Genomic DNA, 88592 nt, shown 5'->3' on the forward strand with positions numbered 1-88592 from the left:
CGAGCAACGGGCTGTGGAAGAGGTAGACCGAGTACGACACCAGGCCCGCGAGCACGAAAGGCTTCCACGCGAAGAACCGCGCGAGCCAGGTGTGCTGCCCGGTGACGGCCCGGCGTCCCATCCAGGTGAGCAGGATGCCGGCGAAGAGGCCGAGCACGACCTCGGACGGCCAGGTCTGGTGCTGCCAGTAGTCGCGGTTGCGGAAGAACACCAGGAGCGTGCCGACGAACATCGCCGCGACGAACACGCCGCCCTGCCAGCGGGGACCGCCGAGCTTCGAGGACTCGAGCTTGCCGGTGAGGTGCTCGTCGCGGGCCTTCACCGTCAGCTCGGCCGCGAGCATGCCCACCGCGAAGAGGCCGACGAACCACGGGTGCATCCAGGAGTAGCGGCTCTCGGCACCCATCCACATGCCGATGAGGACCAGCGACGAGGCGGTCGCCCACCCGCCGAAGACCTTCCAGAGCGGCAGGATCAGCAGCGGCATGAGGAAGTAGATCTGCCACTCGACGGCGACGGTCCACATCGGCCCGTTGATCTTGCCGATGTACTGCGGGAAGAAGTCGTGCACGAGGAACAGGTGGGTGAGGAACGTGCCCCAGCCCATCGGCAGCTTGGTGTCCCACTGGGTGCCGCCCGGCTGCCCCATCACCGGGACGAACAGGATGATGAGCGCGAAGACGACGAGCGACGCCCAGTACGGCGGGATGATGCGTCGGGCGCGGCGCCAGATGAACTTCCAGAACCCGCCGGGCAGCCGGTAGCGGTCGAACCGGGTCACGACGGGCAGCATCAGGACGTACCCGGACAGCACGATGAAGAGCGGGACCCCGAGGTAGCCCCACCCGATGATCGGACGGAGCCACGGCAGCTCGGTCGGCCCGGTGCCCTTCATCCCCGTGAAGAGGTACGCGTGGTAGAACACCACGGCCAGGGCCGCGAGACCGCGGAGGCCGTCGAGGTACGGGAACTCGAGCCGACCGCCCGATCGGGGAGCGGCGACCGGCGTCTCGGCTGCGGGATCGGTTGCGCGGGTTTCGGTGGCCAACGAACGTCCTCGTGGTGGTCGGAGCGGGGTCGCAGGCAGTCTCCCACACGCCGACCACGGCACGCGATCCGCCACGGTGCGGTCGGTCGAGCGAACGGATGTCATGATGAAGCACGTGACCGTGACGACGCCCGCAGCACCGCAGATCACCTCCGAGCCCGTCCGACGGCGTCCGGAGGCGGGCACACGGCGGTACCGACACGTCGTGGCGCCCCTCGTGCTGGCCGTCCTCGTGGTCGTCGGGGTCGGTCTCAGCGCCGCCGTGGCGTACCACAACCGCCTCGGGGTGACGAACGTCGACGGCATCTCGTACATGGGCATCGCGCGCGAGTACGCGAACGGTTGGCTGCCGGACGCGATCAACGCCTACTGGTCGCCGCTGGTCTCGTGGATGATGGCGCCGTTCGTCGCGGCGGGCCTCGGCCTGCAGACGGCCTTCGCGGTCGTGAACTGCTTCGCCGTGGCCGTCGTGCTCGGCATCGGCGGGTGGCTCGTCTGGTCGCAGAACCACCGCATCGTCCCGGCGGTGCTGTTCATGGTCACGTCGATCCCCGCCCTGATGAGCGCGGTGTCGGTGCAGACGCCGGACCTGCTCGTCGTCGCGTGGATCGTCGGGTTCCTGTGGGCCCTGCGCTGGGCGGACCAGGCGCTGCACGGCACGCGGCGCGCACGGCTCGTCTCCGGTGCGGTGCTCGGCGCCGTGGCCGCCCTCGGGTACTTCACCAAGCTCTTCCTGCTGCCGGTCGCCATCGGCGCCGTCGTCCTCTGGCTGCTCCTGCGCGTGTGGTCCGCCCGCCGTCGGCGTGAGCCGGTCCGGCACTGGTGGACCGCGCCGGTCGCCACGATCGTCGTGTTCGCGGTCGTCATCGCCCCCTGGGTCGGCGCCCTGACCGTGAAGTACGGCACGGTGACCCTCGGGTCGTCGCTGTCCGTGAACATCGGCTCGAAGTTCGACGACGGCGGGCGGGCGACCGACTGGCCGTTCCTGCCCGTCCCGCCGAACCCGCACGCCTTCTCGCCGAACGAGGACTTCACCCCGTCGGTCTACAAGCAGGGTCCGATGGACAACCCGGACCCCGACGCCGTGCCGCCGACCACGACGACCACCACCGAGGACACCGGGCCGCGGGTGACGAAGGAGTCGGGCATCCCCGCCCGCGCCGCCTACTACCTGCACGAGCGCATGCTCGCCCTGCCCTACTACCTGCAGAAGATCAGCACCTTCGCGCCGTTCGCCGCGCCGATCGCCCTGCTCTTCGCCGCCGCGCTCGTCATCGGCGTCGTGCGCTTCCGCCGCTACGCGTTCACCTGCATCGTCGCCGCGACCACCCTGGTCTACTTCGTCGGCTACGGCATGATCACGTCGTCGTCGAGCGGCGGCGGCAACGCCCGGTACTACTGGCCGCTCTTGTACCTCACAGCGATGATCGGCGCACTCATGCTGCCGGCGGTCTGGCGCCTGGTGCGCCGACGCGGGGTCGTCCGCGCCGTCGTCGCGTGCCTCGCGATCGCCGTCGTCCCCGTCGCGTCCTTCACGCAGAACTGGGCCGGCTCGCCGGCGCCGTTCTACCCGTCGGTGAACCGGACCGAGCCGCTGCGCGTGCTCGGGCCGACCGAGGTCCCCGAGCTCGTCCGGCTCGCCGACCAGATCCGCGCGAGCGGCGCCCTGCCCGAAGGGGCCAACGTCATCGGCTCGAACTACCGCTCGCTCTCGTCGCTCGCCTTCCTGACCGACACGCACGTGTACGGTCGCTCAGGTCAGGGCTACACGTACCACTCCGACGCGATGCGCAACCTGTTCATCGACGAGGGCGTGCAGTACTTCGTGCAGTTCGACCCGGCGACCGCCCCGGCCCGCGACTACTCGGTGGCGGGGAAGCTCGTCGGCACCTACGACGCGACGATCTCGTGCAGCGCCGACCGCTCCACGGACCCGGAGATCCCGTGCCGCATCCAGATCGTGCAGCTCGCCCGGTAGCGGTCCGTCCGAGCGGCGACGCAGGGAGCCGGGCGCCGCTGCGTCTACGATGACCTGTGCCCGAGACCCGGCAGGAGAGTCGTTTGTCAGGAACCACCAGCGAGACCCCCGCGACCGAGGGGAAGCGTCCGTCCACCGCGCGACGGATCCTCGGGCGGGCGATCCCGATCGTCTTCTACGTCCTGCTCGCGGTGTTCCTCGTGCTCTACGTCCGGCACGTCGACTGGGCGCAGCTCGCCGGACTCGACTGGCAGTGGTCGTGGGTCGTCGTCGCGACGCTCATCAGCCTGGGCTTCCGCTACTGGGGCGTCGGCATCTGGTTCTACCTGCTCCGCCGACTCGGGGCGACCGGCCTCAAGGGCAGCGGCGTCACCCTGACCTACGTCTACGCGAAGTCGTGGATGGGGCGGTACATCCCCGGCGCCGCGACCTGGATCATCGGCAAGGTCTACTTCGCGTCGAAGCACGGCGTCTCGAAGGCGCGGCTCGGCGTGAGCGGCCTGCTCGAGGGCGCCCTGCAGATCGCCGCGACCCTCGCCCTGGCCCTCGTGCTGCTGCTCATCGACCCGCGCACCCACCAGCTCGACGTCTGGCTCATCGTCCTGATGATCGCGGCCTTCGTCGGCTGCGTCGTCTGCCTCATCCCGCAGGTGTTCGTGTTCCTCATCGGCATCGCGCTGAAGATCCTGCGGCGCAAGCCCCTCGAAGCCGACGTCCGCCCGAACCTCGGCACCGTCCTCGGCGGCGCCGGCCTGTACGTCGCCGGTGCGGTGCTCTCCGGCACGGCCTACTACTTCATCACCCTGGCGGTGTACCCGTCGCTGAAGCTCACCGACGCGGCGTTCGTCATCGGCGCCGCGAGCATGGCGTCGGCGATCAGCATGCTCGCCGTGTTCGCCCCCGGAGGCCTCGGCGTCCGCGAGGGCGTCCAGGCCCTGCTGCTCGCGCTCGTGATGCCGCCGTCCGTCGCCCTCGTCGTGGTGGTCGTCACCCGCGTCTGGAGCCTGGCCGTCGACGGCCTGTTCCTGCTCTGCGCCGCAGCCCCCACGTGGTTCCGCCGCGGCCGTCCGACCGACGACCCCTCGGCGGTCGAGAGCGGCGTGCCGGCGGCCTGAGGCTCCGCGCTCGGCGCTCCGCGCTCCCGTCCAGTGAGCAGAAGACGTCGGGTCTGGATGGCAGACCCGACATCTTCTGCTCACTGGATGTCGATACGACGACGCAGCGGGCAACGCACCGGCGGCCCGACGCCCGGCGCTCCCGGCCAGTGTGCAGAAGACGTCGGGTCGGGACGGACGACCCGACATCTTCTGCTCACTGGATGTCGTCAGGTCGACGCGGTGGGCAACGCACCGGCGGCATGGCGCCCCGTGCGCGGGCGCCGTCACCACGCCGCGGCGGGCAGCGCACCGGCGGCCTGACGCCCCGCGCTCCCGTTCAGTGAGCAGAAGATGTCGGGTCGGAGTGGGGGACTCGACCTCTTCTGCTCACCGAGTGCCGCCGCGACGACGCAGCGGGCAACGCAGCGGCGGTCTGACGCCCGGCGATCCCTTCAGTGAGCAGAAGACGTCGGGTCGGGGCGGCGGACTCGACGTCTCCTGCTCACCATGTGCTGCCACGGCGACGCAGCGTGGTCCTCACACCACGGTGACGGGGGCGTCGACCGCACCACGACGACCCGCGCGGGCGACCTGCACGACCGACGCCACCAGGCCGGCCGCGACGAGGACCACCACGACGGCGAGCACGGCGGGCGGCACCGGGCCGAGCTCGGAGTACCGCAGGAGCCCGCGGCCCGTGACCGGGAACAGCGCGGCGTTCCAGAACCACGCGGACGCCACCGCGAAGCCGTAGACGCCGACCGCGGGGAGCAGCACCGCCAGGGCGACGGCGGCCCACGATCGTGCACGACCCGCCGGCACGAGTCGTCGCCAAGCGAGCGCGCTCAGCACGACGAGGCAGACGATCGCGGGGAAGTAGTAGCGACCCTGCGTGGCGGCGACCTCGGTCGTGGTCAGGTACGAGTGGGCGCTCGTGCGGTTCTGGATGCCGATGAGCAGCGCCGGGAACACCGCCAGGCAGAGCGCGACGCGGAGCTGCGGGCCGCGGCGGAACGCCCAGCCGACCAGGACGACGAGCGCGACGAGCGTGAGGACGGCCGTCAGCAGGTCGCCCATGCTCACCTGCGCCCGACCGCCGAAGCTGCCCCAGAACGTGCGGGCGAGGGTGCCCCACGACACGTCGAGGAAGTGCCCGAGGGTCGGGTGCTCACCCGGCGGGAAGTCCTTCGGGGGCCGCATCGCGGTGTAGCCGTTCGGCTGCACGCGGCCGTAGGCGAACCAGTTGTGGACCCACCACCACGCGCCGATCCCGCCGGAGACCGCCATCGCGACCACGGTGCGGACCACCCGTCGCCGCAGGGACAGCACCCCGGCGCCGGCGAACAGCACGACCACGGCGACGAAGGGGACCGCGGGCAGACCGGTGCCCTTGATCCAGACGAGCGCACCGAGGGCCACGGCCAACGCGATCGTCGTCCGCCAGCGGGTGTCGCCGGTGAGCAGTCGCGTCGCCAGCCAGGCGACGACACCCGCGACGAGCAGCACAGGGGCGTCGTTCGACACCGACGAGCCGATGGACGCGAGCTCCGGCGTCGCGAAGAGTGCGAGCGCACCGACCAGCGCGGCCCGCGGCGACCGGGTCACCCGGCGGACGGACGCCCACACCAGCAGCGGCAGGGCCGTCACGGCGAGGGCGTCGGCGAGACGGAGCGCCAGGAACGCGTGGTCCCAGCGCAGGTCGCCGTAGTCGACGGCCCTCAGGACCAGTCCGCCGGCGAGGTACGCGGTCGGCGGGTGCTGGGTCATCTGGTTGACCGTCGCCGACGGCCCCGGTGCGCCCTGCAGCAGGCCGCTCACGGTGGACCACTGGTCGGCCGGCTTCGTCGCCTGCTCGGCCTTGGCGGCCTGCACGGCGTTCGAGACCTGCAGCGCGCCCGGGTCGACCCACTCGCCGCCGAGGGCCACGTGCACCGCGGCGTCGATGTGCGCGGTCTCGTCCGGTGCCTCGAACACCGGGACGACGAGTGCCCACGCGACGAGCCAGAGGCCGAACGTCGCGGTGACGACGGCGATGGCGATGCGCTCCCACCGGGCGGCGCGGGGCGGCGCTGCGGGGGAGTCGGTGGTGGAGGAGCCGGTGGTGGTCGTGGGGGCCGTCACCCGACCGATCCTACGGTCGCGCGTCGCCGCTCACCTGCGGCCCGGGCACGGCCGTGGCGTCCGTCGCACCGTCGACGACGTCGGACGGGGCCGCGGCGTGCACGGGCGTCGCGGTGTCCGCGGCGGCGGCCTCGCCCGTGCGCTCCGGGTGGTAGACCCACACCTTGTACAGCCAGAACCGGAAGACCGCGCCGAGCACGAGCCCGACGATGTTCGCGACGTTGTCGGCCAGCACCGACGTCAGCCCCATCGCGTAGTGCGACACCGCCAGGCAGGCGAGCGCGATGACCATGCCGCCGAGCGACACGACGACGAACTCGATGCCCTCGCGGGTGGCGACGGCGCGGCGCTGCTCGCGGAAGGTCCAGTAGCGGTTGCCCATCCAGTTCACGAAGATGGCGACCGCGGTCGAGACCACCTTCGCCCAGAACGGACCCGAGTGGACGTCCGCCGGGTCGAGCACCGTGCTGCGGAGGACGTTGAACACCGTCGTGTCCACGACGAAGCCGACCGCTCCGACGAGGCCGAAGCGTGCGAACTGGGCGATGAGGCGCCGCACGAGCCCTCCAGGATCCGTAGAGTTGAGACGGGTCGCGCACCGCGGACCCGAAGAACGATTGTAGACAACGCGCTCTCGCCACCCGGTGTGAGTGCCGGAAGGATCACACAGCATGGCGTTGCGCGTCGGGGTCATCGGCGGAGGACAGCTCGCACGGATGATGGTGCCCGCCGCCATCGAACTCGGCATCGACATCCGGGTCCTCGCCGAGGGGCCGGACATGTCCGCCGCGATCGCCGCCACCGCCGAGGGTGACTACCACGACGTCGAGACCGTGCTCGCGTTCGCCCGCCAGGTCGACGTCGTCACCTTCGACCACGAGCACGTGCCGCAGGACGTCCTCCGCGCACTCGTCGACGCCGGCGTCGCCGTCCGCCCCGGCCCCGAGCCCCTCGCCGTCGCACAGGACAAGATCACGATGCGCACCCGCCTGACCGAGCTCGGGCTGCCGGTGCCGGACTGGGCGGCCGTGCACGACCAGGACGAGCTGCGCGCCTTCCTCGCCGACCACGGCGGTCGTGCGGTCGTGAAGACCCCGCGGGGCGGGTACGACGGCAAGGGCGTGCGGGTCGTCTCCGACGCCTCGGACGTCGACGACTGGTTCATCGCGACCGCCGAGGCCGGTGGCGACCAGGCCCTGCTCGTCGAGGAGCTCGTGCCCTTCACCCGCGAGCTCGCGCAGTCGGTGGCCCGGCGTCCCTCCGGTCAGGTCGTCGCCTGGCCGCTCGTCGAGACCGTGCAGCGCGACGGTGTCTGCGCCGAGGTCATCGCGCCGGCGCCGGACAGTGCCGGGCGCATCGCCGACCTGACCGAGTCGATCGCCGTCCGCATCGCCGAGGCGCTCGGCGTCACCGGGGTCCTGGCCGTCGAGCTGTTCCAGACCGACGACGAGCGCATCCTCATCAACGAGCTCGCGATGCGCCCGCACAACACCGGGCACTGGACCATCGACGGTGCCACCACGAGCCAGTTCGAGCAGCACCTGCGTGCCGTCCTCGACCTGCCGCTCGGGGCCACCGGCGCGTTCGCTCCCGCCTCGGTGATGATCAACGTCCTCGGCGGTCCGGCGGACGGCGACCTCGCCGCCCGCTACCCGGCAGCACTCGAGGCGTTCCCCGAGGCGAAGTACCACTTCTACGGCAAGGCCCCGCGCCCGGGTCGCAAGATCGGCCACGTCACCGTCATCGGCGACGACGTCGACGACGTCGTCTACCGCGCACGGGCGGCCGCAGCGCACTTCGACGACTGAGCGGCGGCCCGTCGACGCGACGGGGAGCGGACGGGAGGCCCGTGGCGGACGCCGCCACGGGCCTCCCGTCCGTCACCGGGTCGCGACACGGACGTCCGGGACGTCCCCAGGAGTGCCGACACCCCCTCGGGTGGCACCCGCTCTGGCGGGTGGTGACGCCGCCGACCGCGTGTTCCCATGGACGGGTCAGGGGTCGACCGTCCGAGGAGTGTGTCCATGCACCGCCGTCCGCGCCGTGCCGTCGTCTGCGCCGCCGTCGTGGCGCTCACCGCCGTCGTCGGGGCGCTGCTGCCGACGGCCACCGCGTCCGCCGCGACCTCCGCGACCGACATCCGTTCCGCGACCGCCGCGTCGCTGTACGGAGCCGGGCCGTACCGCTCCCCGACGAGCGAGGCCGCCAAGGCCGCGACGGCGCTCGCCGGGTCCGACGCGGCCGGTGCCTCCGCCGCGTCGACGATCGCCCGCTACCCGGTGGCGACGTGGCTCGGCGAGTGGGCGCAGGGCACGCAGCTCCGGAAGACGATCGACACCGCCGTCAGCGGGGCCGAGCAGTCCGGCACCACCGCCGTGTTCGTGCTCTACGCGATCCCGGACCGGGACTGCGGCGGGTACTCCGCCGGTGGCTTCGACGAGGCGTCCTACGACGCGTGGGTCGACCAGGTCACCGCCGCCGTCGCCGGGCACCGCGTCGCGGTCATCGTCGAACCGGACTCGCTCGCCATGCTCAGCAACGCCGCGTGCGACCAGGCCCTCGACCAGCAGCGCTACCGGATCCTCTCCCGCACGGTGGCCGGCCTGACCGCTGCCGGGGTGCCCGCCTACCTGGACGCCGGCAACTCGAACTGGGTCCAGCCGGCGACGATGGCCGCCCGCCTGGACAGCGCGGGCGTGCAGCAGGCACGCGGGTTCTTCACGAACGTCGCGAACTACTACCCGACCGCCCAGGAACAGGCCTACGCGCAGAAGGTCTCCGCGGCGACCGGGGGCTCGCACTACGTCATCGACACCTCGCGGAACGGGCAGGGCTGGCGCGGCACCTGGTGCAACGCGCCCGGCGCCGGCCTCGGCACCACGCCGCGGGTCGTCGCCGACGGCACCGCGCTCGACGCCCTGCTCTGGGTGAAGACCCCGGGCGCGAGCGACGGCACCTGCAACGGCGGACCGGCCGCGGGGAAGTGGTGGTCGACGTACGCGCAGTCCCTCGTCGCGAACGCCCGCCTCGGCGCGGCGACGCCGCAGCTGTCGCCGCGCGGCTCGCTCGAACTCGTGGCCGGTGCGGGCGGCGGCGTGCGTGTGCGCGGCTGGGCGTACGACGAGGACGACCCGACGCAGCCCGTCCGGGTCCGCGCGACCGTCGACGGCGCCGCGGCCGGCAGCATCGCCGCCGACGCCGACCGGTCCGACGTCGACGCGTCCGCAGGGGTCGGCCGGTCCCACGGGTTCGACGTCGTGGTGCCCGCGGCGGCCGGTCCGCGCCGCGTCTGCGTCACGGCGGTCTCGATCGGCGCCGGGGACGACACCGACCTCGGCTGCGCCACGGCGCGGGCCTACCGGCACGACCCCTACGGCGCGCTCGAGTCCGCGCGGGTGGCGGCGGCCGGCATCGCGGTGACCGGGTGGGCCTTCGACGGGGACGCCGTCGGGTCGGCGACGACCGTGGCGGTGACGGTCGACGGCAGGACGGTCCGGTCCCTGTCCGCCGGGGTCACCCGCGCCGACGTGCACCGGACGTGGGGATCCGGCACGGCCCACGGGTTCAGCGGCACGGTGCCGGTCGGCGCGGGGAAGCACCGCGTGTGCGCCGTCGCGCGGAACACCGGAGCGGGCGCCGACCGTCCCGTCGGTCCGTGCCGGACGGTGACGGTGCCCGTCGCCGCCCCGGTCGGCAAGCGCGAGTCCGTGACCGCCGACACCGCCGGTCGGGTCTCGGTCCGGGGCTGGGCCTTCGACCGCGACGCCCTCGGACGGTCCGTCTCCGTGCGGGTCACGGCCGGCGGTCGGTCCGTCGGCACCCTGGTTGCCGACCGCACGCGGAGCGACGTCGACCGCGTGCACACGAGCGGCACGCGGCACGGGTTCGCGGGGTCGGTCCGTGTGGCGGCCGGCAAGCGATCGGTGTGCCTGACCGCCGTCGGCATCGGACGCGGCGGGGACACCGCGCTCGGGTGCAGCACGGTGCGGGTGCGCTGACCCGCTGGACCGCACCGCGCCGCCGGGGCGGTGCGGGTTCCTGCTCGGTGTGCCGGTCGTGTGCGGCGGTGCGGGAGAATGGGCCGCATGCCGCGTGATCTCGCCCGCCGGGCCGTCCGACGACTCCGCCGTGCGGTGCTCGGGGCGCCACCGGCACCCGCCCCGCTCCCGGTGCTCGGGTACGTCGTGGCAGGTGCCGACGGGGCACACCCCGCGTCGGCGCACGTCCGGGTCGTCCGCCGCGTCGAGCACCTGGCGGCGGGCGGGACCGCAACGGTCCGCCAGGTCGACCCCGCCGCGTTCGTGGCCAGCACTGACACCACCGGGTACGCCGCCGTGCTCGTCCAGCGCGACGTCCTGCCGCTCGCCACCGTGCAGCCGTTCCTCGACGCGGCTGCGGCCCGTGGGGTCCGGGTGGTGGCCGAGGTCGACGACGACTTCTTCACCGCCTCGGGCCGACAGCGACTGGCCCGTGCCGAGTACGAACCCGACCGGCTCGCGTCGATCGACGCGATCGTCCGCGGCGCCGACACCGTCGTCGTGAGCACACCGGAACTCGCCGAGGTCGTCCGACCCGTCGCCCGGAGCGTCGCGGTCGTCCGGAACGCCCTCGACCCCGGGCTCTGGACCGCGGGGGAGCCCGCCACCGACGACGACCGGCCCCGCGACGAGCACCGGGTCCTGTACATGGGCACGCTCACGCACGCCGCCGACCTCGCACTGCTGCACGACGTCTTCACCGACCTCACGACGACGGACGGCACGCCGATCCGGCTCGAGGTCATCGGCGTCACCGACGAGGACGGTGCCGACTGGTACCGCCGGCTCGAGGTGCCCGACGGCCACTACCCGGCCTTCTCGCGCTGGCTCGTCGCGCACCGGCAGCGGTGGCGCGCCGGTGTCGCCCCCCTGCGCGACGAGGAGTTCAACCGCGCGAAGAGCGACCTGAAGTTCCTCGAGTACACCGCGCTCGGGATCCCCGCGGTCGTCTCGGACCGCCCCTCGTACGCCGCGGCCCGACAGCACGGCGCCGTCGCCGTCCCCGACGACCCCGCCGCGTGGCGGGAGGCCGTGCGCGCCGCGGTCGAGCACGGCAGGGCCGACGACGGCGCTGCCCGGTGGGTCGCGACGGAGCGGACGATCGGCCGCGACGGCGACTCCTGGCGGCGGGTGCTGCTCGGCTAGGCTCGTCGCGTGACCGACACCGACGCCCCCGTCCAGCCGCTCGTCTCGATCATCATGGGGTCGGACTCCGACTGGCCCACCATGCGCGCGGCGGCGGACATCCTCGCCGAGCTCGGCATCCCGTTCGAGGCCGACGTCGTCTCGGCCCACCGCACCCCCGACAAGATGACCCGGTTCGCCCGCGAGGCGGCCGGGCGCGGCATCCGCGTCGTCATCGCCGGGGCGGGCGGTGCGGCGCACCTGCCGGGCATGGTCGCCTCGATGACGACGCTCCCGGTGATCGGCGTGCCGGTGCAGCTCGCCCGTCTCGACGGTCTCGACTCGCTGCTCTCGATCGTGCAGATGCCCGCGGGCATCCCGGTCGCGACGATGGCGATCAACGGTGCGGCGAACGCCGGTCTGCTCGCCGCGCGGATCATCGGCTCGTCCGAACCCGCGGTCGCCGCACGCCTCGCCGAGTACGCGGACGGGCTCGAGCGGCTGGTCGAGGAGAAGGCCGCGCGCCTGCGCGACTCGATCTAGCGGGCGCTGCGGCGTCGGTCGCCGAGGTCGGGCGCGCCCGCCGCATCGTGTGGCGTTCCCCCGGTGAGGACGCCGTACGCGATCGCGTCGGTGCGGTCCGCACACGCGCGGTCGAGCGTCCGCGTCGCCGTCCGCACGGGCTCACCCGTGATCGGTCTGCCGCACTCCTCGCACCGTGTCATGCGCGCTACGGTAGAGGCATGTCGGCTCGTCTGCATCGTCTCGTGCCCGTCCTCGTGCTGGCGGCGGTCGTCGTCGTCGCGGCGGTCGTGTGCGTCGCCGAGCTCGCCGCCGCCGGCCCGCTCAACCCGGTGGCGTCGTGGACCGGAGCGACCGGGGACCACCTCGTCGCCACCGAGAGCCAGTTCGAGGGGTGGACCGCCGCGCGGACGGGCTCCGTCGTCGCTGCCGTCGTCGCGGTGGTCGCCGCCGTCGGCGCGGTCGTGGTCACCGTCGTGACCCGTCGCCGGGACCGGCCCTGAGCGACACCGGCACGGACCTGACACCGGCCCTGAGCCGGCACCGACTGCTCCGACGCCGGCCCTGAGCCGACACCGGCCCTGAGCTGGCACCGACACCAGCACCGGCACCGGCCCCCGAGCCAGCGCGGCTGCCCCTCGGCGCGAGCGAGGCCGAGCCGCCTGGTCTGCCGTCGACGGAGCGTACCCCCCCCGTCCGGGTCGCGCGTGGACTGGGGGCGGTGCCCGGCGTGCCGCCGAACTAGCGTGATCCGCGGGTGGCCGTCGACCGGGCCCCCGACGCCCGACGGACGGGCGTGGACCGTCACGTCAGGGAGTGACCAGCCCATGCAGGACCGTGCCTCGAGACGAGCGAGCCTCGCCGTCGTCCTCCTCGGTGCCGCGCTCGTCGCCGGCGGTCTCGTCCCGGTCGCGCCGGCCGCGGCCAGTTCCGCGCCCCGCGGCGACGTGGGGAACTTCCGACAGACGGTCCGCGAGCAGTTCAGCACGAAGGCGGCGGCGGGCGGCCAGTTCGCGTCGACCTACGCGAAGACCTGGCAGCCGTACCCGGACGGCACCGGCGGCATGTACTTCTCGGGGTCGCAGATCAGCGCGCACAACGGGTACATGGACGTCCGGCTCGACGGGAAGCGCGGCGCCGCGGGGACCTTCGGCACGCCGAAGGGGGCGTGGTCGCACAAGGGCGGCAAGTTCACCGTGCGGGCGAAGGCCACCGGCGGCGACGGCAACGGTGCGGCGTTCATGCTCTGGCCGTCGTCGGACGTCTGGTCGGACGGCGAGATCGACTACCCGGAGGGCAACTTCGACGCCCGGCCGATGGTGCACCACCACTCGATGCGCCCGGGTCGCGAGGCGACGGCGACGAGCACCGACACCGGCGTGGACTGGCGCCGTTGGCACACCTACTCGATCGAGTGGATCCCCGGGAAGTCGGTGCGCTACCGGCTCGACGGCAAGGTGATCAGCACGGTCACCCACGACGTGCCCCGGACGGAGCACCGGTACATGTTCCAGACCGGCGACTGGGGCGCGTCCGGGCACCTGTACATCGACTGGTACAGCACCTACACGTACGTGCGGCGCTGACCGACGTCAGAGGTCGGCGTGCAGCTGCCAGGTCTCGGCGGCGGCGTCGCTCCAGTCGTACATGCGTGCGCGGTCCGGCCCGGCGACGGCGAGGCGCTCGGCCAGGTGCGGGTCGTTGACGACCTGGTACACGGCCTGTGCGAGGCGCTCCGGGTAGGACTCCCGCGGCGACCGGGCGACGGTCACGCCGGCGTCGGACGCGACCTCGGCGACCGCCGGGTCGTCCGAGTGGATGACCGGGGTGCCGAAGGACATCGCCTCGACCACGGGCAGGCCGAATCCCTCGGCCAGGCTCGGGAACACGAAGACCGTCGCACGGTCGTAGACGACCGCCAGGTCGGCGTCGTCGATGCGGCCGAGGACCTTGAGCCGGTCGCGGGACAGCCCGGCGCGCTCGGCGGTGCCGTAGACGTCGACGTCGCCCCAGCCGTCCGGGCCGGACACCACGAGCGGGATGTCGGTCGGGGCGTCGGGGTGCACCATCGCCTCGATGAGGGACGACAGCGCCTTGCGGGGCTCGAGCGTGCCGACCGCGAGCACGTACCGGTCGGGCAGTCCGAGGCGCTCGGCACGCAGGTCGGCGTCGACCGGGAGACGGAGCCGTCCGCTCGGGGCGCCGCCGATGACGCGCAGGCGGTCGTCGAAGCGGTGGATCTCGTTGAGGGCCCCGGCCACCGCGTGGGTCGGGACGACGACCGCGTCGGCGTACTTCCAGGCCCGCTTCACCATCGCCTTGTGGAAGTGTACGCCGCGGGTGGTGAGGGTCTCCGGGTTGGTCCACGGCACCGTGTCGTGCACCGTGACGACGGTCTGCCGACCCGGGTCCTGGAAGCGGTCGTGCTTCACCAGGGGAGCGAGCACGCTCGGCGCGTGGACCATGCCCTTGGCGATGCCGCCGACGAACCCGCCCTGCCAGGCGAGCGAGAGCTCACGACGGGGCAGCGGCAGCCGGTCGAGCGCGGCGAGTCCCGGCAGCAGCGTGCGCAGGTGGGCCATGTCGTCGGAGCCGACGGCCGACACGACGCCGACGACGTCGCAGCCGCTCGGCGCCTGGTCGACCAGGTGTCGCGCCAGCTCTTCGGCGTACCGACCGATGCCGCCCGGTACGGGGGCGACGACCTGGTCGACGAGCACGTGGAGCGTGGTCATGGTGCGGGTCTCCTCGTCGTGGTCGGGCGGGACGTGGTCCCGGCATCCGGCTGCCCGACACTACCAGGGCGAGCGGGGCGCCCCCTGGGCGGGGCGGGAGGCCCGGATCACGTCCGACGACGTCGGTGACGGGATCCGGGCCTCCTGGCAGAGCGCCGCGGCTAGGCCGTCAGCGCACCTGCGGCGACCGCGGCGTGCAGCGCGTCGCGCCAGTCGCGCATGGGCGCGAGCCCGGCGCGCGACCAGCCGTCGTGACCGAGCACGCTGTAGGCCGGACGCGGAGCGGGCCGGACGAACGCGGTGCTGTCCGTGGGCAGGACGCGTTCCGGGTCGAGTCCGAGCTCGCGGTAGATCGCCTGCGTGAAGTCGAACCACGAGCCCTGGCCGGCGTTGGTGCCGTGGTAGGTCCCGGCGGGCGCGTCCGAGTCGACGAGCTCGACGATGCGGGCGGCGAGGTCGCCCGTCCACGTCGGCTGTCCGACCTGGTCGGTGACGACGCTGACGGTGTCGTGCGACCCGGCGAGCCGCAGCATGGTGGCGGCGAAGTTCGGGCCGTGCGCGCCGTAGATCCACGCGGTGCGGACGACGTACGAGCTGTCCGGGGCGGTCGCGCGGACGAGCGCCTCGCCGGCGGCCTTCGTGCGACCGTAGGCGTTGATCGGGTCGGTCGGGGCGTCCTCGGCGTACGGGGCGGACCCGTGGCCGTCGAACACGTAGTCCGTCGACACCGTGACGAGCTTCGCGCCGTGCCGGACCGCGGCCCGGGCGAGGAGCTCCGGTCCGGTCGCGTTGACGGCGTACGCGTCGTCCTCGTGCGTCTCGGCGTCGTCCACCTTCGTGTACGCGGCGGAGTTGATCACGACGTCGTGCCCGGCGACGGCGGCGTCCACCGCGGTCGGGTCGGTGATGTCGAGCTCCGCGCGGGACAGCGCGGTGACCTCACGGCCGGCGAGCGCGGCCTGCAGGTCGCGGCCGAGCATGCCGGCGGCGCCGGTGACGAGGTACCGGGTCACGCGATCGCCGCGCGTTCCTTGAGCGGCTCCCACCAGGCGCGGTTGTCGCGGTACCACTGCACCACGTCGGCCAGGCCCTGCTCGAACGGCACCTGCGGCTCGTAGCCGAGCTCGGCCTGGATCTTCGAGATGTCGACCGAGTAGCGCAGGTCGTGGCCGAGGCGGTCGGCGACGCGCTCGACGGACGACCAGTCCTTGCCGGTGGCGTCGAGCAGCAGCTGCGTGAGCTCCTTGTTGGTGAGCTCGGTGCCGCCGCCGATGTTGTAGACCTCGCCGGCGCGGCCGCGGGTCAGGACCATCGCGATGCCGCGGGTGTGGTCGTCGACGTGCAGCCAGTCGCGGATGTTGTTGCCCTCGCCGTAGAGCGGCACGTTCTTGTCGTCGATGAGGTTCGTGACGAAGAGCGGGATGACCTTCTCGGGGAAGTGGTACGGCCCGTAGTTGTTCGAGCAACGCGTGATCGAGAGGTTCAGGCCGTGCGTGCGGTGGTAGCTGCGCGCGAGCAGGTCGCTGCCGGCCTTCGACGCCGAGTACGGCGAGTTCGGCTCGAGCGGGCGCTCCTCGTCCCACGAGCCCTCGCTGATCGAGCCGTAGACCTCGTCGGTGGAGACGTGCACGAAGCGCTCGGTGCCGTGCCGGAGCGCGGCGTCGAGCAGGCGCTGGGTGCCGACGACGTTCGTCTCGACGAAGATGCCGGAGTCGCGGACCGAGCGGTCGACGTGGGACTCGGCGGCGAAGTGCACGATGGCGTCGACGCCGGGGACGACCTCGTCGAGCTTCGCGGCGTCGCGGATGTCACCGTGCACGAAGGTGTAGCGGGGGGAGTCGGCGACCGGCGCGAGGTTCGCCTCGTTGCCCGAGTAGGTCAGTGCGTCGTAGACGACGACCTCGGCGCCCTCGAGGCCGGGGTACGCGTCCTCCAGCGTGCGGCGGACGAAGTTCGAGCCGATGAAGCCGGCTCCTCCGGTGACGAGGATCTTCACGGGTGCTCATTCCTTGTGGTCGGTGCGACGGTCGGCCGCGATTCTAGCGGGGAGTCGGTCGTGGGCCGGGCGGGGGCCGCGGCGTCGGGGCGGGTGGGGGCCGCGACGTGGTCGGCACCGGTCCCGGCGCGGGGCGTGCCCGGCGTCGATGTCGGGCCGGTCGGATCGGTCGGGGTGCTCGTCGGTGCGGTCGTCGCGGCGCTCGCGCCGGCGCTCGTCGCGCGCCAGAGCAGGACGGTGCTGACCAGGGCGGCGGCCACGAACAGCGCACACGCCAGCGCCGCGGTGTACGGCCCGGCGACGGAGCCGCCTGCGAAGGCCGAGGCCCCGGCGCGGCTGATCCGGAACTGGCTGGCCTCCCACGCGCCGCGGTAGCAGACGCCGATGCCGTACAGGCCGATCGCGTAGGCCGCCACGGCACCGCCGCGAGCGAGCCGGCGGCGCAGCTCGGGGCGCACGACGAGGGCGTGCCAGGCGACGACCTGGCCGAGCACGAGCGCGACGATCGCGACGAACAGGAACCGGCCCTGCTGTCCGTTGCCCACGTGGGTGCTGAGGTAGTTCCGCCAGTTGTAGGCGAGCGTGGCGACGAGGACGAGCACGGGCCAGACGAGCAGGACGGCGGTGACGCGCCGGGTGGGGGTGCGGCGCGCCGTCGACCACGCGAGGACGGTGAGCGCACCGATCGCGAGCACGTCGAGCAGGGCGGCGGGCAGCGGCCACTGGTTCGCGCCGAACGACCCGAAGAACGTGGTGGTGAGCCCGTCCCACTGCCGGCCGGCGAACGCCCCGGGGTTCACACCGCCCGGGCCGTACGGCTGCACCGCGGTGACGCCGCGCAGGGCGTCCGGCACCGGGGTACCGCTCACGAGCACCGTGCGGACCCACCACCAGCCGGACACCGCCGCGGCGGCGGCGACCACGACGGCCGCGTGCAGGACACGTCGGACGGCGGGGCGACCGGGGGCCAGCAGGAGCACGGCCGCGGCGAACGGCACCGCGAGCAGGCCGAGCGCGTTGAGCGACGCGAGCCCGGTCACGGCGACGGCGAGCCCGGCGGTGGTCCACCAGGAGCGGTCGCCGGTGAGCACGCGGGTGACGAGCCAGACGAGCACGGCGCCGAACAGCACCATCGGCGCCCAGACCGTGACCCCCGACGTCACCTGGGCGAGCTGCGGCACGGCGAAGAGCAGCAGCGGTGCGACGAGCGCGGTCCGCGGTGAACGGGTCACCCGTCGGACGGTCGCCCAGACGAGCACCGGCAGCGCGGTCACCAGGACGACGTCGAACAGGCGCAGGACGAGCACCGCGTGGCCCCAGTCGAGCGCTCCGAAGCGCACGACCCGCAGGACGCCTGCGGCGACGAGCCAGTACGTCGGCGGGTTCTGGGACATCGGGTCGACCGAGGGGGAGTCGCCGGGTGTCGCGGCGAGCAGGGCGTCGACGGAGAGCCGGTCGACCGCGGCGACGGGCTGCTCGACGACCTGTCGGATCGCGGCGAGGTAGTGCATCTCGCCCGGGTGCGGCCACCCGAGCCCGAGTGCGAGCCGGAAGGCCGCGTCGACGTGCGCGGGCTCGTCCGGGGCGCCGAGCACGGGCGTGACGAGGGCGAAGGTCAGCAGGAACGCGAACCAGGCGAGCGTCACGGTGCCGAGGAGGAGCCAGGTGCTGCGGCGGGGGCTCATGCCTGCACCTCCGGTCGGCGCAGGAACCGCACGAGCAGCACGGCCGTCGCGACGAGGGCGAGGGCGGCGACCGTCGCGAGGGTGAAGGCGCCGCCGGCCGCGAGCGTCCCGGTGCGGTCGAAGGAGCGGACGACGGCGTCGTCGATCCAGAACGCGGCGTCCTGGCCGAAGGCCCGGAGCGCGTAGACCACGCCGTACAAGCCGAGGGCCATCGCGGCGACGGCGATCCCCACGGCCAGGCGGGTCCGGCCGGCTGCGGTGACGGTGACCCGCCGCCACGCCAGGGCGCTCAGCGCGACGAGGGCGAGTAGCGTCGGGAAGTAGTAGCGCCCCTGGGTCCCGGCGACGATGGTGTTCCGCAGGTAGCCGCCCCACCCGCTCTGCATGTGCAGGGCGATGAGGACCACCGGGTACGACGCCAACACGACGGCCGGACGCAGCAGCGGGCCGCGTCGGAACGCCCAGATCACGATGCCGGCAAGGCACACGACGGTCAGCCCGTCGATGACGAACTGCGCCAGCTGGAACTGCGTGAGGCCGCCGACGCTGCCCCAGAACGTCCGGCTCACCCCGTTCCAGTAGTCACGCAGGAAGATCTCCGGGCTCGCCCCGGTGCCCTCGGGGAACGGCTTCGGCGGCCGGGCGTACGGCGCCAGGCCGTCGGGTTGGACCTGGTGGAACACGAGCAGGTTGCGCAACCACCACCACGCGCCGACGACGGCGGCGAGGCCGAGCGTCCACAGGGTCCGGAGCGCGTTCCGCCACACGGTGGCGCGGGTGCAGCCGGCGGCCATCACGGCGATCGCCACGAACGGGATCGCGGGCAGCGCGGTGCCCTTCACCAGGAGCATCGCGCCGAGGAACAGCGCGATCCAGATCGTGGTGCGCACGCGCAGGTCGCCGGTCAGCAGCCGGACGACGAAGTACACCAGGGCACCGGCGAGCGGCAGCATGAGCGCGTCGTTCGTGACCGAGGCGCCGATGGCCGCGATCTCCGGCACGCCGACGATCACCGCACCGGCGACCAGGGCGGCGCGGGGCGACCGGGTCAGCCGTCGGACGGTCGCCCAGGCGAGGAACGGCAGCGGCAGGACGAGCAGGGCGTCGAAGAGGCGGAGCACCAGCACCGCCAGGTCCCAGCGGAGGTCCTCGAAGTGCACCAGGTGGAGGACGCCGGCGGCCAGTGCGTAGTAGGTCGGCGGGTGCTGCGACATCTGGTCGATGCTCGTCGGCGCGGTCCCCGGGTGCTCGCGGAGCAGCTCGCCCCAGGTCTGGTGCTGCGACGCCGGTTCGCGCAGGTTCGCGTCGAGCGAGGCGTTCGTGGCGGCGAGGTAGTGCAGCTCGCCGGGGTCGGCCCAGTTCGTGCCGATCGCCACGTGGAGCACCGCGTCCACGTGGGTCGGCTCGTCCGGCGCCTTGTACGTCGTGGTGACGACCGCCCAGACCGCGAGCACCGCGGCGAAGGCGATCGTCAGGGCGATGACGACGACACGCTCGGCGCGTCCGACGGAGGGGCGCCCCACACCCGTCCCGGACACGACCGGAGTCGTGTCAGTCGCCATACCGCTGCAGTTTCTGCAGGTCGAGCTGCTCCTCGGCCAGCGTGCGGTTCAGGCGCGTGAGGTCGGCCACGACGCCGATGACGATCGAGAGCAACGCCGTGATGAGCAGGACCACCCCGAGGATGATCGACTGCAGGTGGTTGCCGCCGGTGTTCATCGCGAGCAGCACGAGGTACCGGATGAGCGGCCAGAGCCCCAGGGCGCCGAGCACCACGCTCACCCAGGCGAAGAGCGCCATCGGCCGGTACATCAGGTAGACGCGGGCGATCGCCGACCCGGACTCGAACATGTGCTGGAAGATGTTGCTGAAGAGGCGGGACTCCCGCGTCTTCGGGTTCGTCGTGATCGGCACCGACGCGATCGCCAGGCGCTTGTAGCCGGCCTGCACGATGGTCTCCATGCAGTAGCTGAAGCGCGTCACGATGTTGAGGCGGATGAGCGAGTACTTCGAGTACGCACGGAACCCGCTCGCGGCGTCCGGCAGGTCGAGGCCGGCCGCGCGGCTCGCCACCCAGGACCCGAAGCGCTGCATGAGCTTCTTGAAGCCGGAGAAGTGCTCGATCGTGCGCGTCTGGCGGTCGCCGATGACGATCTCGGCCTCCTTGCGGAGGATCGGCTGCACGAGTTCGGCGATCTGCGCCTGCGGGTACTGGTTGTCACCGTCGGTGTTCACGACGATGTCCGCGCCGTGCAGCAGGGCGTAGTCGACCCCGTCGCGGAACGAGCGGGCGAGGCCCATGTTCGTGGTGTGGTGCACGAAGTGCTTGACGCCGTGCTCCTTCGCGACCTCGACGGTGCGGTCCGTGCTGCCGTCGTTGATCACCAGGATCTCGATCTCGTCGATGCCGTCGATCTCCGTCGGGATGGAGTCGATGACGCTGGCGAGGGTGTTCTCCTCGTTGAGGCAGGGGATCTGGACGAATAGCTTCACAGGCTCGCTCGGTCTCGTTTCGGGGCGTCGCATTGCGCAGGGCGCAGGGCACAGAACCAGGACAGCCTATGCGATCCGTGACCCTTGCTAGGCTTCCCCGGTGCAGATCCGCGAACTGAAGATCCCCGGCGCGTGGGAGTTCACGCCCGTCCAGCACGGCGACGCACGAGGAGCGTTCCTCGAGGCGTACCGGGCCGACGTCGTCGAAGACACGGTCGGCCACCCGCTGGACCTCCGCCAGGTGAACATGTCGATCTCGTCGGCCGGCGTCGCGCGGGGCATCCACTACGCCCTCGTCGCCCCGAGCCAGGCGAAGTACGTCACCGCGGTCCGCGGGGCGTTCATCGACTACATCGTCGACATCCGCGTCGGGTCGCCGACGTTCGGCCAGTGGGACTCGGTCCGGATCGACGACGTCGACCGCAAGGCCGTCTACCTGTCCGAGGGGCTCGGCCACGCGATCGTCGCGCTCGAGGACCGGTCGACCGTGAACTACCTGGTCAGCGCGCACTACGACCCGCAGCGCGAGAAGGGGATCACCATCCTCGACCCGACCGTCGGGCTGGAACTGCCGGACGGCATCGGCGAGCCGGTGCTCTCCGAGAAGGACACGACCGCGCCGACCCTCGAGGAGGCCGCGGCCCAGGGCCTGCTGCCGACCTACGAGGAGTGCATCGCGTACACCGAGTCGCTCCGGACGAAGAAGTAGGGAACGGGACACCGATGAAGGGCATCATGCTCGCCGAAGTAGCCGACCCGCGACCCATGGGAGCAGTCCGATCATGAAGGGCATCATCCTCGCCGGCGGTTCCGGCACGCGCCTCTGGCCGATCACCAAGGGCATCAGCAAGCAGCTCATGCCGATCTACGACAAGCCGATGGTCTACTACCCGCTGTCGACGCTCATGATGGCGGGCATCCGCGAGGTCCTCGTCATCACGACCCCGGAGTACAACGAGCAGTTCAAGGCGCTGCTCGGCGACGGCTCCGCGCTCGGCATGGAGATCCAGTACGCCGTGCAGCCCTCGCCGGACGGCCTGGCACAGGCCTTCGTCATCGGTGAGGACTTCATCGGCGACGACAGCGTCGCACTCGTCCTCGGCGACAACATCTTCCACGGCACCGGCCTCGGCACGAACCTGCGGAAGAACACCGACGTGCAGGGCGCGACGATCTTCGCGTACCACGTGGCCGACCCGAAGGCGTACGGCGTCGTCGAGTTCGACGACGACTTCACCGCGGTCTCCATCGAGGAGAAGCCGACCGAGCCGAAGTCGAACTACGCCGTCCCCGGCCTGTACTTCTACGACAACAAGGTCATCGAGATCGCGAAGACGATCGAGCCGAGCGCCCGTGGTGAGCTCGAGATCTCGACCGTCAACGAGCGCTACCTCGAGGCCGGCGAGCTCGGCGTCCAGGTCCTCGACCGCGGTACCGCCTGGCTCGACACCGGCACGTTCGAGTCGATGATGCAGGCCTCGGAGTACGTGAAGGTCATCGAGGACCGGCAGGGCTTCAAGATCGGCTGCATCGAGGAGATCGCCTGGCGCAACGGCTGGATCGACGACGCGCAGCTCGCCGAGCTCGCCGCGCCGCTCGTCAAGGGCGGCTACGGCGTCTACCTCCAGCGGCTCCTCGGCGCGTAGCCACCGTCGTGGCGTCGGGCACCGGGTGGTTCGGTCGCCGTCGCGACCCCTCCGGCCGGGAGGCCCGTCCCGCGTCGCCGACGTCGGCTGACGTCGACGGGACGGCCCGGTCGCAGGACGCTCCGCCGCGGTCGGCCGCCGAGGTCACGGTGCTCGTCACGACCCGCTCGGACCGGCACGCCGAGGTCGCTCCGCTCGTCGCCGTCGCGCGCCGGGCGTTCGGCCGCTCCGCCGACGTCCGCGCGGTGAGCTTCGTCGCCGACGCCTCGCCGGTCGCCCCGTTCGGCCGCGGCGTGCCCTGGGTGCGTCGCGCCCCGGTCGACGGCCTCGGCGCGGCGATCGACGCCGGGGTCGCCGGCGGGGTGGGTCGCACGCTCGTGCTCGTCGACTCCTCGGTGCAGGTGGACGTCCCCACGCTCCGCGCCCTCGCCGCCGCCGACACCGTCGCCCAGGCGCGCGTCCGGCTGCCGGACGGCACGGTGCGGTCGGGCGCCCGGCTCCTCCGCCCCGGGGCGCTGCCGTGGTCCGACGACCGCGCCGACGTCGACACCGTGTTCGCTGCGGACCAACCGGTGCTCTCGGTGCCGGGGGCGGCGCTGGTGCCGGCGCCGGGCCTCCCGGACGAACGCACCACCCTGGCGGCCTGGACCCGCGCGGTCGCCGACGTGCACGGCGGGCCGGTGCGCGTCGTCGGCGACGCGACCCGCTCCGTCGAACCCGGCCGCACGGTCGACGCCGCGACGGTCGACGCCGTCAGCGCGTGGCGCGACCGCGGGCCGGAGGGCGCAGACGTCGTCGCGGGCCCGCCGCTGCCGCCGTGGGGTGCCCGACCGGTGTCGCCCGCCGTGCGGACGACGGCCACGGGAGAGCGACTCACCTGGTCGTTGAAGATCGCCGCACCCGCCGGCCCCGAGGGCGACGGCTGGGGCGACGTGCACTTCGCGGCCGAGCTCGCCGGCGCACTCGAGCGGCTCGGGCAGCGGGTCCGGATCGACCGGCGCGACGCCCACGTGCGGGACGACGACGCGTCCGACGACGTCACCCTCGTCATCCGCGGGCTCGATCGGGTGCCGCCGAACCCGGCGTCGGTGAACCTGCTCTGGGTGATCAGCCACCCCGACGACGTCGCCGACACCGAGCTGCGGTCCTTCGACGCGGCGTTCGCGGCCGGACCGGCGTGGGCGGCGGCGGCCGCTGCCCGCGCGGGCGTGCCGGTGCGCACCCTGCTGCAGGCGACCGATCCCGCGGTGTTCCGTCCGGGGTCGCTCGACCCGGCGGGTCCGGATGCCGGGCACGTGGTGTTCGTCGGGTCGACGCGGGGCACCGCTCGGCCGGTGGTCTCCGACGCGGTGGCACTCGGGACGGACCTGCGGGTGCACGGTCCGGGGTGGGAGCCGCTCGTGCCGTCGACGATGCTCGGCGAGCCGTCGTTGTCGCGGGCCGAGGTCGCGCGGGCCTACGCCTCGGCCCGCCTCGTGCTGAACGACCACTGGCCCGACATGGCGTCGGGGGGCTTCCTGTCGAACCGCGTGTTCGACGTGCTGGCGTCCGGGGGAGTCGTCGTGACCGACCCGGTGGCCGGGCTGACCGAGGTGCTCGACGTACCGACCCTGGCGGTGGCACGCTCGCGCGACGAGCTCGCCGACCTGCTCGACCCGGCGCACGCCTGGCCGAGCACTGCCGAGCGGGCCGCGGTCGCCGAGCACGTCGCCGCCGAGCACTCCTTCGACGCCCGCGCCCGGGTGCTGCTCGAGGCCGCCCGCGCCGAGCGTGCCCGCCTGCGGCGGTAGGGCCGCGCGACGGCGGCGCGGCGCTGTCGCTGGTGCCTGCCGGCGACGCCGCCGTCTCGCGGCGGGTGCGCGCGCTGCGCACAACCAAAGAGCATCCGCGCCGCGCAACCGCGCGGTTCGGACGCACTTCGGTTGTGCGGCGCGCGTTCGCGTCCGCGGCGCGGCTCCGCGGCCCCGCGGCCCCGCGGCGCAGCGGCCCCGCGGCCCCGCGCTACTTCCGCGTGACCCAGCGGGCGCGGAGCGACAGGCCCGCGTGCAGGGCGACGCGCAGCGGCCAGAGCCACCACGCCCGGTACTTCCGCGACAGGAAGCGGTAGGCGCTCCGGTGGTGCTCGATCTCCATGCGGCGTCGGTTCGACGACGTCGAGTGTGCACCGGTGTGGGTGACAACGGCCGAGGGCACGTAGACGTTCGCCCGGCCGGACCGTCCGACGCGCTGCCCGAGGTCGACGTCCTCGAAGTACATGAAGTACGACTCGTCGAAGCCGTCGAGCTCGCGGAACAGCGACGTGCGGATGAGGAAGCACGCGCCGGAGAGCCAGCCGGCCTCGCGCTCGACGACCTTCGTGGTGGACCAGTAGCGCTGGCTCCAGGGGTTCGCGGGCCAGAAGCGCGAGAACGCCGCGTGGCCGAGGCCGGTCCGGAGCGAGGGGAGCTGCCGTGCGGACGGGTAGGTCTCGCCCTGCTCGTCGAGGATCCGGGGGCCGAACGACCCACCGGACGGCAGGCGGTCGGCGGCGGCGACGAGTTCGTCGATCGAACCGGGAGCGAGCACGACGTCGGGGTTCGTGACGAGCAGGAACTCGGGCTGCACGTCGGGCAGGACGTCGTCGAGGGCGCTCAGCGCCGCGTCGATGCCCCCGCCGTAGCCGCGGTTGCCGCCGGAGGACACCACGACGGCGCCGTAGGACTCACCGATCGCGCGCAGTGCGTCGACGTCGGCCGAGCCGTTGTCCGCGATGACCACCGCGACCGGGTCCTTCGAGGCACCGGCCACGCTCGCCAGGAACGGTCGGATGGTCTCGCCGGTGTTGTAGGTGACCGTCAGCACCGCGACCCGGATCACCGCGCGACCCCGTCCCCGGCGACGTCGGTGTAGGCGGCGACGTGCACGGCGGCGGTGGCCTGCCACGTGAACGAGGCGGCCCGGGCCAGCGCGGCCGCCCGGTGCGACGCGACGCGCGACGGGTCGTCGAGCAGCTCCGTCATCGCGGCGGCCAGCGCGGGGGCCGAGGGCTCGGAGTACACCGCCGCGTCGCCGCCGACCTCGGGCAGGGACAACCGGCGGGTGGTGAGGACGCACGCGCCGGAGGCCATCGCCTCGACCACGGGCAGGCCGAAGCCCTCGCCGAGGGACGGGTAGACGACGAACTCGGCGCCGCCGAGGTAGCCGGCGAGGTCCTCGAGGGGCAGGTAGCCGGCCTCGATGACGTGGTCGGCGTCCTGCAGGGCGTTGAGCCGCTCGACGGCTGCGGTGTCCCAGCCACGGGCGCCGGAGAGCACCAACCACGGGGTGTCGGGCCGCTCCCGCCGCACGGACGCATAGGCGTCGAGCAGTGCGGTGACGTTCTTCCGCGGTTCGATGGTGCCGAGGAACGCGATCCAGGCCGCCCCCTCGGGCAGGGTCGCGGCGATCCGCGCGTCCTCGACCTCGGCGGTGGACGGCTCGTGGAACACGGCGCGGTCGACCCCGAGCGGGGCGACCCGGACGTCGGCGCGGATGCCGGGGACGACCCGGGCGGCCTCGGTCGCGGTGGCGGCGCTCGGCACGACGACGACCGGGCGGGTGCGCAGGGACCGGCGGCTCCACCACGTGAAGAACGTGCGCTTCAGGCGGGAGTGCCACTCGGGGTTCGAGAAGAAGGTGGCGTCGTGCAGGGTGACGACGGAGCCGCCGCGCCAGCCGAACGGGAACGTGTAGTGCGGCGAGTGCAGCACCCGTGCCCCGAGCCGACGGCCGAGCGACGGCAGGCCGGTCTGCTCCCACAGGAACCGGAGCGGCACGGAGTCGGTCCACCGCGGGGCGGTGTGCACGGTGACGTCGGGGGCGATCGCCCGGAAGTGCGCGGCGTGCACCGGTCGGACGACCAGGTGGACGTCGAGCGCGGGATCGGTCAGGTGCGACACGACCCCCTCGACGTAGCGGCCGACGCCGCCGAGGTTCTCCGGTACCGCGGTCCCGTCGACGAGGACGGTGAGCTGCGGCACGCGGGGGTCCTTCCGTGCGGACTGGTCGCGGCCGGGGCCGTCGACGGGGGAGTGACCAGGATAGCCCGCCCCGCTCATGCGCCCGTGTCGATCCGGCGGCGCGGGACGGCGGCGCGACGCGTCTCGCGGAGCCGCCGCGCCAGGTGCGACGGGAGGGCCCCTGCGACGTCGACGAGCGCTGCCAGGACGAGCCGGGCCTCCTGTCCGGAACGACTGGAACCACCGGAACGACCGACCACCAGCCCGCGCACGCCGCGCACCAGGGTGCGGGCGGCCGCCCGCAGCACCGTCGGCCACGGCGCGTGCCAGAGCGCGACGATCAGCCGGTTGCGGGCGTTGCGGAACACGAACAGATCGCTCTGCACCCCGGAGGACGCCGAGTGGTCGTGCTCCACGACGGCGCCGGCCGCGTGCTCGACGCGCCAGCCGCGGCGGCGGAGCCGCCAGGCGAGCTCGGTGTCCTCGTAGTACATGAACAGGGACTCGTCGAGCAGACCGACGTCGTCGAGCGCGCTCCGTCGGAGCGCGGACGCGCCGCCGGAGAACCCGAAGACGTCGACGTCCGCGACGCGGTCGGCGGGCGCGAACCAGTCGCGGTCCATGCCGTTGCCGTCGCGGTCGACCAGGACGCCGGTCGAGTTGAGCCGCACGTCGCCGTCCGGCGACGGCGTCCACGCGCGGCCGGTGTGGTCGCGCAGCACCCGCTGGTCGGGTGCCGGCGTGGCTCCGGCCGGGAGGCCCGTCCAGCGTCCCGCGAGCACGATGCGGCCCGTCACCGCCCCGACCTCGGGCCCCGCCTGCGCCAGGTGGTCGCGGAGCGCCGCGACGAAGCCCGCTGCGGGGACCGCGTCGTTGTTGAGCAGGACGACGATCTCGGCGTCCGTGTGGCGGATGCCCGTGTTCGCACCGGCGGCGAACCCGCCGTTGTGCTGCCGGGCGACGACCGTGGCGTTCGGCAGCTCGCGGCGGAGCACCGCGAGGGAGTCGTCCGACGACCCGTTGTCGACGACGACGACCTCGTCGGCCGCGCCCTCGGCGAGCACGGCGCGGACGGCCGTCGTGGTCAGGTCGGCGCGCTCCCAGTTGACGACGACGACCGCGGTGCGGTCCGCGCCGTCGGTCGGGCTCAGTCGAGCTCCTCGATCGAGGGCCGCGCGTAGACGGTGCCGACGGCGTCGCCGAACGAGGGGACCTCGAACGAGTCGCACTCCGGCATGTCGTGCAGGTGGCGGCCGGCGGAGTCCATCATCGAGACGTTGACGAAGTACTTGCCGGTGCCGAAGGCGGTGTCGGCGATCCGCAGGCGGAGCTTCCGGCGACCGTGCAGCGGCTGGAGCGTCATGCCCATGATGCCCGTCGTCGTGCCGTAGACGACCTGGCCGCCGGCGTTGTTGATCTGCACCGCGGCCTCCCAGTCGTCGATGCCGTCCAGGTGCTCGAACTCCATGTCGACGACGAGGTCGTCGCCGGGCAGGACGTCGGCGCGGGGTTCCTTGCCCTCGACCTGCACGCCCGCGCCGAGGACCCGGCCGCGACCGACGGCGACGTCCGTGCTCAGCTCGCTCTGGCGGCGTTCCTCGAGGACCTCGCGGAACATGCTCACCGCGGTGACCGGGTCGCCGTCGTGCAGCACCTTGCCCTTGTTGAGCAGCACGACCCGGTCGCACATCTCCTGCACCTGGCTGAGCGAGTGCGTGACGATGATGATCGTCTTGCCGGCCTCCTGGAAGGTGCGGATGCGGTCGAGGCACTTGCGCTGGAAGGCCTCGTCACCGACGGCCAGGACCTCGTCGACGAGCAGCACGTCGGGGTCGGTGTGCACGGCGACCGCGAACGCGAGCCGCACGTACATGCCCGACGAGTAGAACTTCACCTGGGTGTCGATGAAGTCGCCGATGCCCGAGAACGCCAGGATGTCGTCGAACTTCTCGTCGGTCTGGCTGCGGCTGAGCCCGAGCAGGCTCGCGTTCAGGTAGACGTTCTCGCGGCCGGACAGGTCGGGGTGGAAGCCGGCGCCGAGCTCGAGGAGCGCAGCGAGGCGGCCACGGCGGGACACCGTGCCGGAGGTCGGCTGGATGATGCCGCCGATCGCCTTGAGCAGCGTCGACTTGCCGGAGCCGTTCTGGCCGATGAGCCCGACGGTCGAGCCGGCCTGGATCGAGACGGTGACGTCGTCGAGCGCCCAGAAGTCCTGGCGGTGCTTGCGGCCGGCGCGGCCGAGCGTGACGATGCGCTCGCGCAGGGTGTTGTCCTTGCGCACGGTGAAGCGCTTGCGCACGTGGTCGATGACGATGACGTCGGGACGGTCGGTGGTGTCACCGGTCCCGACCGGGGCGACGGGGGTGCTGATGGCCATGGTCTACAGCTCCTGCGCGAAGTTGCCCTGCAGGCGGGAGAAGATCCGCTGCGCGCCGAGGAGGCAGAGGACCCCGATGACGAACGCGACGCCGAGGCGCAGCATCAGGTGGTCCGGGTACGTCACGTCGGCGGGGTCGTGCAGCCAGATCGCGTTCTGCATCCCGAGCACCGACAGGGTCAACGGGTTGTTCGTGTAGACGGCGAGCAGCCAGTCGGTCTTCACCGTGGCGACGACCCGTGCGTACGAGTAGACGATCGGCGACGCCCAGAGCAGGACCATGAGGCCGACGTCGATGACGAACTGCACGTCGCGCAGGTACACGTTGAGCGCCGACAGCACCAGGCCGATGGCGGCGCCGTAGACCAGGATCACGGCGAGCGAGGGGATCAGGTAGATCAGACCCTCGTGCCAGGGGAACACCCCGATGAACACGGTCGCGGCCAGCAGGATCGCGAACTGGATCGTGAAGTTCACCAGGGCCGCGCCGACGCTCGCCAGCGGGAAGACCTCGCGCGGGACGTAGACCTTCTTGATGAGGCCGCTGTTGCCGACGATCGAGCCCGTGGACCCGGCGACGATCTCGCTGAAGAGCGTGTAGGCGGTCAGGCCCGTGAAGACGTAGATCGCGAAGTTGTCGATGCCGTTGGCGGCGCCGAGCACCTGCCCGATGACGAAGTAGTAGATGAGGAGCTGCGTCAGCGGGCGCACGAGCGTCCACACGAAGCCGAGGGCCGAGTCCTTGTACCGCGCCTTGAGGTCGCGGCGGATGAGCATGCCGAGCATCTCCCGCTGCCGGAAGACGTCGCGCAGTTCGCGCCAGGTTCCGCGGAAGGCGCTCGTCGGAGCGCCGATCACGACGAGCGGTTCCTCCGCGAGCGCGGTCATGCGTGCTTGGTCGACCATACGTCTCTTCGTTCGTGGGGGCAGGACCGGAACAGCATACTCACCGGGCCCGATGGCGGGACCGCCGCGTGCACGACAGTCGTCGGGTACCCCCGACCGGGGGTGATTCAGGACGAACCAACCCTCAACCTTGACTTTCGAGTTACCGTTGTCGCAACCCGGACCCTTGTCAACTCCCTCAGGACGGCCCGTCAGCATGCTCCACGCATCCAGGCCGATCGCTGCGTTCGCGGTGGTCGGTGCACTCAGTCTCCTCGTGGCCGGTTGTTCCGGCGGCGACGACGCCTCGCCGACCCCCTCGGCGTCGCGCTCCACCAGCGCCACGGCCACCCCGACCTCGACGGCGACGAGCGGGGGAGCGGTCGACCCCTCCGACGCCGCCTCGGCGCCGAGCGACGACGCCTCGGACGGCGGCGAGGCCTCGGACGACGACACCCCCGGGCCCTTCCCCGGCAGCGGGGCGACGAACGAGCCGGACACCGACCCGTCGGACTTCCCGGCCACGGCCGTCGTGACCTACGCCGGCTGGGACACCGGGACGAAGACGCTGCAGGCCGGCGGCCTCGTCTCCGGCACCACCGACACGTCCGGCACGTGCCGCTTCACCGCCACGAAGGGCGGTGTCACCCGCACCGCGACGAGCGCGGCGGAGGCGAGCGCGTCCTCGGTGAACTGCGCACAGGTCGCGTTCCCCGCGTCCCAGGTCGCCAGCGGCACCTGGTCCGTCACCCTGACCTACGCCGTCGGCTCCGCGTCGACGGCCTCCGACCCGATGACGGCGGAGGTGCCGTGATGCGTTCCACCCGTACTCCCCGCCGGGGACTCCGATCCGCCCTGGCCCTCGTCGCCGCGCTCGCCGTGGCCGCGACCGGCATGACGTTCGGCACCGTGCTGTCCGAGGCGACCACGACCGAGCCGGCCTCCGCCGCCGTCGCGTCGCAGTTCGACCCGGGCAACATCATCAGCGACGCCGCCTTCTACAACGGCTCGGCGATGAACGCCGCCGCCGTGCAGTCCTTCCTGAACAGCGTCGCGCCGAACTGCACGCAGCAGAGCGGTGGCCCGGTCTGCCTGAAGAACTTCTCGCAGAAGGTCAGCACCATCAACGCGGTCTCCGGCCGGTGCAGCGCGATCGCGGGCGGCACGAAGTCCGCCGCGACGATCATCGCCCAGGTCGGCGCCGCGTGCGGCATCAGCCAGAAGGCCCTCCTCGTGCTGCTCGAGAAGGAGCAGGGCATCGTCTCGACCTCGCGGCCGACGAACTGGATGTACCAGCACGCGACCGGGTTCGCCTGCCCGGACACCGCACCGTGCGACCCGGCGTACCGCGGTTTCGCGCAGCAGGTCTACGCCGCAGGGCTGCAGTTCAAGCGGTACCAGGCCACCCCGACCTCGTGGGCGTACCAGGCGGGCCGGAACAACTCGATCCTGCTCAACCCGAACGCCGCCTGCGGCCGGAAGACCGTCTACATCAAGAACCAGGCCACCGCCGGGCTCTACATCTACACGCCGTACACGCCGAACAGCGCCGCGATGTCGAACCTGTACGGGTCCGGTGACAGCTGCTCGGCGTACGGCAACCGCAACTTCTGGCGCATGTACACCGACTGGTTCGGGTCCTCGAACGGCGGGGGCAACCCCTACGGCAACGTCGACGCGGTCACCGCGAGCTCGACGTCCTCGATCACCGTGACCGGCTGGGCCGTCGACCCGGACACCACGAAGGCGCTGCGCGTCGCGTTCTACGTCGACGGCGCGGGCGCGAAGACGGTCACCGCCGACGTCAAGCGGTCCGACCTGGCGGACACCCTCGGCTCGGGCAACACCGCGCACGGCTTCTCGGCGGAGCTCACCGGACTGTCGGTCGGGGCGCACTCGGTCTGCACCTACGCGATCAACCAGGGCGCCGGGGCGAACACGCTGCTCGGCTGCTACACCCGCACGATCACGAGTGCGCCGCCGAAGGGCACGCTCGACTCCGCCACCGGCGGGCTCGGCACCATCTCGGTGAGCGGCTGGGTCCTCGACCCCGACTCGTCGAAGCCGGCACCGTGGAAGGTCCTGGTCGACGGCGTGAGCAAGGCGAGCGGCACCGCCGACCGCACCCGCACCGACGTCGCGAAGGTCTACAAGGGCGTCGGCAGCACGCTCGGCTTCGCGAAGACCATCGGCGGCATCACCCCGGGCAGCCGGGCCGTGACGCTGTACACGATGGACAAGCCCGGCACAGGCTACGTGAAGGTCGCGTCGAAGTCCGTCGTCGTGTCCGCGCCGTCCACCGGCCCGACCGGCAAGACCGGCAGCGTCCGCGGCTCGTACGAGTCCCTGACCGGCGGCGCCGGCACGGCCACCGTGCTCGGCTGGGCGATCGACCCGGACCGCTGGGACCCCGTCAAGTACAAGGTCCACGTCGACGGCAAGAGCACGGACAGCGGCACCGCGAACGCCACCCGCACCGACGTCGAGGCGAAGCACCCGACCTGGGGCTCCGACGTGGGACTGGCGCTCCGGCTCACCGGCCTGAGCGCCGGCACCCACACGGTGCGCGTCTACTTCCAGGACCTGCCGAGCGGCACGTACAAGAGCTTCGGCACGAAGACCGTCAAGGTGACGAGCGCGACGGCCGCCCCGCCGTCCTCCGGCACCACCGGCCCGACCGGCAAGAAGGGTTCCGTCACGGGTGCCTACGAGTCGGTGACCGGCGGTGTGTACAGCGCGACGGTCAAGGGGTGGGCCATCGACCCCGACGTCTGGGACCCGGTCAAGGTCAAGATGCACCTGGACGGGGTCGCGATCGACCCGGGCGTCGCCAACGCGAAGCGCACCGACGTCGAGGCGGTGCACCCCGGCTGGGGCAGCGACGTCGGGCTGTCCCGGACCCTCACGGGCCTGACCGCCGGCACGCACACCCTGCGCGTCTACTACCAGGACCTGCCGAGCGGCACCTACAAGAGCTTCGGGACCAAGACCTTCACGGTGATCGACCCGCCGTCGACCGGCAAGACCGGCGGCACCGGGCCGGTCACGGGCGCCTTCGAGTCGGTGACCGGCGGCACCGGCACGATCACGGTGCAGGGCTGGGCCGTCGACCCGGACGTCTGGGACCCGGTGAAGTACAAGATGCACCTGGACGGCGTCGCGGTCGCCCCCGGAACCGCGAACGCGACCCGGACGGACGTCGAGCGCAGCTACCCGAACTGGGGTTCGGACGTCGGGCTCTCCCGCAAGCTCACCGGCCTGGCGAAGGGCACGCACACCGTGCGCGTCTACTTCCAGGACCTGCCGAGCGGGACCTACAAGAGCTTCGGCACGAAGACCGTCACCGTGCGGTAGACGGTCACCGACGACGGACGGGAGGCACGGTGCCAGCTGGCACCGTGCCTCCCGTCCGTTGCGTGGGTGCGTCCACCGGACCCGCTCCCGTGCCCGCCCGGGGTGCACGGAGCGCCGGGTGTCAGCGGCGCGCGCGCCGCGCCATGAGACCGAGCCCGTGCAGGACGCGGTACTCCGGCGACCGGGTCAGGCCGTGGAACCGTGCCGCGATCTGGTCGCGCTCCGCCTCGGCGACCTGCCGTGCCGTGTCGTGGGCGCCGACCTTCTGCTCCGAGACGATGAGCCGCTCGTTGATGTCGTGCACGCCGGCCAGGTGGACGTCGCGGTCGTGCTCGGTCCGACGCAGGAGCTCGCGCTGCTCGGTCGCCCAGCGCAGGAAGGCGCTCCGCTCGCCGCTCCGGCCCGATGCGGCGGCGACGGCGGCGTCGAGCGACGGGCCGACCTGCTCGGCACGGCTGCGGAACGAGTGCCGCTCGACGACGACGGCCCGGAGCCGTTCCACCAGGGCGGTGCGCTCCTCGCGCGGCATCGCGAGTGCACGCTCGAGCGACGCGGCGTCGTCGAAGACCGGCACCTCGGCGAGTCCGAGCTCGTCGAGGCCCAGCGCGCAGTCGGTGACGGGCAGCGCGCCGCACGCCAGCGACTCGTACAGCCGCGAGTTGAGCGTGCCGTAGGCGGCGGCCGGGGCGATGACGTCGTCGACGACGAACCCGGCGGCGCGGTACACCTCGGGCAGCGAGAAGTACGAGACCATCGGGCGGAGCTCGACACCCGGCGAGGGCTCGACGTGGTCGACGTTGGCGGCGTACCAGATGATCGGCTCGGGCGGGGCGACCTCGGCGAGGACGTCCTGCACCCGGCGGCGGACGCCCCAGAAGTTCACCGTGGTGACCGCGCGGTCGGTCCGGGCGGCGTCGGCCGCGGCGACGGGGTCGACGTCGGCCGGCTCGGCGTGGGCGTGCGGCCGGTCGGTGGTGAACAGGTCGAGGTCGACGCCGATCGGCACGACCTCCACCGTCGTGGCGACGTGCGGGGCGATCGCGTCGCGGGCGATCGTGGACGACGTCCACACGGCGTCGAACTCGTCGAGGTAGGGCAGCGCCGCCCACTTCTCGGTCCAGTTGCGGACCCAGGCCACCAGGGCGGTGCCGGCCGGCACGTACCCGGGCACGAACGACTCGATCATCACGACGACGGCCGCGGTGTCGACGGGGACCTCGTCGCCCCAGCGCTCGAGCGGCCACATCGCGACGCCCCAGCCCTCGGCACGCAGGGCTCGGGCCAGGCCGAGTGCCACGAACAGGTCGCCCTTGCCCTCGGCGGGGTCGGCGGTCGACACGGCGAAGCGGACGGTGCCGCGGGGGCCCTCGGCGTGCGTGCCGGCCGCGATGGCGGCGTAGTCCTCGTGCAGGACGGAGGGCAGGGGGGTGCTCGGGATGGCGGCAGTCACGCCCGCCATTCTGCACGAACCGGCTGCGGCCACCGGGGAGCGGCCGGGCGCGCCTTGTAGGGTGTCATCGGCCGCGGCACCCCGCGACCGAGCCACCGATCCGCGCCCCCGCGCGGCAGCTGCTGGAGGAACCCGCGTGACAGAGCGCAAGCCGGGAGTCGTGTCCGTCGTCCTCGTGAACTACAAGGGCACCGACGACACCCTGACGAGCATCGCGGAACTCCGCAAGCAGGACTGGCCGCAGGACAAGCTCGAGGTCATCGTCGTCGAGAACGGCTCCGGGCCGGAGCACCTCGGGCGGCTGCAGGCCTCGACCCTCGACTTCACGCTGGTCGACGCCGGTGCCAACCTCGGCTTCACCGGCGGCTGCAACCTCGGCGTCGCGAAGTCCTCGGGTGAGATCGTCGCGTTCCTCAACAACGACGCCCGGCCCGACACCGGCTGGGTGCGCGAGGCGATGGCGACGTTCGCCTCCGGCGCCGACATCGGAGCCGTCGCGTCGAAGGTCCTCGACTGGGAGGGCGTCAACGTCGACTTCACCGAGGCCGCGATGACCTGGTACGGCATGGGCTACAAGCCCTTCGCTGGGTCGCCGGACACCGGCCGGTGGGAGAGCGAGACCGACGTGCTGTTCGGCACCGGCGCCGCGATGTTCGTCCGCGCCGAGCTCTTCGAGCAGCTCGACGGCTTCGACGACCGCTACTTCATGTTCTACGAGGACGTCGACCTCGGCTGGCGGCTCAACCTGCTCGGCTGGCGCTTCCGCTACCAGCCGAAGTCCGTCGCGTTCCACAAGCACCACGCATCGATGAACAAGTTCGGCGACTTCCGCGAGACGTACCTGCTCGAGCGGAACGCCCTCTTCACGCTCTACAAGAACCTCGGCGACGAGCAGCTCGCCGCCGCCCTGCCCGGCTCGCTCGCACTCGCCGTCCGCCGGGCCGTCGGCCGCGGCGAGCTCGACTCCACCTCGCTCGACCTGCGGAACCCCGGGGACGACAGCGTCCCCACCGTCCCGGTGCCGAAGACGAGCATGGCGGGCATCTACGGCGTCGACCAGTTCGTCGAGCAGCTGCCGTCGATGACCGAGTCCCGCCGGCAGATCCAGGCGACCCGCGTCCGCACCGACCGTGAGCTCCTCCGCCTGTTCGGCAACCGCGACGAGCCCGCGTACCCGATCGAGAACTACCTGGCCGGGTACGACAAGATCGTGCACTCCCTCGGCGTGCTCGAGGTCGGCACCCGTCGCCGCGTGCTCATCATCACCGGCGACTCGATCGGCGCGAAGATGGCCGGCCCGGCGATCCGTGCGACGCAGATGGCGAAGCAGCTCGCGTCCGAGCACGACGTCCGCGTCGTCAGCCTCACCCGCTCGTCGCAGATCGACCCCTCGTACGAGGTCGTCACCGTGCCGCACCGCCACCCGCGCCAGATGGTCGAGCACGAGGGCTGGGCCGACGTCATCATCGTGCAGGGCCACGCGCTCCGGCTGTTCCCGGTGCTCGAGTCGACGAGCAAGATCCTGGTCGTCGACGTGTACGACCCGCTCCACCTCGAGCAGCTCGAGCAGGGCCGCAGCGACGACGTCGACAAGTGGAACCGCCAGATCCTCGACGCCTCGGACACGCTGAACCACCAGCTCGAGCTCGGCGACTACTTCATCTGCGCCTCGGAACGGCAGCGGATGTTCTGGCTCGGACAGCTCGCCGGCTCCGGCCGCGTCAACGCCCGCACCTACTCCCGCGACGCCGACCTGCGCTCGCTCATCGGCGTCGTGCCGTTCGGGCTGTCCTCGACCCCGCCGGTGCACGACCAGCAGCGGGTCAAGGGCGTCGTGCCGGGCATCGGCAAGAACGACAAGCTCGTCGTCTGGGGCGGGGGGATCTACGACTGGTTCGACCCGATCACCCTGGTCCGCTCGATCGCGCAGCTCGCCGAGCGCCGTCCGTCGGTCAAGCTCTTCTTCATGGGCGTGCAGCACCCGAACCCCGACGTCCCCGAGATGGACATCGTGGCGAAGGTCCGGGCCGAGGCCGACGCGCTCGGCCTGACCGGCAAGCACGTGTTCTTCAACGACCAGTGGATCCCGTACGAGGAGCGCGGCGCCTACCTGCTCGAGGCCGACGCCGGCGTCTCGACGCACTACGAGCACCTCGAGACCACGTTCTCGTTCCGCACCCGCATCCTCGACTACCTGTGGGCGCGCCTGCCGATCGTGACGACCGCGGGCGACTCCTTCGGCGACCTCGTCGCCGAGGAGAAGCTCGGCATCGCGGTGCACGAGCAGGACGTCGACGGCCTCGCCGCGGCGCTCGAGACGGCGCTGTTCGACAAGAAGGCCCGCGCGACCTTCATCGGCAACGTCGACCGGGTGCGTGAGCAGTTCACGTGGGAGAACGTCCTCGCACCGCTCGTCGACTTCTGCCGGAACCCCGTCCGTGCCGCGGACAAGACCGTCCGCGACACCACGTCCTCGATCCAGCCGCACACCATGCGCGTCCGGGTGCCCGAGCGCAAGAAGCTCTCCGGCGTCCGCTACGACGTCGGCCGCGCGGTGCACTACCTGCGCACCGAGGGCCCGCGCAGCGTCGCGGGGAAGATCAAGCGGCGCCTCGACAACCGGTGAGCCCGACCGACGCCTCGGCGCTCGTCATCGTCCCGACGTACGACGAGGCCGAGAACGTCCGCGCGATCACGTCGGCCGTGTTGGCGGCGTCGCCAGGGGTGCACGTCCTGGTCGTCGACGACGGCAGCCCGGACGGCACCGGCGACATCGTCCGCGCGATCGCCGCCGAGGACGACCGCGTGCACCTGCTGCAGCGCTCCGGCAAGCTCGGGCTCGGCACGGCGTACGTCGCCGGGTTCCGCTGGGGACTGGAGCGCGGCTACCCGCTGCTCGTCGAGATGGACGCGGACGGCTCGCACCCGGCCGACCGCTTGCCCGCACTCGTCGACGCGGTCACCGCCTCGGACGACGTCCTGCTCGCGATCGGCTCCCGCTGGGTGCCCGGTGGCTCGGTCGTCGACTGGCCGCTCCGACGCCAGGCCCTCAGCCGGGGCGCGAACACCTACGCGCGCTGGGTCCTCGGCCTCGACGTGCGGGACATCACCGCGGGGTACCGGGTGTACCGCGCCTCGGCGGTCGCCCGGATGGACCTCGACTCGATCGACTCGAAGGGCTACTGCTTCCAGGTCGACATGACCCTGCGTGTGGACGACCTCGGCGGCCGCATCGTCGAGGTCCCGATCCGCTTCCGCGACCGCGTGCACGGCGTCTCGAAGATGAGCCGCTCGATCGTGGTCGAGGCGATGCTCCGCGTCACCCAGTGGGGCGTGCAGCGCCGCCTCGGGCGACGCACCCGTCCCTGAGGCGCACCAGGGCTCGCGTCGCTCGGGAGGCGCGGCTCGGCGCGGTGCCGCCACGGGCCTCCCGTCCGGCGGCGGGCGCCCACCGCGTCGCTTGGTGAGCAGAAAAGGTCGGGTCCGGTGCGTTGAGGCGACGTCTTCTGCTCACGAAGTGCGCGTCGGGCACGTTTGTCGGTTCGGACGGGAGGCTCGGCGCGGTGCCGCCACGGGCCTCCCGTCCGGCGGCGGGCGGCCACCGCGTCGCTGAGTGAGCAGAAAAGGTCGCGTCCGGTGCGTTGAGGCGACCTTTTCTGCTCACGATGCGCGCGTCCGGAACGCATGTCGGGTCGGACGGGAGGTGCGGCGCGGTGCCGCCACGGGCCTCCGGCCCGGCGGCGGGCGCCCACCGCGTCGTTGAGTGAGCAGAAACGGTCGGGTCCGGCGCGTGGAGGCGACATCTTCTGCTCACGAAGCGCCCCCGCGCCCGCGCCGCGCCGCCCGCGCCGCGCGCGCCCGCGCCGCCCCGCCGCGCCCTACACGCGCGGCAGGTGCCGGCGCCAGGAGCGGCGCCGGGCGGCGATGACGAGCACCGTCACGAAGACCATCAGCCCCGCGCCGTGCAGCAGGTAGCTCTCGGCCGTGCTCGTCACCGCGAGCAGCACGAGGACCGCGGCGGGCCACACGTACGCCACCCCGGGGAAGGTCGTCGCCGTCACCCAGGCCCGGGCGAACGCGAGCAGGGCCGTCACCGCGAGGATGATCGTGCCCGCGAGCCCGATCTGCAGCCAGGCGTCGACGAAGGCGTTGAGGCCCGAGGTGAACCGGGCGCCGGCGGGGTCGATGAAGGTGACGTAGGGGACGACCGCCTCGTTCGGCCAGGTGCCGACCCAGCCCCAGCCCTGGATCGGGTACTGAGCGACGAACACCCGGATCTGCGACCACAGGTCGACGCGGGTTGCGGTGCCGCCGGCGGCGCCGATCTCGGCGAGCAGGCGGCCGCGTGCGAGGACCGCGAGCACGAGGGCGAGCAGGACCGCGGCTCCGAGCACGCCGTTCACCACGGGGCGGGTCGCCGGGCGCGCGTGCCGGAGGGACCAGAGCGCGAGCGCCGTGACCGCGAGGGCGATCATGGCGAGGCCGGTGATGGGGGACTGCACGAGCATGAGGGCGATGACGGCGAGCGCGGTCGACCCGATCGCCCGCCACACGGTCACCGATCGGGTGAGGAACTCGACGACGAAGGTGACGAGTGCCATCGCGGCGATGAAGCCCATGAAGTTGCGGGTGCCACCGATGCCCTGGATCGGGCCGCCGTAGGCGATGTCCCCGCGGATGCCGAACGCGGGGAACGGGACGTCGAGCACGAGGCCGGCCAGGACCTCGAGGCCGAGGGCCGTGACGAGCAGGATCCGGAACGCGTCGCCCGACGCGCGGATCACCTGCACCAGGTCGCGTCCGAGCGCCAGGTAGAGCCCGAGCCCGATGAAGCCCACCGTCTCGGCGAAGCCGCGCAGGGCGACCCAGGAGTACTCGCTCCAGAGGACGCTCAGTGCGCAGTAGCCGACGAAGGCCAGCAGCGACAGGGGGAGCACGCCGTGCCACTCGATCCGGTAGCGCTGCCCGAGCAGGCTCAGCCCGGCGAGCACGAACAGCGTGACGAGCACGGCCCAGGTCCCGGCACGGCCGACCAGGGCCTGCACGGTGGGCTGTCCGAACCCGAACAGCACGATGACCGTCGCGAGCGCCTGGCTGAACCGGCCACCCGCCGAGAACCCGATCCAGGCCGACAGGTAGCGGCGCCCGAGCACGCGTCTGTTCACCCGGCCGTCCGTCACGCGTCCATCTTGGCGCACGTCCGTGTGACGAGTCGCCAGGGTGCCGTTCCACTGCCTCTATCGACGATGCGCGATCAGGACCTACCCTCGCCCGATGGACCGCGTGCGCAGGGCCGTCGGGGCGCCGCTGGCAGCGGTCGTCGTCGGCCTGCTCGCCACCGCGCTGGCCTGGCACCGGCTCGGTCCGGTGACCCGGGGCACGGTGTGGGCCGAGGACGGGGGCGTCTTCCTGCGGGAGCGCATCGCCCTCGGACCGGTCGACACGCTCCTGCACCCGTACGCCGGGTACGTCCACCTGGTGCCTCGGCTCGTGGTCGACCTCGGGTACGCGCTGCCCGCGGTCCGGTACGCCCAGGTCGTGTCGCTGGCGAGCTGCCTGGTGGTCGGCGGCGTCTGCGCGCTCGTGCTCGTCCTGTCGCGGGACGTCGTGCGCCCCTGGCCGTTCCGGCTGGTGCTCGCCGCCGTGCCGGTCGTGCTCCCGCTCGCGCCCGTCGAGACCAGCGGGAACGCCGCGAACCTGCACTGGTACGCGCTCGTCCTGGTGCCGTGGGTGTTCGCGCACCGCAGCCGCACCACGAGGGGAGCGGTCGCGCTCGCCGCGGTGGCCGCCGCCGCGGTGCTCACCGAGCCGCAGGCGGTGCTGTTCGCGCCGCTGCTGCTGCTCGGCTGGTCGTCCCGGCGGGGGAGCGCGCGGGCGCTCCCCGTCACCGTCGCGACCGTGGCGGCCGCGACGGTGCAGGTGGTCACCGCCGTCACCCACCCGCGGACGGTCGTGCCGGGTGCGCCCGCGGTGCGCGACGTGCTGGCCGGGTACCTGCTCCGTCCGGTCGCGGGGGCGTGGGACCCGCACCTCGGTCGCGTCCTGACGGCGGTCGTCGAGCGCGGGTGGTGGGTCCTGCTCGTCCCCGTCGCCGCGCTCGCGCTCGTGCTGGTGGCGGCCGTCGTGGCCGCGCCGCTGCGGGCGCGCTGCGTCGTGGTCGCCTTCGCGGTGGGTTCCGGCGTCGTGTGGACCGCCGCCGGGCTCGCGAACGGCGGCGCCGGGCGGCACTGGGCGCGGCCGGTTGCGTCGATGGCCGCGATCGCCCCGCAGCGTTACGACGCGGCCGCCGGCCTGCTGCTGGTGAGCGCGGCCGTGGTCGCCGCCGCCGTGCTCGCCGACCCCGACCACTGGTCGCCCCCGGCACGTCGGACGGGAGGCCCGGGTCGCCTCCTCGGGGCACTGGCCGCCTGGACCGTGGTCACCCTGGTCGTCGCGTCCGCCGTGCTGCACGTCGCTCCCGACGCCACTCGGCGCAGCGGCGGACCGGTGTGGGCCGCGCAGATGCCCGCCGCAGCCGAGTAGTGTCGGGTGGACCCGTCGACCGAGGTCGTGCGCGTGCGGACGGCTCCGTGGTCGGCGCCGGTCCCGTGTGCCTGGCTGTCGCGCTGACGGACGGGGAACGGGGCGCGCCGCGTCGGGGTCAGCGCGTCGCGGTCCAGCGGAACTCGCGCCGGGCGGGCGGGGTGCGCGGTCCGTCGCCGGTGGACAGCGGTTCCTCGCCGACGAGCACGATGCGGCTCTTGATCGCCAGCAGGGCGAAGAGCACCCAGTTGCCCTGGTAGAGCAGTCGTGACTCGGCGACCGACTGCACCAGGAGCGCGACGACCACCAGGAGCGGCAGCAGCGACACCGGGTCGAAGGTGCGCGGCCGGAGCGCGGCGTCGTACCCGATGCGGGTCGCCGACGCCCACGAGCGGGAGAGCGTGGTGAGGACGTACACCGCGAACAGGAGCAGGCCGATGATCCCGGTCTGCATCCAGACGTCGAGGTACGCGTCGTGCGCCTGCAGGTAGGTGACGCCCTTCCGGTGCGCCAGGTCGGCCAGGGTCGGGATGCCCGGCCACCAGTAGCCGATCCAGCCCCAGCCGACGACGGGGTGCTGGTCGATCAGGCCGAGCACCTTCACCCAGATCTCGCCGCGCCCCGTCGCGTCGGAGCCCTTGCCGAGCAGCTCGGACACCGGGCCGCGCAGCACCGCCGCGGCGACGGCCGCGGCGACCGCGACGACCGCGAGCACGAGGTACCGGGGTGTGCGCCGCTCGGTCGGCACCCGGCGGATCCAGAGCGCGGCCAGTGCCACGACGACGACGACCACGGCCGCGGCGACGACCGTCGAGGACCGGGTCAGCACGAACACGAGCGCGGCCAGGGCGAGCCAGCCGACGGCACGGTTGCGGCGCATCCGGCCCTCGGCGAACTGCACGGCGACGACGATCGCCACCAGGAGCGCGACCATCGCGAGCAGGTTCGCGTTGCCGGGGAGGCCCTGGATGCGCCCCCCGGTGAACAGCTCGGCGCGCGAGAAGTAGAAGGCGTCCGGGATGTCCGCGTCGCCGTAGTCGGTCCAGATCGGGGCGATCGGGTGCCGCACGACCACCGCGACGACGGCCTCGAAGACCAGGGAGAGCAGCAGCACCCACCGCAGGGCGAGGCCGATCGCGTCCCCGATCCGCCGCCAGGTGAGCGTGGAGGCGATGGCGAACGCGACGGCGGCGCAGATCACCTGCACGACCAGGCTCGAGATCGTCGCGAACCGCCAGTGCGACCAGACCAGCGAGACCAGGCACCAGGCGAGGAACGCCCAGAGCACCCACGGCGTGCGCACGATCGGCGGGCGGGCCCGGACCAGGATCGTGCCGCCCCACGCCGCGACGAGCGCCCAGAGCACACCCGCGCCGACCCAGGTCAGGGTGTTCGGCACCGCATCGCCCGCGAACAGCACGAAGAGGGTGGTCGCCCCGAAGGCGAACGCCTCGCGCTCCGGTACGGTCCCGCGTGCGAGCGGCCAGGTGTTCGTCACGTCGCCAGGGTACCGGCCGGGCCCGGCCGCGTGGGTCCCCGGACGGCGCCGGTAGGCTCGCGGCATGTTCCTCGGCATCACCAACACGCCCCGCGACTACGCCTGGGGCTCGGTCACCGCCATCCCCGAGTTCCTCGGCCGGACCGTCACCGGAGCGCCGCAGGCGGAGCTCTGGCTCGGCGCCCACGCCGGCAGCCCGAGCGTCGTCGTGAACCCGGCCATGGTCGGCGGCGCCGACACGCTCCGCGACTGGATCGCCGCCGAACCGGAGACCGCCCTCGGGTCGGACCGCACCGGTCTGCCGTTCCTGCTCAAGGTGCTCGCCGCCGCGGCGCCCCTGTCGCTGCAGGCGCACCCGACGCCCGAGCAGGCCGAGGAGGGCTTCGCGCGCGAGGAGCGCGACGGCGTCCCCCTGGACGACCCGGCCCGGAACTACAAGGACCCGTTCCCGAAGCCCGAGCTCGTCGTGGCGCTCAGCGACCGGTTCGAGGCGCTGAGCGGCTTCCGCCCGGTCGAGGACACCCTGGCCGAGGTCCGGGTGCTCGACGCCGGCACCGGTCGGCTCGGGCCGCTCGAGGTGCACCTGATGCACGGCCTCGAGGACACCGTGCGCTGGCTCGAGACCGCCGACGACTCGGCGCTCGCCGTCGTGCAGGCCGTCAGCGACCTGGCCGCCGCCCTCGACGACGACCTGCTCACCCCGAACACCGCGACCGTCCGCGACCTCGCGGCGAGCTGGCCGGGGGACCCCGGCATCGTCGTCTCGCTCCTCATGCACCGCGTGACGCTCACCGCCGGGCAGTCGATGTACCTGCCCGCCGGGAACATCCACGCCTACCTCGACGGCCTCGGCATCGAGCTGATGGCGCCGTCCGACAACGTCCTGCGCGGGGGCCTGACGCCGAAGCACGTCGACGTGCCGGAACTGCTCCGCGTGCTCGACTTCACGGCGTACCCGGCACCCCTGCTCGAGCCGGAGCACCTGGCGGCCGGCGTGGACCGGTTCGCGCCCGAGGGCGTCGGCTTCGCGCTGGTCCGGGTGACCGGCGACGGCCGACCGGTCGGGCTGAGCACCGGCGGGGTCGCACCGCTGCGCGGCCCGTCGATCGCGATCTGCACCGAGGGCGTCGTGACGCTCGTCGGGGCGACCTCGGCGACGCTGCTGCGCAAGGGGGAGTCCTGCTTCGTCACCCCGGACGAGGGCGACGTCACGGTCGAGGCCGACTCGTCCGGCGGCGTGACCTCGACGGTGTTCATCGCCACCGGGGCGTGACGGCCGCGCGCCACCGGGGCGTGACCGTCGTCCGCTAGCGTGGCGGACATGAGTTGGCTGGTCACCGGCGGTGCCGGGTACATCGGGTCCCACGTCGTCCGCGCGCTCGGCGCTGCGGGCCTCGACACCGTCGCGTTCGACGACCTGTCGAGCGGTTTCCGCTCGTTCGTCGCCGAGGACGTCCCGTTCGTCGAGGGCACCATCCTCGACGGCGAGCTGCTCGGTCGGACGATCCGCGAGCACGGCGTCACCGGCGTCGTGCACGTGGCCGGCTACAAGTACGCCGGCGTCTCGGTGCAGCGCCCGCTGCACACCTACGAGCAGAACGTGACCGGGACGGCGACCCTGCTGCGCGCGATGGCCGACAACGACGTCACGAAGGTCGTGTTCTCGTCGAGCGCGGCGGTGTACGGCACCCCGGACGTCGACGTCGTCGTGGAGTCCACCCCGAAGGCCCCGGAGTCGCCCTACGGCGAGTCGAAGCTCATCGGCGAGTGGCTGCTGCGCGACATGGAGGTCGCCGCCGGCTTCACCACCACCTCGCTCCGGTACTTCAACGTCGTCGGCTCCGGCGAACCGGACCTGTACGACGCCAGCCCGCACAACCTGTTCCCCCTGGTGTTCGACGCGCTGCTCGCCGGCCGGACGCCGCGGATCAACGGCGACGACTACGCCACGCCCGACGGCACCTGCGTCCGCGACTACGTGCACGTCGCGGACCTGGCGCACTCGCACGCCGTCGCGGCCCGCAAGCTCGCCGACGGGGAGCCGCTCGAGCGTGCCTACAACCTCGGCAGCGGCGACGGTGTCAGCGTCCGGCAGATCATGGACGCGATGGCGTCGGCGACCGGGATCGCGTTCGAGCCCGAGGTCGCGCCCCGGCGTCCGGGTGACCCGGCCCGCATCGTCGCGACCGGCGAGGCGGCCGCCCGCGACCTCGAGTGGTCGATGCGCCACACGCTCGACGAGATGGTCACGAGCGCGTGGGAAGCCCGCCGCAGCGTCTCCTGACGGGTACCGAGGGCGCTCGTTGTCCCCCGTCCGTGCCGTCGCAACGCCGCGACACGCCCGTACGGGGGACATGACACGCCGGAGCGGTCAGCACCTTCTATGATCCGCGACTTGACTCCGAGGAATCACACCGGTGTAATTACACCGACGACATCAGTCGTCGTGGTCCCGATTCCGAGACGTCAGGGGTGATCAGGGTGAACGGTTCCGACTTCCACGCCGGAGTTCCGGAGGACTGGCACGTCGACCCCGTCGCGCTCGGCGTGCCCGGGGTCCGTCGTCCGGAGACCGACGACGAGGAGAACCCGCTCGCCTGGCAGGCCGACTCGCTCTGCGCGCAGACCGACCCCGAGGCGTTCTTCCCGGAGAAGGGCGGCTCGACGCGCGAGGCGAAGAAGATCTGCACCTCCTGCGAGGTCCGCAGCCAGTGCCTCGAGTACGCCCTCGAGAACGACGAGCGTTTCGGCATCTGGGGCGGGCTCTCCGAGCGCGAGCGCCGCAAGTTGCGGAAGCGGGCGTAGTCGCGCTCAGGGCGCGAAGCGCCCTGCGACTGCGCCCCTGAGGAGCCTGCGACGAAGGCGCCGGAACCCAGCCCCGACTGCGCCGGTACCCAGCCACCAGGCCGCCGGGACCCAGCCCCGACGCCCCCGCAACCAGCCGTCGACAGGCGTCCTCCCACGCGCCGCACTGAACGCCCCCACATCTTCACGCCGCGCCGCCGTCCGCAGGCCGAGCCGAGCCTCCAGACCGTAGAGTGACGCGCGTCATGCAGCCCAGTGTCTCCCAGCCCCGTGTCACCGCGATCCTCGTCGCCGCCGACGGAGCGGACCACCTCGACCGCACGCTGGACGCCCTCGCCACCCAGACCCGGCACCCGGAGAACCTGGTGGTCGTCGACGTCGGCTCGACCGACGGATCGACCGCCGAGCTGTCCTTCGGCGGGTCCGCGCGCCTGCTCCGGATCCCCGCCGGACGCCCGTTCGGCGACGCCGTCCGGGCCGGCGAACGCGACGCGCCGCCGGCCGTCGCCGACGAACCGGTCGACGAGTGGATCTGGCTCCTCGGGCACGACAACGCGCCCGCACCGACGGCGCTGGCCGACCTGCTGTCCGCGGTCGAGATCGCCCCGTCCGTCGTGGTCGCCGGCCCGAAGCTCGTCGCGCAGGACGACCCGTCGGTGATCCGTTCGCTCGGTGAGGCGACGACCCGCTTCGGCCGGTCGCTCGCGCTCGTGCAGGACGAACTCGACCAGGGACAGCACGACCGGCACACCGACGTCATGGGCGTCGCCGCCGGCGGCATGCTCGTCCGCCGGTCGGTGTGGACCGAGCTCGGCGGGTTCGACCCGGCGCTGCCCGACGTCGACGCCGCCCTCGACTTCTGCATCCGCGTCCGGCTCGCCGGGCACCGCGTCGCCGTCGTCCCGGAGGCCAAGGTCACGAGCGCCGGGCCGATCGAGGAGTTCGGCCGCCGACGGGTGTCCGAGGGGCGCCGCGTGCGGATGCACCGCCAGGCCCAGCTGCACCGACGGATGACGTACGCACCGGCCGGGCTGGTCTGGCTGCACTGGTTGACCCTCGTGCCGTTCGCGGTCGGCCGTGCCGTCGGCCACCTGGTCGCGAAGCACCCGGCCGCGGTCACGGCCGAACTCGCCGCAGCCTTCGCCGTGGCCTTCGGCGGCGGGACCGCCCGGGCGCGGAAGAACCTCGCCCGCACGAAGAAGCTCGGCTGGTCGGCCGTCGAACCGCTCCGCGTGAGCTGGAAGCGCGTGCACGAACGGCGGACGACCACGCGCGACGTCGAACTCGCCCGCGTCGAGGACGCGCCGATCGCCCGGGCATCCTTCCTCGGCGACGGCGGCATCTGGGTGGTGCTCGCCGCGGCCGTCCTGAGCGTCGTGACGCTCTTCCCGCTGCTCGGCTCGCCGGCCCTGACCGGCGGCGGCCTGCTGCCGCTCAGCACGACCGTCGGCCAGCTCTGGGAGAACGTCGGCTACGGCTGGCACTCGCTCGGCACCGGCTTCACCGGTCCGTCCGACCCGTTCGCCGCGGTGCTCGCCGTGCTCGGTTCGATCGTCTTCTGGTCGCCGTCCACCGCGGTCGTGGTCGTCGTGCTGCTCGCCCTCCCGCTGTCGGCGCTCGGCGCCTGGTTCGCGGTCCGCAAGGTCACCACGCGCACCTGGGTGCCGGTGATCGGGGCCGCGCTGTACGCCGTCGCCCCGGCCCTGGTCGGCGCGGTCACCACCGGACACCTCGGCGCGGTCATCGCGCACGTGCTGCTGCCGTGGCTCTTCATCGCCGTGCTCGAGTCGCACCGCTCGTGGGCGTGGGCCTCCGGCGCGTCCCTGCTGTTCGCCGTCGTGGCGGCCTCGGCGCCGTCGCTGCTGCCCGTCCTGCTCGTCGGCTGGCTCGTCGCGCTCGTGGTCGGCTGGCGCCGAGCGCACCGCCGTGCCTTCATCCCGGTGCCGACCGCGGTGCTGTTCCTGCCGCTCGTGCTCGCGCAGGTCGCACGCGGCAACGTCCTCGCGGTCTTCGCCGACCCCGGCGTGCCCTCGGCGACCCGGGCGCCGTCGGCCCTGCAGCTCACGATCGGCCAGCCGCTGCCGGACTGGAGCGGTTGGCTGCCCGCCACCTCCGGCCTCGCGCTGCTCGCCTCGCTGCTGCCCGTCGTCATGGCGGTCCTGGCGCTGCCGCTCGCCGTCGCCGCGATCGGGGCCGTCCTCGGCCATCGGTGGTCGGTCGCCGGCTCCGCCCTCGTGATGGCGCTCCTCGGCTTCGCGACCGCGTTCGCCGCGACCCACGTGACCGTCACCGGCGTCGGGTCGACGACGACGATCGTCTGGCCGGGCAGCGGCCTGTCCGTCTACTGGCTCGCCCTCGTCGTCGCCGCCTCCATCGGCTTCGACGTGCTGCCGAAGGCCGCCCCGCTCGCCGGGCTCGTCACCACCGTCCTCGCCGGGGTCGCCGTGGCCCCGGCCTTCGCGGCGTTCTACCTCGGCGGCGCGGCCATCCAGCCGACCACGGGCCGCGTGCTCAGCGCCTACGTGAACGCCGAGGCCCAGGCCAACCCCGACGTCGGCACGCTCGTCGTCGAACCGCAGGACGACGGCTCGCTCGCGGTCGCGCTCGAACGCGGCCAGGGTGCCACCCTCGACGACCAGTCGACGCTCGACGCCACGGCACTGCGCCTGAGCGACTCCGGATCGCGGCTGGCGACGCTGGCCGGCAACCTGGCGAGTCGCAGCGGGTACGACCCGCGTCCGGCGCTCCGCGAGCTCGGCGTCAGCTTCGTGCTCCTCGACGACGCCGGGTCCGACCCCGAGGCCCGGGCGGTCCACGACCGTGCCGCCGGCGCGATCGGTCAGAACGCGCTCTTCACGAGCATCGGCGAGACGACGAACGGCCAGCTGTTCCACTACGACGGCGAGGTCGACCGGACGGCCACGGGCTCCGCCGCCGCGCGGGCGACCCACGTGCTGTACCTGGTCGTGCTCGGTGTGGTCTTCGGCGCCGCCGCGCTGCTCGCCGTCCCGACGGCCCCGCGTCGCCGCCGTGCCACCTCGAACGTCATCGAGGCCGAGGAACCCGCGACCACCTTCGACGAGGAGCGTGACGAATGAGCACCACCACCGGCTCCGTCCGTCGCTGGCTGATCCGCGGCACCGCGACCGCCGTCGCCGTGGTGGTCGCGGCGGGCGCCGTGACCGCCGCGCACGCCTACGGCACCTCGTCCGAACCGGCCCGACCGGCGGGCCGGACCGTGCAACCCGTGGCGGCGGACGCCGAACGGGTCTGCGCCGGCAGTGCCCTGCGGCTCTCCGACGCCGCGGGGAACGACGCCACCCGGGCGAGCGCCGTCGGCACACCGACCGTCGCCACCGCGACGACCGGCTCGACCGTCGAACGCTCCTCGCTCGACGCGTCGACGACCGGCGGCAGCGACCCGCAGCTGCTCACCGCCCCCGCCGGGGACCGCACCCCGCAGGTCGCCGGCAGCAGCTACCAGAGCGTCTCGAACGGCGACCTGGTCGGCGCCGGCGCTTCGTCGTGCGACGACCCGTCGCAGTCGACCTGGCTCGTCGGCGGGTCCACCGAGACCGGACGCACCAGCATCATCACGCTGTCGAACCCCACCGACGTCAACGCGACCGTCGACCTGGCGATCTTCGACGGCGACGGCACCGTGAGCGCCCCGGGGACGACGGGGATCGTCGTCGCCCCGAACACGCAGAAGGTCGTCCCGCTGTCCGGCTTCGTCTCCGACCAGGGCTCGACGGTCGTGCACGTGACGTCATCCGGCGGGCAGATCGTCGCGCACATGCAGGAGACCGTCGTCCGCACCCTGACCCCGGGTGGCTACGACGTCGTCTCCGGCGGTGCCGCACCGGCGCGCTCGCAGGTGATCCCCGGCGTCGTGCTCGCCGGTGCCGAGGCCGCCCAGCGCGGTGACGACACCGCGGACGCTGCACCGATCGTGCGCCTGTTCGTGCCTGGTACCCGCGCGGCGCGCGTGACGCTCGGCATCTCGACGGCGGACGGCGGCGGCACCACGGTGAACGCGACCGCCGAACCCGGCGTCGTGACCGACGTCACGCTCGACGACTTCCCGGACGGCCGGTACTCGTTCACGGTGACGAGCACCGAACCCGTCGTCACCGGCGCCCGCACGACGTCCCCGACGGACGGCAACGGCGACGGCAGCGACCTCGGCTGGTTCGCGTCGGCCGAGCCGCTCGGCGACTCGGCGATCACGGCGATCGCCCCGGGAGAGGGCGTGCGCCTCAACCTCGTGAACCCCACCCGCGAGGACCGCACCGTCACGATCCGCTCCGGCGACGAACGCCTCGCGGTGTCGCTGCCGTCAGGTGCGACGTCGACGGTGCCCGTGCAGACGGCGAAGCAGCTCACGCTGTCCGGTGTCGACGGGGTCGTCGCGGGGGTCACCTACCGGGGCACGGACGGCATCGCCGGGTTCCCGGTGCGACCGACCACCGAGGTGTCGAGTCCGGTCCGCGTCTACCCCTGAGTCGGGGCGGCGGTCTCGGCGTGCGGGCAACGGGCTCCGTGGTCCGCGCCGCGGCTCACCAGTGGCGGTAGCGGTCCGGGGCCAGGTCCCACGGGTCCTTGTCGATGAGCTCGCCGACCGCACGGAAGACCGCGGTCTCGACGATGATCCGGCGGTCGAGGTCGTCCTTCTCGGGGCTGCGCGTCACGCGCTCGACGGGGATGCGGAACACCGTGACCCGGCGGCCGTCGCGGTCCACCCGCCACCGCGGCATCGCGTCCGGCAGGGTCGCGTCGGTCGGCATGTCCGCGACCTGGAACACGACACCGGCGAGCTCGTCGGGCCACAGTCCGAGCAGGTAGTGCGCGCTGTCCCCGACGATCCGGTCGAACGTCTCGGCCCGGGTGGTGATCGGCGCGAGCTCGGGGCCGGTCACGCTGGAGCGACCGCCACGACCGTGCCGGGACCGGCCGCGACCGCGGTCGATCGGGGTGACGAGGCGGGGCTTCCGACGCATCCCCACATCGTACGCGCGCACCGGGTCCGGTATGACCCTCCGCTAGGCTCCCTGGCGAGATGGACGTCAGGATCTGCAGCAAGGTCGCGTGCGGCGCGAGCGCGTCGTCGACCCTGACCTACGACTACGGCGACTCGATGGTCGTCGTCGGGCCGCTCTCGACCCGGGTCGAGCCGCACGGGTACGACCTCTGCGCCCGACACGCCGCGCGCCTGCGCGTGCCGCAGGGCTGGCAGGTGGTCCGGCGCGAGCCGCTGCCGCGCGAGGCGGACTGACCGACCGCATCCGCGACGGCGCGCCTGCGGTGGACGGTCGACGCGTAGGAGGTGACCGACGTCGGCTGGGGAGCCGCGCCTCCTGGCGTGGAAGACTGGCGCCATGCCCACCGAAGCCCAGACCGCAGCACCGTACCGCGTCGCCGACCTCGCCCTCGCCGAGGCGGGACGGCACCAGATCCGCCTGGCGGAGAACGAGATGCCGGGCCTGATGGCCCTGCGCGACGAGTTCGGCGCGTCGCAGCCGCTCGCCGGCGCGCGCATCGCGGGCTCGCTGCACATGACCGTGCAGACCGCCGTGCTCATCGAGACGCTCGTCGCGCTGGGTGCGCAGGTCCGCTGGGCCAGCTGCAACATCTTCTCCACCCAGGACGAGGCCGCCGCTGCCGTCGCCGTCGGTCCGACCGGCACCCCGGACGCCCCCGCCGGCGTCCCGGTGTTCGCGTGGAAGGGCGAGACGCTCGAGGAGTACTGGTGGTGCACCAGCCGCATCTTCGACTGGAGTGCCGAGGCCGCCGCAGCCGGTGCCGACTGGACCGGGCCGAACCTGATCCTCGACGACGGCGGCGACGCCACCATGCTCGTGCACACCGGCGCCGACGCCGAGGCCGCGGGGGTCGCACCGACGGCCGGGGCCGACGCGAGCGCCGAGTGGAAGATCGTGCTCGACACCGTCGCGCGGTCGCTCGAGACCTCGTCGGACCGCTGGACCCGCATCGCGGCCGACATCCAGGGCGTCACCGAGGAGACCACGACGGGCGTGCACCGCCTGTACGAGCTCTTCCGCAACGGCGAGCTGAAGTTCCCGGCGATCAACGTGAACGACTCGGTGACCAAGTCCAAGTTCGACAACAAGTACGGCATCCGGCACTCGCTGCCCGACGGCCTGAACCGCGCCACCGACGTGCTCATGGGCGGCAAGGTCGCGTTCGTCGTCGGCTACGGCGACGTCGGCAAGGGTGCGGCCGAGGCCCTCCGTGGGCAAGGGGCGCGCGTCATCGTGTCCGAGGTCGACCCGATCTGCGCGCTGCAGGCCGCGATGGACGGCTACCAGGTCGCACGCCTGGCGGACGTCGTCGGCGAGGTCGACATGGTCATCACCTGCACGGGCAACCTCGGCGTCGTCGGCGTCGACGAGATGCTCGGGCTCAAGCATCTCGCCATCGTCGCGAACGTCGGGCACTTCGACAACGAGATCGACATGGCGGGGCTCGAGGCGCTCCCCGGTGTGGAGAAGGTCGAGATCAAGCCGCAGGTGCACGAGTGGCGCCTGCCGACCGGGCGCTCGATCCTGGTGCTGTCCGAGGGGCGGCTCATGAACCTCGGCAACGCGACCGGGCACCCGTCGTTCGTGATGAGCAACTCGTTCACGAACCAGGTCCTGGCGCAGATCGAGCTGCACACCCGCCGCGACGAGTACCCGACCGGCGTCTACGTGCTGCCGAAGCACCTCGACGAGAAGGTCGCCCGACTGCACCTCGAGGCGCTCGGCGTGCAGCTGACCGAACTCCGCCCGGAGCAGGCGGCCTACATCGGCGTTCCCGTCGAGGGTCCGTTCAAGCCGGAGCACTACCGGTACTGAGCGCGCGGGGCGAGGCGCGCGGGGCGCGGCTGGACGTGCGCTGCGCGCCGCCCGCACGACCGAAGTGACCCGGAACCACGTGAAGACGTGGCGCCGGGTCACTTCGGTTGTGCGGACCGCACCGGCGCCGCGCGGCGCGCGTCGCGCGCGGTGCCGCCGGGGCGCGGCGCGCAGCGGTGCCGCCGGGGCGCGGCGCGCAGCGCACGCGGCGCCCCCTCAGCGCGGGAACCCCGGCGGCCGCGCCGTCGCCGCGGCCCCCGCCGCGGTCAGCAGCTCGGCCCGGGCGCGCAGCGCCCGGACGTCCCGACGGCGGCGCAGCACGGCCACGCCGGCCAGGAAGGCCTCCGGCGCGACCGGCGGCACCGGGTGTGCGAACGGCGCGACGTCGGCCGCCAGCGCCCGCGCCGCGGCGTCGCGGAGCTCCGGCCGCATCGAGGCGGCGCCACGGAAGAACGCCCCGAGCCGGTTCTCCAGCCGCTGCGGGAGCGCCGACACGTCGGCCACCCCGGCCCACGCCGTCAGCTCCGGCGGCAGCAGGACCTCGGGGTCGTGGTGCCGGGGCAGCCGCTCGTGCTGCACCACCGTGCCGGCGAGCAGGTCGCCGAGCCGCCGTGGTCGGGTGCCGAACAGCGCGACGAGCACCGCGACGGACCCGAGCGTCATCCACAGCTCGAACAGGCCGACCAGCGACCGGGTGAAGGCGTGCCGGAACCCGATCGCGCCGCCGTCGAGCCGCACGACCCGGGTACCGGTGGCGTACCGGCCGACGCTCCGACCCCTGGTGACGGTCTCGACCGCGGCCGGCACGAGCACGACCACCAGGACGAGCACCGCGATCGTCAGGGCGGGGATCCAGGCGTCGTCGAGGCCGCTCGGCCAGACGCGCGACAGCCCGAACAGCAGCATCACGTAGAGCAGGACCAGGCACAGCCCGTCGAGCAACGCCGCCGCGAGCCGCAGCGCGATGCCCGCCGGTTGGACGTCGAGCGCGACGGCCTCACCGACGACGAGCTCGTCGGTGGTCTCGTCGAGGGCGAGCGAGAAGCGGGCGTCGGCGAGGTCGCGCGGCGTGCGGGGCTTCGGCATGGCATCATTCTGTCGCAAGCGACACGCGCGACGTGAGGGGGAACACGTGGACCTGGACGCCTACGCCGAGGTGCACGGCGACCGGTGGCGGGAACTCGACCGGTCGGCGCGCGCCCGGAGCGTCTCCGGAGCCGACGTCGACCGCCTCGTCGCGGGCTACCAGGAGGCCGCGACGGACCTCGCCCGCATCCGCGGCGCCGCACCGCGGACGACGACGGGGGACCGCCTGTCGCTGACGCTGTTCCGCGCCCGCCTGCGCTTCACCGGCACGCCCGTCGACCCGCTCACCGCCCTGGTCCGGTTCTTCACCCGGCAGCTGCCGGCGGCGCTGTACCGGATCCGGTGGGTGACGATCTGGGTCGCCGTCGCGACGGTCGCGATCGGGGCCGTCGTCGCCGTCTGGATCCAGGCCACCCCGGGGGCGACGGCGACGTTCGGCACGCCGGAGGCGCTCCGGCGGTACGCCACCCAGGACTTCGTCGACTACTACTCCGACCACGGGCTCGGGGCGTTCACGGCGCAGGTCTGGACGAACAACGCGTACATCGCGGCCACCATGGTCGCGTTCGGCATCACGGGGCTCTTCGTGCCGTTCTCGATCATGCAGAACGCGGTCAGCCTCGGGGTGTCGGCGGCGATCATGCACTCGCAGGGGCGACTCGGCGACTTCTTCCTCTACATCGCCCCGCACGGGCAGCTCGAGCTGTACTCGGTCTTCCTCGCCGGCGGCGCCGGGCTGATGGTGTTCTGGTCGTGGGTCGCTCCGGGCCCGCACCGCACGCGGGCGCAGGCCCTCGCCGAGGACGGTCGTGCCCTCATCACCATCGCGATCGGCCTCGCGCTCACGCTGCTGCTCTCCGGCGTCGTCGAGGGCGTCGTCACCCGCCAGGACTGGCCGTGGCCGGTGAAGATCGGCATCGGCACCGTCGCCCTGGCCGCCGTGCTGGCGTACCAGTGGGTGCTCGGCGGTCGCGCGTTCCGGGCGGGGGAGCGCGGCGACCTCGAGGAGTTCGAGCGCGGCGCCTCCGCGCTCGTGGCCGGCTAGAGCCGCCCGCTCGCCTTCGCCCGCAGGTACGCGTCGGCCACCAGCGGCGGCAGCGCCTCGGGTGTCCCGCGCACGACCTCGGCCCCGGCCCGTCGCGCGACGTCGGCGACGCCGTCCGCGTCGAGCAGGGTGCGTTCCGCGGCGGCCCGGCGGTAGACGTCGCGCTCCGCCCCGGTGGCGGCCCCGGCGGGCAGGCGACCGGCCCTGCGGCGTCCCGGGAGGCCCGGCACCCGTCCGCCCCGCGTCGCACGTCCGTCGCGTCCCGGCTCCACGGCCGTGCTCGCCATGGCCCGGACCGCCGGGTCGTCGACGGCGGTGACGACGACGGCGTGCCGCCGCGTCAGGCGCGGCAGCACGGCGAGCAGGTCGCCGGAGGCCCCGACGGAGTCGAGGCTCGACGCGAGCACCACGAGCGCCCGCGAGGTCGTGACCGCGTCGACGAGCGCCGGCACCGCGGACCAGTCGGTCGCCGCGAGCCCCGGTTCGGCCAGGGCCAGCGCCTCGCCGAACCGCTGCACGACGTCGACCCGGGTGGCGCCGTGCACACGGTCGTGGACGGTGTCGTCGAGCACCGCGAGGTCGATGCGGTCACCGGCGGCCGCGGCGAGGGCGCCGAGCAGCAGCGCCGACTCGATGAAGGTGTCGAGTCTTGGTTCGTCGGCGACGCGCCCGGCTCCGGCCCGGCCCGCGTCGACGACGACGACCACCCGGCGGTCGCGTTCCGGCCGCCAGGTCCGCACGACGAGGTCCTGCCGGCGCGCGGTCGCCCGCCAGTCGATGGAGCGCACGTCGTCGCCGCGGACGTAGTCGCGCAGCGAGTCGAACTCGGTGCCGTGTCCCCGGAGCTGCAGCGTGGTCTCGCCGTCGAGTTCCCGGAGCCGTGCGAGCCGCGAGGGCAGGTGCCGTCGCGACCGGAACGGCGGCGTCACGACGAGTTCGCCGGGTGCCGCGAGCACCCGTTGGCGGGCGGCGAGCCCGATCGGTCCGAACGCCCGGACCGCGACGCCGGCGCTGCGGCGGCGACCGCGACGGAACGGTTCGAACCGCATCCGTGCGGTGCGGCGTTCACCGGCGGGCACGGTGAGCCGGATCCGCCGCGGCTGCTGCCCGGCGGAGGGCTCCCACATGTCCCGGACGACGCCGCGCAGCGGTCGGGTCCCGTCGTTCGCGACGACGAGGGTGCCCGCCGTGGCGGTGTCGCGCCGGGCGAGCCGGGGCATCCGACGGTCGACCCGGACGCGGCGCAGGTCGGCCGCGAGCAGGACGTCGAGCGCGGCGCCGAGCACGACGACGGCGACCCACGCCACGCCCGCCCACGCGCTGGCGAGCAGCACGGTGGGGACGATCGCGACGGCGAGCAGGACGACGAACCGGCCGGAGACCGCCACTAGATCGGCACCCGCACCTGCTCGAGCACCTGCTGCAGCACCCCGTCGGCGCCGACGCCCTCGAGCTCGGCGTCCGAGGCGACCCGCAACCGGTGCCGCCAGACCGGCAGCACCATGGCCTGCACGTGGTCGGGCGTGATCGCGTCGTACCCGGTGAGCCACGCCCACGCCTTCGCCGCCGCGAGGAGCGCCGTGGTACCGCGGGGGCTGACCCCGACCCGGACGGACGGTGCCTGCCGGGTGGCCCGGGCGAGGTCGACCACGTAGGCCAGCACGTCGTCACCGGCGCGGACGGCGCGGACGGCTCGCTGCGCCGCGAGGACCTCGTCGACGCCGACCACGGGGGTGATCCCGGCCGACCGGACGTCGCGGGGGACGAAGCCGTCGGCGTGCCGACGGAGCACCTGCCACTCGACGTCCCGCGGCGGGATGTCGAGCGTCAGCTTCACGAGGAAGCGGTCGAGCTGCGCCTCCGGCAGCGTGTAGGTGCCCTCGAACTCGATCGGGTTCATCGTGGCGGCGACGAAGAACGGGTCCGGCAGCGCGCGGGCGTCGCCGTCGACGCTCACCTGCCGTTCCTCCATCGCCTCGAGCAGCGCGGACTGGGTCTTCGGAGGCGTGCGGTTCACCTCGTCGGCGAGCAGCACGTTCGTGAAGACCGGCCCCTCGCGGAACGGGAACGTGCCGGTGGAGGCGTCGTACACGAGCGAGCCGGTGACGTCACCGGGCATGAGGTCCGGCGTGAACTGGATGCGCTTCGTGTCGAGCGACATGGCGCTCGCGAGGCTCCGGACGAGCAGGGTCTTCGCGACGCCGGGCACGCCCTCGAGCAGCACGTGTCCCTGTGCGAGGAGACCGACGATCATGCCGGAGACGGCGCCCTCCTGGCCGACGACGGCCTTGCCGACCTCGGCTCGGACCCGGCCGAAGGCCTCCCGCATCGCGGGGACGGACGGGTCGGTCGTGCTCGCGGACGTGGACGGTGCGCCGCGGTCGGCGGCGTCGTGGGGCAGGTCGGTCACGGTCGTGCTCCTGGTCGGTCGTGGTCGGTCGGTCCGGTGCGGTCCCGGTGGTCGTCGGCGGTGGCGGGTGCGCGTCCGTCGGACGGGGCGCCGGCACCCGTGGTGGGCGTCGCCCGTCGGACGTCGCCCGAGGCGGCCCGCCGGACCGCGTCCTCGAGGGCGTCGAGCGCCACGGTCCCCGCGACGAGTCCGCGGTCGTCGGTGGTCGGGCCGCCGACCAGCACCGCGCCGACGCGTGCCGGTGGGGTCCCGGTGGCCCGGGCGACGGCACGGACGACCTCGTCGACGTGCGCCGAGCGGGGGAGTCCGAGCGCCCGGCCGAGTCGGCGCACCGCGGCGACCCGCAGCGTGTCGAGTGCGTGGGTGCGGTCCCGGGCACTGGCGTACATGCGGGCGCGGCCCTCGGTGGTCTCGGCGGCGCGCACGACGACCGGCATCTGCTCGACCACGAGCGGGCCGAGGCGGCGGCCGCGCCAGACGGCCGCCGCCACGGCCACCAGTCCGAGCAGGGCGAGGGCGCCGGGCACCCAGGGCGGGGCGAGCTCGCCGAGGGTCGGTGCGGCGTCGGGCGACCCGGCCACCGGCGTGTACCAGGTCAGGTGGTCGTCCGACCCGAGGAGCGCGAGGGCGAGTGCCGCGTTGCCCGCCGTGGTGACCGTGTCGTTGCGGAGCGCCGCGGTGGTGCCGAGCAGTGTGACGTCGCCGCCCGGGCCGGCGGCGCGGACGAGCCCCCACACGCGGTCGTCCCCGGTGCCGGTCGGGGCGCACCGTTCGGCGGTCGGATCGTCGACGGCCCACCCGTACCCGCCGGTCGACACCCGCCCGGCCGCCGCCGCCTCGGGGATCGTGCAGGTCGTCGTCGCGACGGTGTCGTCCCCGTCGACCGGGGCGCTCCCGGTGACGTCGAAGCCGAACGCCTGCAGCGCGGCCTCGTCGGTGGTGACGACGACGACGTGCCGCGCGGACCGGGCGATCCGGGCCGCCGCCCCGGCGCCGAGCAGCCCGTCGGAGTCCTCGACGAAGACGGTGCCGCCGTCGACGTCCGCGGCGCGGTCCGTGACGGTCACCGTCGTGCCGCGTTGCTCGAGCACCCGGACGAGGGCGGCCGACCCGCTCGCGGTGGTGGAGGTCGGGTCGAGCGGCCGCGGGGTCCCGCCGTCGGTGCCGCGGGCCACGGCGGTGAGCACCGCGAACAGCACGGCGACCAGGACGACCGCGACCCAGAGGCCGAACCGTCGGCGCCGGGTGTCCGGCGGTGCGGCGTCACCCGCGACGCGGGCCGTGGTCGCGCTGCTCATGCGGGGACCGCCGGCTCGTCCGCACGGACCGGGCGGGCACGGCGGACGTCGCGCTCGGCGTCGAGGACCCGGCGCGCGGTCGCCTCGTCGGCGTCCGACCCGAGGTAGCGGACCGCGTCGAAAGCGGTGGCGGCGTCCTCGAGGCGGTCGCGGACCGTGGGGAACGACGCCGCGCCCCGGTCGGCGATGGCGCGGGCGGTCGCACCGGGCACGTCCGGCACCAGGTCGCGTTCGCCGAGGCCGCGGGCGAGGGCGCGGAAGCCGTCGAGCACCGCCTGCGACCAGTCCGCGCGGGCGAGCGCCCCACGGGCGGTGTCACGGAGCTCGTCGGCGGACCGCAGGTCGTCGGCGTCGAAGACGCCGCCGGTGTCGGAGGCCTTCGCGCGGGGCCGTCGTCGGGGCAGCCCGCGGGAGACGAGGACGAGCACGACGACCGCGACGAGCACGACGACCGCGATCCAGAGCGCGGTCTGCGCGACGACGGGGGAGTCGAGGCCGCCGAGGCGGAACGACCCGAGCCAGTCGAGGAACGCGCTCGAGGCGCGGTCCCACCACGTGACGTGCGCGCCGTCGTAGGCGGAGCGGTTCAGCTCGCGTTCGAGCAGCCGACGGGCCTCGTCCGGGTCGACCGTGCTCACGCGCTGCCGTCCGACGGGGGGTTCCCCGGGGCGGAGCGGTCGGACGCGTCCTGCTGTCCGGACCACGGCTGCTGCGGAGCCCACTGCTGGTGACCGGGCGCGGGCGGCTGCGGAGTCCACTGCTGCTGCCCCTGACCCGGCCACTGCCCGTGGCCCGGCCACTGTTGCGACCCGGGCTGTTGCTGCGCCCAGGGCTGCTGTTGCTGCGCCCACGGCTGCTGCGGCGTCCACTGCTGCGGGCCCGAGCGCGGGCGGACGTCGCCGGTGCCCGGCGCGAACGGGTCCGTCGGCAGTCCGGTGTCCAGGTGCGACGCGATCCGCTGGTCGAGCGCCTCGGTGCGGATGCGCCGGTCGATCGCCAGGAACGTGGTCACCGACCCGGACAGCACGTCGGTGATGCACTGCACGGCCGTGGCGAGCAGGCTGCCGACCACCACCGCGATCGTCGCACCGATCCCGATGCCGGCCGAGGCGTCCGTCTGTCCGAGGGGGTCGAAGACGCCGGAGAGCAGCGACGCACCGACGGTCAACGGCACCGCGGCGATCGAGACGGCGATGCGGAACATCACCTGCACCAGGAGCAGCACCCCGAAGGTGCGCCAGAACGCACCGCGGGTGAGCCGCCACGACTGCCCGGCGGCGTCGAAGACCCGACGACCCTCGAGCGCGATGGTCGGCACGGTCAGGGAGAAGCGGGTCGCCAACCAGGCGATCAGCACTCCGAACCCGGTGGTCACGGCGAAGGCACCGAACAGGAACCCAGCGATGCCGGAGCCACCGGTGCCGAGGACGGCGAAGAACCCGAAGAAGACCAGGAGGTAGGCGACGGCGACGACGAGGGCCGCGGCGATCTGCAGGAACATCCACGCGACGACGGAACCGCGCCGACCGGCGAGGAGCCGCCACAGCCCGCCGAAGGTCGCGCGCCGGCCGAGCACGCGCTGCGCGGTGTCCGCGGCGACGGGTGCCACCAGGAACGTCCGCCCCAGGTACGCGACGAACGGCAGGCCGATCGACAGCAGCAGCCAGGCCGTCGTGCTGCCGGCGAGGATCGCCGAGGACCCGCTGCCGCCGTCGAGGGCGGAGAACACCCGCGACTGCACGGCCCGCTGGCCGAAGGTGCTCACGAGCGTCGAGAGGAGCCCGACCACTCCGCTCAGCAGCACGCTCCAGAGCAGCAGGACGCGTGCGTTCCGTCGGAAGACCGTGAAGGCGCCGCCGAGCACGTCGCCGAAGCCCAACGGGCGGAGCGGGACCACCGGGCGGACGTCGGCGGGCCGTGGACCCGGCCCCGGGGCGGGCGGCAGCGGCACGGAGAACTGCCGCGGGCCTCCCGGCTGGCCCGGCCCGGTCGTCGGCTCCCCGCCCGGTGCGTGCCAATCGGTCATGACCCAAGCCCCCCTCGTGGTGTCGGGACGCGCCGCAGCGCGTCGTCCCGCCCATCCTGGCGGAAAACCCGGCGATCCGTCGGGACGCCGCGCGACGGGCACCGGCTATCGTGTGGGGACACGTGCCGACCCGGGCACGGTCAGCACGCCACACGGAGTCCAGATCACATGACACCGCGCATCCTCGTCGTCGACGACGACCAGGCACTCGCCGAGATGATCGGCATCGTCCTCCGGTCCGAGGGCTACGAACCCGAGTTCAGCGCCGACGGCAACGACGCCGTCGAGGCGTTCCACAGCACCAAGCCGGATCTGGTCCTGCTCGACGTGATGCTGCCGGGCATCGACGGCATCGAGGTGTGCAAGCGCATCCGTGCCGAGAGCGGCACCCCGATCATCATGCTCACCGCGAAGAGCGACACCGCCGACGTCGTCGCCGGGCTCGAGAACGGTGCGGACGACTACGTGGTCAAGCCGTTCAACCCGAAGGAGCTCGTCGCCCGCATCCGCACCCGGCTCCGGCCGAGCGCGACCGACGCGACCGTGCTGCACGTCGGCGACCTCACCGTCGACGTCGCCGGCCACGAGGTCCGTCGCGGTGACACCGTCATCGCGCTCACCCCGCTCGAGTTCGACCTGCTCCGCGCCCTCGCCGAGAAGCCGAACCAGGTCTTCACCCGCGAGATGCTGCTCGAGCAGGTGTGGGGCTACCACTACAAGGCCGACACCCGTCTGGTGAACGTGCACGTGCAGCGGCTCCGCGCGAAGATCGAGCACGACCCCGACAACCCGAAGACCGTCACCACGGTGCGCGGCGTCGGGTACCGCGCCGGAGGGGCCTGACCCCCGTGCCGCCCGCCCCGCCCGCCACCGGGACCGCAGCCGGCACGACACGGTCCGTCGGCAGCGCCACCGCGCCGATCGGCGTGGTCGGCCGCGGACGGCGACGGATGCGGCGCTGGGTCCGCCGCGGGTGGCGTCCGGTCGCCTACCTGTGGCGCCGTTCGCTCATGCTGCGGTCGGTCGCCATCACGGTCATGACCACGGGCCTGGCCATCGGCATCATCGGCGCTGCGGTCATGGTGAGCATCTCGACGAACATCTACTCGCAGCGCCGCGACCAGATCGAGTCCGAGTCCGCGCGGGCGACGAACGTGGCGCAGGGCATCTTCGACGCCGCCACCGCGACCGAGGACAGCAACCAGACCGAGCTCGAGACGCTGCAGAACGAGGCGCAGCAGGCGATCCTGTCGAACACGACGAGCCCCGGCGGCACGACCATCGCCATCGAGCGCACCCCCGGGCAGTCGACACCGCAGACGCTGCAGACCATCGTCAGCCCCGGGTTCCCCGACGCCGTCATCACCGACTCGCTGCGCAAGGCGGTCGGGGCGAACACCGGCAAGCTCAGCCTGCAGCCGGTGGAGCTCGAGGACGGCGGGCGCCGGGTCCCCGGCCTGGCGGTCGGTTCGACCCTGCAGGTCCCGAGTGCCGGCCAGTACGAGCTGTACATGGTCTACGACCTGTCCGACGCGCAGAAGACGCTCGACTTCGTCTCCCAGACGCTCTCGATCGGGGGCGTCGCGCTCATGGTGCTCATCGCCCTCGTGACCTCGCTCGTGGTCCGTCTCGTCGTCGTCCCGATCCGCGGCGCCGCCGAGACCAGTCGGAAGATCGCGGCCGGCCGGCTCGACGAACGCATCCCGGTGCGCGGCCAGGACGACCTGGCCACCCTGGCACGGAGCTTCAACGGGATGGCCGAGGCCGTCAGCCGCCAGATCACCCAGCTCGCCGAGCTCTCCCGCGTGCAGCAACGGTTCGTGTCCGACGTGTCCCACGAGCTCCGGACCCCGCTCACCACGATCCGGCTCGCCGGCGACGTGATGTTCGACTCCCGGCACGCGTTCGAACCGGCCGTCGCCCGGTCCGCCGAGCTCCTCCACGCGCAGGTGGAGCGCTTCGAGCTGCTGCTCGCCGACCTGCTCGAGATCTCCCGCTACGACGCCCAGGCCGTACAGCTCGACACGGAGCCGGTCGTCCCGGCGGCGCTCGCCGCGGACATCGTCGAGGAGTTCCGCCCGCTCGCCGAGCGCGCCGGCATCGAACTGCAGCTCGCGACACCGGGCGGCCACACGACCATGCGCCTCGACGCGAAGCGCGTCCGCCGCATCCTGCGCAACCTCGTCGGCAACGCCGTCGAGCACGGCGACGGCCGGCCGGTGCAGGTCGTCGTCGACAGCGACGTGCGGACCGTCGCGATCGCCGTCCGCGACCAGGGCGTCGGCATGCCCCCGGAGGACGCCGCCCGCGTCTTCGACCGGTTCTGGCGCGCCGACCCGAGCCGCAAGCGCACCATCGGCGGCACCGGACTCGGCCTCGCGATCAGCCTCGGCGACGCGAAGCTGCACGGCGGGCGCATCGACGTCTGGTCCCGCCCCGGCGAGGGCTCGACCTTCGTGCTGACCCTGCCGCGCAACGAGCAGGCCACCACGGCGACGTCCGCGATCCCGCTGCCCGAACTCGACGAGTCGTACGACGGCCCCCGCGCCGTGCGAGAGGAGTCCTGATGCGATCCCGCCTGCGGCACGTCGTCGCCGCCGCCCTGGCTGCGGTGACGCTCGTCGCGCTGACCGCCTGCGTGGCGATCCCCACCGACGGCGCGGTGCGCACCGGGCAGGCCGTGAAGGACGAGGCCGTCGCCGGCTTCGACTACCGCCCCGACAAGCCGACGACGGGCGCCGACCAGACCCAGATCCTGCGGGGCTTCATCGCCGCGGCCACCGGCTCCCAGGACAACTACGCGGTCGCCCGGCAGTTCCTGGCGTCGTCCTTCGCCCAGCAGTGGAACCCGCGGCACGGCGTCACGATCCTCGACGGCAGCGGCACCGTGCAGCGCGCCGACGAGCGCGAGCTCACCTTCACCCTCACCGCGAGCGCCTCGGTCGACTCCGAGGGCGAGTACACCCAGGCCGTCCGCCCGACGTCGTCGACGCTGACCTTCCAGTTCACCCGCGAGGACGGGGAGTGGCGCATCGCCTACGCCCCCGACGGCATCATCCTCACGCCGACGAGCTTCGAGTCCGTCTTCCAGCAGCACGCGCTGTACTTCTTCGACCCGACGTACCACTTCCTGGTGCCCGACGAGCGGTGGTTCCTCGCCCGCTCGTCGACGAGCACCCGCATCGCCAGCGCCCTGCTCGCCGGGCCCGCCGACTGGCTCAAGGGCGCCGTCGTGTCGTCCTTCCCGGAGGGCACCCAGCTCTCCCTCAACGCGGTGACCATCGACAGCGGCACCGCGCTCGTCGACCTGTCGGGCGACGCGCTCCGTGCGAGCACCGTCGACCGCGTCCGGATGCGCGAGCAGCTCAGCAGGTCGCTCGCCTCCGTCGCGACGATCTCGTCGGTGTCCCTCACGGTGGAGGGCGCGACCCTGTCCGTGTCCGACGCGAGCGGCCCGAACGCCCAGCAGAACCCCGACGTCGACCCCCGGCCCCTCGTCGAGGAGCAGGGCGTCGTCGGCTACGCCACCCCGGGCACCGGCAAGGTGTCCGAGCTCGGCAGCGGCGTCGGTGACGCGGTGGCCGCGCTCGACCCGCGGTCCCTCGCGATCTCGGCCACGGGCCGGAACGCGGTCGTCGGCAACCGGGACGGCGTCTTCGTGGTGACCGGCAAGCGGAGCCTGCGGGTCGACACCCGCCAGGGGCTCGTCCCACCGTCGATCGACGACCTCGGCTTCGTCTGGGTCGGGCAGCGCTCCGACACCCGGCGGATCACCGCGTACGGCCTCGGCGGCGACCCGCACCAGGTCGCCACGACCCTGCCGCGCGGGGAACTCGTCTCGTTCCAGGTGTCCCGCGACTCGACCAGGGCGCTCGCGCTCATCGACACCACGGACGGTCCGGCGCTGTACGTCATGGCGATCATCCGCGGGTCCGACCGCTCGCCCTCGTCGTTCGGCGCGCCCGTGCGCGTGCAGGCGGCGACCGGCGACGCCGTCGGGGCGACGTGGGTGAACGACACCGACGTCGCGTCCGTGGCGCAGGCGACGTCCGGTCCGAACATCGTGCGCTCCACGATCGGCGGCCGGTCGAGCACCCTGCCCCGGCCGGACGGGCGCGCGACGGCGATCACCGGCGGAGGCGGGGGAGCGCTCCTCTTGCGTATGTCCGACGGTTCGGTGCTGCAGTCGACGGGCGGCAGCTGGGACACGACGGGCGTCACCGCCCACGTGCTCGGCGTGCAGCGGTAGGGCGCGCGGCCGGTGCCGCGCCGGCGCCTGCGGACCTCCCTCCACAGCGCACGCACTCTGGAGGCCCGTCCACAGCCCGCCGGACCGCCCGCGTCCGACGGTCGGTCACCGCCAGACTCGCGGCATGCCCGCCACCGACCGACGCACCGTCTGGGCCGACGCCGCCCTCGCGGTGCTCGGGCTCGTCCTGCCCGTCGCCTGCCTGGGCTGCGGTCGGCCGGACCGTGCCCTCTGTCGTGCCTGCCGCACCGCCCTCGACGCCCGCCCCCGGCGCGTCCGGCTCGTCGCCGGCGTCCGGCTCGACGCCGCGTTCGCGTACGAGGGCCTCGTCCGCACCCTGCTGCTCGAGCTGAAGCTGCGCGGCCGGGTCGACGTCGCCGGACCGCTCGGGCGTCGGTTCGGCCGCCTCGTCCGCGCCGCGCTCGCCGCGTCCCCGGCCGGCACCGTGGTGCTGCGGGTCCCGCCGTCCCGGACCGGAGCACGGCGTCGCGGCTTCGACCCGGTGGTGGTGCTCCTCGCGCGGGGCGGGGTCCGGCGGACGGGGCGGCTCGCGCGGGTCCGGGCCGTACCGGGTGCGGCACAGCCCGGGCAGAAGGAGCGCACCGCCACGGAACGGGTCGCCGCCACGGTCGGGACCCTCCGGGCACGCGGCGTCGACGGCCGGTGCGTGGTGCTGGTTGACGACGTCGTGACCACCGGGGTGACCATGGCCGAGGGGGTCCGGGCCGTCCGCGCCGGCGGTGGTCGGGTGGTCCGCTGCGTCGCCGTCGCGAGCGTCGAGGACTGACCCGCCCGTGTCACCTCGGTGGACGCCGGGTGACCACTGGGTGTCCGGTGGGGGTCTCGGGGACTCGCCGACGATCGGTGACGCGGGCTGCTCCACGGGGCTAGCCTCGCGACAAGGCGTTCAGGATCGCCGGATGGAGGCGACGCGCTGAGTCTGGATGGGAGCCGCCACATGGACGTGACGATCACGGGCCGGAACGTCGGGGTCACCGACCGATTCCGCACCTATGTCGAGCAGAAGTCCGAGAAGATCGACGTGCTCGCTGACCGTGCGCTGGCCTTCGAGGTCCGCATCAGCCGCCACCACGAGAAGTCCGGCAGCAGCCAGGGCGAGGACCGCGTCGAACTGACGCTCATCGGTCCCGGGCCCCTCGTGCGGGCGGAGTCCGCGGCGTCCGACAAGTACGCCGCCTTCGACCTCGCGTTCGCCCGCATCACCGAACGGCTGCGCCGAGCGCGCGACCGTCGCAAGGTGCACCGCGGACGCCACCGCCCCACCTCGGTGGCCGAGGCCGCCGGCAGCGGCTTCGACGGCATGGACGTCGTCCCCGCCGACGGCAAGCTCATCGAGGACGTCGCCACCGGTGCCGTGCCCGTCGTCGACGCGCAGGGCACGGAGGACGACGAGACCGAGGTCTACAGCCCGGTCGTCATCCGGCACAAGGTCTTCGAGGCCGCCCCGATGACCGTCGACGACGCGCTCTACTACATGGAGCTCGTCGGGCACGACTTCTACCTGTTCGTCGACGCCGAGACCCACCGCCCGAGCGTCGTGTACCGGCGCAAGGGCTGGGACTACGGCGTGATCGGCCTCGACGGGACCTCCGACGCGTCCCGCGAGACCGCAGCCGAACCGGCCGCGGCGATCGCGTAGCGCGACCCGCACCCCACCTCCGCCCGCGGCGTGCGCGTGGCCCCCTGCCGGGGAGCGCACGCCGCGGGCGGACCCGCGACGGTGCTCCCAGCGCGGGGCACCCGCGGGTTGCTAGCATGACTGGTCGATCGGGCGCGCAGGTCGCGCGCGACGACCTCGTAAGGAGCTCACGTGGCAAACGTGCTGGAGAAGGTCCTCCGCATCGGCGAAGGACGCACCCTCCGCCGGCTGAAGGCGTACGCCTCGGCGATCAACGACCTCGAGGACGACTTCTCGAGCCTCACCGACGAGGAACTCCAGGACGAGACGAAGGAGCTCCGCGAGCGCTACGCCAACGGCGAATCCCTCGACGACCTCCTGCCCGAGGCGTTCGCCGCCGTGCGCGAGGCGGCGAAGCGCACCCTCGGCATGCGGCACTTCGACGTGCAGCTCATGGGCGGCGCGGCCCTGCACCTCGGCAACATCGCCGAGATGAAGACCGGTGAGGGCAAGACCCTCGTCGCGACCACGGCGGCCTACCTCAACGCGATCCCGTCGCGCGGCGTGCACGTCATCACGGTCAACGACTACCTGGCGTCGTACCAGTCCGAGATCATGGGCCGCGTCTTCCGCGCCCTCGGCATGACGACCGGCTGCATCATCGCGAACCAGACGCCGGCCGAGCGCCGCGAGCAGTACGCAGCCGACATCACGTACGGCACGAACAACGAGTTCGGCTTCGACTACCTGCGCGACAACATGGCGTGGCAGGCCTCCGACATGGTGCAGCGCGGCCACTTCTTCGCCGTCGTCGACGAGGTCGACTCGATCCTCATCGACGAGGCCCGCACGCCGCTCATCATCTCCGGCCCGTCCTCGGGCGAGGCCAACCGCTGGTTCACCGAGTTCGCCTCGATCGCCAAGCGCCTCACCCCGGGCGAGGACTACGAGGTCGACGAGAAGAAGCGCACCGTCGGCGTCCTCGAGCCCGGCATCGAGAAGGTCGAGGACTACCTCGGCATCGACAACCTGTACGAGTCGGCGAACACCCCGCTCATCTCGTTCCTCAACAACTCCATCAAGGCCGTCGCCCTGTTCAAGAAGGACAAGGACTACGTCGTGATGAACGGCGAGGTGCTCATCGTCGACGAGCACACCGGCCGCATCCTGATGGGCCGTCGCTACAACGAGGGCATCCACCAGGCGATCGAGGCGAAGGAGGGCGTCGAGGTCAAGGCCGAGAACCAGACCCTCGCGACCGTCACGCTCCAGAACTACTTCCGCCTGTACCAGAAGCTCTCCGGCATGACCGGTACCGCCGAGACCGAGGCGGCCGAGTTCATGTCGACCTACAAGCTCGGCGTGGTCCCGATCCCGACGAACAAGCCGATGCAGCGCATCGACCAGACCGACCTCGTCTACAAGAACGAGAAGTCCAAGTTCGAGCAGGTCGCCGAGGACATCGCGGAGCGCCACGAGAAGGGCCAGCCCGTCCTCGTCGGCACCACGAGCGTCGAGAAGTCCGAGTACCTGTCGAAGCTCCTCGCCAAGAAGGGTGTGAAGCACGAGGTCCTCAACGCGAAGAACCACGCGCGAGAAGCCGCCATCGTCGCGCAGGCCGGTCGCCTCGGCGCCGTCACCGTCGCCACGAACATGGCCGGCCGCGGGACCGACATCATGCTCGGCGGCAACTCCGAGTTCCTCGCCGTGCAGGAGATGCACGCCAAGGGCCTGTCCCCGGCGGAGACGCCGGACGAGTACGAGGCCGCGTGGGACGACGTCTTCGCCGAGGTCAAGAAGACCGTCGAGGAAGAGGGCGACAAGGTCCGCGAGGCCGGCGGCCTCTACGTCCTCGGCACCGAGCGCCACGAGTCGCGCCGCATCGACAACCAGCTGCGTGGTCGTTCCGGCCGTCAGGGCGACCCGGGCGAGAGCCGCTTCTACCTGTCCCTCACCGACGACCTCATGCGCCTGTTCAACTCCGGTGCCGCCGAGAGCCTCATGGGCCGCTCGAACGTGCCGGACGACCTGGCGATCGAGAACAAGCTCGTCGGCCGCGCGATCCGCTCCGCGCAGGCGCAGGTCGAGGGCCGCAACGCCGAGATCCGCAAGAACGTCCTGAAGTACGACGACGTCCTCAACCGGCAGCGCGAGGCGATCTACAGCGACCGCCGTCACATCCTCGAGGGCGACGACATCAACGACCGCGCCCAGGCCTTCCTGAAGAGCGTGATCGACGACGTCATCGACACCCACACCGGCGAGGGCTCGCCGGACGACTGGGACCTCGACGCCATGTGGACCGAGCTCGGCACGCTCTACCCGATCTCGATCTCCATCGACGAGGTCATCACCGAGGCCGGCTCGAAGGGCAAGGCGTCGCGTGACTTCCTCGGTCGCGAGATCCTCTCCGACGCCAAGCTGGCCTACCAGCAGCGCGAGGAGGTCCTCGGCGACGAGGCGATGCGCGAGCTCGAGCGCCGCGTGGTGCTCTCGGTGATCGACCGCCGCTGGCGCGACCACCTGTACGAGATGGACTACCTCAAGGACGGCATCGGCCTCCGTGCGATGGCGCAGCGCGACCCGCTCGTCGAGTACCAGCGCGAGGGTTACGCCCTGTTCCAGAGCATGATGGGCCAGATCCGCGAGGAGTCCGTCGGCTACCTGTTCAACCTCGAGGTGCAGGTCCAGTCCGACGGCGAGAACGCGGTCATCGAGGCCAAGGGGCTCGGCGAGGACGAGGTCTCCGGCCTCGAGTACTCGGCACCGTCCATCGACGGCGAGGTCGAGGTCCGCGACGAGAAGGGCCGCCTCGAGCAGGCCGCCACCGCCCGCGCGCAGAAGGCACAGGCCGAGGCCGAGGCCGCAGCCGGCCCCGAGCAGGGTTCCGCCTTCGGCAACGCCGCGACGGCGTCCGGCCAGGCCGCTGCGAGCAACCGCGCGGAGCGCCGCCAGGCCGCGAAGAAGAACTAGTCCGAACCGGGCGCACGAGCGTTCGGCGAACTGCAACGGTCGGTCCCGCCTCGGCGGACCGGCCGTTGCTGTTCCCCGGAGCCGGAGCGCCTGCGGACCGTTCGGGCCCGGGCTCGAGGGACCCGCTCGCTACAACACCCCGATCGCGGTCGCGCGCCACCGGCCGTGCCAGTCCTCGAGCCGGATCGCCACCGCGCGGGCGTGGCTGCGCGTGTGGACCACGACCGACGCCTCGACGACCCCGGGGGCCGGACGGCAGAGGACGACGCTGCCGACGCGGAGCGCGGGCCGGGCTCGGGACCGCCGGCCGATCGACCGGGCGTGCGCGGCCACCGCGGCGCGGTGCTGCAGGTGCCGGTGCACGTCGTCGGTGATCCAGCGGGCGATGCTGTCGACCTCGCGGGAGCCGGTGAGCACCTCGGCCACGCAGAGGCCGAGCGCGCGTGCCGCCGACTCGGGGTCCGGCGGTCCGGGGCGACGTTCCTCGACGGGGAGCGGCGGGACCGCCACCAGCGCAGGGACGGGCGAGGCCGGGTCCCTCGCCGTCGTGTCGTCGATGCGTCGTGCCTGCTCTGCCACCTGTGCCCCTTCCGATCGTGTGGCGAGCGTACGGTCGGAGCGACATGCGAAATACCAGCACGCTCCACCTTGTGGACAGCCGGGAGTTCTCCACAGACCGGCGCACCTAGACTGACGTGGTGTCGACCCTCAGTGACCTCGTCCTCGCACAAGGCCGTTCCTCCGAAGCCGACGTGGAGTGGCTCCACCTGCTGGTGGGGGACTGGCAGCTGCTCGCCGACCTGTCCTTCGCGGACATGGTCCTCTGGGTCCCGACCGCCGAGGACGGCTCGTTCGTCGCGGTCGCGCACGCCCGCCCGAGCTCCGCGGCGACGCTGTTCTACCGCGACATCGTGGGGCAGGAGATCCGCGAGGAGTGGCGCAGCCAGGTCACCGAGAGCTTCGCCGGTTCGCGGGTCGTCGACTCCGCCGAACCCGACTGGTACGAGGACACCCCGACCCGCGTCCGTGCCATCCCGGTGCTGCGCCGCCTCAGCGCGAAGAGCGCCGAGACGACCGAGCGACCCATCGCCGTCGTCACGCGGCACTCCAACCAGGACGAGATGCGGACCCCGAGCCGCCAGGAGCTCAACTTCACGGCGAGCGCGAACGACCTGTTCGGGATGATCGCCACGGGCGACTTCCCTGACCTCGGCGCGCCCGCCGGACCCCGTCGTGGGGCGCCGCGCGCCAGCGACGGCCTGCTCCGCCTCGACACCGCCGGCATGGTGACCTTCGCGAGCCCGAACGGTCTCAGCGCGTTCAACCGGATGGGCTTCGAGGGCGAGCTCGAGCGCAAGTCCCTCGCCGAGGTGACCACCGAGCTCATCGGCGCCCAGCTCGACGTCGACGAGTCGCTGCCCCTCGTGGTGACCGGTCGTGCGCCGTGGCGTGCCGACGTCGAGTCGAAGGGCGTCACCGTGTCCCTCCGCTCGATACCGCTGCGCGACCACGGCGAGCGCATCGGCGCGATCGTCCTCTGCCGCGACGTGTCGGAGCTCCGGCACCAGGAGCGCGAGCTCATCACGAAGGACGCGACGATCCGCGAGATCCACCACCGCGTGAAGAACAACCTGCAGACGGTGGCGTCCCTGCTCCGCATCCAGGCTCGGCGGACCCACTCCGACGAGGCCCGCACGTCCCTGCAGAACGCGATGCGTCGGGTCGCCGCGATCGCCGTCGTGCACGACACCCTGTCGAGCGGACTGAGCCAGACGGTCGACTTCGACGACGTGTTCGACTCGGTGCTCAAGCTCGTGACCGAGGTCGCGGCCTCGCACAACACCACCGTGCACCCGAAGAAGACCGGCGAGTTCGGCGTCCTGCCGTCCGAGGCGGCTACCCCGCTCGCCCTCGGGCTCACCGAGCTCGTGACGAACGCGGTCGAGCACGGGCTCGACGGCCGCGACGGCGAGGTCGAGATCGTCGCCCGCCGGTTCGACGACCACCTCGAGATCGAGGTCCGCGACAACGGCGTCGGCCTGCCCGAGGGCAAGGTCGGCTCCGGCCTCGGCACGCAGATCGTCCGCACGCTCATCCAGGGCGAGCTCGGCGGCACGATCGACTGGCACACCCTCACCGGCAGCGGCACCGAGGTGACCATCACCATCCCGTTCCGCTGGCTCACCGCCGCGGCCTGACCCCGCCCTGACGGCGGACGCCCGACACCGGACGCCCGACGGTCCGCGCCCCTGCACGGGCGTCGCGCCCCGACTCCTCGGGGCGCGACGACGGCACCGGGGCGCGCTGTGCGCCGCGCCGCCGCACACCGCACGCCAGACAACCACAGTGCACTCGCGCCCCGCCATCGCGCGGGTCTAACCCACTGTGGTCGTGCGCCGCTACCGCGCATCGCGCATCGCGTACCGCGTACCGCGTACCTTCCAGCGCGCTCCGCGCACAGCGCCTGCGGGCTGCCGGCCAGCCCGACCACGACCCCCGCACACGACGACGCCCGCCGCCCCCGGAGGGGACGGCGGGCGTCAGCCGCGCGGGTGGTGCGGCGTCAGGACGCGCGGCGGGCGCGAGCGGCGCGACGCTTCAGCGCACGACGCTCGTCCTCGCTCAGGCCGCCCCAGACACCGGAGTCCTGGTTGTTCTCGAGCGCGTACTGCAGGCACATCTCGGTGACCGTGCAACGAGCACAGACCGACTTGGCCTTCTCGATCTGGTCGACGGCGGGCCCGGTGTTCCCGACGGGGAAGAAGAGCTCGGGGTCCGCGGTGAGGCAGGCTGCCTTGTCACGCCAGTCCATGTGTGGTGCTCCTTGATGTCGATGCTCGAACGGCAGGCCGGGGCCGTGGTTCGGGGGATCGGAACGCTGACATGCATGCGGCATGACGGGGACAACTGTGGGGAGGAGTCCGCAGGAAGCGAGTCTGACGCCCGCGTGACGCTCGGGGGAGGAGCGACGAACCACGGGAGACGCACACCACATCGTGCCGTCCAAACGACCTCCAATATCGTTCCATACTGATAGGGCCAAATCAAGGGTTCCGATGCTGGAGGATCACTGTGCACGACGACACCCCGACCGAGGTCGACCGCCCCGAGCGACGGTCCCCGGCCCTGATCGGCCTGCTCGTCGTGGTCGGTCTCGAGTTCCTCGCGCTCGTCGTCGTGACGGTCGTGCTCGTCGTCGAACTCGTCGTGGCACCGGCGACGAGCCTGGCGTCGGGGATCGCGTTGACGATCCTGGCCGCCGTCGCCGCGCTGTGGCTCGGCGCCCTGCTGAACGGCCTGTGGCAGCGTCGCGCCTGGGTCCGGTCCGGGATCATCGTCTGGCAGGTCCTGCAGGGCGCGATCGCGATCGGTGCGTTCCAGGGCGTCTTCCGCGTGCCGGCGATCGGGTGGCTCCTGCTCCTGCCGGCCCTGCTCGGCATCACGCTCGTGCTGTCGCGGTCGGTGACGGCCGCACTCGCGCACCCGGCGGAGTAGCGCGCGCCCCGCACGGGGCGACGCGCCAGCGGCGCGCGGCGCCAGCGCCGGCCGAGCCTGCGAGGGCGGTCTGCAGACAGCGCACTGGAGGCCCGGTGCCGGTTCTCGGAACCGGCACCGGGCCTCCAGTGCGTGGCCGGCCCTCAGGCCAGGCCGAGCTTCTTCCGCAGGCTCGCCACGTGCCCGGTGGCCTTGACGTTGTAGAGCGGCAGTTGCACGGCGCCCTGCTCGTCGACGACGATCGTCGAGCGGATCGTGCCGGTGACGATCTTGCCGTAGTTGTTCTTCTCGCCCCAGGCGGCGTACGCCCTGTGCACGGCGAGGTCGGGGTCGCTCAGCAGGGGGAAGGTCAGGGCCTGCTCGTGCTGGAAGTCCTTGAGCTTCGCCTGCTCGTCCTTCGAGACGCCGAGCACCTCGTAGCCGGCCGCCTGCAGCGACGACATGTTGTCGCGGAAGTCGCAGGCCTCGGTGGTGCAGCCCGGGGTCGACGCCGCCGGGTAGAAGTACACGATGACCTTGCGTCCGCGCAGGTCGGCGAGGGAGTGCTCGACGCCGTCCTGGTCGGGCAGCGTGAAGTCTGGGGCGGTGTCGCCGGCGGCGAGACGGTCGGTCATGGTGCTCCTGTTCGGATCGTGTGCCCACGAGTGGTCGTGAGCGCGCGAAACCCATGCTATTGTTGATTCCCGTTGCGGCACGGAAGCCGGAACATGCACCTCTAGCTCAATTGGCAGAGCAACTGACTCTTAATCAGTGGGTTCTCGGTTCAAGTCCGAGGGGGTGCACCGCAGGACGAACGCCCCGGCTCATCGAGTCGGGGCGTTCGTGCGTTCCGGGGGTGTGGCGGTCGTCAGGGCGGGACACGCCCGGGCCGCGCGATTCGGTCGATTCGGTCCAAGAGCTCCTTGCGGGCTGTCCCTCGTCGACGACCGGCTCGTCGTCGTCGCGCGACGCCGATGTCGGACCCGCGTCACGAATGTCGCCGCCTGGCCCGTGGAGCCGCGGTGGTGACTGCCTCGCTCGAAGACGGCGACGTGAGGACGGTGCGCGCTCACCGGCATCCGTCGGACCGGGTAGTCGCGGGGGCTGCGACGTGGAGCGAAGTGATGCTTCGAGGCTTGCACGTGCGGCCCGTGCCATTGAAATGTAGAACCCTGGACATGACACGTCCGTCCTGCGAGGATGACCGCTGGTCTGGAGGGGAACACGTTCATGGTCGAGAGTGCACAGAACGTCGGAGGCGTTTTCACGCCGAACGAGTCTGCGAAGCGGAAGCAGTACGGCCCACCAGTGGTGCCGTCGATCGCCTGGGGCGGCGGCGGTGCCGTGGTGGCATTCGCGGTGCCCGCTGTGGTCGGAGCGCTCCTCGCCTGGGTGGCACTGCTCGTCGGGGTGCGCGACGGCCGTGTCGTCCTGGCGAACGGTGCGTTCGCGGTCGTCGAGTCGCCGGCGGTGTCGGTGCTCGTCGTCGTCGCGGGCGTGGTGCTCGCCGTGGTGGGTTTCGGGTTCGGCGTCACCGCGTCGACGGCGGTCATGATCGCCGGAGCGGACGAGGAGTCGCTCGGTCCACGATCGGCATGGCGGTGGACGTTCGGACAGCGACGGCTCGTCGTCGAGGCCGCGCTGGCTGCGGCCGTGGCGGTCGCGGTCGGGACGGTGGTGGTGCGCTCGTGGCAGGACGGCGAGCGGGTCGTCGTCGCGGCCGTGCTGGTGCTGCTGGTCGTCGTCGCGGTGGTCGCTGCGCCGCTCCTGCTCGGCTGGGTGCTCGTCGTCGCGGGCGTCCCCCGCGGTGAGGCGGTGCGTCGGGGCTGGTCGTCGGGACACGTCGTGGTCCGTGGCGGGCTGGAAGCGACGTCGTCACCACGCCGGGCGCTGGTCGGAGCGGCCTCCGTGGCGCTGGTGCTCGGCATCGGCGTCTGGTTGCTCGTGCGGCTCCTCCCGGCATCGGCGGCGCGTGCCAGCCTGACGATGGCGTGGTGCTGCGTCGCGGTGACCGTGCTGGTGGTGTTCGTCGTCGCGGTCGCTGCACGCGGGGCAGCAGTACGCGGCGAGGGTGGTCGGCTCCGGGCTCCGGTGATGGCGGACTCCGGGGGTGCTCGGCGGCCCCTGCGTGACGGTCTCACCGGGGTCGGCGTCCTGCTCGTGCCTGCCCTGGTGTTCGCGGTGCTGGTGACGAGCAACCCGTTCGGCTTGGTGCAGTACAGCGTCGCGACCGTGGACACGGGGACCTCGGAGGCGGGGATGTGGCTGACGTCGGAGATCGGACGATCGTCGTCAGCTCACCGCGGACACAGTCGAGTCTCTACCGCTCGTGTCAGCGAGCACGATGCGGCGTCGGCTCCGGCGTGCGTCCCAGCGAGGTCAACTCCGCCATCGGTCCGGCCGGTGACGGCGGTCTCCTCACCGTGCAGTGGCATCCTCGCGGCGAGCGGTACACCACGGAGCGGTTCGAGCTCGACGTCGTCCACTCGCACCCGGATCAGCTCGAGCCTCCTCAGAAGCCGCAGGACAACGCATGGCCGCGCGGGCGACGCGCCGGACCGTCCGGAGAAGAGGAGGAGGCCGACGTCGATCGACCTGCAGGGCGACGGACCTCGCTCGCCACCGTGCAGGTCGTCGACCGCGATCAGAGCAACTACCACGTGACCGATTCAGCCATCGCCGCACATGGTCATCGACCGGTCATCACAGGCATCGCCCGGAGCGGCGAACCGGACGCCCGCGCACACCTGTTCGTTGTCTTCTGCCAGGAGCCGTCGTGCGCGCGGCACGCGGTCCGGCACGTGGCGCTTCCGTGGGTCCCGTCGTACACCGGTGATCAAGGGTTGGACCTCGCCGTCACACCGGACGGTACGGCCGTGGTGTCGCTGGTCTCCGAGACGGTGTCGTCGTGGCCGGAGCTGCCGTCCCTGCGAGTGGTGTCGATGCACCCGGACGGCGCGGAGCCGGTCGTGCGCGACCTCCCTGGGGCGTTCCCGCCCGCGGCATCCGCGCGGTCGTACGAGGCAGCCCCCGACGCTCGTGTCGCGATCGGCGGAGACGGCAACCCGGTCGTGCTCGGGCGGACGCACGGGGTCGATGCGCAACGGCTGACGTTCTGTTCGGACGTCTCGTGCTCGTCGGCGACGCACAGGGAGATCGCGACGGCGTCGTCATCGGACGCCCCGCCGGCGTTCGTCATCGACCGATCAGGTCGACCGCTGATCGCGACCCGCGACGACGAACGAGGTGCCGTCGGGTTGGTCTCGTGTGGTGATGCACGGTGTGACGACCACCAAGAGGCCACGATCGCCCGGTTCGGACCGCCGGGGCCCATCTGGGAGAGCAGCAGCGCGCTGGCGATCGGACTGACAACCGATGACGTGCCGATGGTGGTCTCCAGCGCGATGTCCGACAACCGGGACGAGGGCTCCAGTGGGTTCGTCATCCGCTGCGACCGAGCACGCTGCGGGCTGCAATGACGCTCCCACCGCCGGTCGGACGACGACTGTCGCCTCCGGTGTGGCCGCTGTGGATCGTGGTCGGAGTGCTCCTGCTGGTCGCGCCGATCACGGTGTTCAGCTTGGACGCCATCGCTGGGACGAGTCGAGAGCACGCCGCGCGGGAGCGGGATGCGGCGAACCGCTCCGTCGTGGTCGTCGGAGCCCTCGTCGACACGACCGCGACGTCTGGGCTGCCGGAGGAGACACCGATCTACCTCCTCCGCCTGCCGGCCCGGGCAGGGCTTCCGGCGCGCACCATGCGAGCGACCGGACCGTCCACGTGGGGCTTCCCGCCTTCCGTCGACCACGCACCGCAGCGCGAGTTCCTCGTCGTGATCGATCAACAGCCCCGAGTGATCGCAGACGGTGCAGTCGGCACGCTGCGTGCATCGACCCTGAAGTCGGCTGCTCGGGAGGAAGCGCGCGCTCAGCGCGATGCACGCAACGTCACTGCCGGTCGCATCGCGCTGCCCGTGGCGCTCCTCGGGGTCTCGGCGACGGCGATCGCTCTCGGCTTGCGTCGCGCACAGGCGGTCAGAGCGCATCGGCGATCGAGGTTCGTCGACCCGACGTGGTGGGCTCCGCCGCGTGACGGATGAGGAGGGCGCCGTGACGGACGAACTGGAGACGATCACCGCTGAGATCCAGCACCACGGGCAGGCGCGACGACTCACGCTCGACGTCGTCGGCGGAATCCTGCAGCCCCCGAGCGTGAAGTGCATCGACGTCGTCGACGGCGCTGGCCGCAGACTGCAGGATTCTCGTGGGACACGCCCGGACGGTGTGGTCCGCCGGAATCAGCTCGACAGGATGTCGACGATCCGCTCCTCGCCGACGACGGTCTCGACGGCGCCGCCCGACGCCGAGGCCAGGTCGGCGGTCAGCACTGCGACGTCGTCCGCCGGGACCCAGACCTCGAAGGTCGCTGCACGGCCGTACGTCGTCGGCCCGAGTGTCGCGTGGTGGTGACGGACCCAGTCGCGCAGCACGTTGTCCAGCCGGCCGGCGTCCGCGTGGTCCACGTCGAAGCGCACGGCGGTCAGCGCTTCGCGGCGCACGGTCACGGCGGCGTCGAGCGTCTCCGAGACGGCCGACGAGTACGCGCGGACCAGTCCACCGGCGCCGAGCTTGACGCCGCCGAAGTACCGGGTGACGACGGCGACGACGTCGGTGAGGTGGCGGCGGCGGAGGACCTCGAGCATCGGCACGCCGGCGGTGCCCGACGGCTCGCCGTCATCGGACGACCGCGCCTGGTCGCCGAGCACGCCGGTGACCATCGCGGTGCAGTTGTGTCGGGCGTCCCAGTACCGGCGCTTCACGTCCGCGATGACCGCCTCGGCCTCCGCGACGTCCGGGGCCGGTGCGACGGTGGTGATGAACCGCGACTTCGAGATGACGATCTCGTGCTCCACCGGGCCGGCGATGGTCGCAGGGAAGGATCGGCTCACTCACCGAGCGTATCGGCGCGGCGCCGGGGTGCCGCGCTACGATGTCCTGCACGCACGCGGCTGGGGAGGAGTCCGACATGGAGCCACGGGATCCGAAGGGCGGCGCCCTCGACGCCTCCGAACTGGCACGACGGCTGAACCTGCTGCTCGACTTCGAGGAGTCGCAGCGGGGCGCCCCGGTGCCGTTCGCCTCGATCGAGGAGTACGTCGCGTCGCACGGCGGTTCGCTGTCGCGGGCGAAGTGGACGTACATGATCTCGGGCGACGGTCGACGCAACCGCGACACGGAGCTGCTCCGCCTGCTCGCTGGCTTCTTCGAGGTCGACGAGCGGTTCCTGCTCGAGGACAGCGACGTCCCGGAGCGCATCGGTGCCCAGCTCGCCCTCGTCCGGTCCCTGCGTTCGGCGCGGGTGAGCGGGTTCGCCGCGCGCACGTTCCCCGGGGAGCTCTCGCCCGAGGCGCTCCGGCGCATCGCCGAGGTACTCGAGGAGGAGTCCCAGCGCGGCACGGTGGTCTGACGCCGCGTCGATCCGACGTGTGCGACGCTCCGAGGCCGCGGCGCCTCGACCTCAGCGGCACGGACGTGTACAGTCTGTAGCAAGTGCTACACACTTGAGTCCGACGGGGGTGGGACTCGGCCGCGTTGGGGGCGGCCGAGCACCACCGACCCGTTGTCTAGACTCGGACGGTGCTCGTCTTCGCCGCAGTCATCCTGTTCGTCGGTGCCGTCTTCAACGTCATCACGTGGCCCCGCTTCTTCCAGCGTGTGGCGAACGACACCCGGGCCCGCGACGCCGCGGGCAAGCCGACGACCTTCTACACGGTGCACCTCGTCCTGCTGCTCGTCGCGCTGGCGATCGCCGTGGCGTCGATCCTCGCGGGCATCCTGCTGTTCGTCTGAGCCGACCGGTCGCTTCAGCCCTGCTTCAGCGGCGCACGGCAGGATCGTCGCCATGCGCGTGCTGGTGGTCGACGACGAGGTCCGGCTCGCCGACGGGGTCCGTCGCGGCCTCGAGGCCGAGGGGTGGGCGGTCGACGTCGCCCACGACGGCGTCGACGGCCTGTGGCACGCCCGGGAGTTCCGCTACGACGCGATCGTCCTCGACCTCATGATGCCCGGGCTGAGCGGGTGGGCGGTCTGCGCCGAGCTCCGCGCCGAGCAGGACTGGACGCCCGTGCTCATGCTCACGGCGAAGGACGGCGAGTGGGACCAGGTCGAGGCGCTCGACGCCGGCGCGGACGACTACGTCACGAAGCCGTTCTCCCACCCCGTGCTCGTCGCCCGGCTCCGCGCACTGGTCCGTCGCGGCGCCCGCGAGCGTCCGACGATCTTGGAGCTCGGCGACCTCGCCGTCGACCCGGCAGCGCGGACCGTGACACGTGCGGGGACGCCCGTCGACCTGACGAGCCGCGAGTTCGCGGTGCTCGAACACCTGGCGCGACGGGCCGGGCAGGTGTGCTCGAAGCGCGACGTCATCGAGAACGTGTGGGACGTCGACTTCGACGGCGACCCGAACATCGTCGAGGTGTACGTCGGGCACCTGCGCCGCAAGATCGACCGTCCCTTCGGACGCGCCGCGCTGGAGACCGTGCGCGGAGCCGGGTACCGGTTGGCGGCCGACGGTGGCTGACCGCGGGGAACGGTCGGTGCGCCGACGACGTCGGTTCCGGTCCGTCCGGGCGCGCACGACGCTCGGCGCCGGACTCGTCGTGCTCGCCGCGCTGGTCGTCGGTGCGGTGGGGTTCGTCGTCGTGCTCCGGCTGGTCCTGCTCGACGGCGTCCGGGCCGCAGCGGAGACCGGGCTCGAACAGGTGTCGTCGCGGGTGGAGTCGGAGGGTGCCGGGGCGGTGCGGGACGCCGAGGACGTGCTCGTCCAGGTCGTGGGGGAGGACGGCGCCGTCCTGGCGCACGGCGAGGACACCGAGCCTGCCCCGCTGCCGACCGTCGATGAGTCGACGTGGTCCGGCGATGGCGACCGGTGGCTGGTGGTCGCGGACGATGTCGACCTACCCGGTGCCGGGTCGGCGACGCTGGTGTACGGCGTGCCGCTCGAACAGACCGACGCGGCGATCCGGACGGCGGCCGTGCTGCTGGCCGTCGGGGTGCCGGTGCTCGTGCTCCTGCTCGTGGCGGTGACGTGGTCGGTGACCGGACGGTCGCTCCGCCCCGTCGAGCGGATGCGGCGCGAAGTCGAGGCCATCCGTGCCGCCCACCCGGAAACGCGCGTCGACGTGCCGGACACCGGCGACGAGGTCGCCCGGCTGGCGAGCACGATGAACGCCATGCTCGACCGGCTGGACCGGTCGGCGGCGTCGCAGCGGCGCTTCGTCGCCGACGCCTCGCACGAGCTGCGGTCGCCGATCGCGTCGATCCGCCAGCACGCGGAGGTCGCGGTCGCGCACCCCGACCGGTCCGACGTCCGCGACCTCTCCGCAGTCGTGCGGTCGGAGGCGGTGCGGCTGCAGGACCTCGTGACGGCGCTCCTCGAGCTCTCCCGCCTCGACGAGGGCGGTACCGGCACGCGGCGCCCGGTGGACCTCGACGACCTCGCGTTCGACGCCGTGTCCCGCGCGCGAGCGAACGTGACGACCGAGGTCCGCGTCGACGGCTCCGGTGTCTCGGCCGCTCGTGTGCTCGGTGACGAGCGCGTCCTCACCGCGGTCGTCCGCAACCTGGTCGACAACGCCGTGCGGCACGCGTCCTCACGCGTCGCCGTCGCGCTCACCGCCGACGGCGGTTCGGCCGTGCTCGTGGTGGACGACGACGGTCCCGGGGTGCCCGTGCAGGAGCGCGAGCGGGTGTTCGAGCGCTTCGTGCGCCTCGACGATGCCCGGAGCCGTGACGTCGGGGGAGCCGGCCTCGGGCTGGCCATCGTGCGCGACGCCGTCCGCGCTCACGGCGGCGACGCGACGGTGACGGACGCGCCCCTCGGCGGCGCACGGTTCGTCGTGCGCATCGCACTCGGCGGCTGAACAGGCAGCTTCAGGCCTGCTTCAGCACCGCGCCGACATGCTCGTTGCCATGATCTTCCGCACCCAGCACCAGACGTCCACCACCCGCCGCCTCGCCGCGGTCGCCGCCCTGCCGGTGGCGGCGGTCCTCGCCCTCGCCGGCTGCTCGACGGACGACGACGACGCCGACCGCACCGACCGGGTCGCCGGAGCCGGCGCGACCTCGGGTCCGGCCACCGGTCCGGCGACGGGCGGCACGACGGCCGCGTCCGCCGGGTCGACCGAGGCGCTGCTCGCTGCCGCCGCCACCGCTCGCAAGGACGTCGGATCGGGCACGGTCCTCGCGGTCGAGCGGGAGCAGGACGGCTCGGGCCACGAGGTCGTCGTCGTCACGAAGGACGGCACCGAGCACGAGGTGCGCACGGACGCCGACGGCACCGCGGTGGTCGGTACGCCCCAGCAGGAGGCCGCCGATGCCGACGACCGCGCCGAGCACGAGCGCTTCCTCGCGGCGGCCGACCTCGACGTCGAGCGGGCCGTCCGCGCGTTGACGGACCTGCACGACGGCTCGGTCACCGAGATCGGTCTCGACGACCACCGCGGCGCGGTCGTGTGGGAAGGCGACGTCGTCGACGCGTCCGGCACGACGCACAGCGTGCGGATCGACGCGGGCTCGGGCGACGTGGTGACCGACCGGGTCGACACCGACACCGACGACTGACGGCGGCCGCGGTCGTCGGGCAGCCGACCGAGTCGGACGCCGGGTCGCCGACCGCCGTGCCGCCGACCGCATCCGACGCCGGTCAGGAGGCCGGCGGCAGCGGCGTGCCGAGTGCGCGGCGCAGCGCGAGACCGGCGACCTTCTCGTCGGCGGTGTCGAGGAGCACCCGGAAGGTCTCCTGCTCGGTCACGAACTCCACGCAGACGGCGTCGAAGTCGCACGGCTCGATGCGCCAGCCCCGAACCGCGTCCATCGGGATGCGGGTGCGCGTGTCGCGCTCGTAGTCGGTCTCGGCGTCGATGCGGTCGGGGAACACCCGGACGCGTCCGAAGGTCCCCCGCCAGACGAGCTGCAGGTCGAGCGAGGGGGAGACAGGAGAGTCCGGCACCCGCCGATCGTACCGACGGGTGCCGGACCGCCGGCGCGTCCGGATCGCGTGGTCGCGTTCCGGGGACAGGTGTGCTGCGCTACTCGGTGCCGCCGCCGTCGCCGCGACGCACCTGCTTGGCGGGGTCGCGGCCGGTGACCGGGTACGGACCGGTCACCCCCGACCGCAGCGAGGCGATCTGCATGATGCGGTCGCGCTGCAGGTACCACCCGAGGATGAGCAGCGGGATGACGACGACGAGCGACGCGACCGTGAAGGTGCCTCGCGGGTAGTCGATCGCCATGAGCACGATGACGGTCGCCAGGAACGCCAGGGTCAGCCAGGACGTCACGGGGGCACCGGGCAGCTTGAAGGACGGCTCCTTCGCCAGGCCCTGCTTCGCCCACGAGCGCAGCTTCATCTGGCACAGGATGATCGTGCCCCAGGCGGTGACGATGCCGAGGCTCGCGATGTTCAGCGCGATCTCGAACGCCTGAGCGGGGACGAACAGGTTGAGGATCACCCCGATGAGCGTGAACGCCGAGGTGAGCAGGATGCCGGCGAACGGCACGCCGCCCTTCGTCATCTTCGTCGTCCACTTCGGTGCCGAGCCGTTCATGCCCATCGAGTGCAGGGCGCGACCGGTCGAGTAGAGCCCGGCGTTCAGCGACGACAGCGCGGCCGTCAGCACGACGAAGTTCATGACCGACCCGATGACCTCGCCCACCTGCTGGTTGCCGATCGACGAGAAGAACGTCACGAAGGGGCTGACGCCCTCCTTGTAGGACGTGTACGGCAGCAGGAGCGACAGGAGCACCACCGAGCCGACGTAGAAGACGGCGATGCGCAGCACGACGGAGTTGATGGCGCGGGGGATGACCTTCTCGGTGTCCTGGGTCTCGCCCGAGGCCGTGCCGACGAGCTCGATCGCGGCGTACGCGAACACGACGCCCTGCACGACGAGCACGGTGGGCAGCAAGCCGGTCGGGAACAGGCCGCCGTTGTCCGACCAGATGGTGAAGCCGGTGCGGACGGTCTCGCCGCCGGTCTCGACCGGGAAGGCGAAGAACAGCCAGATGAGGGCGACCACGAGGAAGGCCACGAGCGCGGCGACCTTGATGATCGCGAACCAGAACTCGAGCTCGCCGAACACCTTGACGGCCACCAGGTTCGCGGCGAGCACGATCAGCAGCGCCGCGAGGGCGAGCGCCCACTGCGGGATCGCACGCGGTCCGGCCCAGTAGTGCAGGTAGAGCGCGACCGCGGTCGTGTCGACGATCGACGTCATCGCCCAGTTGAGGAAGTACATCCAGCCGGCCGCGTAGGCGAATTTCTCGCCGTAGAACTCACGGGCGTACGAGATGAACGACCCGGAGGACGGGCGGTGCAGCACGAGCTCGCCGAGCGCCCGGAGGATGAAGAAGGCGAACACACCCGCGATCAGGTACACGACGGCCAGGGCGGGCCCCGCGGTGTGCAGGCGGCCACCGGCGCCCAGGAAGAGTCCGGTCCCGATGGCGCCGCCGATCGCGATCATCTGCAGTTGCCGGGGCTTCAGACCGTGCTGGTAGCCCTCCTGCTCGTGCGAGAAGTCGTTCGCGGGCGCGGGGGATCCCGTGTCGTTCTGCGCTGTCATTCGCGACACGCTACAGGCGGTCCGACGTCGTGGGGCACCCCGACCCAGTTGAACGTCCGCACAGCATCGGCCCGCCGGGATCCTGGGCGCCGCACGACGTCCGTTGCTTGCATGGAGGGATGGACATCCTCCTCCGACTCCTCGTCGCGACCGGGTTCGCCCTCCTCGTCACCGCGGTCGCCGCCCTCGTCCTGCACCTGGTGCTCCGGACGATCGCGCGCCGGGAACGGTGGGCCGGCGTGCTCTCGCGGCGGACGAAGCACCCGTTCCGCACCGTCCTGCTCGTGGTCCTGCTCTGGGTCGCGTTCACCGCGAGCGTCCCGCGTGACCCGGACGCGTACCCGTGGCGGGACGAGGTCGTGCACGGCTTCCTCATCGTGACGATCGCGGTCGGCTGCTGGTTGGCCTGTCAGACCGCGATCTTCCTGGAGGACCTCGGCCTGCACCGCTTCCGCATCGACGTGCCGGACAACCGCCAGGCCCGACGCATCCGAACGCAGGTCCTCATCATCCGACGGCTCACCGTCGCCGTCCTCGTCATCATCGCCGTCGGTGCGATCCTGCTCACCTTCGACGGGGTCGAGGCAGCGGGGGCGAGCGTGCTCGCGAGCGCCGGGCTCATCTCCGTCGTCGCGGGTCTGGCAGCGCAGTCGACCCTCGGCAACGTCTTCGCGGGCATGCAGCTCGCGTTCTCCGGGTCGATCCGCGTCGACGACGTCGTCGTGGTCGAGCAGCAGTGGGGGCGCATCGAGGAGATCACCCTGACCTACGTCGTCGTGCACCTGTGGGACGACCGGCGTTTCGTGCTGCCGTCGACGTACTTCACGAGCACGCCGTTCGAGAACTGGACGCGCACGAACAGCGAACTGCTCGGTGCCGTCGAGTTCGACCTCGACTGGCGGGTCCGGCCGGGGGAGATGCGGGACGAGCTCGACCGGATCCTCGACCGCACCGAGTTGTGGGACCGTCGGGTCAAGGTGCTCCAGGTCACCGAGGCGGTGCAGGGCTGGGTGCGCATCCGGGTGCTCGCGACCTCGCACGACGCCCCGTCGCTGTTCGACCTGCGGTGCTACATCCGCGAGGAGCTCGTCGAGTGGATCCAGCGCACCCATCCGGACGCCCTGCCGGTGCAGCGCGTGCTCATGGTCGACGAGACCGCGCCGCGTCGCCGCGGCACGTCGTCCGCCGCCGACTCGGCGCTGTTCGCGCCCGGGCAGGAGGACCGCGCGGCGCTCTTCACGGGCCCGCTCCAGACGTCGGACATCCCGCGTTCGGAGCGCTGACCCCACCTGCGCAGGCAGGTGCTGTGGACGGGACCGATGACGGACGGGAGGCCCGGTGCCAACTGGCACCGGGCCTCCCGTCCGTCCTGTGGTCGCGGTGGGCGACCTACGGCTGCCGCGCCTTGACGGCGCGGTCGTCCTCGACGACCGTGCCGATCGCCACGATCGTCGTCGCGAGCCAGGCCACCCAGGTCAGGGCCAGGCGCCAGTCGCGCGGTCCCTGTCGGGTGGTCTGCAGCACGCTGTAGCCGCTGATGAGCGAACTCCACACGGCACCGTTGAACATGAACTTGCGCACAGAGGCCTCCTGTCGTCGTCCTGACAACGCTACCGGTCAGTACATTGGAGCGCCGCTGGTCGCCCGGGCCGGTGTGCTCGCGAAGGAGTGCCCGTGCGTCAGGCCGTCATCGGTGGAGCCCTGCTCCTGGTCGGCGCGGTGTGCGTCGCGCTCGGTCTGCTGCCCCTGGACGACCTCGGCGCCCTGGCCGAGCGGGTGCTGCCCGTCCTCGGCTTCGTCCTCGGGCTGACGATCGTGTCCGAGCTCGCGGCGGACGCCGGGGTGTTCGACCGGCTGGCCGACGTCGCCGCGCGGGTCGGCGGCGGCCGCACGATCGGCCTGTGGGGCGCGGTCGTCGTGCTCGCCGTGCTCTGCACCGTCTTCCTGTCCATCGACACCACCGCCGTCCTGCTGACGCCGATCGTCATCTCGCTCGCCCGACGCGTCGGCCTGCCGCCGATGCCGTTCGCGCTGACCACCGTGTGGCTGGCGAACACCGCGTCGCTGCTGCTGCCGGTGTCGAACCTCACGAACCTGCTCGCGGTCGACCGGATGGGGCTCGGCGGGCCGCTGCCCTTCGCCGGCCTGATGGTGTGGGCGGCCGTCGCCGGCGTCGTCGTGCCGTGCGCGGTCCTGCTCGTCGTGTTCCGCCGCGGACTGTTCGGGCGGTACATGCGTGTTTCGGTGCGGCAGCCGTCGGACCCGGTGTCGTTCTGGGCCGCCTCGGCCGTGCTCGTCGCGCTCGTCGTGGCGCTGACCGTGGGCGTCACGGTCTGGATCGCCGCGATCGCCGCCGCGGTCGTGCTCGTCGTCGTGTCGGTGTTCCGGGCGCCGGAGCAGCTCCGCCCCTCGCGGGTGCCGTGGTCGACGCTGCTGTTCGCGGCCGGCCTGTTCGTCGTGGTCGAGACCCTGCACGCGACGGGCGTCACCGACCCGGTCGTCCGCGCGCTCGGTTCCGGGACGGGGACCGGGCCGCTCCTGCTGCTCGGTGGCGCCGGCGCGGTGGCCGCGAACGCCATCGACAACCTGCCCGCCTACCTGGTGCTCGAGCCGGCCGCCGGCCACGAGGCACTGCGGTACGCGGCCCTGCTCATCGGCGTGAACGCGGGCTGCCTCGTGACCCCCTGGGCGTCGCTCGCGACCCTGCTCTGGCACGCGCGGCTCTCGAGCGAGGGCGTGCACCTGTCGTGGGGGCGCTACATGCTCCTCGGCTGCATCGCGGCACCGCTCACGGTCGTCGCCGGCGTGCTCGCCCTCGCGCTCTAGCCCCGGAGCGTCCCGGCGAGCCCGCTGCCCCTCCGCGGCACCGCCGCGCCGACCGATGGTGAGCAGAAGATGTCGAGCGGGTCCTGCCGACCCGACACTTTCTGCTCACTCGATGCTGGGGCGCCCGGCAACGCTCTCGGTCCCGCCCCGCTCCCCACCGCCGCGCCGACCGATCGTGAGCAGAAGATGTCGAGTGGGCCCTGCCGACCCGACACTTTCTGCTCACTCGATGCCGGGTCCGACGGCGACACCCCGGCGAGCCCCGTTGCGCTCCGTCGCGGCGACCTTCGAGTGAGCAGAAGATGTCGAGTGGGACTTGCCGACCCGACATCTTCTGCTCACTCGGTGCCGGGCACCGTCGCCGACGCCCCCGGTCGCGCCCGATGCCCGACGACGCGACCCGCTGCCCGCCGGCGAGTCCCGCTGCCCATCGTCACGCCCTTGGTGAGCAGAAGATGTCGAGTGGGACCTGCCGACCCGACATCTTCTGCTCACTCGACGCCGGGACCGACGCTCGGGCCGCGACCCCGGCGCCCGGCCGCGACCCCGGGGCCGACGCGCGACCCCGCCGCCCGGCGTCAGAGCCAGTCGCGGGAACGGAACGCGCGGTAGAGCAGCAGCGACGTCGCGATGATGAGGGAGACCGACGCGAAGAAGCCGCTCCACTGCCCCTCGCCGGGGAAGGTCACGTTCTGCCCGAAGAAGCCGGTGATCGCGGTCGGGATCGCGATGATCGCCGCCCAGCTCGTCACCTTCTTCATCACCGTGTTCTGCCGGTTCGACGCCAGGTTGAGGTTCGTGTCGAGGACGCTCGACACCGCGTCGCGCAGTTGCTCGACCGAGTCGGAGATCGAGACGAGGTGGTCCTCGACGTCGCGGAAGTACGGCCGGATGCCGGTGCCGACGGCCTCGGCGTCGCCGTGCAGCAGCGACGAGACGCCGTCGCGCGTCGGCACCACGAGCCGACGGATCACGCCGAGCGCCTTCCGCAGGCGGAACGAGCGCCGCTGGATCTGCTGCTCGCGCGGGTTGCTGCGCTCGAACAGGTCGTCCTCGAGGTCGTCGATCGCCTGCTCGATCGACTCCACCACGTCGGTGGCGTGGTCGACGACGGCGTCGAGCAGCGCCCAGACGAGCCACGGCACCCCGTGGGTGGCGACGTCGTCGTTGATCTCGAGCCGGTGCTCCATCGACGAGGTGTCGACGTCGGCGCCGTGGATCGTGACGAGGGCCCGTTCGGTGACAAAGGCCTTCACCTCGTGGGTCGCGAGCTCGCCGTCCCGCGTCCAGCCGACGTCGTAGACCACCAGGAACAGGCTGTCGCGGTAGCGGTCGAGCTTCGGGCGCTGCCCGTGCTCGAGGGCGTCCTCGACGGCGAGGGCGTGCAGCCCGAGCTCCTGCTCGACGTGCTCGAGGTCGGCGCCCTGCGGGTCGGTGTAGTCGACCCAGACGAAGGTGTCCGGATCGCTCACCAGGTCGGAGATCCGGTCGACGGGGAAGTCCTGTTCCGTGACGGCACCGTTCCGCCACGCCCGTGTCCTGACCATGCCGGTCAGCCTACTGAGACGGCCGGCCCGGGGATCCCAGGCCGGCCGTCGCGGTGTGCGGTGCGCGTCAGTAGGCGGAGACGAGCTTGCCGTCCTCGACCTTCAGGTACTCGTTGATCGCGAACTCGTCCTCGCCGTGCTCCCGGTCCCCGGTGTACGACGTGTAGTCGTACTCGACGACGCCGTCCTTCGTGCTCTGCACGATGACGTTGCCGGTGCCGGACGCCTCGAGCTCGATCTCCGGCATGGTCGTGACGTCGTACCGCACCGCCCCGTCCGCGTCGTACGGCCCGTACCAGGGGCAGTCGCTCAGCGCGCTGATGTCGGTCTTCGCCGCGCACTCCTCGATGAGGTCCGACACGTACTGGTCGACGTCGTCGTGCAGCGCCTTCGTCGGCGTCGGCTGGAAGTCGATGTAGTCGGTGGCGCGCGGCCCGACCGTCACGGACTTCGTCCCGCCGGTGAAGTACTCCGTCCCACCGACCTCGACGCCGTAGGTGCCGGGGTAGGCGAGCGACTGGAAGCGGCCGTCGGCGATCTTCCCGACCTCCTTGCCGCCGATCGTGACCGGGGCGCCCTCGAGGGCCTCGGACGCGGTCAGGGTGACGATCTGGGCGAGGGGCTGCACGATGCGCCACTCGTCCTTCACCACGAACGACGTGCCGGTGCGGCGCAGACCGATCTGGCCGGAGCGGTTCTTGCCGCCCTGGGTGTAGCTGATCGTGGCGATCGCGTTGTCCCCGCTGGTGGCGACGCGGCCCACGCGGACGTCCGTCGGGCGGTCCTTCGCGCTCTTGAGCACCGTCGAGTCGAGCATGGTGGCGTCGTCGGGCTGGTCGCTCAGGCGGCCGGCGGCGTCGGCGTCGCCGCGCTCGATCGCCTGCACGTACGACTTGACCGTCGCGCCGGGGCCCCAGACGTTCGAGCGCAGGACGCCCGCCGTGACGGCACCGGCGATGACGACGACGACCACGACGCCGCCGGCGACGAGCGAGCGGACCAGGATCTTCCGCGACCGCGCCGACATCGGCTTCGGTGCCGGGCCGTCGCCGCCGATGAAGGGCTGCGCGGGCTGGGCGACGCCGGGCGTCGCGCCCCACGCCGAGGCGGCCGGGTCGACCGGACCGCCCGTCGACCACGGCTGCGCGCCGGTCGGGGCCGGAGCGCCGGGGAACGCGCCGGCCTGC

At 72.7% G+C, this 88592-nt stretch carries 75 protein-coding genes and 1 tRNA gene (1 of these 76 running past the window's edge); 43 read left to right on the top strand and 33 right to left on the bottom strand.

Annotation, left to right across the window (positions count from 1 at the left end; translation table 11 throughout):
• Positions 1-1048, bottom strand: the 5' portion of a protein-coding gene (locus BIU94_RS14255; protein ID WP_071261583.1) for an acyltransferase. 242 nt of this gene lie to the left of the window's left edge; only the first 1048 of its 1290 coding nucleotides appear in the window; it begins with the start codon at positions 1046-1048; its stop codon lies off the left edge, out of view.
• Between the two features lie 115 nt (positions 1049-1163).
• Between BIU94_RS14255 and BIU94_RS14260 the strand changes: the two genes are divergently transcribed.
• Both BIU94_RS14260 and BIU94_RS14265 read left to right on the top strand, forming a co-directional pair.
• Entirely contained in the window at positions 1164-3026 is a 1863-nt protein-coding gene (locus tag BIU94_RS14260) for a glycosyltransferase family 39 protein (protein ID WP_175472238.1), read from the top strand.
• A gap of 83 nt (positions 3027-3109) precedes the next feature.
• On the top strand, positions 3110-4141 hold the full coding sequence (locus tag BIU94_RS14265; RefSeq protein ID WP_071261588.1) for a lysylphosphatidylglycerol synthase domain-containing protein: 1032 nt from the start codon (positions 3110-3112) through the stop codon (positions 4139-4141).
• A gap of 519 nt (positions 4142-4660) precedes the next feature.
• Here the strand turns inward: BIU94_RS14265 and BIU94_RS14270 are convergent.
• Positions 4661-6244, bottom strand: coding sequence for a DUF2142 domain-containing protein (locus BIU94_RS14270; protein ID WP_071261591.1), 1584 nt, complete (start codon positions 6242-6244; stop codon positions 4661-4663).
• Positions 6245-6254: 10 nt separating this feature from the next.
• Positions 6255-6803, bottom strand: a complete 549-nt coding sequence (locus tag BIU94_RS14275; protein WP_083404854.1) for a GtrA family protein — start codon at positions 6801-6803, stop codon at positions 6255-6257.
• A 112-nt stretch (positions 6804-6915) separates the two neighbouring features.
• Between BIU94_RS14275 and BIU94_RS14280 the strand changes: the two genes are divergently transcribed.
• From BIU94_RS14280 to BIU94_RS14305, 6 genes are all read left to right on the top strand, one after another.
• Positions 6916-8052, top strand: coding sequence for a 5-(carboxyamino)imidazole ribonucleotide synthase (locus BIU94_RS14280; RefSeq protein WP_071261593.1), 1137 nt, complete (start codon positions 6916-6918; stop codon positions 8050-8052).
• Between the two features lie 216 nt (positions 8053-8268).
• Positions 8269-10242, top strand: a complete 1974-nt coding sequence (locus BIU94_RS14285) for a glycoside hydrolase family 6 protein (protein ID WP_071261595.1) — start codon at positions 8269-8271, stop codon at positions 10240-10242.
• An 87-nt stretch (positions 10243-10329) separates the two neighbouring features.
• A complete protein-coding gene (locus BIU94_RS14290) occupies positions 10330-11427 on the top strand; it encodes a glycosyltransferase (protein ID WP_175472239.1) in 1098 nt (365 codons plus the stop codon).
• Positions 11428-11436: 9 nt separating this feature from the next.
• On the top strand, positions 11437-11949 hold the full coding sequence (gene purE, locus BIU94_RS14295) for a 5-(carboxyamino)imidazole ribonucleotide mutase (RefSeq protein WP_071261601.1): 513 nt from the start codon (positions 11437-11439) through the stop codon (positions 11947-11949).
• 200 nt (positions 11950-12149) lie between these two features.
• Entirely contained in the window at positions 12150-12431 is a 282-nt protein-coding gene (locus tag BIU94_RS17520) for a hypothetical protein (protein WP_139196403.1), read from the top strand.
• A gap of 324 nt (positions 12432-12755) precedes the next feature.
• Complete coding sequence (locus BIU94_RS14305) at positions 12756-13514, top strand: glycoside hydrolase family 16 protein (RefSeq protein ID WP_071261608.1); 759 nt, start codon at positions 12756-12758, stop codon at positions 13512-13514.
• Between the two features lie 6 nt (positions 13515-13520).
• On the opposite strand, the gene BIU94_RS14310 is transcribed toward BIU94_RS14305, so the two are convergent.
• The 6 genes from BIU94_RS14310 to BIU94_RS14335 all read right to left on the bottom strand — a co-directional run bounded on the left by BIU94_RS14310 (position 13521) and on the right by BIU94_RS14335 (position 20837).
• Complete coding sequence (locus BIU94_RS14310; RefSeq protein WP_071261612.1) at positions 13521-14663, bottom strand: glycosyltransferase family 1 protein; 1143 nt, start codon at positions 14661-14663, stop codon at positions 13521-13523.
• 161 nt (positions 14664-14824) lie between these two features.
• Positions 14825-15676 (bottom strand): dTDP-4-dehydrorhamnose reductase, encoded by an 852-nt coding sequence (rfbD, locus tag BIU94_RS14315; RefSeq protein WP_071261617.1) that lies wholly within the window; start codon positions 15674-15676, stop codon positions 14825-14827.
• Positions 15673-16659, bottom strand: coding sequence for a dTDP-glucose 4,6-dehydratase (gene rfbB, locus BIU94_RS14320; RefSeq protein WP_071261620.1), 987 nt, complete (start codon positions 16657-16659; stop codon positions 15673-15675). Before rfbB ends, rfbD begins: the two co-directional genes overlap by 4 nt.
• Positions 16656-18344 carry a glycosyltransferase family 39 protein gene (locus BIU94_RS14325; RefSeq protein ID WP_071261623.1) on the bottom strand — a complete coding sequence of 563 codons (1689 nt, stop codon included), beginning with the start codon at positions 18342-18344 and terminating at the stop codon, positions 16656-16658. Before BIU94_RS14325 ends, rfbB begins: the two co-directional genes overlap by 4 nt.
• Complete coding sequence (locus tag BIU94_RS14330; RefSeq protein ID WP_071261625.1) at positions 18341-19906, bottom strand: glycosyltransferase family 39 protein; 1566 nt, start codon at positions 19904-19906, stop codon at positions 18341-18343. The genes BIU94_RS14325 and BIU94_RS14330 overlap by 4 nt, the downstream gene beginning before the upstream one ends.
• Complete coding sequence (locus tag BIU94_RS14335; protein ID WP_071261627.1) at positions 19896-20837, bottom strand: glycosyltransferase family 2 protein; 942 nt, start codon at positions 20835-20837, stop codon at positions 19896-19898. The genes BIU94_RS14330 and BIU94_RS14335 overlap by 11 nt, the downstream gene beginning before the upstream one ends.
• A 100-nt stretch (positions 20838-20937) precedes the next feature.
• Here BIU94_RS14335 and BIU94_RS14340 point away from each other — a divergent pair, with 100 nt between their 5' ends.
• The 3 genes from BIU94_RS14340 to BIU94_RS14350 all read left to right on the top strand — a co-directional run bounded on the left by BIU94_RS14340 (position 20938) and on the right by BIU94_RS14350 (position 24273).
• Positions 20938-21546, top strand: coding sequence for a dTDP-4-dehydrorhamnose 3,5-epimerase family protein (locus tag BIU94_RS14340; RefSeq protein WP_071261629.1), 609 nt, complete (start codon positions 20938-20940; stop codon positions 21544-21546).
• 73 nt (positions 21547-21619) lie between these two features.
• Positions 21620-22483, top strand: coding sequence for a glucose-1-phosphate thymidylyltransferase RfbA (gene rfbA, locus BIU94_RS14345; RefSeq protein WP_071261631.1), 864 nt, complete (start codon positions 21620-21622; stop codon positions 22481-22483).
• Between the two features lie 8 nt (positions 22484-22491).
• Positions 22492-24273: a glycosyltransferase gene (locus BIU94_RS14350; RefSeq protein WP_071261634.1), complete on the top strand. Its 1782-nt coding sequence runs from the start codon at positions 22492-22494 to the stop codon at positions 24271-24273.
• A 211-nt stretch (positions 24274-24484) separates the two neighbouring features.
• Here the strand turns inward: BIU94_RS14350 and BIU94_RS14355 are convergent, their stop codons facing one another.
• The 5 genes from BIU94_RS14355 to BIU94_RS14375 form a co-directional block, all read right to left on the bottom strand.
• On the bottom strand, positions 24485-25339 hold the full coding sequence (locus BIU94_RS14355; protein ID WP_071261644.1) for a glycosyltransferase family 2 protein: 855 nt from the start codon (positions 25337-25339) through the stop codon (positions 24485-24487).
• Complete coding sequence (locus tag BIU94_RS14360; RefSeq protein WP_071261646.1) at positions 25336-26481, bottom strand: glycosyltransferase family 1 protein; 1146 nt, start codon at positions 26479-26481, stop codon at positions 25336-25338. Before BIU94_RS14360 ends, BIU94_RS14355 begins: the two co-directional genes overlap by 4 nt.
• Positions 26482-26555: 74 nt before the next feature.
• A complete protein-coding gene (locus tag BIU94_RS14365) occupies positions 26556-27689 on the bottom strand; it encodes a glycosyltransferase family 2 protein (protein WP_083404857.1) in 1134 nt (377 codons plus the stop codon).
• Complete coding sequence (locus BIU94_RS14370) at positions 27608-28837, bottom strand: ABC transporter ATP-binding protein (RefSeq protein WP_071261648.1); 1230 nt, start codon at positions 28835-28837, stop codon at positions 27608-27610. The genes BIU94_RS14365 and BIU94_RS14370 overlap by 82 nt, the downstream gene beginning before the upstream one ends.
• A gap of 3 nt (positions 28838-28840) precedes the next feature.
• Positions 28841-29725, bottom strand: a complete 885-nt coding sequence (locus BIU94_RS14375) for an ABC transporter permease (RefSeq protein WP_368086423.1) — start codon at positions 29723-29725, stop codon at positions 28841-28843.
• A gap of 214 nt (positions 29726-29939) precedes the next feature.
• Here BIU94_RS14375 and BIU94_RS14380 point away from each other — a divergent pair, with 214 nt between their 5' ends.
• Positions 29940-30536, top strand: coding sequence for a hypothetical protein (locus BIU94_RS14380; RefSeq protein ID WP_071290575.1), 597 nt, complete (start codon positions 29940-29942; stop codon positions 30534-30536).
• Positions 30536-33076, top strand: coding sequence for a hypothetical protein (locus tag BIU94_RS14385; protein WP_139196405.1), 2541 nt, complete (start codon positions 30536-30538; stop codon positions 33074-33076). Before BIU94_RS14380 ends, BIU94_RS14385 begins: the two co-directional genes overlap by 1 nt.
• A gap of 121 nt (positions 33077-33197) precedes the next feature.
• Here the strand turns inward: BIU94_RS14385 and BIU94_RS14390 are convergent, their stop codons facing one another.
• Entirely contained in the window at positions 33198-34526 is a 1329-nt protein-coding gene (locus BIU94_RS14390; RefSeq protein WP_139196406.1) for a glycosyltransferase, read from the bottom strand.
• A gap of 136 nt (positions 34527-34662) precedes the next feature.
• On the opposite strand from BIU94_RS14390, the gene BIU94_RS14395 reads away from it, so the two are divergent.
• Positions 34663-37152, top strand: coding sequence for a glycosyltransferase (locus tag BIU94_RS14395; protein ID WP_071261680.1), 2490 nt, complete (start codon positions 34663-34665; stop codon positions 37150-37152).
• Positions 37149-37895, top strand: a complete 747-nt coding sequence (locus BIU94_RS14400; protein ID WP_071261685.1) for a polyprenol monophosphomannose synthase — start codon at positions 37149-37151, stop codon at positions 37893-37895. Before BIU94_RS14395 ends, BIU94_RS14400 begins: the two co-directional genes overlap by 4 nt.
• A 509-nt stretch (positions 37896-38404) precedes the next feature.
• On the opposite strand, the gene BIU94_RS14405 is transcribed toward BIU94_RS14400, so the two are convergent.
• Positions 38405-39706, bottom strand: coding sequence for an O-antigen ligase family protein (locus BIU94_RS14405; protein WP_083404858.1), 1302 nt, complete (start codon positions 39704-39706; stop codon positions 38405-38407).
• Positions 39707-39800: 94 nt separating this feature from the next.
• Here BIU94_RS14405 and BIU94_RS14410 point away from each other — a divergent pair, with 94 nt between their 5' ends.
• On the top strand, positions 39801-41048 hold the full coding sequence (locus BIU94_RS14410; protein ID WP_071261689.1) for a hypothetical protein: 1248 nt from the start codon (positions 39801-39803) through the stop codon (positions 41046-41048).
• Positions 41049-41166: 118 nt separating this feature from the next.
• On the opposite strand, the gene BIU94_RS14415 is transcribed toward BIU94_RS14410, so the two are convergent.
• Positions 41167-42546 (bottom strand): O-antigen ligase, encoded by a 1380-nt coding sequence (locus tag BIU94_RS14415; protein WP_071261692.1) that lies wholly within the window; start codon positions 42544-42546, stop codon positions 41167-41169.
• A 64-nt stretch (positions 42547-42610) separates the two neighbouring features.
• Here BIU94_RS14415 and manA point away from each other — a divergent pair, with 64 nt between their 5' ends.
• From manA to BIU94_RS14440, 5 genes are all read left to right on the top strand, one after another.
• Positions 42611-43819 (top strand): mannose-6-phosphate isomerase, class I, encoded by a 1209-nt coding sequence (gene manA / locus BIU94_RS14420; protein ID WP_071261695.1) that lies wholly within the window; start codon positions 42611-42613, stop codon positions 43817-43819.
• Between the two features lie 48 nt (positions 43820-43867).
• Positions 43868-44830: a UDP-glucose 4-epimerase GalE gene (gene galE / locus BIU94_RS14425; RefSeq protein WP_071261698.1), complete on the top strand. Its 963-nt coding sequence runs from the start codon at positions 43868-43870 to the stop codon at positions 44828-44830.
• Between the two features lie 197 nt (positions 44831-45027).
• Complete coding sequence (locus BIU94_RS14430; RefSeq protein ID WP_111041163.1) at positions 45028-45351, top strand: WhiB family transcriptional regulator; 324 nt, start codon at positions 45028-45030, stop codon at positions 45349-45351.
• A gap of 245 nt (positions 45352-45596) precedes the next feature.
• Positions 45597-48449, top strand: coding sequence for a glycosyltransferase (locus BIU94_RS14435; protein ID WP_071262180.1), 2853 nt, complete (start codon positions 45597-45599; stop codon positions 48447-48449).
• Positions 48446-49855, top strand: coding sequence for a DUF5719 family protein (locus BIU94_RS14440; protein ID WP_071261700.1), 1410 nt, complete (start codon positions 48446-48448; stop codon positions 49853-49855). Before BIU94_RS14435 ends, BIU94_RS14440 begins: the two co-directional genes overlap by 4 nt.
• Positions 49856-49910: 55 nt before the next feature.
• Here the strand turns inward: BIU94_RS14440 and BIU94_RS14445 are convergent, their stop codons facing one another.
• On the bottom strand, positions 49911-50351 hold the full coding sequence (locus BIU94_RS14445) for a metallopeptidase family protein (protein WP_071261703.1): 441 nt from the start codon (positions 50349-50351) through the stop codon (positions 49911-49913).
• 59 nt (positions 50352-50410) lie between these two features.
• On the opposite strand from BIU94_RS14445, the gene BIU94_RS14450 reads away from it, so the two are divergent.
• Together BIU94_RS14450 and ahcY are read left to right on the top strand one after the other, a co-directional pair.
• Entirely contained in the window at positions 50411-50626 is a 216-nt protein-coding gene (locus tag BIU94_RS14450; RefSeq protein WP_071261706.1) for a DUF3499 family protein, read from the top strand.
• Between the two features lie 103 nt (positions 50627-50729).
• Positions 50730-52208: an adenosylhomocysteinase gene (gene ahcY / locus BIU94_RS14455; protein WP_071261708.1), complete on the top strand. Its 1479-nt coding sequence runs from the start codon at positions 50730-50732 to the stop codon at positions 52206-52208.
• A 216-nt stretch (positions 52209-52424) separates the two neighbouring features.
• Here the strand turns inward: ahcY and BIU94_RS14460 are convergent, their stop codons facing one another.
• Positions 52425-53294 carry an RDD family protein gene (locus BIU94_RS14460; protein WP_071261710.1) on the bottom strand — a complete coding sequence of 290 codons (870 nt, stop codon included), beginning with the start codon at positions 53292-53294 and terminating at the stop codon, positions 52425-52427.
• Positions 53295-53340: 46 nt separating this feature from the next.
• Between BIU94_RS14460 and BIU94_RS14465 the strand changes: the two genes are divergently transcribed.
• Positions 53341-54339, top strand: coding sequence for a stage II sporulation protein M (locus BIU94_RS14465; protein ID WP_071261712.1), 999 nt, complete (start codon positions 53341-53343; stop codon positions 54337-54339).
• Here BIU94_RS14465 and BIU94_RS14470 read toward each other — a convergent pair.
• The 5 genes from BIU94_RS14470 to BIU94_RS14490 all read right to left on the bottom strand — a co-directional run bounded on the left by BIU94_RS14470 (position 54336) and on the right by BIU94_RS14490 (position 60073).
• Positions 54336-55727, bottom strand: coding sequence for a DUF58 domain-containing protein (locus BIU94_RS14470; RefSeq protein ID WP_071261714.1), 1392 nt, complete (start codon positions 55725-55727; stop codon positions 54336-54338). The genes BIU94_RS14465 and BIU94_RS14470 overlap by 4 nt on opposite strands.
• Positions 55727-56668, bottom strand: a complete 942-nt coding sequence (locus BIU94_RS14475; RefSeq protein WP_071262183.1) for a MoxR family ATPase — start codon at positions 56666-56668, stop codon at positions 55727-55729. Before BIU94_RS14475 ends, BIU94_RS14470 begins: the two co-directional genes overlap by 1 nt.
• Positions 56669-56745: 77 nt before the next feature.
• Entirely contained in the window at positions 56746-58047 is a 1302-nt protein-coding gene (locus BIU94_RS17875) for a DUF4350 domain-containing protein (RefSeq protein ID WP_071261717.1), read from the bottom strand.
• Positions 58044-58685 carry a DUF4129 domain-containing protein gene (locus tag BIU94_RS14485; RefSeq protein ID WP_071261719.1) on the bottom strand — a complete coding sequence of 214 codons (642 nt, stop codon included), beginning with the start codon at positions 58683-58685 and terminating at the stop codon, positions 58044-58046. Before BIU94_RS14485 ends, BIU94_RS17875 begins: the two co-directional genes overlap by 4 nt.
• Positions 58682-60073 carry a glycerophosphoryl diester phosphodiesterase membrane domain-containing protein gene (locus BIU94_RS14490; protein ID WP_139196407.1) on the bottom strand — a complete coding sequence of 464 codons (1392 nt, stop codon included), beginning with the start codon at positions 60071-60073 and terminating at the stop codon, positions 58682-58684. The genes BIU94_RS14485 and BIU94_RS14490 overlap by 4 nt, the downstream gene beginning before the upstream one ends.
• 168 nt (positions 60074-60241) lie before the next feature.
• On the opposite strand from BIU94_RS14490, the gene mtrA reads away from it, so the two are divergent.
• From mtrA to secA, 6 genes are all read left to right on the top strand, one after another.
• Complete coding sequence (gene mtrA, locus BIU94_RS14495) at positions 60242-60916, top strand: MtrAB system response regulator MtrA (RefSeq protein WP_071261730.1); 675 nt, start codon at positions 60242-60244, stop codon at positions 60914-60916.
• A 5-nt stretch (positions 60917-60921) separates the two neighbouring features.
• A complete protein-coding gene (gene mtrB / locus BIU94_RS14500; RefSeq protein ID WP_254784818.1) occupies positions 60922-62640 on the top strand; it encodes an MtrAB system histidine kinase MtrB in 1719 nt (572 codons plus the stop codon).
• Entirely contained in the window at positions 62640-64322 is a 1683-nt protein-coding gene (locus tag BIU94_RS14505; protein WP_083404862.1) for a GerMN domain-containing protein, read from the top strand. The genes mtrB and BIU94_RS14505 overlap by 1 nt, the downstream gene beginning before the upstream one ends.
• A 124-nt stretch (positions 64323-64446) precedes the next feature.
• Complete coding sequence (locus BIU94_RS14510) at positions 64447-65109, top strand: ComF family protein (protein WP_071261732.1); 663 nt, start codon at positions 64447-64449, stop codon at positions 65107-65109.
• Between the two features lie 171 nt (positions 65110-65280).
• Positions 65281-65982, top strand: coding sequence for a ribosome-associated translation inhibitor RaiA (raiA, locus tag BIU94_RS14515; protein ID WP_071261752.1), 702 nt, complete (start codon positions 65281-65283; stop codon positions 65980-65982).
• Positions 65983-66153: 171 nt separating this feature from the next.
• A complete protein-coding gene (gene secA / locus BIU94_RS14520) occupies positions 66154-68934 on the top strand; it encodes a preprotein translocase subunit SecA (RefSeq protein WP_071261754.1) in 2781 nt (926 codons plus the stop codon).
• A gap of 129 nt (positions 68935-69063) precedes the next feature.
• Here the strand turns inward: secA and BIU94_RS14525 are convergent, their stop codons facing one another.
• Entirely contained in the window at positions 69064-69513 is a 450-nt protein-coding gene (locus BIU94_RS14525; RefSeq protein WP_083404863.1) for an Rv3235 family protein, read from the bottom strand.
• A 119-nt stretch (positions 69514-69632) separates the two neighbouring features.
• Here BIU94_RS14525 and BIU94_RS14530 point away from each other — a divergent pair, with 119 nt between their 5' ends.
• Positions 69633-71132, top strand: a complete 1500-nt coding sequence (locus BIU94_RS14530; RefSeq protein WP_071261758.1) for a sensor histidine kinase — start codon at positions 69633-69635, stop codon at positions 71130-71132.
• A 365-nt stretch (positions 71133-71497) separates the two neighbouring features.
• Here BIU94_RS14530 and BIU94_RS14535 read toward each other — a convergent pair whose 3' ends face one another.
• Positions 71498-71746 (bottom strand): WhiB family transcriptional regulator, encoded by a 249-nt coding sequence (locus tag BIU94_RS14535; RefSeq protein WP_017888820.1) that lies wholly within the window; start codon positions 71744-71746, stop codon positions 71498-71500.
• A gap of 260 nt (positions 71747-72006) precedes the next feature.
• Here BIU94_RS14535 and BIU94_RS14540 point away from each other — a divergent pair, with 260 nt between their 5' ends.
• Positions 72007-72429 (top strand): hypothetical protein, encoded by a 423-nt coding sequence (locus BIU94_RS14540; protein ID WP_071261761.1) that lies wholly within the window; start codon positions 72007-72009, stop codon positions 72427-72429.
• Positions 72430-72572: 143 nt separating this feature from the next.
• Here BIU94_RS14540 and bcp read toward each other — a convergent pair whose 3' ends face one another.
• Positions 72573-73043, bottom strand: coding sequence for a thioredoxin-dependent thiol peroxidase (bcp, locus tag BIU94_RS14545; protein ID WP_071261762.1), 471 nt, complete (start codon positions 73041-73043; stop codon positions 72573-72575).
• A 95-nt stretch (positions 73044-73138) separates the two neighbouring features.
• Between bcp and BIU94_RS14550 the strand changes: the two genes are divergently transcribed.
• The 4 genes from BIU94_RS14550 to BIU94_RS14565 all read left to right on the top strand — a co-directional run bounded on the left by BIU94_RS14550 (position 73139) and on the right by BIU94_RS14565 (position 76507).
• Positions 73139-73211: transfer RNA gene (locus BIU94_RS14550), tRNA-Lys, on the top strand.
• Positions 73212-73638: 427 nt separating this feature from the next.
• A complete protein-coding gene (locus tag BIU94_RS14555) occupies positions 73639-75072 on the top strand; it encodes a hypothetical protein (protein WP_139196408.1) in 1434 nt (477 codons plus the stop codon).
• On the top strand, positions 75033-75887 hold the full coding sequence (locus BIU94_RS14560; RefSeq protein WP_071261770.1) for a hypothetical protein: 855 nt from the start codon (positions 75033-75035) through the stop codon (positions 75885-75887). The genes BIU94_RS14555 and BIU94_RS14560 overlap by 40 nt, the downstream gene beginning before the upstream one ends.
• The gene (locus BIU94_RS14565; protein WP_139197784.1) at positions 75884-76507 is read left to right on the top strand and encodes a hypothetical protein; all 624 of its coding nucleotides are present in this window, start codon (positions 75884-75886) and stop codon (positions 76505-76507) included. The genes BIU94_RS14560 and BIU94_RS14565 overlap by 4 nt, the downstream gene beginning before the upstream one ends.
• Positions 76508-76705: 198 nt before the next feature.
• On the opposite strand, the gene BIU94_RS14570 is transcribed toward BIU94_RS14565, so the two are convergent.
• Positions 76706-77356: a YigZ family protein gene (locus BIU94_RS14570; protein ID WP_071261774.1), complete on the bottom strand. Its 651-nt coding sequence runs from the start codon at positions 77354-77356 to the stop codon at positions 76706-76708.
• A 77-nt stretch (positions 77357-77433) separates the two neighbouring features.
• Between BIU94_RS14570 and BIU94_RS14575 the strand changes: the two genes are divergently transcribed.
• From BIU94_RS14575 to BIU94_RS14595, 5 genes are all read left to right on the top strand, one after another.
• Positions 77434-77874, top strand: coding sequence for a hypothetical protein (locus BIU94_RS14575; protein ID WP_071261790.1), 441 nt, complete (start codon positions 77434-77436; stop codon positions 77872-77874).
• A gap of 170 nt (positions 77875-78044) precedes the next feature.
• Complete coding sequence (locus BIU94_RS14580) at positions 78045-78257, top strand: SCO4848 family membrane protein (RefSeq protein ID WP_071261792.1); 213 nt, start codon at positions 78045-78047, stop codon at positions 78255-78257.
• Positions 78258-78309: 52 nt separating this feature from the next.
• Positions 78310-78987, top strand: coding sequence for a response regulator transcription factor (locus BIU94_RS14585; RefSeq protein WP_071261794.1), 678 nt, complete (start codon positions 78310-78312; stop codon positions 78985-78987).
• Positions 78988-79003: 16 nt separating this feature from the next.
• Positions 79004-80329, top strand: coding sequence for a cell wall metabolism sensor histidine kinase WalK (locus tag BIU94_RS14590; protein WP_071262221.1), 1326 nt, complete (start codon positions 79004-79006; stop codon positions 80327-80329).
• 49 nt (positions 80330-80378) lie between these two features.
• Entirely contained in the window at positions 80379-81029 is a 651-nt protein-coding gene (locus BIU94_RS14595) for a PepSY domain-containing protein (RefSeq protein ID WP_071261801.1), read from the top strand.
• Positions 81030-81111: 82 nt separating this feature from the next.
• Here the strand turns inward: BIU94_RS14595 and BIU94_RS14600 are convergent, their stop codons facing one another.
• Both BIU94_RS14600 and BIU94_RS14605 read right to left on the bottom strand, forming a co-directional pair.
• Entirely contained in the window at positions 81112-81417 is a 306-nt protein-coding gene (locus tag BIU94_RS14600; protein ID WP_071261803.1) for a hypothetical protein, read from the bottom strand.
• Between the two features lie 79 nt (positions 81418-81496).
• Positions 81497-83032, bottom strand: a complete 1536-nt coding sequence (locus BIU94_RS14605) for an amino acid permease (protein ID WP_139196041.1) — start codon at positions 83030-83032, stop codon at positions 81497-81499.
• Positions 83033-83151: 119 nt separating this feature from the next.
• On the opposite strand from BIU94_RS14605, the gene BIU94_RS14610 reads away from it, so the two are divergent.
• Positions 83152-84315 carry a mechanosensitive ion channel family protein gene (locus BIU94_RS14610; protein WP_071261815.1) on the top strand — a complete coding sequence of 388 codons (1164 nt, stop codon included), beginning with the start codon at positions 83152-83154 and terminating at the stop codon, positions 84313-84315.
• Between the two features lie 106 nt (positions 84316-84421).
• On the opposite strand, the gene BIU94_RS14615 is transcribed toward BIU94_RS14610, so the two are convergent.
• Positions 84422-84613 (bottom strand): hypothetical protein, encoded by a 192-nt coding sequence (locus BIU94_RS14615; protein WP_071261817.1) that lies wholly within the window; start codon positions 84611-84613, stop codon positions 84422-84424.
• Positions 84614-84706: 93 nt separating this feature from the next.
• On the opposite strand from BIU94_RS14615, the gene BIU94_RS14620 reads away from it, so the two are divergent.
• Positions 84707-85858: an SLC13 family permease gene (locus BIU94_RS14620; RefSeq protein WP_071262223.1), complete on the top strand. Its 1152-nt coding sequence runs from the start codon at positions 84707-84709 to the stop codon at positions 85856-85858.
• 578 nt (positions 85859-86436) lie between these two features.
• Here BIU94_RS14620 and BIU94_RS14625 read toward each other — a convergent pair.
• Both BIU94_RS14625 and BIU94_RS14630 read right to left on the bottom strand, forming a co-directional pair.
• Positions 86437-87405 carry a magnesium transporter CorA family protein gene (locus tag BIU94_RS14625; RefSeq protein ID WP_071261819.1) on the bottom strand — a complete coding sequence of 323 codons (969 nt, stop codon included), beginning with the start codon at positions 87403-87405 and terminating at the stop codon, positions 86437-86439.
• A 67-nt stretch (positions 87406-87472) separates the two neighbouring features.
• Positions 87473-88592: hypothetical protein (locus BIU94_RS14630; protein WP_175472240.1), on the bottom strand; the 1120-nt coding region annotated here is incomplete at its 5' end.

Source organism: Curtobacterium sp. MMLR14_006 (genome assembly GCF_001864985.1).
Classification (GTDB): Bacteria; Actinomycetota; Actinomycetes; order Actinomycetales; family Microbacteriaceae; genus Curtobacterium.

Excerpts from the sequence above, each read along its gene's own strand:
- BIU94_RS14285 (WP_071261595.1), top strand. The coding sequence starts at position 8,269 with ATGCACCGCCGTCCGCGCCGTGCCGTCGTCTGCGCCGCCGTCGTGGCG.
- BIU94_RS14555 (WP_139196408.1), top strand. The coding sequence starts at position 73,639 with ATGGTCGAGAGTGCACAGAACGTCGGAGGCGTTTTCACGCCGAACGAG.
- BIU94_RS14310 (WP_071261612.1), bottom strand. The coding sequence starts at position 14,663 with ATGACCACGCTCCACGTGCTCGTCGACCAGGTCGTCGCCCCCGTACCG.
- BIU94_RS14535 (WP_017888820.1), bottom strand. The coding sequence starts at position 71,746 with ATGGACTGGCGTGACAAGGCAGCCTGCCTCACCGCGGACCCCGAGCTC.
- rfbA (WP_071261631.1), top strand. The coding sequence starts at position 21,620 with ATGAAGGGCATCATCCTCGCCGGCGGTTCCGGCACGCGCCTCTGGCCG.
- BIU94_RS14325 (WP_071261623.1), bottom strand. The coding sequence starts at position 18,344 with ATGAGCCCCCGCCGCAGCACCTGGCTCCTCCTCGGCACCGTGACGCTC.
- BIU94_RS14585 (WP_071261794.1), top strand. The coding sequence starts at position 78,310 with ATGCGCGTGCTGGTGGTCGACGACGAGGTCCGGCTCGCCGACGGGGTC.
- ahcY (WP_071261708.1), top strand. The coding sequence starts at position 50,730 with ATGCCCACCGAAGCCCAGACCGCAGCACCGTACCGCGTCGCCGACCTC.
- BIU94_RS14385 (WP_139196405.1), top strand. The coding sequence starts at position 30,536 with ATGCGTTCCACCCGTACTCCCCGCCGGGGACTCCGATCCGCCCTGGCC.
- BIU94_RS14370 (WP_071261648.1), bottom strand. The coding sequence starts at position 28,837 with ATGGCCATCAGCACCCCCGTCGCCCCGGTCGGGACCGGTGACACCACC.
- BIU94_RS14440 (WP_071261700.1), top strand. The coding sequence starts at position 48,446 with ATGAGCACCACCACCGGCTCCGTCCGTCGCTGGCTGATCCGCGGCACC.
- BIU94_RS14280 (WP_071261593.1), top strand. The coding sequence starts at position 6,916 with ATGGCGTTGCGCGTCGGGGTCATCGGCGGAGGACAGCTCGCACGGATG.
- BIU94_RS14330 (WP_071261625.1), bottom strand. The coding sequence starts at position 19,906 with ATGGCGACTGACACGACTCCGGTCGTGTCCGGGACGGGTGTGGGGCGC.
- BIU94_RS14490 (WP_139196407.1), bottom strand. The coding sequence starts at position 60,073 with ATGACCGATTGGCACGCACCGGGCGGGGAGCCGACGACCGGGCCGGGC.
- BIU94_RS14625 (WP_071261819.1), bottom strand. The coding sequence starts at position 87,405 with ATGGTCAGGACACGGGCGTGGCGGAACGGTGCCGTCACGGAACAGGAC.
- bcp (WP_071261762.1), bottom strand. The coding sequence starts at position 73,043 with ATGACCGACCGTCTCGCCGCCGGCGACACCGCCCCAGACTTCACGCTG.
- galE (WP_071261698.1), top strand. The coding sequence starts at position 43,868 with ATGAGTTGGCTGGTCACCGGCGGTGCCGGGTACATCGGGTCCCACGTC.
- BIU94_RS14375 (WP_368086423.1), bottom strand. The coding sequence starts at position 29,725 with ATGACCGCGCTCGCGGAGGAACCGCTCGTCGTGATCGGCGCTCCGACG.
- BIU94_RS14575 (WP_071261790.1), top strand. The coding sequence starts at position 77,434 with ATGGAGCCACGGGATCCGAAGGGCGGCGCCCTCGACGCCTCCGAACTG.
- BIU94_RS14410 (WP_071261689.1), top strand. The coding sequence starts at position 39,801 with ATGGACCGCGTGCGCAGGGCCGTCGGGGCGCCGCTGGCAGCGGTCGTC.
- manA (WP_071261695.1), top strand. The coding sequence starts at position 42,611 with ATGTTCCTCGGCATCACCAACACGCCCCGCGACTACGCCTGGGGCTCG.
- BIU94_RS14380 (WP_071290575.1), top strand. The coding sequence starts at position 29,940 with ATGCTCCACGCATCCAGGCCGATCGCTGCGTTCGCGGTGGTCGGTGCA.
- mtrA (WP_071261730.1), top strand. The coding sequence starts at position 60,242 with ATGACACCGCGCATCCTCGTCGTCGACGACGACCAGGCACTCGCCGAG.
- BIU94_RS14510 (WP_071261732.1), top strand. The coding sequence starts at position 64,447 with ATGCCCGCCACCGACCGACGCACCGTCTGGGCCGACGCCGCCCTCGCG.
- BIU94_RS14305 (WP_071261608.1), top strand. The coding sequence starts at position 12,756 with ATGCAGGACCGTGCCTCGAGACGAGCGAGCCTCGCCGTCGTCCTCCTC.
- BIU94_RS14565 (WP_139197784.1), top strand. The coding sequence starts at position 75,884 with ATGACGCTCCCACCGCCGGTCGGACGACGACTGTCGCCTCCGGTGTGG.
- BIU94_RS14605 (WP_139196041.1), bottom strand. The coding sequence starts at position 83,032 with ATGACAGCGCAGAACGACACGGGATCCCCCGCGCCCGCGAACGACTTC.
- BIU94_RS14450 (WP_071261706.1), top strand. The coding sequence starts at position 50,411 with ATGGACGTCAGGATCTGCAGCAAGGTCGCGTGCGGCGCGAGCGCGTCG.
- BIU94_RS14610 (WP_071261815.1), top strand. The coding sequence starts at position 83,152 with ATGGACATCCTCCTCCGACTCCTCGTCGCGACCGGGTTCGCCCTCCTC.
- BIU94_RS14505 (WP_083404862.1), top strand. The coding sequence starts at position 62,640 with ATGCGATCCCGCCTGCGGCACGTCGTCGCCGCCGCCCTGGCTGCGGTG.
- BIU94_RS14435 (WP_071262180.1), top strand. The coding sequence starts at position 45,597 with ATGCAGCCCAGTGTCTCCCAGCCCCGTGTCACCGCGATCCTCGTCGCC.
- BIU94_RS14475 (WP_071262183.1), bottom strand. The coding sequence starts at position 56,668 with ATGCGGGAGGCCTTCGGCCGGGTCCGAGCCGAGGTCGGCAAGGCCGTC.
- BIU94_RS14460 (WP_071261710.1), bottom strand. The coding sequence starts at position 53,294 with ATGCCGAAGCCCCGCACGCCGCGCGACCTCGCCGACGCCCGCTTCTCG.
- BIU94_RS14290 (WP_175472239.1), top strand. The coding sequence starts at position 10,330 with ATGCCGCGTGATCTCGCCCGCCGGGCCGTCCGACGACTCCGCCGTGCG.
- BIU94_RS17875 (WP_071261717.1), bottom strand. The coding sequence starts at position 58,047 with ATGAGCAGCGCGACCACGGCCCGCGTCGCGGGTGACGCCGCACCGCCG.
- BIU94_RS14595 (WP_071261801.1), top strand. The coding sequence starts at position 80,379 with ATGATCTTCCGCACCCAGCACCAGACGTCCACCACCCGCCGCCTCGCC.
- BIU94_RS14445 (WP_071261703.1), bottom strand. The coding sequence starts at position 50,351 with ATGCGTCGGAAGCCCCGCCTCGTCACCCCGATCGACCGCGGTCGCGGC.
- BIU94_RS17520 (WP_139196403.1), top strand. The coding sequence starts at position 12,150 with ATGTCGGCTCGTCTGCATCGTCTCGTGCCCGTCCTCGTGCTGGCGGCG.
- raiA (WP_071261752.1), top strand. The coding sequence starts at position 65,281 with ATGGACGTGACGATCACGGGCCGGAACGTCGGGGTCACCGACCGATTC.